General features: G+C 60.9%; 98 protein-coding genes, 4 tRNA genes, 2 pseudogenes and 1 riboswitch (1 of these 105 only partly in view). Of the genes and pseudogenes, 40 read left to right on the top strand and 64 right to left on the bottom strand.

The window, feature by feature from the left end; all coding sequences use genetic code 11:
• On the bottom strand, window positions 1-52 hold the 5' portion of the coding sequence (locus AB5Y93_RS00810; RefSeq protein WP_279982221.1) for a DUF3450 domain-containing protein. Its footprint begins 710 nt before the window's first position; only the first 52 of its 762 coding nucleotides appear in the window; its start codon is at window positions 50-52; its stop codon lies off the left edge, out of view.
• A 211-nt stretch (window positions 53-263) separates the two neighbouring features.
• On the opposite strand from AB5Y93_RS00810, the gene AB5Y93_RS00805 reads away from it, so the two are divergent.
• Entirely contained in the window at window positions 264-1,040 is a 777-nt protein-coding gene (locus AB5Y93_RS00805) for a LuxR family transcriptional regulator (protein WP_010672236.1), read from the top strand.
• A gap of 60 nt (window positions 1,041-1,100) precedes the next feature.
• Here AB5Y93_RS00805 and glmS read toward each other — a convergent pair whose 3' ends face one another.
• Entirely contained in the window at window positions 1,101-2,933 is a 1,833-nt protein-coding gene (glmS, locus tag AB5Y93_RS00800; protein WP_042016118.1) for a glutamine--fructose-6-phosphate transaminase (isomerizing), read from the bottom strand.
• Between the two features lie 55 nt (window positions 2,934-2,988).
• Complete coding sequence (locus AB5Y93_RS00795; RefSeq protein WP_219596341.1) at window positions 2,989-3,762, bottom strand: DeoR/GlpR family DNA-binding transcription regulator; 774 nt, start codon at window positions 3,760-3,762, stop codon at window positions 2,989-2,991.
• A gap of 122 nt (window positions 3,763-3,884) precedes the next feature.
• On the opposite strand from AB5Y93_RS00795, the gene blrA reads away from it, so the two are divergent.
• From blrA to creD, 4 genes are all read left to right on the top strand, one after another.
• Window positions 3,885-4,559: a beta-lactam response regulator transcription factor BlrA gene (blrA, locus tag AB5Y93_RS00790; protein ID WP_041212060.1), complete on the top strand. Its 675-nt coding sequence runs from the start codon at window positions 3,885-3,887 to the stop codon at window positions 4,557-4,559.
• A gap of 34 nt (window positions 4,560-4,593) precedes the next feature.
• Window positions 4,594-6,015, top strand: a complete 1,422-nt coding sequence (blrB, locus tag AB5Y93_RS00785) for a beta-lactam sensor histidine kinase BlrB (protein WP_368228648.1) — start codon at window positions 4,594-4,596, stop codon at window positions 6,013-6,015.
• A 99-nt stretch (window positions 6,016-6,114) separates the two neighbouring features.
• Window positions 6,115-6,909 carry a class D beta-lactamase gene (gene blaOXA, locus AB5Y93_RS00780; RefSeq protein WP_368228647.1) on the top strand — a complete coding sequence of 265 codons (795 nt, stop codon included), beginning with the start codon at window positions 6,115-6,117 and terminating at the stop codon, window positions 6,907-6,909.
• 121 nt (window positions 6,910-7,030) lie between these two features.
• Window positions 7,031-8,422, top strand: a complete 1,392-nt coding sequence (creD, locus tag AB5Y93_RS00775) for a cell envelope integrity protein CreD (RefSeq protein WP_368228646.1) — start codon at window positions 7,031-7,033, stop codon at window positions 8,420-8,422.
• A 52-nt stretch (window positions 8,423-8,474) separates the two neighbouring features.
• Here the strand turns inward: creD and glmU are convergent, their stop codons facing one another.
• From glmU to mioC, 15 genes are all read right to left on the bottom strand, one after another.
• A complete protein-coding gene (gene glmU, locus AB5Y93_RS00770; protein WP_368228645.1) occupies window positions 8,475-9,836 on the bottom strand; it encodes a bifunctional UDP-N-acetylglucosamine diphosphorylase/glucosamine-1-phosphate N-acetyltransferase GlmU in 1,362 nt (453 codons plus the stop codon).
• A 93-nt stretch (window positions 9,837-9,929) separates the two neighbouring features.
• The gene (locus AB5Y93_RS00765; protein WP_010672259.1) at window positions 9,930-10,358 is read right to left on the bottom strand and encodes a F0F1 ATP synthase subunit epsilon; all 429 of its coding nucleotides are present in this window, start codon (window positions 10,356-10,358) and stop codon (window positions 9,930-9,932) included.
• Between the two features lie 18 nt (window positions 10,359-10,376).
• Window positions 10,377-11,765, bottom strand: a complete 1,389-nt coding sequence (atpD, locus tag AB5Y93_RS00760; protein ID WP_010672260.1) for a F0F1 ATP synthase subunit beta — start codon at window positions 11,763-11,765, stop codon at window positions 10,377-10,379.
• Window positions 11,766-11,798: 33 nt separating this feature from the next.
• The gene (atpG, locus tag AB5Y93_RS00755; RefSeq protein ID WP_010672261.1) at window positions 11,799-12,665 is read right to left on the bottom strand and encodes a F0F1 ATP synthase subunit gamma; all 867 of its coding nucleotides are present in this window, start codon (window positions 12,663-12,665) and stop codon (window positions 11,799-11,801) included.
• A gap of 42 nt (window positions 12,666-12,707) precedes the next feature.
• Window positions 12,708-14,249, bottom strand: a complete 1,542-nt coding sequence (gene atpA / locus AB5Y93_RS00750; RefSeq protein ID WP_010672262.1) for a F0F1 ATP synthase subunit alpha — start codon at window positions 14,247-14,249, stop codon at window positions 12,708-12,710.
• A gap of 15 nt (window positions 14,250-14,264) precedes the next feature.
• Window positions 14,265-14,798, bottom strand: a complete 534-nt coding sequence (gene atpH / locus AB5Y93_RS00745; RefSeq protein ID WP_319900871.1) for a F0F1 ATP synthase subunit delta — start codon at window positions 14,796-14,798, stop codon at window positions 14,265-14,267.
• A 13-nt stretch (window positions 14,799-14,811) separates the two neighbouring features.
• Window positions 14,812-15,282, bottom strand: coding sequence for a F0F1 ATP synthase subunit B (gene atpF, locus AB5Y93_RS00740; RefSeq protein WP_010672264.1), 471 nt, complete (start codon window positions 15,280-15,282; stop codon window positions 14,812-14,814).
• 51 nt (window positions 15,283-15,333) lie between these two features.
• Entirely contained in the window at window positions 15,334-15,573 is a 240-nt protein-coding gene (gene atpE / locus AB5Y93_RS00735) for a F0F1 ATP synthase subunit C (RefSeq protein ID WP_010672265.1), read from the bottom strand.
• 58 nt (window positions 15,574-15,631) lie between these two features.
• Entirely contained in the window at window positions 15,632-16,414 is a 783-nt protein-coding gene (gene atpB, locus AB5Y93_RS00730) for a F0F1 ATP synthase subunit A (protein WP_010672266.1), read from the bottom strand.
• Between the two features lie 8 nt (window positions 16,415-16,422).
• A complete protein-coding gene (locus AB5Y93_RS00725; protein ID WP_010672267.1) occupies window positions 16,423-16,833 on the bottom strand; it encodes an ATP synthase subunit I in 411 nt (136 codons plus the stop codon).
• A 190-nt stretch (window positions 16,834-17,023) separates the two neighbouring features.
• On the bottom strand, window positions 17,024-17,932 hold the full coding sequence (locus AB5Y93_RS00720) for a ParB/RepB/Spo0J family partition protein (RefSeq protein ID WP_010672268.1): 909 nt from the start codon (window positions 17,930-17,932) through the stop codon (window positions 17,024-17,026).
• Window positions 17,929-18,732 carry a ParA family protein gene (locus AB5Y93_RS00715; RefSeq protein ID WP_368228644.1) on the bottom strand — a complete coding sequence of 268 codons (804 nt, stop codon included), beginning with the start codon at window positions 18,730-18,732 and terminating at the stop codon, window positions 17,929-17,931. Before AB5Y93_RS00715 ends, AB5Y93_RS00720 begins: the two co-directional genes overlap by 4 nt.
• Window positions 18,733-18,759: 27 nt before the next feature.
• Complete coding sequence (gene rsmG / locus AB5Y93_RS00710; RefSeq protein ID WP_368228643.1) at window positions 18,760-19,386, bottom strand: 16S rRNA (guanine(527)-N(7))-methyltransferase RsmG; 627 nt, start codon at window positions 19,384-19,386, stop codon at window positions 18,760-18,762.
• A 20-nt stretch (window positions 19,387-19,406) separates the two neighbouring features.
• Window positions 19,407-21,296, bottom strand: coding sequence for a tRNA uridine-5-carboxymethylaminomethyl(34) synthesis enzyme MnmG (gene mnmG, locus AB5Y93_RS00705; protein ID WP_368228642.1), 1,890 nt, complete (start codon window positions 21,294-21,296; stop codon window positions 19,407-19,409).
• 508 nt (window positions 21,297-21,804) lie between these two features.
• Window positions 21,805-22,254 (bottom strand): FMN-binding protein MioC, encoded by a 450-nt coding sequence (gene mioC / locus AB5Y93_RS00700; RefSeq protein WP_042016128.1) that lies wholly within the window; start codon window positions 22,252-22,254, stop codon window positions 21,805-21,807.
• 371 nt (window positions 22,255-22,625) lie between these two features.
• On the opposite strand from mioC, the gene AB5Y93_RS00695 reads away from it, so the two are divergent.
• Genes AB5Y93_RS00695 through fhuB form a run of 5 tightly spaced genes read left to right on the top strand, consistent with a single transcriptional unit; the run spans window position 22,626 to window position 30,156 of the window.
• Window positions 22,626-24,734 carry a TonB-dependent siderophore receptor gene (locus tag AB5Y93_RS00695; RefSeq protein ID WP_368228641.1) on the top strand — a complete coding sequence of 703 codons (2,109 nt, stop codon included), beginning with the start codon at window positions 22,626-22,628 and terminating at the stop codon, window positions 24,732-24,734.
• 60 nt (window positions 24,735-24,794) lie between these two features.
• Window positions 24,795-26,441: a multidrug ABC transporter permease/ATP-binding protein gene (locus AB5Y93_RS00690; protein ID WP_221365994.1), complete on the top strand. Its 1,647-nt coding sequence runs from the start codon at window positions 24,795-24,797 to the stop codon at window positions 26,439-26,441.
• Window positions 26,442-26,487: 46 nt separating this feature from the next.
• Entirely contained in the window at window positions 26,488-27,252 is a 765-nt protein-coding gene (locus AB5Y93_RS00685) for an ATP-binding cassette domain-containing protein (RefSeq protein ID WP_368228640.1), read from the top strand.
• Between the two features lie 31 nt (window positions 27,253-27,283).
• Window positions 27,284-28,177, top strand: coding sequence for an ABC transporter substrate-binding protein (locus AB5Y93_RS00680; protein WP_368228651.1), 894 nt, complete (start codon window positions 27,284-27,286; stop codon window positions 28,175-28,177).
• A complete protein-coding gene (gene fhuB / locus AB5Y93_RS00675) occupies window positions 28,174-30,156 on the top strand; it encodes a Fe(3+)-hydroxamate ABC transporter permease FhuB (RefSeq protein ID WP_368228639.1) in 1,983 nt (660 codons plus the stop codon). The genes AB5Y93_RS00680 and fhuB overlap by 4 nt, the downstream gene beginning before the upstream one ends.
• Window positions 30,157-30,226: 70 nt before the next feature.
• Here fhuB and mnmE read toward each other — a convergent pair whose 3' ends face one another.
• The 8 genes from mnmE to AB5Y93_RS00635 all read right to left on the bottom strand — a co-directional run bounded on the left by mnmE (window position 30,227) and on the right by AB5Y93_RS00635 (window position 36,502).
• On the bottom strand, window positions 30,227-31,588 hold the full coding sequence (mnmE, locus tag AB5Y93_RS00670; RefSeq protein WP_010672278.1) for a tRNA uridine-5-carboxymethylaminomethyl(34) synthesis GTPase MnmE: 1,362 nt from the start codon (window positions 31,586-31,588) through the stop codon (window positions 30,227-30,229).
• A gap of 109 nt (window positions 31,589-31,697) precedes the next feature.
• Window positions 31,698-33,344, bottom strand: coding sequence for a membrane protein insertase YidC (yidC, locus tag AB5Y93_RS00665; protein WP_010672279.1), 1,647 nt, complete (start codon window positions 33,342-33,344; stop codon window positions 31,698-31,700).
• Between the two features lie 5 nt (window positions 33,345-33,349).
• Entirely contained in the window at window positions 33,350-33,598 is a 249-nt protein-coding gene (yidD, locus tag AB5Y93_RS00660) for a membrane protein insertion efficiency factor YidD (RefSeq protein ID WP_010672280.1), read from the bottom strand.
• Complete coding sequence (rnpA, locus tag AB5Y93_RS00655; protein ID WP_010672281.1) at window positions 33,565-33,924, bottom strand: ribonuclease P protein component; 360 nt, start codon at window positions 33,922-33,924, stop codon at window positions 33,565-33,567. Before rnpA ends, yidD begins: the two co-directional genes overlap by 34 nt.
• The gene (gene rpmH, locus AB5Y93_RS00650; protein WP_005307156.1) at window positions 33,924-34,058 is read right to left on the bottom strand and encodes a 50S ribosomal protein L34; all 135 of its coding nucleotides are present in this window, start codon (window positions 34,056-34,058) and stop codon (window positions 33,924-33,926) included. Before rpmH ends, rnpA begins: the two co-directional genes overlap by 1 nt.
• Window positions 34,059-34,327: 269 nt before the next feature.
• Window positions 34,328-35,062, bottom strand: coding sequence for an amino acid ABC transporter ATP-binding protein (locus AB5Y93_RS00645; protein WP_010672282.1), 735 nt, complete (start codon window positions 35,060-35,062; stop codon window positions 34,328-34,330).
• Window positions 35,063-35,074: 12 nt separating this feature from the next.
• Entirely contained in the window at window positions 35,075-35,743 is a 669-nt protein-coding gene (locus AB5Y93_RS00640; protein WP_010672283.1) for an amino acid ABC transporter permease, read from the bottom strand.
• Window positions 35,744-36,502 carry an amino acid ABC transporter substrate-binding protein gene (locus AB5Y93_RS00635; RefSeq protein WP_010672284.1) on the bottom strand — a complete coding sequence of 253 codons (759 nt, stop codon included), beginning with the start codon at window positions 36,500-36,502 and terminating at the stop codon, window positions 35,744-35,746. It abuts the gene before it with no gap.
• A gap of 310 nt (window positions 36,503-36,812) precedes the next feature.
• Between AB5Y93_RS00635 and dnaA the strand changes: the two genes are divergently transcribed.
• The 4 genes from dnaA to gyrB all read left to right on the top strand — a co-directional run bounded on the left by dnaA (window position 36,813) and on the right by gyrB (window position 42,884).
• Complete coding sequence (dnaA, locus tag AB5Y93_RS00630; protein ID WP_039040645.1) at window positions 36,813-38,183, top strand: chromosomal replication initiator protein DnaA; 1,371 nt, start codon at window positions 36,813-36,815, stop codon at window positions 38,181-38,183.
• A gap of 83 nt (window positions 38,184-38,266) precedes the next feature.
• Window positions 38,267-39,370, top strand: coding sequence for a DNA polymerase III subunit beta (dnaN, locus tag AB5Y93_RS00625; protein ID WP_039040646.1), 1,104 nt, complete (start codon window positions 38,267-38,269; stop codon window positions 39,368-39,370).
• A 2-nt stretch (window positions 39,371-39,372) separates the two neighbouring features.
• Complete coding sequence (gene recF, locus AB5Y93_RS00620; protein WP_010672287.1) at window positions 39,373-40,476, top strand: DNA replication/repair protein RecF; 1,104 nt, start codon at window positions 39,373-39,375, stop codon at window positions 40,474-40,476.
• Window positions 40,473-42,884: a DNA topoisomerase (ATP-hydrolyzing) subunit B gene (gene gyrB, locus AB5Y93_RS00615; protein ID WP_368228638.1), complete on the top strand. Its 2,412-nt coding sequence runs from the start codon at window positions 40,473-40,475 to the stop codon at window positions 42,882-42,884. The genes recF and gyrB overlap by 4 nt, the downstream gene beginning before the upstream one ends.
• Window positions 42,885-42,982: 98 nt before the next feature.
• Here the strand turns inward: gyrB and AB5Y93_RS00610 are convergent.
• Together AB5Y93_RS00610 and AB5Y93_RS00605 are read right to left on the bottom strand one after the other, a co-directional pair.
• A pseudogene (locus AB5Y93_RS00610) lies at window positions 42,983-43,947 on the bottom strand (GlxA family transcriptional regulator).
• Window positions 43,948-44,032: 85 nt separating this feature from the next.
• Window positions 44,033-44,803: an MBL fold metallo-hydrolase gene (locus AB5Y93_RS00605; protein ID WP_368228637.1), complete on the bottom strand. Its 771-nt coding sequence runs from the start codon at window positions 44,801-44,803 to the stop codon at window positions 44,033-44,035.
• A 256-nt stretch (window positions 44,804-45,059) separates the two neighbouring features.
• Between AB5Y93_RS00605 and AB5Y93_RS00600 the strand changes: the two genes are divergently transcribed.
• Both AB5Y93_RS00600 and AB5Y93_RS00595 read left to right on the top strand, forming a co-directional pair.
• Window positions 45,060-45,473, top strand: a complete 414-nt coding sequence (locus tag AB5Y93_RS00600) for an Hsp20 family protein (protein WP_010672291.1) — start codon at window positions 45,060-45,062, stop codon at window positions 45,471-45,473.
• Between the two features lie 92 nt (window positions 45,474-45,565).
• Window positions 45,566-46,006: an Hsp20 family protein gene (locus AB5Y93_RS00595; protein WP_010672292.1), complete on the top strand. Its 441-nt coding sequence runs from the start codon at window positions 45,566-45,568 to the stop codon at window positions 46,004-46,006.
• Between the two features lie 72 nt (window positions 46,007-46,078).
• Here the strand turns inward: AB5Y93_RS00595 and AB5Y93_RS00590 are convergent, their stop codons facing one another.
• Entirely contained in the window at window positions 46,079-47,329 is a 1,251-nt protein-coding gene (locus AB5Y93_RS00590) for a valine--pyruvate transaminase (protein WP_109113150.1), read from the bottom strand.
• A gap of 284 nt (window positions 47,330-47,613) precedes the next feature.
• On the opposite strand from AB5Y93_RS00590, the gene AB5Y93_RS00585 reads away from it, so the two are divergent.
• On the top strand, window positions 47,614-47,847 hold the full coding sequence (locus AB5Y93_RS00585) for a hypothetical protein (RefSeq protein ID WP_052814509.1): 234 nt from the start codon (window positions 47,614-47,616) through the stop codon (window positions 47,845-47,847).
• Here the strand turns inward: AB5Y93_RS00585 and AB5Y93_RS00580 are convergent.
• The gene (locus AB5Y93_RS00580; protein ID WP_139736279.1) at window positions 47,777-48,601 is read right to left on the bottom strand and encodes a helix-turn-helix transcriptional regulator; all 825 of its coding nucleotides are present in this window, start codon (window positions 48,599-48,601) and stop codon (window positions 47,777-47,779) included. The genes AB5Y93_RS00585 and AB5Y93_RS00580 overlap by 71 nt on opposite strands.
• 92 nt (window positions 48,602-48,693) lie before the next feature.
• Here AB5Y93_RS00580 and AB5Y93_RS00575 point away from each other — a divergent pair, with 92 nt between their 5' ends.
• Window positions 48,694-49,821: a multidrug effflux MFS transporter gene (locus AB5Y93_RS00575; RefSeq protein WP_368228636.1), complete on the top strand. Its 1,128-nt coding sequence runs from the start codon at window positions 48,694-48,696 to the stop codon at window positions 49,819-49,821.
• A gap of 98 nt (window positions 49,822-49,919) precedes the next feature.
• Here the strand turns inward: AB5Y93_RS00575 and AB5Y93_RS00570 are convergent, their stop codons facing one another.
• From AB5Y93_RS00570 to AB5Y93_RS00545, 6 genes are all read right to left on the bottom strand, one after another.
• Entirely contained in the window at window positions 49,920-50,603 is a 684-nt protein-coding gene (locus tag AB5Y93_RS00570; RefSeq protein ID WP_368228635.1) for a response regulator, read from the bottom strand.
• 38 nt (window positions 50,604-50,641) lie between these two features.
• Complete coding sequence (locus tag AB5Y93_RS00565) at window positions 50,642-53,230, bottom strand: DUF4118 domain-containing protein (protein WP_368228634.1); 2,589 nt, start codon at window positions 53,228-53,230, stop codon at window positions 50,642-50,644.
• Between the two features lie 102 nt (window positions 53,231-53,332).
• Entirely contained in the window at window positions 53,333-53,860 is a 528-nt protein-coding gene (locus tag AB5Y93_RS00560; RefSeq protein ID WP_309563120.1) for a potassium-transporting ATPase subunit C, read from the bottom strand.
• Window positions 53,861-53,920: 60 nt separating this feature from the next.
• Window positions 53,921-55,978 carry a potassium-transporting ATPase subunit KdpB gene (gene kdpB, locus AB5Y93_RS00555; protein WP_368228633.1) on the bottom strand — a complete coding sequence of 686 codons (2,058 nt, stop codon included), beginning with the start codon at window positions 55,976-55,978 and terminating at the stop codon, window positions 53,921-53,923.
• A 55-nt stretch (window positions 55,979-56,033) separates the two neighbouring features.
• On the bottom strand, window positions 56,034-57,716 hold the full coding sequence (gene kdpA / locus AB5Y93_RS00550) for a potassium-transporting ATPase subunit KdpA (protein ID WP_368228632.1): 1,683 nt from the start codon (window positions 57,714-57,716) through the stop codon (window positions 56,034-56,036).
• Between the two features lie 326 nt (window positions 57,717-58,042).
• Window positions 58,043-58,486, bottom strand: coding sequence for a helix-turn-helix domain-containing protein (locus AB5Y93_RS00545; RefSeq protein WP_069651589.1), 444 nt, complete (start codon window positions 58,484-58,486; stop codon window positions 58,043-58,045).
• Between the two features lie 103 nt (window positions 58,487-58,589).
• On the opposite strand from AB5Y93_RS00545, the gene AB5Y93_RS00540 reads away from it, so the two are divergent.
• Both AB5Y93_RS00540 and AB5Y93_RS00535 read left to right on the top strand, forming a co-directional pair.
• The gene (locus AB5Y93_RS00540) at window positions 58,590-60,551 is read left to right on the top strand and encodes an alpha/beta fold hydrolase (RefSeq protein ID WP_368228631.1); all 1,962 of its coding nucleotides are present in this window, start codon (window positions 58,590-58,592) and stop codon (window positions 60,549-60,551) included.
• A 52-nt stretch (window positions 60,552-60,603) separates the two neighbouring features.
• The gene (locus AB5Y93_RS00535) at window positions 60,604-61,392 is read left to right on the top strand and encodes an SDR family NAD(P)-dependent oxidoreductase (protein WP_368228630.1); all 789 of its coding nucleotides are present in this window, start codon (window positions 60,604-60,606) and stop codon (window positions 61,390-61,392) included.
• A gap of 231 nt (window positions 61,393-61,623) precedes the next feature.
• On the opposite strand, the gene gorA is transcribed toward AB5Y93_RS00535, so the two are convergent.
• The 5 genes from gorA to AB5Y93_RS00510 form a co-directional block, all read right to left on the bottom strand.
• Complete coding sequence (gorA, locus tag AB5Y93_RS00530) at window positions 61,624-62,973, bottom strand: glutathione-disulfide reductase (protein ID WP_368228629.1); 1,350 nt, start codon at window positions 62,971-62,973, stop codon at window positions 61,624-61,626.
• 76 nt (window positions 62,974-63,049) lie between these two features.
• Window positions 63,050-65,008 (bottom strand): ATP-binding protein, encoded by a 1,959-nt coding sequence (locus AB5Y93_RS00525; protein WP_039040659.1) that lies wholly within the window; start codon window positions 65,006-65,008, stop codon window positions 63,050-63,052.
• A 120-nt stretch (window positions 65,009-65,128) separates the two neighbouring features.
• On the bottom strand, window positions 65,129-68,209 hold the full coding sequence (locus AB5Y93_RS00520; RefSeq protein ID WP_039040660.1) for a multidrug efflux RND transporter permease subunit: 3,081 nt from the start codon (window positions 68,207-68,209) through the stop codon (window positions 65,129-65,131).
• A gap of 15 nt (window positions 68,210-68,224) precedes the next feature.
• Window positions 68,225-69,331, bottom strand: a complete 1,107-nt coding sequence (locus tag AB5Y93_RS00515) for an efflux RND transporter periplasmic adaptor subunit (protein WP_201902165.1) — start codon at window positions 69,329-69,331, stop codon at window positions 68,225-68,227.
• Window positions 69,328-69,918 (bottom strand): TetR/AcrR family transcriptional regulator, encoded by a 591-nt coding sequence (locus AB5Y93_RS00510; protein ID WP_042864666.1) that lies wholly within the window; start codon window positions 69,916-69,918, stop codon window positions 69,328-69,330. Before AB5Y93_RS00510 ends, AB5Y93_RS00515 begins: the two co-directional genes overlap by 4 nt.
• A 263-nt stretch (window positions 69,919-70,181) precedes the next feature.
• Between AB5Y93_RS00510 and AB5Y93_RS00505 the strand changes: the two genes are divergently transcribed.
• The 5 genes from AB5Y93_RS00505 (at window position 70,182) to AB5Y93_RS00485 (ending at window position 71,315) form a co-directional block, all read left to right on the top strand.
• A tRNA-Arg gene (locus AB5Y93_RS00505) sits at window positions 70,182-70,258 on the top strand.
• A 50-nt stretch (window positions 70,259-70,308) separates the two neighbouring features.
• A tRNA-His gene (locus tag AB5Y93_RS00500) sits at window positions 70,309-70,384 on the top strand.
• A gap of 20 nt (window positions 70,385-70,404) precedes the next feature.
• Window positions 70,405-70,490: transfer RNA gene (locus AB5Y93_RS00495), tRNA-Leu, on the top strand.
• Between the two features lie 58 nt (window positions 70,491-70,548).
• Window positions 70,549-70,625: transfer RNA gene (locus tag AB5Y93_RS00490), tRNA-Pro, on the top strand.
• 171 nt (window positions 70,626-70,796) lie between these two features.
• Window positions 70,797-71,315, top strand: a complete 519-nt coding sequence (locus AB5Y93_RS00485; protein WP_368228628.1) for a lectin — start codon at window positions 70,797-70,799, stop codon at window positions 71,313-71,315.
• A gap of 70 nt (window positions 71,316-71,385) precedes the next feature.
• Here AB5Y93_RS00485 and AB5Y93_RS00480 read toward each other — a convergent pair whose 3' ends face one another.
• From AB5Y93_RS00480 to AB5Y93_RS00450, 7 genes are all read right to left on the bottom strand, one after another.
• Window positions 71,386-72,189 carry a Cof-type HAD-IIB family hydrolase gene (locus AB5Y93_RS00480; protein ID WP_368228627.1) on the bottom strand — a complete coding sequence of 268 codons (804 nt, stop codon included), beginning with the start codon at window positions 72,187-72,189 and terminating at the stop codon, window positions 71,386-71,388.
• A gap of 103 nt (window positions 72,190-72,292) precedes the next feature.
• Entirely contained in the window at window positions 72,293-73,333 is a 1,041-nt protein-coding gene (locus AB5Y93_RS00475) for an alpha/beta fold hydrolase (protein ID WP_368228626.1), read from the bottom strand.
• A complete protein-coding gene (gene trmH, locus AB5Y93_RS00470) occupies window positions 73,323-74,066 on the bottom strand; it encodes a tRNA (guanosine(18)-2'-O)-methyltransferase TrmH (protein WP_185367323.1) in 744 nt (247 codons plus the stop codon). Before trmH ends, AB5Y93_RS00475 begins: the two co-directional genes overlap by 11 nt.
• Before the next feature lie 107 nt (window positions 74,067-74,173).
• On the bottom strand, window positions 74,174-76,291 hold the full coding sequence (gene spoT, locus AB5Y93_RS00465) for a bifunctional GTP diphosphokinase/guanosine-3',5'-bis pyrophosphate 3'-pyrophosphohydrolase (protein WP_039040667.1): 2,118 nt from the start codon (window positions 76,289-76,291) through the stop codon (window positions 74,174-74,176).
• A 135-nt stretch (window positions 76,292-76,426) separates the two neighbouring features.
• Window positions 76,427-76,702, bottom strand: a complete 276-nt coding sequence (gene rpoZ, locus AB5Y93_RS00460; protein ID WP_005307060.1) for a DNA-directed RNA polymerase subunit omega — start codon at window positions 76,700-76,702, stop codon at window positions 76,427-76,429.
• 79 nt (window positions 76,703-76,781) lie between these two features.
• Window positions 76,782-77,408, bottom strand: coding sequence for a guanylate kinase (gmk, locus tag AB5Y93_RS00455; protein ID WP_161470538.1), 627 nt, complete (start codon window positions 77,406-77,408; stop codon window positions 76,782-76,784).
• A gap of 286 nt (window positions 77,409-77,694) precedes the next feature.
• Window positions 77,695-78,765 carry a glycosyltransferase family 9 protein gene (locus AB5Y93_RS00450; RefSeq protein WP_368228625.1) on the bottom strand — a complete coding sequence of 357 codons (1,071 nt, stop codon included), beginning with the start codon at window positions 78,763-78,765 and terminating at the stop codon, window positions 77,695-77,697.
• A gap of 138 nt (window positions 78,766-78,903) precedes the next feature.
• Here AB5Y93_RS00450 and AB5Y93_RS00445 point away from each other — a divergent pair, with 138 nt between their 5' ends.
• Complete coding sequence (locus AB5Y93_RS00445) at window positions 78,904-79,617, top strand: 3-deoxy-D-manno-octulosonic acid kinase (protein WP_368228624.1); 714 nt, start codon at window positions 78,904-78,906, stop codon at window positions 79,615-79,617.
• Window positions 79,618-79,787: 170 nt separating this feature from the next.
• Entirely contained in the window at window positions 79,788-80,651 is an 864-nt protein-coding gene (locus tag AB5Y93_RS00440) for a GGDEF domain-containing protein (protein WP_368228623.1), read from the top strand.
• Window positions 80,652-80,714: 63 nt separating this feature from the next.
• Here AB5Y93_RS00440 and AB5Y93_RS00435 read toward each other — a convergent pair whose 3' ends face one another.
• Window positions 80,715-81,569, bottom strand: a complete 855-nt coding sequence (locus AB5Y93_RS00435) for a carboxylate/amino acid/amine transporter (RefSeq protein ID WP_368228622.1) — start codon at window positions 81,567-81,569, stop codon at window positions 80,715-80,717.
• A gap of 42 nt (window positions 81,570-81,611) precedes the next feature.
• Between AB5Y93_RS00435 and AB5Y93_RS00430 the strand changes: the two genes are divergently transcribed.
• Window positions 81,612-82,082, top strand: coding sequence for a DUF6314 family protein (locus tag AB5Y93_RS00430; protein WP_039040696.1), 471 nt, complete (start codon window positions 81,612-81,614; stop codon window positions 82,080-82,082).
• A gap of 105 nt (window positions 82,083-82,187) precedes the next feature.
• Here the strand turns inward: AB5Y93_RS00430 and AB5Y93_RS00425 are convergent, their stop codons facing one another.
• Window positions 82,188-82,349, bottom strand: coding sequence for a hypothetical protein (locus AB5Y93_RS00425; RefSeq protein ID WP_010672325.1), 162 nt, complete (start codon window positions 82,347-82,349; stop codon window positions 82,188-82,190).
• Window positions 82,334-83,233 carry a DMT family transporter gene (locus AB5Y93_RS00420; protein ID WP_045522666.1) on the bottom strand — a complete coding sequence of 300 codons (900 nt, stop codon included), beginning with the start codon at window positions 83,231-83,233 and terminating at the stop codon, window positions 82,334-82,336. Before AB5Y93_RS00420 ends, AB5Y93_RS00425 begins: the two co-directional genes overlap by 16 nt.
• A gap of 91 nt (window positions 83,234-83,324) precedes the next feature.
• Between AB5Y93_RS00420 and AB5Y93_RS00415 the strand changes: the two genes are divergently transcribed.
• Complete coding sequence (locus tag AB5Y93_RS00415) at window positions 83,325-84,299, top strand: LysR family transcriptional regulator (protein ID WP_041212089.1); 975 nt, start codon at window positions 83,325-83,327, stop codon at window positions 84,297-84,299.
• Here the strand turns inward: AB5Y93_RS00415 and trpS are convergent.
• Window positions 84,278-85,291 (bottom strand): tryptophan--tRNA ligase, encoded by a 1,014-nt coding sequence (gene trpS / locus AB5Y93_RS00410; RefSeq protein ID WP_104455000.1) that lies wholly within the window; start codon window positions 85,289-85,291, stop codon window positions 84,278-84,280. The genes AB5Y93_RS00415 and trpS overlap by 22 nt on opposite strands.
• A gap of 191 nt (window positions 85,292-85,482) precedes the next feature.
• Window positions 85,483-85,917 carry a universal stress protein gene (locus AB5Y93_RS00405; RefSeq protein WP_010672329.1) on the bottom strand — a complete coding sequence of 145 codons (435 nt, stop codon included), beginning with the start codon at window positions 85,915-85,917 and terminating at the stop codon, window positions 85,483-85,485.
• Window positions 85,918-86,369: 452 nt separating this feature from the next.
• On the opposite strand from AB5Y93_RS00405, the gene fabV reads away from it, so the two are divergent.
• Entirely contained in the window at window positions 86,370-87,557 is a 1,188-nt protein-coding gene (gene fabV, locus AB5Y93_RS00400) for an enoyl-ACP reductase FabV (RefSeq protein WP_160837954.1), read from the top strand.
• A 17-nt stretch (window positions 87,558-87,574) separates the two neighbouring features.
• Here the strand turns inward: fabV and AB5Y93_RS00395 are convergent, their stop codons facing one another.
• Entirely contained in the window at window positions 87,575-89,359 is a 1,785-nt protein-coding gene (locus tag AB5Y93_RS00395; protein ID WP_103243938.1) for a GGDEF domain-containing protein, read from the bottom strand.
• Window positions 89,360-89,568: 209 nt separating this feature from the next.
• On the opposite strand from AB5Y93_RS00395, the gene ftnA reads away from it, so the two are divergent.
• Both ftnA and AB5Y93_RS00385 read left to right on the top strand, forming a co-directional pair.
• Window positions 89,569-90,093 carry a non-heme ferritin gene (ftnA, locus tag AB5Y93_RS00390; protein ID WP_010672333.1) on the top strand — a complete coding sequence of 175 codons (525 nt, stop codon included), beginning with the start codon at window positions 89,569-89,571 and terminating at the stop codon, window positions 90,091-90,093.
• Between the two features lie 162 nt (window positions 90,094-90,255).
• On the top strand, window positions 90,256-91,440 hold the full coding sequence (locus tag AB5Y93_RS00385) for an NAD(P)/FAD-dependent oxidoreductase (protein ID WP_368228621.1): 1,185 nt from the start codon (window positions 90,256-90,258) through the stop codon (window positions 91,438-91,440).
• 226 nt (window positions 91,441-91,666) lie between these two features.
• Here AB5Y93_RS00385 and AB5Y93_RS00380 read toward each other — a convergent pair whose 3' ends face one another.
• Complete coding sequence (locus AB5Y93_RS00380; protein ID WP_368228620.1) at window positions 91,667-92,887, bottom strand: MFS transporter; 1,221 nt, start codon at window positions 92,885-92,887, stop codon at window positions 91,667-91,669.
• A gap of 211 nt (window positions 92,888-93,098) precedes the next feature.
• On the opposite strand from AB5Y93_RS00380, the gene leuE reads away from it, so the two are divergent.
• The gene (gene leuE / locus AB5Y93_RS00375; RefSeq protein ID WP_010672336.1) at window positions 93,099-93,737 is read left to right on the top strand and encodes a leucine efflux protein LeuE; all 639 of its coding nucleotides are present in this window, start codon (window positions 93,099-93,101) and stop codon (window positions 93,735-93,737) included.
• Window positions 93,738-93,771: 34 nt separating this feature from the next.
• Here leuE and AB5Y93_RS00370 read toward each other — a convergent pair whose 3' ends face one another.
• From AB5Y93_RS00370 to AB5Y93_RS00350, 5 genes are all read right to left on the bottom strand, one after another.
• Complete coding sequence (locus AB5Y93_RS00370) at window positions 93,772-94,446, bottom strand: fimbria/pilus periplasmic chaperone (RefSeq protein WP_368228619.1); 675 nt, start codon at window positions 94,444-94,446, stop codon at window positions 93,772-93,774.
• 14 nt (window positions 94,447-94,460) lie between these two features.
• Entirely contained in the window at window positions 94,461-96,083 is a 1,623-nt protein-coding gene (locus tag AB5Y93_RS00365; RefSeq protein ID WP_045522681.1) for a hypothetical protein, read from the bottom strand.
• A 2-nt stretch (window positions 96,084-96,085) separates the two neighbouring features.
• Window positions 96,086-98,533: a TcfC E-set like domain-containing protein gene (locus AB5Y93_RS00360; RefSeq protein ID WP_368228618.1), complete on the bottom strand. Its 2,448-nt coding sequence runs from the start codon at window positions 98,531-98,533 to the stop codon at window positions 96,086-96,088.
• Between the two features lie 78 nt (window positions 98,534-98,611).
• The gene (locus AB5Y93_RS00355) at window positions 98,612-99,271 is read right to left on the bottom strand and encodes a fimbria/pilus periplasmic chaperone (RefSeq protein ID WP_045522689.1); all 660 of its coding nucleotides are present in this window, start codon (window positions 99,269-99,271) and stop codon (window positions 98,612-98,614) included.
• A 60-nt stretch (window positions 99,272-99,331) separates the two neighbouring features.
• Window positions 99,332-99,904, bottom strand: a complete 573-nt coding sequence (locus tag AB5Y93_RS00350; protein ID WP_010672341.1) for a common pilus major fimbrillin subunit EcpA — start codon at window positions 99,902-99,904, stop codon at window positions 99,332-99,334.
• A gap of 585 nt (window positions 99,905-100,489) precedes the next feature.
• Here AB5Y93_RS00350 and AB5Y93_RS00345 point away from each other — a divergent pair.
• A complete protein-coding gene (locus AB5Y93_RS00345) occupies window positions 100,490-101,113 on the top strand; it encodes a response regulator transcription factor (protein WP_045522690.1) in 624 nt (207 codons plus the stop codon).
• On the top strand, window positions 101,110-104,709 hold the full coding sequence (locus AB5Y93_RS00340) for a transporter substrate-binding domain-containing protein (protein ID WP_368228617.1): 3,600 nt from the start codon (window positions 101,110-101,112) through the stop codon (window positions 104,707-104,709). Before AB5Y93_RS00345 ends, AB5Y93_RS00340 begins: the two co-directional genes overlap by 4 nt.
• Window positions 104,710-104,740: 31 nt before the next feature.
• Here AB5Y93_RS00340 and AB5Y93_RS00335 read toward each other — a convergent pair whose 3' ends face one another.
• The gene (locus tag AB5Y93_RS00335) at window positions 104,741-105,181 is read right to left on the bottom strand and encodes a hypothetical protein (protein WP_045522692.1); all 441 of its coding nucleotides are present in this window, start codon (window positions 105,179-105,181) and stop codon (window positions 104,741-104,743) included.
• A 161-nt stretch (window positions 105,182-105,342) separates the two neighbouring features.
• On the opposite strand from AB5Y93_RS00335, the pseudogene AB5Y93_RS00330 reads away from it, so the two are divergent.
• The 3 genes and pseudogenes from AB5Y93_RS00330 (at window position 105,343) to AB5Y93_RS00320 (ending at window position 109,124) form a co-directional block, all read left to right on the top strand.
• Window positions 105,343-107,016, top strand: a pseudogene (locus AB5Y93_RS00330) (LytS/YhcK type 5TM receptor domain-containing protein).
• A 76-nt stretch (window positions 107,017-107,092) separates the two neighbouring features.
• Window positions 107,093-107,821, top strand: a complete 729-nt coding sequence (locus AB5Y93_RS00325) for a LytTR family DNA-binding domain-containing protein (protein WP_069651566.1) — start codon at window positions 107,093-107,095, stop codon at window positions 107,819-107,821.
• A 109-nt stretch (window positions 107,822-107,930) separates the two neighbouring features.
• Window positions 107,931-109,124, top strand: a complete 1,194-nt coding sequence (locus AB5Y93_RS00320) for an MFS transporter (protein WP_368228616.1) — start codon at window positions 107,931-107,933, stop codon at window positions 109,122-109,124.
• A gap of 72 nt (window positions 109,125-109,196) precedes the next feature.
• On the opposite strand, the gene AB5Y93_RS00315 is transcribed toward AB5Y93_RS00320, so the two are convergent.
• Together AB5Y93_RS00315 and purE are read right to left on the bottom strand one after the other, a co-directional pair.
• Window positions 109,197-110,321, bottom strand: a complete 1,125-nt coding sequence (locus AB5Y93_RS00315) for a 5-(carboxyamino)imidazole ribonucleotide synthase (RefSeq protein WP_049636933.1) — start codon at window positions 110,319-110,321, stop codon at window positions 109,197-109,199.
• Entirely contained in the window at window positions 110,318-110,827 is a 510-nt protein-coding gene (gene purE / locus AB5Y93_RS00310; protein ID WP_029313402.1) for a 5-(carboxyamino)imidazole ribonucleotide mutase, read from the bottom strand. The genes AB5Y93_RS00315 and purE overlap by 4 nt, the downstream gene beginning before the upstream one ends.
• Before the next feature lie 207 nt (window positions 110,828-111,034).
• Window positions 111,035-111,213: riboswitch (cobalamin riboswitch) on the top strand.
• Between the two features lie 51 nt (window positions 111,214-111,264).
• Between purE and AB5Y93_RS00305 the strand changes: the two genes are divergently transcribed.
• Both AB5Y93_RS00305 and murI read left to right on the top strand, forming a co-directional pair.
• A complete protein-coding gene (locus AB5Y93_RS00305; RefSeq protein ID WP_214003651.1) occupies window positions 111,265-113,130 on the top strand; it encodes a TonB-dependent receptor in 1,866 nt (621 codons plus the stop codon).
• A gap of 108 nt (window positions 113,131-113,238) precedes the next feature.
• A complete protein-coding gene (gene murI / locus AB5Y93_RS00300; RefSeq protein WP_010672351.1) occupies window positions 113,239-114,027 on the top strand; it encodes a glutamate racemase in 789 nt (262 codons plus the stop codon).
• 3 nt (window positions 114,028-114,030) lie between these two features.
• On the opposite strand, the gene AB5Y93_RS00295 is transcribed toward murI, so the two are convergent.
• Entirely contained in the window at window positions 114,031-114,522 is a 492-nt protein-coding gene (locus AB5Y93_RS00295; protein WP_029313407.1) for an RNA-binding protein, read from the bottom strand.
• Between the last annotated feature and the right edge of the window lie 474 nt (window positions 114,523-114,996).

The raw sequence follows: 114,996 nt of genomic DNA, 5'->3' as shown, positions 1-114,996 counted from the left end.
CGACGCAATGAACGGCCATGGGTAACAAGGCCAGACCCCAAAACTTGTTCATGATATAAATCTTAACAATGATAACTATTCTCATTGTCTCAAAGAGTAGGGTCACTGGCAATCAGATGATTTTCTTGGCCTCTGGCCGAAAAAACAGGATACTTTTTAGACAAGTACGGGAATAACTGGCGTTGGTAGTCGCAACACCATTTTAAATAACTAAAAAATGTCTTTTCGATCAGCAAGATAAGTGATCGAAAAAGGAGACTTACATGTTTAACGATGCGATCTGGGAACACATAGATCGGTTCACCAAGGCGAAGAAGACCAGCGAGATCCAGCAACAACTGGAGCGCTTCAGTCATCAGATGGGGTTTGATTACTTCCGTTTGCTGATTATTTTCCCCATCAGCATGCAGAAATCCCATGTGGCCTTGTTCAACAACTGCCCCACCAGCTGGTTTGATGCCTATTCGGAACGGCACTACCTGACCCAGGATCCGGTCGTCTTCCTGGGACTGAAGCAGACCCAGCCCATCTTCTGGAACAAGCTCGATTGCGATGCCCCCTGGTTGCCCAGCGCCAGCAGGGAGGTGATGAACCTCGCCGCCGACTTCGGGGTGAGGAACGGCGTCTCCTTCCCGCTGCACACGCCGCAGGGGGAACACGGCATCCTCTCTTTCATCAGCAAGGAGAAGTCCAATTCCGATCTGATGTTTGAAAACGTTCCCCTGCTGTCATTCTGTGCCAGCTACATCTTCAACTCGGCCCTGACCCTCATCAAGGCCAGGCCAGACCTGATGAAATACCTGGCCGAGCTGTCGGATCGGGAGAAGGAATGCCTTTTCTGGGCCAGCGAGGGCAAGACCTCCTGGGAGATCGCCACCATCCTCGGCATCAGCGAGCGAACCGTGAACTTCCACCTCAATCAGGTCACCAACAAGACGGACTCGCGCAACCGCAACCAGGCGATCGCCAAGAGCATCTCCAGCGGCATCATTGTGCCTTCTCTGGACGACGTGACCATCACCAACCTGCGGCTGTCGTAGCCTGTTTTGCCAAAACAAGAAGAGCCGCAATGCGGCTCTTTTTTCATTTCCGGCGACGGCTTATTCCACAGTCACGGATTTGGCCAGGTTGCGCGGCTGATCCACGTCGGTGCCCTTGATGAGGGCGACGTGGTAGGAGAGCAACTGCAACGGCACGGTATAGACGATCGGCGCGATCATCTCTTCCACGTGGTTCAGGCTCATCACCCGCATGGTCTCGTCGCTCTTGAAGCCGGCGTCCGCATCGGCGAACACGTAGAGGATTCCGCCACGGGCGCGCACCTCTTCCACGTTGGACTTGAGCTTCTCCAGCAGATCGTTGTTCGGCGCCACGACGATGATGGGCATCTCGGCATCGATCAGCGCCAACGGGCCATGCTTCAACTCACCGGCGGCATAGGCTTCAGCATGGATGTAGGAGATCTCCTTGAGTTTGAGCGCCCCTTCCATGGCGATGGGGTACTGGCTGCCACGACCGAGGAACAGGCTATGGTGCTTGTCGGCAAACTCTTCGGCCAGTGTCTCGATCTGCTTGGCCAGGGCCAGGCTCTCCTTGATGCGCACAGGCAGGGCTTGCAGCGCCTTGACCAGTTCGGCCTCGGCGGCGGCGCTCAGGTTGCCACGGCAGTGACCGACGGAGGCCACCAGCATCAGCAGACCAGCCAGCTGGGTGGTGAACGCCTTGGTGGACGCCACCCCGATTTCTGCCCCCGCACGTGTCATGAAGGCCAGGTCGGATTCGCGCACCAGGGAGGAGCCCGGTACGTTGCAGATGGCCAGCGAGCTCATGTAACCGGATTCCTTGGCCAGACGCAGGGCTGCCAGGGTATCGGCGGTTTCTCCGCTCTGGGAAAGAGTCACCAGCAGGCTGTTGGGGCGTACCACCGACTTGCGGTAGCGGAACTCGGAGGCGATCTCCACGTCGCAGGAGACGCCGGCGATCTCTTCGAACCAGTAGCGCGCCACCATGCCGGAGTTGTAGGAGGTGCCGCAGGCGACGATCTGGACGTGCTCGACCTTGTCGAAAATAGCGCGGGCGCCGTTGCCGAAGGACTCGACCACCACGTGATCACTGCCCAGGCGGCCTTCCAGGGTGTTGGTGATGGCCTTGGGCTGCTCGTAGATCTCCTTGAGCATGTAGTGTCGGTATTCGCCCTTGTCACCGGCATCGTGGGAGAGCTCGGACTCCAGCTCCTCGCGTACCACGGCATGGCCGTCGGTATCGAAGATATGCACGTCGCGGCGGGTCACTTCGGCCACATCGCCCTCTTCCAGGAAGATGAAGCGGCGGGTCACCGGCAGCAGGGCCATCTGGTCGGAGGCGATGAAGTTCTCGCCGATGCCGCGGCCGATCACCAGGGGGGAGCCGGAGCGGGCCACCACCACGCGGCTGTCGTCACGGCTGTCCATCACCACGGTGCCGTAGGCGCCGCGCAGCTGCTTAACCGCTACCTGCATGGCCGCCAGCAGGCTGGGGGCGGATTTCAGCTCGTGGTGCACCAGGTGGGCAATCACTTCGGTGTCGGTGTCGGAGCTGAACACATAGCCCAGCGCCTTCAACTCTTCCCGCAGCTCTTCGTGGTTCTCGATGATGCCGTTGTGCACCACCACGATATGCTCGGAGACGTGGGGGTGAGCATTGCGCTCGGACGGCTCGCCATGGGTAGCCCAGCGGGTGTGGGCAATGCCGGTACCACCGTGGACGGACTGCTCTTCCAGTGCCTTGGCCAGTTCGGCCACCTTGCCGAGGCGACGCACCCGCTGCAGCGGCTGGTTGGCGCTGAACACGGCAACACCGGCCGAATCGTAGCCACGGTATTCCAGACGGCGCAGGCCCTCTACCAGGATTTCAGCCACATCACGTTGGGCGACGGCCCCGACGATGCCACACATACACTTCTCCTTGAAACGTAAGACGTTAATTCGGTTGGATAATGGTTTGTTCAAATCACACGGCCACGGGGGCGCAAATCAGCGTGATCCCCCTGGCCTGAATCTGTTCTCTGGCCGCATTGCTCAGCCCCTCGTCGGTCACCAGGGTATGGATGCCGGACCAGGGCAGCTCGAGATTGGGGATTTTTCGGCCGATCTTCTCCGACTCCACCATGACGATGACCTCCCGCGACACTTCGGCCATGACCCGGGAGAGGCCCACCAGCTCGTTGAAGGTGGTGGTGCCCCGCTCCGGGTCGATGCCATCGGCGCCGATGAAGAGCTGGTCGAAGTCATAGGAGCGCAGCACCTGCTCCGCCACCTGCCCCTGGAAGGATTCGGAATGGGGATCCCAGGTCCCGCCAGTCATCAGCAGGGTGGGCTCGTTTTCCAGCTCGCGCAGGGCACCAGCCACATTGAGGGAGTTGGTCATGACGATGAGGCCGCGCTTGTTGCCCAGCATGGGGATCATGGCGCTGGTGGTGCTGCCGCTGTCGATGATGACGCGGTTGTGATCGCGGATCCGCTCGGCCGCGGCGCGGGCAATGGCCATCTTTCGATTCGAAACTTGTTCCGGGTTGCTGTCCACCACCATCTCGCTGGGGAGGGGAACGGCACCGCCGTAGCGACGCAGCAACAGGCCACCGGTCTCCAGTACCGCCAGATCTTTGCGGATGGTCACTTCGGAGGTGGCGAAGTGTTTGGCCAGGGCATCGACACTGACTTCCCCCTGCTCCTGCACCAGACTCACTATGGTGTGACGGCGCTGCTGTGTGTTGCGTTTGGTCATTTGTAAGTTTCGATTCGAAAGAATGGCGAAATATTAATGTCTTTTCGGGAAAAATCAAACGGCAAATAGGATCCGATTTGGTTCGATGCCAGAATGAGGGGCCGATTTGCGACGAGGACGCCATGCAAAAACGACTCATCTGGCTGGTGGAAGATGAAGCCAGCATTGCCGATACCCTGATCTATGCCCTGCAGACCGATGGTTTCGAGGTGGAGTGGTTCCCCCTTGGTCAGCCGTTGCTGGCGCGACTGGAACAGACGCGACCGGATTTTTTGATCCTGGATGTGGGGCTGCCGGATATCAGCGGTTTTGAACTGTGCAAGCGGGTGCGGGCACTGACCGATATTCCCCTGATGTTTCTCACCGCTCGCAGCGAGGAGATAGACAGGCTGATCGGGCTGGAGATAGGGGCAGACGACTATGTGGCCAAACCCTTCTCACCCCGTGAGGTGTGCGCCCGGGTGCGGGTCATCCTGCGCCGCAGCCAGCCCGCCCCCTACCAGCCGATACAGCCACTCGCCCTGGACGAGGAGCGGGCACGAATCTGCTTCCTGGGCCAGCCCCTGACGCTCACCCGCTATGAGTACCTGCTGCTCAAGACCCTGATGCTGGCGCCGGGTCGGGTCTACTCCCGCCAGCAGCTGATGGATCTGGTGTGGCAGGATGCGGAAGAGAGTCTGGATCGCACCGTCGACACCCACATCAAGACTCTGCGGGCCAAGCTGCGGGAGCGGGACCCTGACGCCAACCTGATCCTGACCCACCGCGGGCTGGGCTACAGTCTGGAGCTGGCATGAACTCAGGGTGGCCGGGCATCGGCAGGGGGATGAGATGAGAATCGGATTGCAACTGCTGTGCGGCCTGGTGCTGATCTTCGCCCTGGCCGCCTGGTTCGTGCTGGAGATCTTCGTCGAGGAGATCAAGCCCGGGGTACGCAGCGCCACCGAAGATACCCTGGTGGACATGGCCCAGATGCTAGCCCCCCTGGCCCTGGACGACATGCAGGAAGGAAAGATGGCGAATGGCCGGCTGGCCAGCGCCTTCGCCCGCCTCAACCAGAGTCCCATCAATGCCCTCATCGATGGCCACCTCAAGCAGCAGGCGGAGTACCGCATCTATGTGACCGACGCAAAAGGCAGGGTGGTCTACGACTCGGACGGGGTGGATCTGGGCAAGGACTACTCGCGCTGGAACGACGTCTACCTGACCCTGCGTGGCGAATATGGCGCCCGCAGCACCCGCAGCGACCCCGACGATCCCGCCAGCTCGGTGATGCACGTGGCCGCCCCGCTGCGGGAAGGGGATGACATCCTCGGCTCCCTCACCGTCGCCAAGCCCAACAGCACCCTGCAGCCCATGATAGAGCGCAGCGAACACCAGTTGCTGAAAGGGGCGGCCCTGCTGCTGTTCATCTCGCTGCTCATCGGCGCCTTGCTGGTGTGGTGGCTCAACCGCGCCATCGGCAAGCTGGTGCACTATGCAGATGCAATCAGCCAGGGTCAGCCCACCAGCCTGCCGCGCCTCTACAGCCCCGAACTGGACAGGCTAGGCCACTCCCTGGAAACCATGCGCCGCCAACTGGACGGCAAGGCCTATATCGAGGCCTATGTCCACAGCCTGACCCACGAGCTCAAAAGCCCGCTGGCGGCCATTCGCGGGGCGGGGGAGATTCTTGCCGAGGCGCCGCCGCCGGACATCGCAAAGCGCTTTATCGGCAACATCAATCTGGAGACGGCCCGCATGCAGCAGCTGATCGAACGCATGCTGCAACTCGCCCGCCTCGAATCAGGGCAGGGGCTAGACAGACAATCCGTTGAGCCGGCCCGGCTGGGCAGACGGGTGCTCGATGCCCGCCAGATCCAGGCCCAGCGCCGCCAGATCGCCCTGCACGCCGAGCTGGGGGAAGGTCAGAAACAGAAGTGGGATCCCCTGCTGGTGGAGCAGGCCCTTGGCAACCTGCTGGACAACGCCCTCGATTTCGCCCCCGCCGGCAGCACCCTGGTGCTGAGCGGCGCCATGGAGGAGGGGGGTTATTGCTTCCGGGTGCGGGATCAGGGGCCAGGCATTCCCGACTTTGCGCTGCCCAGGATTTTCGAGCGTTTCTACTCCCTGCCAAGGCCAGACAAGGGAAAAAGCAGCGGCCTCGGACTCAGTTTTGCCATGGAGGTGGCACGCCAGCATGGCGGCCATCTTGCTCTTGCCAATCAGCCGGATGGGGGGGTGCTGGCCACACTCTGGCTGCCCGGCAACTGAGGACACTTCACACCAAGCACACAGAGCCGGGCTAAGCTGCACCTCCTCGATGACGACCTTCCCCATCGATGCGCATTCATATTAATCAAGGAGATAGATATGCCCCGTATGCTGTTGTCCGGTCTGCTTGCCGCTGGCCTCTTCTGTGCACTGCCTGCCAGCGCCGCTTCTGGCTGCATGCTGTTTGCCGACGGCACCGGCAAACCCGTCAGCACCCAGGGGGACTGTGCCGCCCAGTTGACCCCGGCCTCCACCTTCAAGATCCCGCTGGCACTGATGGGCTATGACAGCGGCTTCCTGGTGGATGAACAGCTGCCGGCCCTGCCGTTCAAGGCCGGTGATCCTGATTTCCTGCCGGAGTGGAAACAGACCACCACCCCGAGCAGCTGGATGCAATTCTCTGTCATCTGGTACTCGCAGCGCCTCACCGAGTGGCTGGGAGAGGCTCGCTTCCAGCACTACGTGGACAGCTTCGACTACGGCAACCGGGATCTCGAAGGCAACCCGGGCAAGCACGACGGTCTGACCCAGGCCTGGCTCAGCGCCAGCCTCGCCATCAGCCCCCAGGAGCAAGCCCGCTTCCTTGGCAAGATGGTGAGCGGCAAGCTGCCGGTCTCCGCCCAGACCCTGCGCCATACCGCCAACCTGATACGTCAGCCCGACATCGACGGTTGGCAGATCCACGGCAAGACCGGCATGGGTTACCCCAAGCTGCTGGATGGCAGCCTGGACAGGGAGCAGCAGATCGGCTGGTTCATCGGCTGGGCCAGCAAACAGGACAAGACGCTCATCTTCGTCCACACCGTTATCCAGAAGCCGGGCAAGCAGTTCGCTTCCCTCAGGGCCAGGGAGGAGGTGTTCGCCGCCCTGCCGGCCCGGTTGAAGACACTCTGATGCCAGCAACACCGGCGCTTTGCGCCGGTTTTTTTATCTCCCTTCACCACCACTTCACACTGCCCCATCCTCCCTTCACGCGACCCCGGCACACTCCCGTTCAACAACAAGGAGACGTGTCATGGTCAAACAGATTTTCACCCACAAGATCGCCCTGCTGCTGTTGCTCTGCCTGCTGATGATGATCCCGGTTCACGCCATCATGGAGCTGAATCGGGAGCGCCAGGCCTATCGCAGTCAGGCCATTCACAGCATCATGGCCAGCCACAGCGGGCCCCAGCGCCTGATGGGGCCCGTACTGGTACAGCCCTATACCCGGGCCGTCACCGTCGAGCAGGATGGCAAACATTTCGTGCGCAAGGAGCAGGTCTATCGCTACCTGCTGCCCAAGAGGCTGGACGTGCGGGCCAGCATGGAGGTGACCCCGCGCAAGCTCGGCATCTATCAGGCCCAGATTTATCACAGTCGCCTCTCCCTCTCCGGCCTGATGCCCACCAGCCTGGCTGACAAGGGGCTGGTGGCCGGCAACCCGAACCTGAGCTTCGACCCGGCGGATCCCGCCCTGGTGCCGGGCAAACCCTATCTCAGCCTGATCCTCTCCGATGCCCGGGGCATCAGCCGTGTACCCGAACTGCAATGGGGAGAGCAACGCATCCCGTTTGCCCCTGGCGCCCAGCTGGGAGACGGGCGAGTGGGGATCCATGCCCCGCTCGACGCCTTGCCAGACGAAGATGGCCGCTTTCACATCGAGCTGGATCTGCAGGGCATGAACGCGCTGGAAGTGGTGCCGCTCGGACAGGACAGCCGGTTTCACCTGAGCGGCAACTGGCCCCATCCCAATTTTCTCGGCGACTTTCTGCCCGGTGAACGCACCCTTGCGGATCAAGGGTTCGAGGCAAGCTGGCAGACCAGCTGGTTCGCCACCGACATGGAGAGCCGCTTCAACCGCATGATGAAGGGAGCCGGTACCAAACTGCCGTCATTCAGCGTCAGCCTGGTGCAACCGGTGGATCACTATCAGCTGAACGAGCGGGCCGCCAAATATGCCCTGCTGTTCATCGGCCTCACCTTCATCAGCTTCTTCATGTTCGAGCTGCTAAAAGGGCTGCGGGTACACCCCATCCAGTACGCGCTGGTGGGCATGGGGCTGGCCATCTTCTATCTGGTGCTGCTGGCGCTGACCGAGCATCTCGGCTTTACCTGGGCCTATCTCATTGCCGCCCTGGCCAGTGTGGCCCTCAACGGCTTCTACCTGAGCCATGTGCTGGGCGGCCCGAAACAGGGCATGGGATTCGCCGCCCTGCTCGGGCTGGTCTACGCCATTCTGTTCGGGCTGCTGCAGGCCGAGGAGACAGCCCTGTTGCTCGGCGCCCTGCTGCTGTTCGCCACCCTGGCGCTGGTCATGGGGCTGACTCGCAAGCTCGACTGGTATCAGGTGATGGAGAACAGTCCCTCCGCCACCGCATGGGCGGCCCCCCAGCCATCGACCAGTGACACCAGCCATAAGCCATAAGCAAAAAAAAACGGCGCCCTCGGGCGCCGGTTTGCATTTCATTGATCGGGCATCACTTCTTCTTGACCGGACGGGGCCAGTTCGGAATGTGGCGCTGGGGCACCCGGGTGATCACCAGCTCGTTTTCCGCCACATCCTTGGTGATGGTGGAACCCGCCCCCAGGGTCGCCCCCTTGCCGATCCGCACCGGCGCCACCAGCTGGGTATCGGAGCCGACGAAAACGTCGTCCTCGATGATGGTCTGGAACTTGTTCACCCCATCGTAATTGCAGGTGATGGTGCCGGCACCGATATTCACACCGGCTCCGATCTCGGCATCACCCAGATAGGTCAGATGACCGCACTTGGAGCCCACACCCAGCCGAGCCTTCTTCATCTCGACGAAGTTGCCGACATGGGCATCCTGCTCCAGCACGGCACCCGGGCGCAGGCGGGTAAAGGGCCCGACCGAGCACTGGTCAGCAATTTGCGCACCTTCGATGACGGAGTAGGGTTTCACCTCGGTGTGGTCGCCGATCACGCAATCCTTCAATACGCTGCCGGCACCGATGCGCACGTGATTGCCCAGCACCACCTTGCCTTCGATGATGACGTTGACGTCGATCACCACCTCCTCCCCGATTTCCAGGGTGCCGCGCAGATCGAAACGGGCCGGATCGATCAGGGTGGCGCCGGCGATCATCAGCTTCTCGGCCTGCATCTGCTGGTAGCTGCGCTCAAGCTGGGCCAACTGCACCCGGTTGTTGGCCCCTTCCACTTCCATGGTGCTGTCAGGGTGGACGGCGGCGATGGCACAACCATCCCCATGGGCCATGGCGATGACGTCGGTCAGATAGAACTCGCCCTGGGCATTCTTGTTATCCAGACGCGACAGCCAGCTACGCAGCTGACCACCGTTGGCCACCAACACGCCGGTGTTCACTTCGCGGATGGCAAGTTGCTCGGCGTTGGCATCCTTCTGCTCGACAATGCCGACCACCTGACCATGTTCCCGCACGATGCGGCCATAGCCGGTCGGGTTGTCCAGTACCACGGTCAGCAGCGCCATGCCATCGTCGGCCTTGGCGGCCAGCAAGCGTTGCAGGGTCTCGGGCTGGATCAGCGGGGTATCGCCGTAGAGCACCAGCACGTCGTCTTCGTCATGCCAGAACGGAATGGCCTGGGCGACGGCATGGCCGGTCCCCAGTTGCTGGGCCTGCAGCACCCAGTTCAGGTCGGATGCCTGGATCCGCTCCTTCAGCAGTTCGGCGCCGTGGCCATAGACCAGGTGCAGCTGTTCGGCACCGATCTGGCGGGCGGTCTCGATCACATGGGAGACCATGGGCTTGCTGGCAACGGGGTGCAGCACCTTGGGCAGGGAGGAACGCATGCGGGTGCCTTTGCCCGCAGCCAGGATCACGACGTTGAGAGACATAGCTAGCCTTTGAAACAGGTGGAAATGCTGGGCGGAGTCTATCCAACGGGCAAAAAAAAAGCGACCCGAAGGTCGCTTTTTGCATCACCGTGATTAGCGGTAATTCTTTTTGACGATATCGATAACCCGCAGCTGGGCCATTGCTTTGGCCAGCTCGGCAGATGCCTGAGCATAGTCGATATCACCATGGGAGCTGTTGATCCGCTCTTCGGCACGACGCTTGGCTTCCTGGGCTTTCGCCTCATCCAGATCGTCTGCGCGAATGGCGGTATCGGCCAGCACGGTCACGGCTTCGGGTTGTACTTCCAGCATGCCGCCGGAGATGTACAGCACCTCTTCGCTACCATTTTGCTTGATCAAGCGGACCAGGCCCGGCTTGATGGCAGTCAGCAACGGAGCATGACCGTGGCGGAGACCCAGCTCACCTTCGGAGCCTGATACCTGGGCAGATTGCACGCGACCGGAAAACAGTTTTCCTTCGGCGCTCACCACATCCAGGTGAAAGGAGATCATCTCAGCCATGGGCCCTCCTATCGAGGCTTACAGTTTCTTGGACTTCTCGACGACTTCGTCGATGCCGCCAACCATGTAGAACGCCTGCTCCGGCAGATCGTCATACTCGCCCTTCAGGATGCCCTGGAAGCCACGGATGGTTTCCTTCAGCGGCACGTATTTGCCCGGAGAACCGGTAAACACTTCTGCCACGAAGAACGGCTGGGACAGGAAACGCTCGATCTTACGGGCACGGGCTACGGTCAGTTTGTCTTCTTCTGACAGTTCATCCATACCCAGGATGGCGATGATGTCCTTCAGCTCCTTGTAGCGCTGCAGTACGGTCTGAACGCCACGAGCGGTCTCGTAGTGCTCCTTGCCAACCACCAGCGGATCCAGCTGACGGGAGGTGGAGTCCAGCGGGTCAACGGCCGGGTAGATACCCAGAGCCGCGATCTGACGGGACAGTACGACGGTCGCATCCAGGTGGGCGAAGGTGGTCGCCGGAGACGGGTCGGTCAAGTCATCCGCAGGCACGTAAACGGCCTGTACGGAGGTGATGGAACCGGTCTTGGTGGAGGTGATGCGCTCTTGCAGAACACCCATCTCCTCGGCCAGGGTCGGCTGGTAACCTACTGCGGAAGGCATACGGCCCAGCAGTGCGGATACTTCGGTACCGGCCAGGGTGTAACGGTAGATGTTGTCCACGAAGAACAGCACGTCACGACCTTCGTCACGGAACTTCTCGGCCATGGTCAGGCCGGTCAGCGCCACGCGCAGACGGTTTCCGGGCGGCTCGTTCATCTGACCGTAAACCAGAGATACTTTGTCCAGTACGTTGGACTCCATCATCTCGTGGTAGAAGTCGTTACCCTCACGGGTACGCTCACCTACACCGGCGAACACGGAGTAACCGCTGTGTTCGATCGCGATGTTACGGATCAGCTCCATCATGTTGACGGTCTTGCCTACACCGGCGCCGCCGAACAGACCAACCTTACCACCCTTGGCGAACGGACATACCAGGTCGATAACCTTGATGCCGGTCTCCAGCAGCTCGGTGCTGTTGGACTGATCTTCGTAGCTGGGGGCTTCGCGGTGGATGGACCAACGCTCTTCTTCGCCGATCGGACCCTTCTCGTCGATGGGGTCGCCCAGTACGTTCATGATACGGCCCAGGGTCGAGGTACCGACCGGTACCTGGATGGCCTTGCCGCTGTTAACTACTTCCAACCCACGACGCAGACCGTCGGAGGAACCCATGGTGATGCAACGCACGACGCCGCCGCCGATCTGTTGCTGAACTTCCAGTACCAGACCCTGGCCTTGGCCTTCGCTGACAACCTTCAGTGCATCGTACACCTGGGGCACGGCATTCTGCGGGAACTCGATGTCCACCACAGCGCCGATGATTTGGACGATGAAACCGTTACTCATGTCAAATCCTCTAAACCTTTGATAACCCTTGCCTTACACCGCAGCAGCACCGGAAACGATCTCTGTGAGCTCCTGGGTAATACTGGCCTGACGGGCCTTGTTGTATACCAGTTGCAGATCGTTAATCAGGTTGCCGGCGTTGTCAGTCGCGGCTTGCATGGCAACCATTCGGGCTGCCTGTTCACTTGCCAAGTTTTCTACCACACCCTGGTAGACCTGGGATTCGACGTAGCGAATCAGCAGGGTATCCAGCAGTTGCTTGGGATCCGGCTCATAGAGGTAGTCCCAGTGGTGCTTCTTGGCGAGCTTGCTGTCTTCTGTTACGGGCAAAGGCAGCAGTTGATCGACTTTTGGTTGCTGAACCATGGTGTTGACGAACTTGTTGTACACCAGATACAGCCTGTCAATCTCACCGTTGTCGTAAGCCTTCAGCATGACCTTCACTGAACCGATCAGGTCATTGACGCTCGGGTTGTCACCCAGTCCGGAGACGTGGGCTTTCACCTTGGCGCCGTGCCGTTCAAAGAAGTTGGAGGCCTTGTTACCGATCAATGCCAGGTCAACCTTGGCACCTTTCGCGCTCCATTGCTTCATATCATTGAGGGCAGCCTTGAACAGGTTGATGTTCAGACCACCACACAGGCCACGGTCGGTGGAGACGACGATGTAACCCACTCGCTTCACCTCACGTTCGATGAGGTAGGGGTGCTTGTATTCCAAGTTCCCCTGAGCGATATGGCCGATCACCTTGCGCATGGTTTCAGCGTACGGACGGCTGGCAGACATGCGTTCCTGCGCACGGCGCATCTTGCTCGCTGCCACCATTTCCATAGCGCTGGTGATCTTCTGAGTGTTCTTCACACTCCCGATCTTGTTACGTATCTCTTTTGCGCCGGCCATCTCTTCTCTCCATCAGGTGGCAGCTTGCGCTGCCACACACGCTTACCAGGTCTGGGTTGCCTTGAAGTCATCCAGCAACGCAGTCAGCTTGCCAACGATCGCGTCGTTGTAGTCGGCCTTGGCATTGATTTCAGCCATCAGCTCGGCATGCTGGGTATTGGCGTAAGAGAGCAGAGCGGCTTCGAAGTCGACGATCTTGCTCAGTTCGACATCGGCGAGATAACCCTTCTCGGCGGCGAACAGCACCAGGGATTGCTGGGCCACGCTCATCGGAGAGTACTGCTTCTGCTTCATCAGCTCGGTGACTTTCTGACCGTGATCCAGCTGCTTGCGAGTGGCATCGTCCAGGTCGGAAGAGAACTGGGCAAATGCCGCCAGTTCGCGGTACTGGGCCAGCGCGGTACGGATACCACCGGACAGCTTCTTGACGATCTTGGTCTGAGCAGCACCGCCCACACGGGATACGGAGATACCCGGGTCAACCGCCGGACGAATACCGGAGTTGAACAGCTGGGAGGTCAGGAAGATCTGGCCATCGGTGATGGAGATCACGTTGGTCGGAACGAACGCGGAGACGTCACCGGCCTGGGTTTCGATGATCGGCAGGGCGGTCAGGGAACCGGTCTGGCCTTTCACGGCACCGTTGGTGAACTTCTCTACGTACTCGGCGTTGACGCGAGCAGCACGCTCCAGCAGACGGGAGTGCAGATAGAAGACGTCACCCGGGTAAGCTTCACGTCCAGGCGGACGGCGCAGCAGCAGGGAGATCTGGCGATAGGCAACGGCCTGCTTGGACAGGTCATCATAGATGATCAGTGCGTCTTCGCCGCGGTCACGGAAGTACTCGCCCATGGAGCAACCGGCGTAGGGAGCCAGGTACTGCAGAGCAGCCGCTTCGGAGGCAGAAGCCACGACCACGATGGTGTTGGCCAGGGCGCCGTGCTCTTCCAGCTTGCGCACCACGTTGGCGATGGTGGAGGCCTTCTGGCCGATCGCAACGTAGACGCACTTAATGCCGGAATCTTTCTGGTTGATGATGGTGTCGATGGCGATGGCGGTCTTACCAACCTGGCGGTCACCGATGATCAGCTCACGCTGGCCACGACCGATAGGGATCATGGCATCGATGGCTTTCAGACCGGTCTGGACTGGCTGGTCAACAGACTTACGCTCGATAACGCCCGGGGCGATCACTTCGATCGGCGAGAAGCCGTCGTTGTCTACCGGACCCTTACCGTCGATCGGCTGACCCAGGGTGTTGACCACCCGGCCCAACAGACCACGACCGACCGGCACTTCCAGAATGCGGCCGGTACCCTTTACCTTCATCCCTTCGGCCAGATCGGCATAGGGACCCATTACTACGGCACCAACGGAGTCACGCTCCAGGTTCAATGCCAGAGCGAAGCGGTTGCCCGGCAGCTCGATCATCTCACCCTGCATGGCATCGGCCAGACCGTGGATACGAATGATACCGTCGCTTACAGAAACGATGGTACCTTCGTTACGCGCTTCGCTTTTGACATCAAACTGCGCAATGCGCTGCTTGATCAGCTCGGCGATTTCAGTGGAATTCAGTTGCATGCTCTAATACCCCAATCAAGATTGCAGCGCATCGGCCATGCGATCCAGCTTACCGCGGACCGTGCCGTCGATAACGAGATCACCGGCCTTGATGAGCACCCCGGCCATCAAGGACGCATCTGTGCTGCAATTCAGCTTCACTTTGCGCGCGAGACGTTGTTCCAGAGAAGCCTGAATATTGGCTTTCTGCTGGTCGGTCAGTTCGATCGCCGAAATCACGTCAGCCTGAACTTCTTTGTCCAGTTCAGCCTTGAGCGCGATGAATTCGGCAACGACCGCCGGCAGCACACCCAAGCGACCATTCTCGGCCATCACCCGGATCAGGTTTTGACCGTGCTCGTTGAGCTGCTCACCGCAGACACCGACAAACAGCTTTGCCAGTTCTTCGGCAGCAACGGAGCCGTTTACCAGGCTGTGCATGGTCTCGTTTTCTGCCACCTGAGCGGCGAAATCGAGCATCTCCAGCCATTGGTCAACCGCCTTGTGCTCAACGGCAAACTCGAAAGCAGCCTTGGCGTAGGGGCGAGCGATTGTAGTCAGTTCAGACATAGCCCCGTTCCCGTTACAGTTCTGCTACCAGTTTGTCGACGATGTCGCTGTTGGCAGCCTGGTCGATTTGGCGTGCCAGGATCTTCTCTGCACCCGCGATGGCAAGAGCAGCAACCTGCTTGCGCAGTTCTTCTTTGGCACGATGACGTTCAGCTTCGATCTCTGCACGGCCCTGAGCCAGGATTTTCTCCCGCTCAGCTTGGGCTCCGACAGCGGCCTCATCAATGATCTGGGCCTTGCGTTTGTTGGCCTGATCGATGATTTCAGCAGCCTGAAGCTTGGCTTCTTTCAGCTGATCGGTGGCGTTGGCCTTGGCCAGCTCCAGATCTTTCTTGGCACGCTCTGCAGAAGAGAGGCCGTCAGCTATTTCTTTCTGACGGGCTTCGATGGCAGCCATCAGCGGCGGCCATACGTACTTCATGCAAAACACTACGAAGATGAAAAAAGCAACTGCTTGGCCGAGGAGGGTGGCGTTGATATTCACAGCCGATGTCCTCTTTAGTTAGTTAATGGGTTCTGCGTGAGTCGTAATGACTTAGGCAACCGCAAACATCACATACAGACCCAGACCAACGGCGATCATCGGGATCGCATCCACCAGACCCATCACGATGAAGAACTGGGTACGCAGAACAGGGATCAGGTCAGGTTGACGAGCTGCACCTTCCAGGAACTTGCCACCCAGGATACCGATACCGATGGAGGCGCCGATAGCCGCCAGACCCATCATCATTGCAGCAGCGATGTACAGCAGGTCCATGTTCAAGTTTTCCATGAGGATCTCCATTTATTTAGATGTAATTGATTGTATAAAAAGGATTATTTGAGTTGCATCAACCATGGTCTTCCTGCGCCATCGACAGATAGACGATGGTCAGAACCATGAAGATAAACGCCTGCAAAGTGATGATCAGGATGTGGAAGATTGCCCAAGGCACGGACAGGATCCACTGTGACCACCAGGGTAACAAACCCGCAATCAGGATGAAGATCAGTTCGCCAGCATACATGTTGCCGAACAGTCGCAGACCCAATGAAACAGGCTTGGAAATCAACGTGACGGTTTCAAGGATGAAGTTAACCGGGATGGCAGCAGGGTGATTGAAAGGCTGAAGCGTCAGCTCCTTCACGAACCCGCTGATACCCTTGACCTTGATGCTGTAGTACAGGATCAAGAAGAACACGCCCAAAGCCATGGACATGGTGATGTTAACGTCAGCAGAGGGAACCACACGCAGATAGGGAACACCCATCAACTGTGCAGCGTGAGGGATAAAGTCAACGGGGATCAGGTCCATGAAGTTCATCAGGAAGATCCACACGAACACCGTCAGGGCCAAAGGTGCGATGACCTTGTTGCGACCATGAAAGATGTCCTTGACGTTACCATTCACAAACTCGACCAGCATCTCCACAAAGCACTGCAGCTTACCGGGCACACCGCTGGTGGCCTTGACGGCAACCTTGCGGAACAACCAGATAAACAGGGCGCCTAGCACGACGGAAAATATCATGGAATCGATATTCACCGTCCAGAACCCGGACCCTACCTGCAGGTGGGTCAGGTGGTGGGAGATATATCCCTGAGGAGTCAGGACTTCTCCGGTTGCAGACATGAGTTTTCCTAATAGTGGTTGTTAAGCGTGAATGAAACTATCCACTGTACAACGAGGGCGAGGATATAAGTGGCGAAGAACGAGGCGGTGTCGACCTCAATCCCGGCGCCAAACAGCAGGGCGAAAAGTCCTGTTGTAGTAATGAGCTTAATCCCTGCCCCACCATAAAAGTCCCGCAAAACCAGGCCTACGCTCTCTTTCGTCACCTTGCGGCGCAGAACCCAGAGCGTGAACAGGGCTTGAGGAACCCAGTACATCCCCCCTCCGTAGAGAGAGGATTGTCCGGCGAACTCTCCCGCCTGATAAAACCAGACGGTGGCGATCGCCAGGATCAGGACCAGCTGACAAACGAGCATAGCCAAGGCCAGCGTCAAACCTTCCAAGGCTATTTTCTGCTTCACCAACCTACCCCTGAACATTACAGAACTGTAAAAAATCGGGATCCGAAGACCCCAGGTTCACAGCTCGAAAAGCCGGTCAAATTATACCCGTGAAGACGGCTATTGCAACATGGCAAAAATCCTTAATTTTTGCGGCTTTCCGCGCGAAATTAATGTTATGTTCATATCGAAAGTAATGGATGTTTTATTACTACAAAAAGCGTAAAAATCACGATTCTGACAGGCCAAAATAGCCCAATACCCGGTCCAAATCTGCCAAGTTATCGTAACTTATTACTAACTTGCCGCTATCTTTCTTGCCCGGCTGAAGTTGCACCTGATTGCCAATTTTTTCAGAAATCTGGCGCTCGAGATAACCAAACTGCGGATCGCGGACGGGTTCAACCCTGGTTTTTGCCGGTTCCAGTGCTTTTTGCACCAGCTTCTCGGTATCTCGCACTGTCAGCCCCTTCTGGGCCACCAGTTTGGCCAGCTCTGACTGGGCCTGACCGCTCAGGGCCAGCAGGGCACGGGCATGCCCCATGTCGAGGTCGCCGTGTTCCACGAAGCGCTTCACGTCCTCGTTGAGCTGGTTGAGACGCAGCAGGTTCGTGACCGTGGTGCGGGACTTGCCTACCGCCTCGGCAACCTGCTGGTGAGTCAGTTCGAACTCCGTCAGCAGGCGCTGGAGGGCGACGGCCTCCTCGATGGCGTTGAGATCTTCACGCTGGATGTTCTCGATGAGTGCGATGGCGACGGCCGCCTCGTCGGCGACATCCTTGACCAGGCAGGGCACCACTTCGAGACGGGCCAGCTGGGAGGCGCGCCAGCGGCGTTCACCAGCAATGATTTCGAAACGGTTTTCACCGATGGAGCGAACCACGATGGGCTGGATCACCCCTTGTGCACGGATGGAGTTGGCCAGCTCCTCCAGCGCATCCTGGGACATATCCTTGCGCGGTTGGTATTTGCCGGACTGCAGCCACTCCACCGGCAGCTTGCGCAATTCCCCCTGATTGGTCGGGGCCATGGCCTGTTCGGTGCGCTGGTCGCTCATCACCTGTTTCTGGCGGGCGGCCGTGCTGGTGCTGAGCAGGGCGTCCAGCCCCTTGCCCAGCCCACGTTTCTTCGGCGTCATATGCTCTCTCGATCTGCGGTGAGCGGCTGGAACTCCTGCTCCTGGCGGCGCAGGATCTCGCCAGCCAGGGCCAGATAGGCCTTGGCCCCCACCGATGATTTGTCATAGTGCATGGCTGGCGCGCCAAAGCTCGGCGCCTCCGCCAGTCTTACGTTGCGGGGAATGATGGTGCGATAGACCTTGTCCCCGAAATGCTGTTTCAGCTGATCGGACACATCATTGGCCAGCCGGTTGCGATGATCGAACATGGTGCGCAGCACCCCTTCGATCTTCAGCTCCGGATTGACCACGGCTGCCAGCTTGCTGATGGTGTCCACCAGGGCGGTCAGCCCTTCCAGCGCATAGTATTCGCACTGCATGGGCACCAGCACGGAGTCGGCGGCGGCCATGGCGTTCACCGTCAGCATGTTGAGAGAAGGCGGGCAGTCGATGAAGACGTAGTCGTACTTGTCCCTGACCGAGGCCAGGGCGTTGCGCAGGCGGATCTCGCGGGCAAAAAACTCCATCAGGCGGATTTCTGCCGCGGTCACGTCGGCATTGGCGGCAATCAGGTGATAGCCTCCCGAGGTTTCGGGGATGATCACCTCGCCGATGGGGGCATCTTCGATCAGCAGTTCATAGGCGGTGCGCTCGACATCGTACTTGTCGACGCCACTGCCCATGGTGGCATTGCCCTGCGGATCCAGATCGATCACCAGCACCTTGCGCCGGGTAGCGGCCATGGAGGCGGCCAGATTCACACAGGTGGTGGTTTTACCCACTCCACCCTTCTGGTTGGCTATGGCAATGACTTTTCCCACACTGTCCCCTAAATGAATGCGGCGGCCCTATTCGGGCTGGATGGCTTTAAACTCCAGCAGATGGCGTTCGCCTTCCAGTTCCGGCACCACCAGCTTGTGGGTGGCAACCAGACGAATGCTGTCAGGCAACTGTGCCAGCTCCTGCTCGGGGTATTGTCCCTTGAGCGCCAGGAAGCTGCCCTCGGGTGACGGCAGATGATGACACCAGCTCAGCATGTCCTCCAGGGAGGCGAAAGCCCGGCTCAGTACACCATCAAATCCGGCCTCGGGTTGATACTCCTCCACCCGGGATTTGACGGGGGTCACATTGGTCAACCCCAGCTCCAGGATCACCTGGCGGATGAAGTTGATCCGCTTGCCCAGGCTGTCGAGCAGCACGAACTGTTTGTCCGGATTGATGATGGCCAGCGGCAGTCCGGGCAGACCCGGACCCGTTCCCACATCGATGAAGCGTTCACCGTGCAGGTGAGGACTCACCACCAGGCTGTCGAGGATATGCTTGACCAACATGGCGTCCGGATCTCGCACCGAGGTGAGATTGTAAGCCTTGTTCCACTTGTGCAGCAACTCGACCAACTGCACCAACTGGGTCTTCTGGGTTTCGGTGATAACAATTCCCGCCTGCATGAGCAGGCCGTTCAATCTTTGCAGCATGTTGTCCAACGGGGAATTCCTCAGGCGGTTTTACGCAGCAGGCCGTGTTTCTTCAGGTGCACCAGCAAGATGGAGATGGCGGCAGGGGTGATGCCGGAGATGCGGGACGCCTGACCTATGGTCTCTGGCTTGGCATCGTTGAGCTTGGCGATCACCTCGTTGGAGAGACCGTTCACGTCGCGGTAGTTCATGTCCAGCGGCAGCAGGGTGTTCTCGTTGCGCAGCTGCTTCTCCACCTCGTCGTGCTGGCGCTCGATGTAGCCGGCGTACTTGATCTGGATCTCCACCTGATCCGCCGCCGCCGCGTCTTCCAGCGCCGGGCCGACCCCCTCGATGGCCATCAGGGCATCGTAGGTCACCTCGGGGCGACGCAGCAGCTCTTCCAGGCTCTGCTCCCGGGTCAGGGGAGTGTTGACCAGGGCGTTGACGGCCTCCAGAGACGGATGCTGCGGGTGGATCCAGGTCGAGCGCATGCGCTGACGTTCCTGCTCCACCTGTTCCACCTTGGAATTGAACAGGCTCCAGCGATGATCATCCACCAGACCCAGCTCGCGGCCGATGGCGGTCAGGCGCAGATCCGCGTTGTCTTCCCGCAGCAGCAGGCGATATTCGGCACGGCTGGTGAACATGCGATAGGGTTCGCGGGTCCCCAGTGTGGAGAGATCGTCCATCATCACGCCCATGTAGGCCTGATCCCGGCGTGGGTGCCAGGCCTCCTTGCCCTGGGCGCGCAAGCCCGCGTTCAGACCGGCCATCAGGCCCTGGGCAGCGGCCTCTTCATAGCCGGTGGTGCCGTTGATCTGGCCGGCGAAGAAGAGGTTCTCTATGCACTTGCTCTCCATGTTGGCCTTGAGATCCCGCGGATCGAAGAAATCGTACTCGATGGCGTAGCCAGGGCGAGTGATATGGGCATTCTCGAAGCCACGGATCGAGCGGACGATCTGCACCTGTACGTCGAACGGCAGGCTGGTGGAGATCCCGTTCGGGTAGAGTTCGTGGGTGGTCAGGCCTTCCGGTTCCACAAAGATCTGGTGCGCCGTCTTGTCGGCAAAGCGGGTGATCTTGTCCTCGATCGACGGGCAGTAGCGCGGGCCTATCCCCTCGATCACTCCGGCGTACATGGGGCTGCGATCCAGGTTTTTGCGGATCACCTCGTGGGTCTGCTCATTGGTATGGGTCACGTAGCAAGGCATCTGGCGCGGATGCTGGCTGGCGTTGCCGATGAAGGAGAAGACCGGGCGAGGATCGTCACCATGTTGCTGCTGCATCACGGAAAAATCGACGGTGCGTGCATCGATGCGTGGTGGCGTGCCCGTTTTAAGGCGATCGATGCGCAGCGGCATTTCACGCAGGCGCTGAGCGAGGGCGATCGAGGGAGGATCCCCGGCGCGGCCCCCTTTGTAGTTTTCCATGCCGATGTGGATCAGACCGTTCAGGAAGGTACCGACGGTCAGTACGACCGTCTTGCCGCTGATGCGGATCCCGCTCTGGGTAACGACCCCGGCGACGCGATCCCCGTCCATGACCAGATCGTCGCAGGCCTGCTGGAAGATCTTCAGGTTCGGGTAGTTCTCCAGTGTCTGACGCACCACAGCCTTGTACAGCAGGCGATCCGCCTGAGCACGGGTAGCCCGCACCGCAGGGCCCTTGGAGGAGTTGAGCGTGCGGAACTGGATCCCGCCGAGATCGATGGCCTGCGCCATGATCCCGCCCAGGGCATCGACTTCCTTGACCAGGTGTCCCTTGCCGATCCCGCCGATCGCCGGATTGCAGGACATATGCCCCAGCGTATCTATGTTGTGGGTGAGCAACAGGGTATTGAGACCCATGCGGGCTGCCGCTGTTGCTGCTTCGGTTCCTGCATGACCGCCACCGACGACGATCACATCAAATTGTTCATGGTATTGCATTGGGGATCACCTTGATCTGCACGCCTGAAGATCTTTGTTTGCCTGGTCTGAAGGGCGGATCATTCTATCTGTTTAGCATCCGGAGGGGAACGTCTACTTCAGGATCAGTATGGATCAGGGATCGGTTAAATAGATCTTAAGGATCTTTAGATCGATCTTTTATTGGATCTTTTATTAGGATCCACGACTTCTGTTGATAAGGTATTTTTGATCATAAAGATCATTCGGTTAAGGTCGATCGCTGCTTGTGGAAAAGCTTGGATCCGGAGGGGGCGAACGGGGGGATAACATGGGTTTTTATACACAGATACATGGTCGGCAAGATCTAATACATGAATAACTATAGGTTTTGCAGAGCTTAGCACCTAAGTTATACACAATTATCCGAGCTCATGTGGGGAGCTCTCGGGAAAAACTTATCCGGATCCACCTGTTAATAACCTGGTGGATAGGGATCTGGGGATAACCAGGGAGATCGGGGGTCGTGACCGGATCTCCCTGGCCCTGATCAGCCGATCAAGGTCATCCAGTCGTGGATCCAGGTTTCTGCGGCATCTTCGGGGATCTCGTGCTGGGTCACGTCTATTTCCAGGAGATCCCCCAGCCGGCTGGCCCCGCACCCGGCGAGCAGCCGATCCAGCGTCTTGCCGCCCTGGCAGAAGGTGTCATAACTGCGATCCCCCAGGGCGATCACTCCGTACTTGAAGGCGGCGAGATCCGGCTGCTGTTCGGCAAGATCCCGGGCAAAGGGCTGCAGATTGTCGGGTACATCCCCCGCACCATGGGTGGAAGTGACCACCAGCACGATGGCTTCTGGTTCGGTCAGGATCCTGGACAGGCTGGCGGGGTTGTGGATCTCCGCCTGGTGGCCCGCCTGTTCAAGCAGGCCGACCACATGATCTGCGACATATTCGGAGGCCCCCAGCATGGAGCCGACGACGAGGTTGAGTTTGGCCATGGAATGGATCCTGATGTCATCGAAAAAGTGAAGAGCGGGGATCTTACCGCCAAAGCATGTGGATAAATATGGATAAAGCTTGGGGATAAGGATCCTGTCCACTTTTTTGCAGCCAAAACCGGTCTCGTGGCCGTCGTGGCGCCTTCTTTCCGCCTGTTGCGACCTCATCACACCTTTCGTTGTCAAACGACACTTCAAAACATCAATTAACAATGCAGATGCAAATGATTAGCAATTATTGAATCGATTCGATCACGGCACCTGTAGTAGCATGGCGCTGCTTTATTCGCCTGAGGCGCCGGGCTGACCGGTCCAATTGGGCACCCATAATAAGAAATCAAACATAACTTATTGATATTTGAGACACTTATATGATTGCGCAAAAAAATACCCCGAATGCCGTGATGCGAAAGAGAGGCGCACAGCTGCTGCCGCTCTCCTGTCTGCTGGCGTCCCTGCCCGTGTTGGCGGCGGAACAGGCGGATAAAGAGTTGCCCAAGGCGGGCGAAACCATGGTCGTGACCGGGACCGCCATGAAGGTCGAGGTCCCCATGGCAGAGACCCCCCGTGCCGTCTCCGTGGTCAATCGCGAAGAGCTGGACCAGCACGCCGTACTCAAGCTAGACGAGTCCCTGCGCTATCGCTCCGGCGTCCTGTCCCAGTCCTATGGTTCGGACACGGATGCTGACTGGTTCAAGGTGCGCGGCTTCGATGCGGCTTCTTACCTGGATGGCAACCGTCTTTTCAGCACCGGTTACTATGTCTGGACCCCGGAGCCCTTCGGCCTTGAGAGCGTGGAAGTGCTCAAAGGCCCGGCCTCCATTCTGTATGGCGAAGCCCCTCCCGGAGGCGTCATCAACGCCATCAGCAAGCGTCCGACCGCGACCCCGCAGGGACTGGTGAACCTGCAACTGGGCAACCGGGATCTGCGCCAGGTCGGGGTGGATGTCTCCGACACCCTTACCGACAACAGCCGTTATCGTCTGGTGGCCCTCTACAACGAGCGGGACGGCGTGCTGGATGGCACCTACAACGAGCGCGCCTATCTGGCGCCGAGCGTGACCCTGGATATTTCGGATCGCACCACGCTGACACTGCTCTCCAGCTTCAAGCACGATGAAGGGGTGCCGACCAACGGCTTCTTCCCGGTCTATGGCACCCTGAATACCTCTGGCGGCCAGATCGATCCCTCCACCAACCTGAGCCAGCCGGATTACGATCGCAATCGCAATACCCAGATCTCCGCCGGGTACGAGCTGGCCCACCAGCTCAACCAGACCTGGGAGTTCAAGCAGAACGTTCGCTTCAATTACAACGATCTGCTGCTGCGCCAGACCTATATCTTCCCGACCTATGAAGGTACCACCGCCTACCGCGGCCTGGTCTACCGGGATGGGGATACCAAGAGCGCCACCATGGACAACCAGATGGTGGGCTACTGGAACACCGACAGCACGGAGCAGACCCTGCTGCTGGGGGTGGATCTGCAGCGCCATGTAAATGAAGGTCAGGAAGCCGACAACTATGGCATGGGCGCCATCAACACCATGAACCCGGATTACAGCGGTTTCCCCGGTTTTGAGGAATCCACCGCGACCCACCAGAAGAGCACCAAGGGTCAGAGCGGCCTCTATGCCCAGCACCAGATCCGCTGGGATGATCGCTGGCTGCTGACTGCGGGCGGTCGTTTCGATTACGTGGAAACCCACAACATCAGCGAAGCCAAGAGCAAGAACGAGAAACAGTACGACGACAACCTCTCTCTCTCCGGCAGCCTGATGTACCTGGCCGACAACGGTCTCTCCCCTTACTTCGCCTATGCGGAATCCTTCGAAGTGCTGCCGGGGATAGACCCCAACACCGGCAACTCCTACAAGCCGCTGGAAGGCAAGCTCTACGAGACCGGGGTCAAGTACGCACCCAGCTTCCTCGATGGCTACATCAACCTAGCGCTGTTCGATCTGGAGCAGACCAACTCCCTGGTCTCTACCGGCTCCGGCCAGCAGACCCAGGCCGGTGAAGTGACCTCCCAGGGGGTCGAACTGGAGGGGAGCGTGCAGGCCACCGAGGCGTTGCGCCTGACCGCTGCCTATACCTATACCGATGCCAAGACCAACGACACCGGCAACGGCGATCGTCGTGCGAGCCTGATCCCGCGCCACCAGGCCTCCTTCTGGGGCAACTACAAGGTGCAGCAGGGCCCGGTATCCGGTCTTGAGCTGGGTTCCGGCGTGCGCTATGTGGGTTCCAGCGTCGGCATCGGCGCGGTGAATGCGGACTACACTCCCATCTATGGTTCCGCCCAGGTACCGGCACACACTGTATGGGATGCGATGATCGGGTATGACTTTGCCAAGAACTGGCGTGCCCAGATCAACGTCAACAACCTGCTGAACGACACCTATGTGGCGAGCTGCGACTACTACTGCTACTACGGCGAGCCGCGCAGCATAGTCGGCACCGTCAACTACCGCTGGTAAGCGACAGGCCGGGCGGGGGCGAAGGCTCCCGCCCTCCTTCCATTCATCTACAGGCCTGTCATGGAACTCTTGTCACTGGTTTATCGCCAATACCGTTGGCCCTTCATCGCCATTACCCTGCTCAGCCTGCTGAGTGCTGTCAGCGGGATAGGCGTCATTGCCTTCATCAATCAATCACTTATCGAATCAGTCGGGGATCCGCTGCCGATCCTGGGTCAGCTTGTCGGCCTGGTCTTGCTGTTGCTGGTGATCACGCTCGGATCCCAACTGGCCCTGACCACCCTAGGTCACCATTTTGTCTACCGGTTGCGTGGCCGCCTGCTCAAGCAACTGCTGGATACCGACGTCGCCCGTCTGCGTCAAATAGGGCAGGGGCCGCTCCTGGCCTCCCTTTCAAGCGACATCGGTCAGATCACCATCGCCTTCGTGCGCCTGCCGGAGCTGGTACAGGGCATGGTGCTCACCCTGGGCTCCATCATCTACCTTGGCCTGCTCTCTCCCGCCTTGCTCGGTGTTACCGCCCTCTGGGTCACCGTGACCATGGTGGTGGGCTGGCTGCTGGTGAACCGGGTCTATCGCCACCTGGCGCACATGCGCCAGGCCGAAGACAGGCTCTACCAGAACTACCAGTCCATCATCGCCGGGAGCAAGGAGCTGGCGCTCAACCGCGAGCGTGCCCACTTCGTCTACCACCAGCTCTATGAGCAGAATGCCCGGGACTACCGGGAGCAGATCATCCGCGCCGATACCTACCACCTGAGCGCGGTGAACTGGTCGAACATCATGATGCTGGGTGCCATCGGCCTGGTCTTCTTCCTGGCCAACGGGCTGGGCTGGGCCAACACCAATGTGGCCGCCACCTTCGCCCTGACCCTGTTGTTCCTGCGCACTCCCTTGCTGCAAGGTATCGGAGCCTTGCCGACCCTGATCGCCGCCCAGGTGGCATTCGACAAGATAGCTGCCCTCAATCTGGCGGAGCCGGACGAGGCGTTCCCGTTGCCGCCTGCGCCTCGCCCCTGGCAGCGCATCGAGCTGGAGCAGGTGAGCTTTCACTACCAGGGGGAGGGCGGTTTCTCCGTGGGCCCCATCAATCTGGTGATCGAGCGGGGGGAGCAGATATTCCTCATCGGTGGCAATGGCTCCGGCAAGTCGACCCTGGCCATGCTGCTGACCGGGCTCTATCAACCGGTCTCTGGCCGGATCCTGCTGGATGGGGAGCCGGTCACCGATCGCAACGGCTATCTGGGGCTCTTCTCCGCCATCTTCACCGACTACCACCTGTTCCAGCATTTGCTGGGGCCCGAGCCGAAAGAGGCGCTGGTCGCCGAGTGGCTTGAGCGGTTGCAGATGGGCAGCAAGCTTGCCATCAAGGATGGCTTCATCGCCGATATCGACCTCTCCCAGGGCCAGCGCAAGCGGGTCGCCCTGCTGCTGGCCCTGGCAGAGCAGCGGGAGGTGATGCTGTTCGACGAGTGGGCCGCGGATCAGGATCCCCAGTTCCGCCGCATCTTCTATCAGGTGCTGTTGCCGCGCCTCAAGGAGATGGGCAAGACGGTGATCGCCATCAGCCACGACGATCACTACTTCTCTCTGGCCGATCGCCTGCTGGAGATGCGCCAGGGCCGCCTCACTGAACTGACCGGCGAGCAGCGCGAGCAGGTGAGCCGGGATGCGGTCGCCCATCTGGATGGCAAGGTGCCGGCCTGATGCTGGCACCGATGAGACTGGCAGCAAGCCAGCACAGGAATTGCTTATGTTCGAGATGAAATCCGCCAGCTTCGCGGTCAATGACCGCACGCTGCTGCACCCCACCAGCCTTCGCTTTGAGCAAGGTCGGGTCTATGGCCTCATCGGCCACAACGGGTCGGGCAAATCGACCCTGATCAAGCTGCTGGCGCGCCAGCAACCCCACAGCGGCGGGGAGATCCTGTTCGATGACCAGCCGTTGTCTGCCTGGGGCAACCGGGAGTTTGCCCGTCAGGTGGCCTATCTGCCCCAGCACCTGCCGAGTGCCGAAAACCTGCTCGGCCGCGAGCTGGTGGAGATGGGGCGCTACCCCTGGCGCGGCCTGCTGGGCCGGATGGGAGCGGAAGATCACCGTCAGGTGGAGCGGGCCATCGCCCTGACCCACACCGAACGCTTTGCCTATCGGCTGGTGGATACCCTCTCCGGCGGCGAGCGGGGACGAGTCTGGCTCGCCATGCTGCTGGCTCAGGAGAGCCGTTTCATCCTGCTGGACGAGCCGCTGGCCGCCCTGGACGTGGCCCATCAGGTGGAGGTGCTCACGCTCGTCAAGCAGCTCAGCCGTCAGCTCAACCTCGGGGTCATCATCGTCATTCACGACATCAACATGGCCTCCCGCTTCTGCGATCGGCTGGTGGCGCTGCACTCCGGCCGTCTGCTGACCCACGGCGAGCCCGAACAGATCATGACAGGGGAGACCCTGAACGCCATCTACGGCATCCCCATGGAGGTCATTCGCCATCCGGCCCATGACCACGCCATCGCCATCGTCTGACCGGGGGCCGCTCTTGAACCGTTTATTGAAGATGGCGCCCTGTCTGCTCAGTCTGCTGCTGCCCCTGGCAGGGGAGGCCGGGCAGCTTGTCACCGCCACCAGCGCCACGCCCCGCATCGCCACCGTGGACTGGACCATAGCCGAGACCCTGCTGGCTCTGGGGGTCACCCCGATGGCGGTGGGGGATGTGGCCCCCTATCGCGCCTGGGTCGGTGAACCCCAGCTTCCTGCCGGGGTGATCGATATCGGGCTGCGTGCCCAGCCCAACCGGGAACTGCTGGCGGAGCTCAAACCGGATCTTATTCTCATCTCGCCGCTGGCGGCACCCCTGGCGCCAACCCTCTCCCGCATCGCGCCGGTGCACTCCATCGCCCTGTATGAACCGGGCACCGATCTGTGGCTGCGACTGCGGGAAGCGACCCTGACCATAGCCGCCCTGGTCAACAAAGAGACCGAGGCCGAACGCCAGCTCGCCGCGCTGGAGCTGGATCTGGCACAGATGCAGGCGGCGCAGCCCGCCGATCTGCCCCCCTTGCTGGTGGTGCAATTCATTGATGAGCGCCATGTGCGGGTGTTTGGCCATGGCAGCCTGTTCGAGGCAGTGATGCAGCGCCTCGGCCTTCGCAACGCCTGGCAGGGAGAGACCAATGCCTGGGGATTCTCGGTCGCGAGCCTGGAGCAGTTTCTCGGGATGTCGGAGGCCAGGCTGGTGGTGGTGGACCCCGTGCCCGTAGGAGTTGGTGAAAAACTTCAGGAGCCTGGATTGTGGCAGCATCTCCCGCTGGTACAGAACAATCCGGTGATCCATCTGCCTGCGACATGGAGTTTTGGTGGCATATTGGCGGCCCGCCGCTTCGCCACCCTGCTGGACGGTGCCTTGCGGGAGCAGGCTGTCCACAGAGCAACCGGGGGATCAAATCAATGAGCTCTTCTCTTTCTTCGCCCCTGCTGCGCCCGGGTCTCTGCCTGTTGGTGCTGACACTGGGACTGGCCTGCGCCGAGCTGGCGCGTCAACTGCCGGGGGCGCTCTGGTGGCAGGCCCTGTTCTCCCCCGAGCTGGACGATGCCCGCCAGGCGGTGGTTCATTTCAGCTGGCTGCCGCGCCTTGCCATCTGTCTGCTGGCCGGTGCCGCCCTCGGGCTCGCCGGTACCCTGATGCAGCAGGTGCTGCGTAATCCCCTGGCCTCGCCCACCACCCTGGGGGTGGCCTCCGGCGCCCAGCTGGCGCTGATGATGGTGACCCTGCTCGCCCCTTCCTGGCTGCTGATCGGGCGGGAGTGGATCGCCATGGCCGGGGGAAGCCTGGCCATGGGGCTGGTCTTCGCCCTGGCTTGGCGCCGCCAGCTCAATCCCGTGGTCATCGTCTTTGCTGGGCTGGTGATCAACCTCTATCTGGCCGCCATCAGCATGGGATTGCTGCTGTTCTTCCAGGAGGAGCTCAAAGGGTTGCTGGTGTGGGGGAGCGGATCTCTGGCCCAGAACAGCTGGAGCGGCGTCGGCTATCTGCTGCCACGGTTGCTGCTGGCCGCGATGCTGGCGGTGGTGCTGGTGCGCCCGCTGGCAGTGCTGGAGCTGGACGATGCCAGCGCTCGCAGTCTGGGGGTCTCTCTCAAGCACCTGAGATTCGCCGGTCTCGGCCTCGCGGTCTTCATCACCGCCTGCGTGGTGAGCGTGGTGGGGCTGATCGGTTTTATCGGGCTGGCGGCGCCCGCCATGGTGCGGCTGCTGGGGGTCAGAAAACTGGCCCAGCGGCTGCTGTGGGCACCCATCCTCGGCGCCCTGTTGCTGGCGGCCACCGATCTGCTGCTGCAGACCCTGAGCCGGTTCTGGCCTGTGCTGATCCCGACCGGCGCCATGACGGCCCTGTTGGGGGCGCCGCTGCTGCTTTGGCTGATCCCGCGTCTTGGCATCAAGCAGAGTGCGCCTAAGGCGAACTCCTCTCTGTTGTTGGCCCGCCATCCGGCGCCGACCCGCCTTGTCGGCCTGATGGTGTTGGGGCTGGCTGCGGCGGTGATCGCCTCCCTGTTGTTTGGGCAGGGGATGGGCGGCTGGGGTTGGCCGAGCTGGCTGCGGTGGCAGGCCCAACTGGAGTGGCGCTTGCCGCGCACGCTGGCAGCGGGTGCCGCAGGCGTGTTGCTGGCGCTGGCTGGCACCCTGTTGCAGCGAGTCAGCAACAACCCCATGGCGAGCCCCGAGCTGCTGGGGGTGAGCGGTGGCACCTTCATGGGGGTGATTGCGGCGGCCCTGTTGCTGCCCGCCTTGCCGCTGCCCATGATGCTGCTGGGGGGGCTGATGGGCGCCTTCGCCTGCCTGTTGCTGCTGGTGCTTATCAACCGGCGCAACGGCTTCCAGCCGGAGCGGATACTGCTGTCTGGCATCGCCATCACGGCGCTGTTCGAGCCGTTGCAGGCCATCGCCCTGGCCAACGGCGACCTGCGGGTGCAGCAACTGCTCTCCTGGATGTCCGGCTCCACCTATTACGTCACCCAGCCGGTGGCCCTTGCCCTGGTGGTGTTGGCGCTGCTGATGCTGGCAGCCTGCCTGCTGGTGAGCCGCTGGCTCGATCTCATGCCCATGGGGCCGGCGGTAGCGACGGCTCTGGGGATCCATCTCGGCCGCGCCCAGCTCACCATCCTGCTGCTGGTGGCCGTGCTCACCGCCAGTGCCACCATGGTGATAGGCCCGCTCTCCTTTGCCGGTCTGCTGGCGCCGCACCTGGCCAGATTGATGGGGCTGGTGAGGGCGCGCTGGCACCTGCTCGGCGCCGCAGGCTGTGGCGCTTTGCTGATGGTGTCGGCGGACTGGATCGGCCAGCAGATCCTCTTTCCCCAGGAGGTGCCCGTCGGTCTGGTCTCCACCCTGTTAGGGGGCGCTTACTTCATGTGGTGCCTGCGCCGTCTCTAGGTTGATGGATGAAAAGCGCACAAAAAAAGCCCGGGATGAACCCGGGCTTTTCATTGCCTGTTCTGCGGACTTACTTGCCGATGCAGAAGCTGGAGAAGATGCGGCCCAGCAGATCGTCGGAGCTGAACTCGCCGGTGATCTCGGACAGGGACTCCTGGGCCAGGCGCAGCTCCTCGGCCACCAGTTCGCCAGCCACATAGACCTCAAGCTGCTCCCTGGCTACCAGCAGCCGTTCGGCGGCGCGCTCCAGTGCGTCCAGGTGGCGGCGGCGGGCCATGAAGCCCCCTTCGGTGTTGCCCTGGAAGCCCATGCAGGCCTTGAGGTGCTCACGCAGGGCGGGCAGCCCCAGCTCGGTCTTGGCGGAGATGCGATAGACGGCGTGGCCCTGCTCCTGGCTCGGTGCCAGATCCTCGCCGGTCAGGTCCGCCTTGTTGCGCACCACGGTGAGGCCGATGTTTTTTGGCAACCGATCAACGAATTCCGGCCAGATATCGTGGGGATCGACGGCATCCGTGGTGGTGCCGTCCACCATAAACAGCACCCGGTCGGCCTGTTCGATCTCGGCCCAGGCGCGCTCGATGCCGATCTGTTCCACCTTGTCCTGGGTATCGCGCAGGCCCGCGGTGTCGATGATGTGCAGCGGCATGCCATCCAGATGGATGTGCTCGCGCAGCACGTCGCGGGTGGTACCGGCGATCTCGGTGACGATGGCGGACTCGCGGCCTGCGAGGGCGTTGAGCAGGCTCGATTTGCCGGCGTTGGGGCGACCGGCGATCACCACCTTCATCCCCTCTCGCAGCAGGGCACCCTGCTTGGCCTCGCCGCGTACGTCATCCAGCTCGGACATGATGGCGTAGAGGTCACCCGCCACCTTGCCGTCGGAGAGAAAGTCGATCTCTTCATCCGGGAAGTCGATGGCCGCTTCCACATAGATGCGCAGCCGAGTGAGGCTCTCCACCAGCTGCTGAACCTTGCCGGAGAACTGCCCCTGGAGGGAGTGCATGGCGCTGCGGGCGGCCTGCTCGCTGGAGGCTTCGATGAGATCGGCGATGGCCTCGGCCTGGGCCAGATCCAGCTTGTCGTTGAGGAAGGCGCGCTCGCTGAACTCGCCCGGGCGGGCGGGGCGGATGCCGTCAATCTGAAGGATGCGGCGGATCAGCATGTCGAGAATGACGGGGCCGCCATGGCCCTGCAGCTCCAGCACGTCTTCGCCGGTGAAGCTGTTGGGGGCCTTGAACAGCAGGGCGATGCCCTGATCCAGCGCCTGGCCCTGCTCGTCCCTGAACGGCAGATATTCGGCATAACGCACCCTGGGGAGCTTGCCGAGCACTATCTCGGCGACCCGCTCGGCGGCAGGGCCGGAGACGCGGACTATGCCGACGCCGCCACGGCCGGGGGCGGTGGCCTGGGCCACGATGGTATCTGTTGTCATCTTGCTTGACTCGCTGGTTGGCTGAATGAGTAAGAGGGTGGGGGACATTGTAATAAAAAAGGCGGCCCGAAGGCCGCCTCTTTTGTCATCAGGAAAGATGGGCTGCGCATCAGTTGCGTGAGTGCAGGCCTTTCTTCTCCAGCTGACGATAGATGATGGTCTGCTGGATGATGGAGATGACGTTGCTCACCAGCCAGTACAGAGTCAGACCTGCCGGGAACCAGAGGAACATGAAGGTGAAGATGATCGGCATGAACTGCATCACCTTCTGCTGCATCGGGTCCGTGATGGTGGTCGGGCTCATCTTCTGCAGATACCACATGGAGGCACCCATGAGGATTGGCAGCACGAAGAAGGGGTCCTTCACCGACAGGTCGGTGATCCACAGGGCGAACGGCGCGTGGCGCAGCTCGACAGACTCCATCAGTGCCCAGTAGAGGGCGATGAAGATGGGCATCTGTACCAGGATGGGCAGGCAGCCGCCCAGCGGGTTGACCTTCTCCTTCTTGTACAGCTCCATCATGCCCTGGGACATCTTCTGACGATCGTCACCGAAGCGTTCCTTGAGCGCAGCCAGCTTGGGCTGGAGCATGCGCATCTTGGCCATGGAGGTGTACTGGGCCTTGGTCAGCGGGAACATGATGCCGCGCACCAGCAGGGTCAGCATGATGATGGCCAGACCCCAGTTCTGGACGAAACCGTGGAACACGGTCAGCAGCCAGTGCAGCGGTTGGGCGATGAACCAGAGCCAGCCGTAGTCGACGGTCAGATCCAGGTGGTTTGCCACCTTGGCCATCTGATCCTGCAGCTTGGGACCGATCCACAGCTTGCCGCTCACTTCGGCCTGCTGGCCGGCAGCGACGTCAACCAGCGGCGCCTTGTAGCCGATGATGGCCTGGTCCTTGCCCGGGATCACGCGGCTGTAGAAGCTGTTGGTGTCGTTGGCATTCGGGGCCCAGGCGGAGACGAAGTAGTGCTGCAGCATGGCGACCCAACCACCCTGGGTGGTCTTGTTCAGGTCGGCATCCTTCATCTCGTCGAAGGTGTACTTCTTGTAGCGGGAGTCTTCGCTGGAGAAGGCACCACCACGGTAGGCACTGGCCACCATGGCATGACCTTCCTGATCCTTCGGCGTGGTCATGGTCTGCTTCAGCTGACCGTAGAACTGTACCTGGACCGGCTCGGCAGACTTGTTGTCGATCTTGTAGTCGACGCCCACGGCGTAATCACCGCGCTTGAGCACGAACTCCTTGGTGAAGACTACACCCTTGCTGTCGGTCCAGGTCATCGGAACGACGACTTGATCCTGACCATCGGCCAGCTGATAGCTGGTCTGGGCGGCTTCATAGGTGGGACGACCTTGGGCCTGGCTGTCCGGACCATTGCGACCGACCAGACCGCTCTGGGCCACATAGAGGTGGGCAGGCTGGCTGGTCAGCAGGGTGAACGGCTGTTCCTTGCCTTCTTCCAGCTTGTGGGCCAGCAGTTCGGCAGAGACGATGTCACCGCCCTGGGTGTCCAGGGTCAATTTGAGCACGTCGGAGGAGACGGTGATCAGCTTGCGCGCGGCGTTACCATTTGCTTGCTCGGAAACCTGAGGAATATCACCGGTCTGACCGGCTTCAGGTACGAAATGTTCGGTTTGGGCCACGGTAGTCGGGGCCGGCTTCGGAGCCTTGTCGGACTCCCACTGTTGCCAGAGCAAGAAGCTCACGAACAGCAAACCGATCAGGAGTAAATTGCGTTGTGATTCCATAGTCTTCAGTTTCTTCGCTTTGGTTGCGGAACCGGGTCATAACCACCCTCGGATAAGGGATGGCATTTTAATAGACGTTTGCTGGCTAACCAAACGCCTTTTATGAAACCGTGAAGTCGGATTGCTTCTATCGCAAATTGGGAACAAGTCGGGGTGAAACGGCAGCGTGGCCCGAGCAGGGGACTAATGATTAGCTGATACAGGCGTATCAGTTTGATTGCTACCCATTGCAACGGCGTGACAGAGTGCGCCATAGCTTTTCCAGTAACTTGAACAGCGCTTCGTTGTCCATCTCCTTCACGCCACCCTTGGCGATCACGACGATGTCGATAGCGGGCAGATTGGCTTGATTGAGGCGAAAACTTTCCCGAACCACTCGTTTTACACGGTTGCGCCAGACGGCACGCTTGAGCGCCTTTTTGGGCACGGCGAGGCCAAGACGGGGGTGTTCGAGGGAGTTGGGGCAAGCAAGAAGCGTAATTTGCGGAGAAGCGGCCCGGACAGGCTCGGCGAAAACGCGTTTGAAGTGTTCGGGAGTTAACAGACGTAACTCCCGAGAGAAGGTGTGCTGGGTAGGCATTAGACTACCAGGCGGGCACGACCCTTGGCACGACGAGCGGCCAGAACTTTGCGGCCGTTGGCAGTAGCCATGCGAGCGCGGAAACCGTGAGAGCGCTTGCGCTTCAGGTTGGACGGTTGAAAAGTACGTTTCATGATTCGATTCCGTATTTCTGTACAGTTTTGATTGTCACACTTAGCCGACGCGCCAGCTATAGCGTGTGACGACTAGCAAAAGAGGCCGAATTCTAAACAGAGTTCAGCTTCTCGTCAATCCGCCGTTCCTTTCCATCTAGCCCCGTTCGTCGACCGAGCGGGATAATCTGGCAGGATCCGGAGGATCAAGGGCCCCGAATTATACTGGCAACCCGGGGTTAAACAAGGATCCCTCAAGAAAAAAGGCGGCCAGGCCGCCAAAGAGAGAGCTATTTAAGTACTTTGCGCAGGAACTCCCGGGTACGGGGATCCTGCGGATCGACCAATATCTGATCCGGCGGGCCCTGCTCCACGATCCGGCCTCCTTCCATGAAGATCACCCGATCGGCGACATCACGGGCAAACTCGATCTCGTGGGTCACCACCACCATGGTCTGGTGCTGGCGGGCGAGCTGCTTCATCAGGCCCAGCACCTCGTCGACCCACTCGGGATCGAGGGCGGAGGTGGGCTCGTCAAACAGGATCACCTTGGAGTGGGCCGCCATGGCCCGGCCGATGCCGACGCGCTGTTGCTGGCCGCCGGAGAGGGAGGCCGGGTAGGCATCCTGTTTCTCGGCGAGGCCGATGTCCTTGAGGATGCCCAGGGCAGTGGCACGAGCCTCCGCCTTCGGCTGCTTCCAGACGGTGATCAGCCCCTCGGCGATGTTGTCCAGCGCCGTCTTGTTGGCGAACAGGGCGTAGTTCTGGAACACGAAAGAGGCGCGTTTGCGCAGTTCGATGGCCTGCTGGTCGCTGGCCTTGGCCAGATCCACGGCGAGGTCATCGATGACGAGCCGCCCTGCATCCGGGGTTTCCAGCAGGTTGAGGCAGCGCAGCAGAGTCGACTTGCCGGTACCGGAAGGACCGATGATGACGACAATCTCCCCCTTCTTTACCTCAAGATCGATGCCGTTGAGCACCTGATTTCCGTCATAGGCCTTGGAGAGACCCGTTAGGTTGATCATGACAGGCCTCCTTTAATAAGCACGGTTCAGCCGCACTTCCAGCAGATGCTGCAAGCGGGTGAAGAAGATGACCACCACCCAGTAGATCAGCGCCACCGCCATGAAGCTCTCGAAGAACTTGAAGGAGGAGGCTGCTTCCATCTGGGCCTTGCCCATGATCTCCGCCACTCCCAGGGTAAACGCCAGGGAGGTGCTCTTGATCATGTCGATGAAGTAGTTCATCAACGATGGTGTCGCGATGCGGGCAGCCTGGGGCAGGATGATCCGCTGCATCGCCTGCAACCGACTCATGCCGATACTGAGGGCGGCTTCCATCTGGCTCTTGTGGATGCCGAGAATGGCTGCCCGGATCGACTCGGCCATGTAGGCGGCGAAGTGCAGGGTCAGGCCGATGATGGCGGCGGTAAAGGCATCCATCCCCACGAAGATGGGGAAGAGCTGCGGCAGCCCGTAATAGAGCAGGAACAGCTGGACGAGCAGCGGTGTACCCCGGAAGAACGAGATATACAGCATCGCCAGCCAGTGAAGTGCGGGAACGCGAAACACCCGTACTATCGCCAGGATCAGCGACAGTACGAGTGCCAATACGAATCCCCACAGGGCCATTTCCATCGTGGTGCCCAGGTATTTGAGCAGGATGGGAAACAGCCCTAGCGTGTACTCGAGGTCAAATTCCATCATTTATTTGCTGGTGATGTCCGCTGCGAACCATTTTTCGGAGATTTTGGTCAGGGTGCCGTCTTTGCGCATGGCGGTGAGGGCATCGTCAACCTTCTTCAGCACGGCCTGCTTTTCCGGGGTCTTCAGGAAGGGCAGGGCGTTCTCGATGGTTTCGAACGGTGCACCGGCCTGTTGCAGCGGCAGCTTGGATTCCTTGATCAGCTGGGCGGTGGAGACGCGGTCCATCACGAAGGCGTCGATGCGGCCCAGGGCGACATCCTGCTCGAAGGCGGAGTCATAGGTGCGGATGTCGATCTTCTTGTTGGGGTCGTTCTTGCGCAGCAGCTCTTCGAAGTTGGAGCCCAGGTTGACGGCGACCTTCTTGCCTTCCAGATCCTTGATGCCGTGGATGGTGTTGTTGCCCTTGCGGACCACGATCTGGGCACCGTCATAGACATAGGGCTGGGAGAAGGCGTACTTTGCCTTGCGCTCGTCGGTGATGGTGATCTGGTTGGAGATGGTGTCAACGCGGCCGGTTTCCAGCATGCCGAACAGGCCGGAGAAGCTGGCGGTCACGAACTCGACCTTGTAGCCGGTGCGCTCACCGATCTGGTTCCACATGTCCACCTCGAAGCCCTGCAGCTTGTCCTGCTTGACGAAGGTGAACGGGAAATATTTGCCGGACATGCCGACCTTGATGGTTTCCTGGGCGATGGCCTGGCCGGACAGGCTGGCCAGCAGAATGGCGGCGCCGGAAATCAGCTTGATGGTGGTTTTCATGGGGATTCCTCTCTCTGTAGTGCTGTATTTTTAGTTGTAATCACGGGTTGGCGCTGATGTTATTGGAATAAAATATAAAAAATAAATGATATTTGGTTATATAAAATAACTATGGTCGCAGCGCGCCATTCTGTCCACATTGACGATATCCGGCTGTGGGTAACTTTGGGGATGAAATGGGATCCTGGGGCGTTGGATCCTTGAAAGTCAAGGATCTTATTTGCTGGATCCGTGCGGCAGCAACTGGAGATCCGGCCACTAAAAACGTAGAATAGCCGGTCTTTACTTAATCAATTGACGGGAGTCTAGAGTGACTGCTTCGCTATGGCAGCAGTGCCTTAACCGGCTGCAAGATGAGTTGCCCTCGGCAGAATTCAGCATGTGGATCCGGCCGCTTCAAGCGGAGTTGAGTGACAATACTCTGACCCTGTATGCACCGAACCGCTTTGTTCTGGACTGGGTACGCGACAAGTACCTGCTCCGGGTCAACGGCATCATCAACGAGCTGTGCGGAGCCGACGCTCCCACCCTGCGTTTTGATATCGGCAATCGCCCTCATCCCGTCGCGGTCGCCAGGGCGCCGGCCCGTGGTGTCGATCCTGTGAATAACTCTCCCAAGAGCTGGGAAAACAAGGCCGAAAACAAGCCCGAGCCAAACCACAAGAGCAACACCAACGTGAACTATACCTTCGAGAATTTCGTCGAGGGTAAGTCCAACCAGCTGGCCCGTGCGGCCGCCCGTCAGGTGGCCGACAATCCGGGTGGTGCCTACAACCCGCTGTTCCTCTATGGCGGCACCGGCCTTGGCAAGACCCACCTGTTGCACGCCGTTGGCAATGCCATCAAGGATCGCAAGAAAGACGCCAAAGTCATCTACATGCACTCCGAACGGTTCGTGCAGGACATGGTGAAGGCGCTGCAGAATAACGCCATTGAAGAGTTCAAGCGTTATTACCGTAGCGTCGATGCCCTGCTCATCGATGACATCCAGTTCTTCGCCAACAAGGAGCGCTCCCAGGAGGAGTTCTTCCACACCTTCAATGCCCTGCTTGAAGGCAACCAGCAGATCATCCTGACCTCGGATCGTTATCCGAAGGAGATCAACGGGGTGGAAGATCGCCTCAAGTCCCGCTTCGGCTGGGGACTCACGGTGGCGATCGAGCCGCCCGAGCTGGAGACCCGGGTTGCCATCCTGATGCGCAAGGCGGACGAGAACCAGATCCATCTGCCGGACGAAGTGGCCTTCTTCATCGCCAAACGGCTGCGCTCCAACGTCCGTGAACTGGAAGGTGCCCTCAACCGGGTGATCGCCAATGCCAACTTCACCGGCCGCGCCATCAACATCGACTTCGTGCGCGAGGCGCTGCGCGATCTCCTGGCCTTGCAGGAGAAGCTGGTTACCATCGACAACATCCAGAAGACGGTGGCGGAGTACTACAAGATCAAGCTGGCGGATCTGCTCTCCAAGCGTCGCTCCCGTTCCGTTGCCCGCCCGCGCCAGCTGGCGATGGCGCTGGCCAAGGAGCTGACCAACCACAGCTTGCCTGAGATAGGGGATGCCTTTGGTGGCCGTGACCACACCACGGTTCTTCATGCCTGCCGCAAGATCGAGCAGCTGAAGGAAGAGAGTCACGACATCAAGGAAGATTATTCCAACCTGATCCGTACCCTTTCTTCCTGATACCGGAACGGAGTGCACAGATGCAGATTGCATGTTCCAGCCTGATCCGAATCCTTTCCTCCCAATAACAACGGAGAGCACAGATGCAGCTCGAAATTAGCCGTGAGGCCCTGTTACGTCCCCTGCAACTGGTGTCCGGTGCCCTGGGTGGCCGGCCGACCCTGCCCATCCTCGGCAACGTCCTGCTCGATGTCAGCAATGGCCTGCTGTCGCTGACCGGGACCGATCTCGAGGTGGAGATGATCGGACAGGTCTATCTCAACAGCGACAGCCAGGATGGCCGCACCACAGTGCCGGCGCGCAAGCTGCTGGACATCTGTCGCGGTCTGCCGGAGGGGGCGGAGATCCGTCTCAGCACCGAGGGAGAGCGCCTCATCATCCGGTCCGGCCGCTCCCGCTTCAACCTGTCGACCCTGCCGGCGACCGAATACCCGAACATCGAGGATTGGGAATCCGTGCTCGAGTTCGACATCAGCCAGCTGGAGCTGAAAAAACTCATCGACGCGACCCAGTTCTCCATGGCGAGCCAGGACGTGCGCTACTACCTGAACGGTATGCTGTTCGAGAGCGAAGGCCACGGCCTGCGTACCGTGGCGACGGACGGTCACCGGCTGGCCACCTGCCGCCGCGAGGTGGTGGGGGAATCGCTGCCCGATCATCAGGTCATCCTGCCGCGCAAAGGGGTGCTGGAGCTGGTGCGCCTGCTGGAGGCGGAAGACAAGCCGGTAAGGCTGCAAGTGGGCCGCAGCAATCTGCGCGCCGCCCTGGATGGCTTCATCTTCACCTCCAAGCTGGTGGATGGTCGTTTCCCGGACTGGCGCCGCGTCATCCCGAGGGGGAGCGACAAGGCCCTGATCGCCGGTCGCGAGGATCTGCGCCAGGCCTTTGCCCGTGCCGCCATCCTCTCCAACGAGAAATTCCGTGGGGTGCGTCTCAATCTGCAGGAAAACCTGCTGCGCATCACCGCCAACAACCCGGAACAGGAAGAAGCCGAAGAGCTGCTTGACGTACAATACGCCGCTGGCGAGATGGAGATCGGCTTCAACGTCTCCTATGTGCTGGACGTGTTGAATACGTTAAAATGTGACCAAATCCGGATCAGCCTGAGCGATTCCATCAGCAGCGCCATTATTGAGGATTTTGAGAACCAAGATGCCCAGTACGTGGTGATGCCGATGCGGATCTAGTCGTGTCCCTGGTCAAACTCCAGCTCAGCGACTTTCGCAACATTCAGCACGCCAGTCTCGCGCTGTCTCCCGGCCTCAATATCCTGGTCGGGAGCAACGGCAGCGGCAAGACCAGCGTGCTGGAAGCCATTCATTACCTTGGTCTCGGCCGCTCGTTTCGTACCCATTTGACCGGGCGGGTCATCCGCCAGGGCGAGCGGGCCTTTACCCTGTTTGCCCAGTGCGAGCTGGAGGGGCGTCAGGTGCCCATCGGGCTTGCCAAGGACAAGGGGGGGGAAACCCAGCTCAAGATCGCCGGTGCCCAGGCCCAGCGCCTGGCCGATCTGGCGGAGCTGTTGCCGGTACAGTTGATCCACCCCGATGGTTTCAGCCTGCTGACCGGTGGGCCCCAGGCTCGCCGGGCCTGGCTCGACTGGGGTGTTTTCCATCAGGAGCCGACCTTCTTCTCCCTCTGGGGGCGGGTGCGTCGGCTGTTGAAGCAGCGCAATGCCTTGCTGCGCCAGAGCACCCAGTATCGTCAGCTGGCGTTCTGGGATCAGGAGCTGGTGCGACTGGGTGGCGAGCTGGCGGGGTTTCGCGCCAGTTATTGTCAGGCCATTACGCCCCTGATCAAGGAGATGACGGCAGATTTTCTGCCGGAGTTCGATATCAGTCTTGGATTCTATCGAGGCTGGGAAAAAGACACTCCCCTCGATGCATTGCTGGAGGCGGGGTTCGAACGGGATCGTTCGCTGGGGTACACTGGGGTCGGTCCGCAGAAGGCGGACGTGCGGCTCAAGGCGAACGGCGTGCCCGCGCAGGATATTTTGTCCAGGGGTCAGCTGAAGTTGCTGGTCTGTGCCATGCGGCTGGCCCAAGGGCTCTATTTGAATCAACATAGCAGCCGCGGCTGTATTTTTTTAATTGATGATTTTGCCTCTGAACTGGATGTCGACAAACGTCGTCTGCTGGCCGCAAGGCTGAAGCAGTGCGCGTCCCAGGTGTTCATCACCGCCATCGATACCGGTCAGCTCGCAGACATGATGGATGCGAGTGACTGCAAGCTGTTCCACGTGGAACAAGGCAAGATCTCCGAAACGTTAGAGAAGGCAGAGAGTAAGCTATGAGTGAAAATACTTACGACTCCTCGAATATCAAGGTGCTCAAGGGCCTGGATGCGGTCCGCAAGCGCCCGGGGATGTATATCGGCGATACGGACGATGGATCGGGCCTGCATCACATGGTGTTCGAGGTCGTCGACAACTCCATCGACGAGGCTCTGGCTGGCTACTGCTCCGATATCCAGGTCAAGATCCATTCCGACGGCTCCGTCTCCGTGCGCGACAACGGTCGCGGCATTCCGGTGGACATCCACCCGGAAGAGGGCCGCTCCGCCGCCGAAGTCATCATGACCGTGCTGCACGCAGGCGGCAAATTCGATGACAACTCCTACAAGGTGTCCGGCGGTCTGCACGGTGTGGGCGTCTCCGTGGTGAACGCGCTTTCCGACAAGCTGCTGCTGACCATCCGCCGCAACGGCCATGTCTACGAGCAGACCTATCACCTGGGCGAGCCGCAGGCACCCCTCAAGCAGATTGGTGACAGCACCGGCACCGGGACCGAAGTTCGCTTCTGGCCGAGCCCGACCATCTTCAGCGACACCCTGTTCCACTACGAGATCCTGGCCAAGCGTCTGCGCGAACTCTCCTTCCTCAACTCCGGCGTCTCCATCCGTTTGATGGACGAGCGTGATGGCCGCGAGGCGCACTTCTGCTACGAGGGGGGCATCAAGGCCTTCGTCGAGTACCTGAACCAGAACAAGACCCCGATCCACCCCAAGGTGTTCCACTTCACCACTGAGCAGGACGGCATCGGTGTCGAAGTCGCCATGCAGTGGAACGACGCCTATCAGGAAGGGGTCTACTGCTTCACCAACAACATTCCGCAGCGGGATGGTGGCACCCACCTGGTGGGCTTCCGTACCGCGCTGACCCGGACGCTGAACAACTACATGGACAAGGAGGACTACAGCAAGAAGGCCAAGTCCGCCGCCAGTGGTGACGACGTCCGTGAAGGTCTGATTGCCGTTATCTCCGTCAAGGTGCCTGATCCTAAGTTCTCCTCCCAGACCAAGGACAAGCTGGTCTCTTCCGAAGTGAAGACCGCCGTGGAACAGGCCATGGGTGAGAAGCTGGCCGACTTCCTGCTGGAAAACCCGGGCGACGCCAAGATCGTGGTCAACAAGATCATCGATGCGGCCCGTGCCCGTGAAGCGGCCCGCAAGGCCCGCGAACTGACCCGCCGCAAGGGCGCGCTGGATATCGCCGGTCTGCCCGGCAAGCTGGCGGACTGTCAGGAGAAAGACCCGGCGCTCTCCGAACTCTACATCGTGGAAGGGGACTCTGCTGGCGGCTCCGCCAAGCAGGGTCGCAACCGGAAGAACCAGGCCATCCTGCCCCTCAAGGGTAAAATCCTGAACGTGGAGAAGGCCCGTTTCGACAAGATGATCTCCTCCCAGGAGGTGGGCACCCTGATCACCGCTCTGGGCTGTGGCATCGGTCGCGACGAGTACAACCCGGACAAGCTGCGCTATCACAACATCATCATCATGACGGATGCGGACGTCGATGGTGCGCACATCCGTACCCTGCTGCTGACCTTCTTCTATCGTCAGATGCCGGAAATCATCGAGCGTGGCTATGTCTTCATCGCCCAGCCGCCGCTCTACAAGGTGAAGAAGGGCAAACAGGAGCAGTACCTGAAAGACGAAGACGCATTGTTGCAGTACCAGACCGCCATGGCGCTGGACGGTGCGACCCTGCACGTCAACGAGTCTGCCCCGGCCATCGGTGGCGAGGCGCTGGAGCGTCTGGTCAACCAGCATCGCTCCGTGACTCACCTCATCACCCGTATGTCCCGCCGCGCGCCGGAAGCCGTGCTGACCCAGCTGATCTATCAGCCTGAGTTGAACGAAACCCTGCTGGCCAGCGAGAGCGATCTGCAGACCTGGTGCCAGAGCATGGAAGCCGTGCTCAACGAGAGCAACCACGGTATCCAGTACCAGATGCAGGTACGCCGCGACGAGGAGCGCAGCCTGTTCGTGCCCCACGCCGTGGTACGCCAGCACGGGGTCGACCGTGAATATCCGCTGAGCTATGACTTCCTGCAATCCTCCGAGTACCGTCAGCTGGTCTCCCTGGGCAAGGAGATCGCCAACCTGATCGAGGAAGGCGGTTACATCAAGCGTGGCGAGAAGGTGAAGCCGGTCGCCAGCTTCGTTGAAGCGGTCGATTGGCTGATGGGCGAAGGCAAGCGTGGCATCTACATCCAGCGCTATAAAGGGCTGGGCGAGATGAACCCGGAGCAGCTGTGGGAAACCACCATGGATCCGGAAGCCCGTCGCATGCTGCGTGTCACCATCGACGACGCGGTCGGCGCAGACCAGCTCTTCTCTACCCTGATGGGTGACGCCGTAGAGCCCCGTCGCGACTTCATCGAGACCAACGCCCTGCGGGTTGCCAACCTCGACGTCTAATCAGACGGTCCGACAACCATCAAAAGCCGCTCCTCGTGAGCGGCTTTTTGTTTTCTGGGGCAAGGAAGAGGGCGCGTTCCACGTGAAACATGAGGGACCTAGACTCTGTCACCACGAAAGGTGCGGCGCCACTCCCGCGGCGACACCCCGAAGCGGGCGCGAAAGTGCTTGCGCAATATGGTGGCGGACCCGAGCCCCACCAGTTCGGCGATGCGTTCCACGGTGTGGGAGCTGGACTCCAGCAGCGTCTGGCTGCGGCGCAGGCGCTCCGCCATCAGCCACTCCCCGAGGGAGAGACCGGTGGCGAGCTGGAAGCGGCGGCTAAAGGTGCGTCGGCTCATCATGCAATGTTCCGCCAGGCTGTCCAGGGTGTGGGGCGCGGCCAGGTGCAGGCGCAGGTGATCGAACAGCTGGTTGATCCTGGCATCCCGGGTGGAGGCGGGTACCGGCTGCTCGATGAACTGGGCCTGGCCACCCTCCCGGTGGGGAGGCACCACCAGCCGCCTGGCCAGCTTGTTGGCAATCTGGCTGCCGTGATGCTGGCGAACCAGATAGAGGCAGCAGTCCAGGCTGGCGGCGGTGCCAGCCGAGGTGATGAGCCCGTCGTCGTCGACGTAGAGGGCATTGGTATCGAGCCGCACCCGGGGAAGCGCTGGACAAACTCCTGTTCAAATTCCCAGTGGGTGGCGGCACCGCGCCCGTCCAGCAGGCCAGCATAGGCCAGCACATAGGTGCCGAGACAGAGCCCCACGATCTGGGCTCCCCTGATCCGGGCGGCAACCAGGGCATCGAGCAAGGGTTGGGCGGGGCGCTCGGCCGGATCGCGCCAGAAGGGGATGATGATAATATCCGCCTCCAGCAGACCCTCCAGGCCATAGTCGGCCTCCATGCGAAAGCCCTGGGAGGAGGCGGGTTGCCGTGTGTCATCCCCGGCGCAGAGTCTCAGCTCGAACAACGACTGGCCCGGCATCATCTTGTCGCCAAAGATGAGGCAGGGCACCGAGCAGTGAAAGGGGCTGAAGCGATCGAAGGTGATGACGGCGACGATGAGAGGACGGGGCATGGTGGAAGACTCCTTTGCACTCGGATCCCCATCATACGGGGCAGCAACAGAAAGCCGAAGAGCCATGTGGTGCCCGGTCTCTCGCTCAGAGCACCATGGTGTCGCCATCCTCGGGCACCCTTACCCGGGCGGCCATCCCCTGGCTGTCCAGGTAGTCGCGCAGCTCCCGCCGTGACAGCAGGGCATGATTGACCGCCTCCATGTGGCTGGCGATCAGGGTGGCCTGCGGGGCAGCCTGATAGACGGCGGCCACATCCTCCTTGCCCATGATGATGGCGCCCAGACCCGTCACCTGGGCATCACCGCAGTTGAGGATGACGACCTCGGGTTGGTGCCGGTGCAGCGCTTGTTCAACCTGGGCATTCCAGACGGTGTCGCCGGCCAGATAGAGGGTCTTTTCGGTGGGATGGGAGAAGACCACTCCGCTGACCTCGCCAAGGCGATCCCCCAGCAGGGCCATGATGGTGTCGCTGCCGTGCCGGCCTTCCGTCTGTTGCAGGCGGATGCCGGTGAACTCGTCGACCTCGCCCAGCAGGCGTACATCCTCGAAGCCGCATCCCCTCATGGTGTCGGCATCTTTCTGATGCTGCACAAACAGGGGGAGGTGCCTGGGGATCTGCGCTTTCGCGACATCGTCCCAGTGATCCAGATGGTCATGGGTGACGATCACCGCATCCACCTCCAGCAGGGTCGCCATGGGCAGCGGCAGCTCGACCAGGGGGTTGCGAAGATGGCTGTTGGCCATGCCTTCGAAGCCGGGGTAGCTCCCCTTGGGGGCCAGCATGGGGTCGATGAGGAAGCGGGTTCCTGCGTAGTGGATGAGCAGGGTGGCGTTGCGAACCTGGGTAATCTTCATGGCGTGCTCCGGTTTCTCGTTGGGGACACGGCCAGTATGGAGGGGTGAGGGACGGATCATGAGTGGCCCGCAGGCCTATTATCGATCTAATCGGGCCATTCTTGATGGCCTGCATTTCTTTTGTTTTTACCCCTTGAAAGCCAAATGCTGGCCCCTATATAGATAACAAGGCCGGAACGCTCGACAGAGGTTTCGACCAGGCGCCCGTCCATCAGGAGGGCAAACAATCCGTTATCGCTCAAAAGAGGATAATACTATGCGTTCTATCGACTTTTCTCCGCTCTATCGTTCTGCCATCGGTTTCGATCGTCTGGCCACTCTCATCGAATCTGCCGCCAGCAATGGCAATGCCGGCTACCCCCCCTACAACATCGAGCAGCTGGGTGACAGCGACTACCGCATCAGCATGGCGGTGGCGGGCTTTACCCAGGAAGAGCTGGAGCTGAGCTTCCAGGAAAATCTGCTGACGGTGAAGGGCAGCAAGCAGGCCGACACCGAGCGCAACTACCTCTACCAAGGCATTGCCGAACGCGGCTTCGAGCGTCGCTTCCAGCTGGCCGACTATGTGCGGGTTAAGGGGGCCGACCTGAAGAACGGTCTGCTGCACATCGACCTGGTGCGCGAAGTGCCCGAGGCGATGAAGCCCCGCAAGATCGAGATCAACGGCTGACAGCCTGACCTCGTTGCATTGCTGATGTTTCCCGGGTGCCGATGGCGGGCCCGCGGAGAGTAAACCCTGTTGCTTTATAGAAGGATAGGATCATGCGTAACCTCGATTTTTCTCATCTCTATTCCAATGCCGTCGGCTTCGAGCGGATGGCCCGCGAGCTGGAAGGCCTGTTCGATCAGAAGACCTCGGCCTACCCCCCGTACAACATCGAAAAGCGGGATCACGACAGCTATCTCATCACGGTTGCCGTGGCCGGTTTCGATCGCAATGAGCTGGAGCTGGAGACCGAAAATGGCACCCTCAAGGTGAAGGGGCGCAAGGTCGCCACCATGGGCGAGCGCCAATTCCTCCATCAGGGGATCGCCGAGCGGGACTTCGAGCTCGCTTTCAAGCTGAGCCAGCACGTGGAAGTGCAGGGGGCCAGGCTGGAGCACGGTCTGCTGACCATAGAGCTGGCCCGGGAGCTGCCGGAAGCGCTCAAGCCCCGCGCCATCCCCATCGGCAAGCCCGATCAGCTGGCTCTGCCCGGTTAAACAACATCGCTGACCACCTGATAGAAAAGAGGCCTGCATCTGCAGGCCTCTTTTTTCATGCCGAAGGGGGAATCAACCGGCGTAGAGGGCGTTGATCTCGTCGGCCAGGATGGCGATGCCACGACGCACCAGATCTTCGCTCTGGGCATAGTTGAGGCGGATGCACTCCTGGCTGTGGCGCCACTCGGGGTCGTCGATGCCGGGGAAGAAGTAGTGGCCGGGCACGATCAGCAGGTTCTTCGCCTTCAGTCGCTCATACAGCTCCTGGCAGTGGATCGGCAGGTCTTCGAACCAGAGCCAGAGGAAGAGGGCACCCTCCGGCTTGTGGATGTGGAAGCGCGGATCCGGAATGGCCTCGCGCAGCAGCTGGACCGCGAAGGTGGCTTTGTGCTGGTAGAAGGGTTTCACCACCTGTTCGCTCAGGGTGATGATGTCTCCGCTCTCGATCATCGGAATGGTGATGGCCGGACCCAGGCTGCCCGGTGCCAGATTGATGATGCCGCTCAGGTTGGTGATGGCCCGGATGATCTTCTCGTCGGCGATGACGATGCCGCAACGGGTGCCCGGCAGGCCGAGCTTGGAGAGGCTCATGCAGAGGATGGTGTTGGCGTTCCAGAACGGCTTGGCGTCGCTGAAGATGATGCCGGGGAAGGGCACGCCGTAGGCATTGTCGATGAGGAGCGGGATCCCCTTGTCACGGGCGATCTGATCGAGGTGTTCGATCTCCTCGTCGGTGAGCACGTTGCCGGTGGGGTTGGTCGGCCGGGAGACACAGATCACCCCGATGTCGTCGCCCACCTGCAGGCTCTCGAAATCCACGTGGTATTTGAACTGGCCGTCGGGCAGCTTCTCGATGGTGGGCTTGTAGGCGACGAAATGATCGTCCGAGAGGGCCGAGTCGGCATAGCCGATGTATTCGGGGGCCAGGGGGAACAGCACCTTCTTCTTGCGACCGTCGGCGAATTCGCCGGCCAGCAGGTTGAACAGATAGAAGAAGGCGTTCTGGCTGCCGTTGGTCAGGGCGATGTTGCGGGCGGAGATCTCCCAGCCCAGCTCCTTGCTGAGCAGGGCGGCCAGCGCCCTGGTGAACCTGTCCTTGCCCTGGGGGCCATCGTAGTTGGCCATGGCCTTGATCAGTTCGCCGTTGTCGAGCAGGGTATTGGCCTCGGCCTGAAAGCGTTCCAGCATGGCGGGGATGGGGGCCGGATTGCCGCCTCCCAGCATGATGGCGTCGGGATTCAGCAGCCCTTGATTGAGGTCGTCCATGAGTTGGGTAATACCGGCGTGGCGAGTGAACTTCTCGCCGAACAAGGAGAATTCCATTCGGTGGCAAATCCAGAGTCAGTTAAGGGGGGAGCTAGCACCATAGCTCACTTCAAAAGCGGGTGTCGATCAAAAAAACGGGGCGTTTCACGTGGAACAGGGTTGCCATGATGGAGGTGGTAAAAAAAACCATTTATAGGTTTTAAAATAACCAATATTCGATTCAGGAAGGGGGGGGGGCAGCATCAAAAAATTATTTATATCAATAAAATCATGCTGTTATAAATCTGGCACAACTATTGGAATAGCTATCTGGTCATCTCAACCACACCGGAGCACACCAGATGAAGATCCTGATCGCTACCCTGATTGCCAGCAGCCTGAGCCTGAATGCCATGGCCACCGAGAACCCCAGACCCGAGCTGGACAGCGCCGCCCTGCAACAGGAGATGCTGGCCTTGCAGCAGCAGGCTTCCCATGACGTGGTGGCAGAGGCCATTCAAAACCTCAAGCCGCTGGCCCTGGAGACCCTGGTGGTGGAGGCGAGTTCGGCCGATGCGACTCATCCCGAGAGTTGAGGTAGCGCAAGGGGGTCTGCCCCGTGTGCTGCCTGAAGAAGGCGATGAAGGCGCTGTCGCTGGCGAACTCCAGCGCAGCGGCCACCCGGCTGATGGGCTCGGCTTCTGCCAGCAGTTCCATGGCCCGCAGCAGTCGCCACTGCTGGCGCCAGGCCTGGTAGCTCATGCCGGTCTCTCGCATGAAGATGCGGCCTATGGTCTTGTCACTGGCACCCACCCGTTCGGCCAGCCGGTTGAGCCGATCGGGCAGGGTGTCACCCCGCTTTATCTCCTGCAGCCAGCCGGTCAGACGCCCGTCTGACGGCAGCGGCAACTGCCACGATTCCCGCGGCGCTTGGGCCAGCTCCTCCTGCAACAGCGCCAGCGTGCAATGCTGCTCCGCCGCTGGCTTGTCCCACGGCCAGAGCGCCATCCGTTCGATGATCTCCCGCAGCAGCGGGTTGACCGCCAGCACCGCCATCTCGTTTGGCAACGCGGGCTCCGGCTGGAAGTAGAGGGAGCGATAGGCCACTACCCCGCGCATCAACACCCGATGGGGCAGGCCTGCTGGCAACCAGGCCGCTCGCGTCGGCGGCAGCAGGCAGACCTGATCGTCCAGCTCTATGGTCATGCAGCCTGCCTGGGCGAACAGCAGCTGGTGGCGCTGGTGCTGATGGCGGCCGGAGTCGTGCCAGCCGAGGGCGGCGGCAATACCGATGGCGCTGCCATCGTGCTGGTCCGGATCAAAGGGGTGATCGGGAAGAATAAAGGCCATGTGTCCGATTCTTGCTGTTTATAGTCCGCCTTATTGTAATCGGACATGTTATCCCTCTCTAGAATGGCGACCTCTTGTGAAGGAGGTGTGTCATGAACAACAGGTTGCCACCGCGCTGGCTGGTGGTCGGATTGATGATGTTTCCCCAGATGGTGGAGACCATCTACAGCCCGGTGCTGACCCATATCGCCACTGAGTTTCGGGTGAGCGAGGGGCAGGCGTCCCAGACCCTGTCGGTCTATTTTCTGGCGTTTGCGGCGGGCGTGGTCTGCTGGGGCCGACTGTGCGATCTGGTCGGGCGGCGTCCCGCCATGCTGGCGGGGTTGCTGACCTATGGCGCCGGCACCCTGCTGGCGTTGCTGGCCACTCAATTTGAAACCCTGCTGCTGGCCCGGGTCATCGCGGCCTTCGGCGCTGCCGTGGGTTCCGTGGTGACCCAGACCATGCTGCGCGACAGCTATCAGGGCAGCGATCTGGCGCGGGTCTTTTCGGTGATGGGCATCGCGCTCTCCCTGAGTCCTGTGCTGGGGCTGGTGAGCGGTGGCCTGCTGGCTGATGGCTTGGGTTATCTCGGGGTATTCGGCGCCCTGCTGGCGCTGGCAATCGGCTTGTTGCTGATGGCTTGCTGGCAACTGCCGGAAACCCGCCCGGCCACCACCCTGCGGGTCGCACTCTGGCCGCTGGCCTGCCGGATGGTGCGTGATACCGGCTTGTGGCGCAGCGCCGCCCTGGTGGCCTTGTTCAACACCATGCTGTTCGGCTACTACAGCCTGGCGCCGTTTCTGTTTGCCAGTCTGGGGTTGAGCGCGGGCGAGTTTGGTTACTCCGGCATCGTGCTGGCGCTGGCGACCCTGGTGGGCAGCCTGCTCAACAAGCATCTGTTGGGCCGTGGCTGGACGCCTGCCTCGTTAATACGGCTCGCCGCCGTGCTGGCGTTGGGTTCGGGTTGGCTGGTGTGGGCCAGTCAGGCATCGCTCTGGTTTCTGCTGCCCATGACGGGAGTGGTGGTCGCGTTCGGGCTGGCTATCCCCAATGTGCTGAGCCAGGCACTGCTGGCCTATCGGGAGGTGGCGGGCAGTGCCGGGGCCCTGTTCGGGCTCGGTTACTACCTGTTGCTCAGCCTGGGATTGGCGGTTGCCGCCAGCTTGCAGGATCTCGGGCTGCTGCTCGGGGGATGCGGTCTGCTGGCACTTTGCTGCGGTTGGCGTCGTTCCACGTGAAACATCAGCTGCCGATAAAGCGGTAGCCGATGTGCCGGCTTCAGTTTCAATCAGGGTGGGTTGCTGGGAATGTTGCCGCCCAGCTTCTTGCTGCAACATCAGCTGCCGATAAAGCGGTAGCCGATGCCGGATTCGGTCTCGATCAGGGTGGGTTGCTGGGGGTTATCTCCCAGCTTCTTGCGCAGGCTGGCGATGACGATGCGCAGGTAGTGGGTATCTTCCTTGTGGCTCGGTCCCCAGATGTCGATGAGCAGCTGGGTCTGTTGCACCAGCTTGCCGGGGTGGCACACCAGCGCCTGCAACAGGGCGAACTCCTTGCGGGAGAGGGGGATCTCCTCGCCCTGCAGGGTCACCTTGTGGCTGCTGCTGTCCAGGGTCAGGCCACAGTGGGGGAAGTGTCGACACTCGCCGCTGGTGGCACCGACTCGCTGGCGCAGCAGCACCCGGATACGGGCCATCATCTCCCCGACGCCGAACGGCTTGCTCATGTAGTCGTTGGCCCCCGCATCCAGCAGCCGCACCTTCTCCTGCTCCGAGTCCCGCGCCGAGAGCACCAGCACGGGATTGGCGTGATGCTCGCGGATGGCGTGCAGGATTTGGATGCCATCGCCGTCCGGCAGGCCCAGATCCAGGATCACCAGGTCGGGGTTGAGGTGGCGATACTGCGCCATCCCATCGGTGACGCCGACCGCCTCACTCACCTGATGTCCCTCGGCGATCAGGCTGATCCGCAAAAAACGGCGGATGGCCGCCTCATCGTCGATGACCAGTATGTGAGCCATTCAGCCTCCCGTTTGCTGATTGAAAAGGGCGGCGACCATCAGGCCGCCGGTGCGTTGAGGGCCAGCGGCAGGGAGATGCGCATGCAGGTGCCGTTGCCGTTGGGGCCGGCGAATGCCCAGATACGGCCGCCGTGGACCTCTATCATAGCGCGGGAAATGGCGAGGCCAAGCCCGGTGCCGCGGCTGCCGCAGTCACCGACCGGCTGGGTGTAGAACAGATTGAAGATCTTGTCCCGATCCGACTCGGCGATGCCGACCCCGATATCGATGATGTCGATGATGAGGTCGGGGTCCGCCAGCATCACCTTGAACTCGATGGGGGTGCCGGCCGGTGAGTAGCGGGAGGCGTTGTCGAGGATGTTGACCAGCACCTGCTCGATCAGGGCGCCGTGCACATAGAGCCGGGGGATCTGCTGATCGAAGTGCACCAGCAGCTTGTGCTGGCGCCAGGAGGAGTCGAGCCGGCGGCGGGCGCTTTCCACCAGGTCAGCCAGGTCGACCCAATCCCGTTTCAGCTGGAAATCCGGTGAACCGATGCGGGTCATGTCCAGCAGGTTCTGCACATAGCCGTGCAGGCGGCGCGCCTCGTCCTGCACCGAGTGCAGCAGTTCGATGCGGTCCTCCGCACTTATCCGGTCCCCGTATTCCAGCAGGGTGCTGCCAGCCCCCATGATGGTGGCCAGCGGCGTCTTCAGGTCGTGGGAGACCGAGGAGAGCAGGGCCGCGCGCATCCGGTCGGTCTCCGCCTGCAACTGGCTGTCGGCCAGCCGCTCGTTGAGATCGATCCGCGCCAGGGCGGCGCGGATATCGGTGAGCAGGGCCTGTAGCTGGTGCTCGGCGGCGGAGGTGAGCGGGCTGGCCAGCCGGATGCCCAGCACCAGGTCATCGCCGAGGTGATGATACTGGGCCTCGGCGGCGTTGAGGGTGGCGGTATGGGCACCGGCGCTCTGCTTCTGGGCCAGGCACCAGTCAATGGCGGCCTTGTCGGTCTGGCCCGGCCCGGTCTGGGTGTCACCGGCCCGGTACTGGTAATCCCCATCGAGCGCGAACACGGGCTGCCCAAGGGCGAGGGCGATGGCCTGGGTTCCCTGTCTCAGCACGTCCACCGGGCTGCTGGCGGTGGCCAGCCCCTGGCTCAGGGAGAGCAGGGCGTTGCCCAGTTGCTGGGTCTCGCGCAGACTGACCAGTTGCTGACGCTGGCGGGAGGCGAGGCGCCCGGCCGCGATGCCGACGATGAGCAGCACGAACAGGGTGAGCAGGTCGCTGTGGCTGGCCACGCTCAGGGAGAAGTAGGGGGCGGTGAACAGCAGATTGTGGCCGACGAAGCCCAGCACGGCGGCCAGGATGGCGGGGACCAGGCTGGTGGTGAGCGCGGTGGCCAGCACCCCCAGCACGAACAGCATGGGCAGGGAGGCGGGGGGCAGCCAGTGGGAGAGGGCCCAGACCACGGCCGAGGTCCCCCCCATGATGGCCACCGCGAGCAGGCTCTGGCGAAGTTCACCCGGGCCTGCCGTTGGCAGGGTCAGGCCGGGCTTGCGCTTCTCGGTATCCACCAGCGTGATCTCGAATCCCTGTGCCTGTTTGAGCAGGTGCTGTACCAGGGATCGACGCCAGGGCGGGTTGCGGGATTTGCCGAGCAGCAATTGGGAGACCTGCTGCTGTTCGGCGGTCTCCAGCAGGGCATCGGCCACGGCCGGGCTGGAGAGGGTCAGCACCCTGGCCCCCAGCTGGGAGGCGAGGGCCAGCGCCTGCTCCAGCTCGGGGGAGCGTTGCCCCTTGCTGTCGATGTGCACCACCAGCCAGGGGAGTTGCCTGCGCTGGGCGAAGCGGTGGCCGTAACGCACCAGAGCGGCGCCGTGCTCATCCCCGATGCAGACCATCAGTTTGCCCCGCAGCGGCAGTGTGGTCTTGCCGGCGGCCTGCCACTGCAACTGCAGATCCCCCTCCACGTGGCTGGCGGCGGTCTGCATTGCCAGCTCCCGCAGGGCGGTCAGGTTGTTGAGGGAGAAAAAAGACTGCAGGGCGGCCTTGGCCTGGTGGGGCACATAGACCTTACCCTCCTTGAGGCGGCCGAGCAGCTCCTTGGGGGGGAGGTCGATCAGCACCAGGCTGTCGGCCTCCAGCAGCACCTGATCCGGCAGGGTCTCCTTGACCCTGACCCCGGTCAGCTGCCACACCAGATCGTTGAGGCTCTCCAGGTGCTGCACGTTGAGGGTGGTGTAGACATCGATGCCGGCGCCCAGCAACTCCTCCACATCCTGCCAGCGCTTCTCGTGGCGGCTGCCGGGGGCGTTGCTGTGGGCCAGCTCGTCCACCACGGCGATGGTGGGCTTGCGCGCCAGCAGACCGTCCAGATCCATCTCCTCCAGTCGCTGCTGGCGGTGCAGGTGCAGCTTGCGCGGCTGGATGGCGAGCTTGTCGAGCAGGGCCAGGGTCTCCTGGCGGCCGTGGGTCTCCACCACCCCGATCAGGATGTCGACTCCCTCTCTGGCCTGCTCCCGCACCGCCTGCAGCATGGCGTAGGTCTTGCCGACGCCGGGGGCCGCGCCGAGAAACACCTTCAGCTTGCCCCTGTGCTCCTGCTCCAGGCTCGCCAGCAGGGCGTCCGCCCTCACTTCATCACGCATCCCCGTGCTCCCGTTGCATCGGCCGAACTGCGGCCGTGACCTCATTGCTCATGCTTGTCCCCGTTGTCGAAAGGGAGCCTTCCCGAACGGCAAGGAGCGCCCTCAGGCGCCCTTTTGATGATCGAGTTGCAGGTTCAACTGGAGAATGTTGACCACCTGCGGGCCAAGGATACCAGCTTGTGCCGCCGACTTGACCTGCTCCGTCAACTGAACGGGATCCAGCCCCCGTTGCCCGGCGACCCTATCCACCTGGGCCAGCGCTGCATCGAGGGGCAGATGGGGATCGAGGCCGGAGGCGGAGCGGGTCAGCAGGGCGGGGACCCTGGCTTCCGGCTGCGCCCTGGCCGCCGCTGCGGCAAACTCGGCCCGTAGCGGCGAGCTCATCCCCAGGTTGCTTCCGCCGCCACCTATGGTGGCGAAATCGCTGGCGGAGGGGCGGGAGTGGAAGTAGTCGGCCCGCTCGAACTTCTGTGCCAGCAGGGCGCTGCCGACCACCTGCTGTTTGGCGTTGGTGAGCAGGCTGCCGTTGGCCTGCCAGGGGAAGAGCAGCTGGGCCAGCCCGGTGACGACCAGCGGATACGCTACCCCCAGCAGCAGGGTCAGGGTCAGCAGGGTTCTGATTGCTATCATGATTTTCTTGCTCCAAATGCGTTGGGTGGATGCGGGTCTGTCCCGCATCCGGTGATGCCGTTACACCAGCCCCAGGCCGGTGATGACCAGGTCGATCAACTTGATGCCTATGAAAGGCACTATCAGGCCGCCGACGCCGTAGATCAGCAGGTTGCGGCGCAGCAGGCTGGCCGCCGTTCCCTTCAGGCTGACCCCGCGCAGAGCCAGCGGCACCAGCGCGACGATGATCAGGGCGTTGAAGATGATGGCCGACAGGATGGCGCTCTCGGGGCTGCCCAGCTGCATCAGGTTCAGCACCCCCAGCTGCGGATAGGCGGCGATGAACAGGGCCGGCAGGATGGCGAAGTACTTGGCCACGTCGTTGGCGATGGAGAAGGTGGTCAGGGCGCCGCGGGTCACCAGCAGCTGCTTGCCCACCAGCACCACGTCCAGCAGCTTGGTGGGGTTGGAGTCGAGATCCACCAGGTTGCCCGCCTCCTTGGCGGCCTGGGTCCCCTCGTTCATGGCCAGCCCCACGTCGGCCTGGGCCAGCGCCGGGGCGTCGTTGGCGCCGTCCCCGCACATGGCGACCAGCCGGCCGTCGGCCTGCTCCTGACGGATGTAGGCCAGCTTCTTCTCCGGCGTCGCCTCGGCGATGAAGTCGTCCACCCCAGCCTCGGCGGCGATGGCGGCGGCGGTCAGCGGGTTGTCACCGGTGATCATCACGGTGCGGATCCCCATGTGGCGCAGGATCTGGAAGCGTGCCTTGATGCCCGGCTTGATGATGTCCTTGAGGAACACTACCCCCAGCAGCTTCTCGTGGGTGCAGACCAGCAGCGGGGTACCGCCCTGGCGGGCAATGTTGTCCACCGATTTGAGAATGAGCTCGGGCACCGCCTTGCGATCGAGGGAGAGGTAGCGCAGCACAGCGTCCACCGCCCCCTTGCGATAGTGATGGCCGTTGCGATCCAGCCCGCTCAGCCGGGTCTCGGCGCTGAAGGGGATGAGGATGTCGCTCTCCAGCTGGCTCGGTCTGGTGTGGCTCTTGCCCGCCAGGGTCAGGATGGATTTGCCCTCCGGCGTGTTGTCACCGAGCGAGGCCAGCATGGCGGCCTGGGCCAGCAGGGAGGGGTCCACGCCGGGGGCCGGGATCAGCTCGTCCGCCATCCGGTTGCCGAAGGTGATGGTGCCGGTCTTGTCCAGCAGCAGGGTGCGCACGTCGCCGGCGGCTTCCACCGCCCGGCCCGACTTGGCGATCACGTTGAGCTTCACCAGCCGGTCCATGCCGGCGATGCCGATGGCGGAGAGCAGGCCGCCGATGGTGGTCGGGATCAGGGTGATGAACAGCGCCAGCAGATAGAGCCGGGGCACCTGGGTGCCGTTGTAGTCGAGGAACCAGGGCAGGGTGGCCACCACCAGCAGGAAGATCAGGGTCAGCCCCACCAGCAGCGCGTCCAGCGCCATCTCGTTGGGGGTCTTCTGCCGCTTGGCCCCTTCCACCAGGGCAATCATGCGATCCAGGGTACTTTCGCCCGGGTTGTTGCTGATGTGCACCCAAATCTGGTCGGAGACGACGGTGGTGTTGCCGGTCACGCCGCTGCGGTCGGTGCCCGACTCGCGGATGACGGGGGCGGATTCGCCGGTGATGGCTGCCTCGTTGACCGAGGCGATGCCGGCGACCACTTCGCCGTCGGCCGGGATCATCTCGCCGCTGCGCACCAGCACCAGATCGCCCTTGAGCAGGCTGGTGGCCGGTACCCACTCGCCCTTGTCATCCTGCGGGCTGGTGACTCGACGTGCCTTGAGCTGGCTCATGCCGGCCTTCAGGCTGTCGGCCCGCGCCTTGCCGCGCCCCTCTGCCAGGGTCTCGGCGAAGTTGGCAAACCAGAGGGTGAGCCAGAGCCAAGCGGTCAGCTGCCAGGCCAGCGAAGGGGCGACGCCGGAGAGCGGCTGCCCCAGCAGCGACTCCAGGGTCGCCATCACGGCCGCCAGCCAGAGGGTGAACAGGATGGGGCTGCCGAGCAGCGCCCTGGGATTGAAGCGATAGAGGGCTTCCACCATGGCCTGCTGGATCTGTGATTTCTGTTTCTTGCCCTTCACCTTGAGGGTGTCGGTGCTCATTGAAGCGGACTTGCTCATTGGAAAGCTCCCAGCATCGAATAGTTGGTCACGCAGATCAGTGGAGTGTGCAGCATCAGAAGGCACCTCCCAGCAGGCTCAGGTGCTCCGCCACCGGGCCCAGCGCCAGCACCGGCAGGAAGGAGAGACCCCCCATCAGCAGCACGGTGACGATCAGCAGGGTGATGAAGAGCGGGCCGCTGACGGGGAAGTCCCCTTCGCTTCGCTCCTGGCGCGGGGCGCGGGCGAGCTGGCCGGCGATGGCCAGCACCGGAATGATGTAGCCGAAGCGGCCGAGCAGCATGGCCAGCCCGATGGCGATGCACTGCCAGCTGTCGGCGGCGGCAAAGCCGGCGAAGGCGGAGCCGTTGTTGCCGGCGGCCGAGGCGTAGGCATAGATCAGCCGTGACAGGCCGTGGGGGCCGTCGTGTCCGATGACGGAGGCGGAGTCCGGCATCAGCAGGGTAATGCCGCCGATCACCAATACCCCGACCGGCATCACCAGCATGCTGGCGACCACCCACTTCATCTCGGTGATGCCGAGTCGTTTGCCCAGATAGGTGGGGGTGCGCCCCACCATCAGGCCGCACAGGAACACGGTGAGCAGCACGAACAGCATCATGCCGTAGATGCCGGCACCGACGCCGCCAAACACCACTTCACCCAGCAGCATGTTGATCATGGCGACCATGCCGCCGAGGGGGGTGAAGCTGTCGTGCATGGCGTTGACCGAGCCGTTGGAGGCGGCGGTGGTGGCCACTTCCCAGATGCTGGACAGCACGGGGCCGAAGCGACTCTCCTTGCCTTCCCAGTTGCCGGCTTCGCTGGTGAGGTGGGCGAGGGCCGGATCCGGCTGCAGCTCCTGACCGATGGCGAGGCAGAGCCCCAACACCAGCATGATGGTCATGGCGATGAGGATGGCGCGGCTGTGGGCCAGATCCTTCACGTAGCGACCCAGGGTGCAGACCATGGCGGCGGCCAGCGTCAGCAGGGCGACCATCTCCAGCCAGTTGGAGAGGGCGGTCGGGTTCTCGAACGGATGGGCCGAGTTGATGCCGAAGAAGCCGCCGCCGTTGGAGCCGAGCTGCTTGATGGCGATCTGGGAGGCGGCCGGGCCGAGCGGCAGCAGCTGCTCCTGGCCTTCCAGCGCGTGGAACGGCAGGTAGGCCGACAGACTCTGGGGCACCCCCTGCCAGACCAGCAGCAGCGCCAGGATCAGCGCCATCGGCAGCAGCACGTAGAGACAGAAACGCACCAGATCCTGCCAGAAGTTGCCAAGGTGGGTGGTCTGCTGGCGGGCGATGCCGCGAAACAGGGCGATGGCGACGGCGGCGCCGGTGGCGGCGGAGACGAAGTTCTGGGTGGTCAGCCCCACCATCTGGCTGAAGTAGGAGAGGCTGGCTTCGCCGGAGTAGGCCTGCCAGTTGGTGTTGGTCATGAAGCTGACCGCGGTGTTGAAGGCGAGTTGCCAGTTCAGCCCGGGCAACTGCTGCGGGTTGAGGGGCAGCAGCCCCTGTGCCAGCAGGATCAGGAACAGCAGGCCGAAGCCGGCGCCGTTGAAGGCCAGCAGGCTGAGGGCGTAGGACTTCCAGTCCTGCTCGCGCCCGTCCGTGCCGCAGCAGGCCAGGGTGGCGCGCTCAAGCGGGGCCAGCCAGCGACTCTTGCCTTCAAACACCCGATACAGGTAGTTGCCAAGCAGAGGCGCCGGCAGCAGCACCAGCAGCACGAACGCGACGGGATAGATGATCTCTTGCCACATATCCGGTTCCTCACTCATGAGTGCGCGCGAGGGCGCGCAGCAGATAGCCCGCGAGGGCGAGGACCAGCAGCAGATATAGCCAATTCATAACGACTCCGTTGAGGTAATTAGCGTCAGGGATCGATGCATATCCGTGTCGATCCCATGGGTCTCATTGACGCTGAAAGGGTATGTAAAACGGGCGTAAAGGCGCCATAAAGCCCGATTTGGCTGGCGTAAAATCGGCGTAAAGAAGGCGGGTTTTGCCGGCTGGTGGATGGGCAAGGCACAAAAAACCCGGCCTGGGCCGGGTTTGGATGAAAGCGATGTGAATGCCAAATCACCTGTCAGTTTCCATCAGGCGTCACCACACGCAGCGGACGAGATCCAATTTTTTCCCCGGTCACTTCATCGACCACGATGGCCTTGATTTCCGTGCCGGCCTCCATATCGAAGAAACGGGTCATGTTGTCGTCTCCCCGATATTGGCGACCCCATTCACCAATCATGAAAAGTATCGGTAGAAAATCGCGACCGGCTGCGGTCAGCAGATACTCCTCACGGGGTGGATGTTCAGAATAAAGCCTTTTTTCCAGCAAACCCTCTTCGGTCAACGTCGCCAGTCGGCGGGTCAACATCGTGGGTGCTATTCCCAGACTTTTCCGGAATTGGTCAAAGCGAGTGAGACCGGCATGGGCATCGCGCAGGATCAATATGCTCCATGCATCACCAGCAATGGAGATGCTGCGCGCGATAGGACATGGGGTATCGTAACTATTTTTTTTGTTCATATCATTTCGATAGTGACTTGGTGATGGATTGGCGGTATGTTGATATCAATTTGATAGTAACACTGCTTCGATACACAATCCATCCAACAAGGAGCTCTCGGCTATGGGGAAAAACAAGACCGGTATCATCCCGACAACCGGGGGACCTGCCGGTCAGAACCCAGTCACAGCAATGCGGCAGGTGGGGGATATACAGTGGAAAGATGCGCAGACCCGCACAATAGACGTTGACGGAACATCCTTTGCCTATCGGGTGCTTGGCCCTGATAGCAATGTGCCGGTGATCTTTTTGCACCATCTGATGGCGGTGCTTGATGACTGGGATCCACGTGTCATCGATGGCATCGCGGCGAAACGCAGAGTCATCGCTTTTGATAATCGCGGGGTCGGCGCTTCGGGTGGTGTGGTTCCGCATACCATCGAGGAGATGGGGCGTGATGCCATCGCCTTTATTAGAGCCATGGGATTGTCGCAGGTCGATCTGCTCGGGTTTTCGCTGGGCGGTGGTGTGGCACAAATGGTGGTCTTGCAGGCTCCGGAGCTGGTGCGTCGGGTTGTGCTTGCGGGAACGGGGCCCAGGGGCGGTGGCGGTATCGACGAGATCAATACAATTGCCGTCAGCGCTTACCTCAAGGCGGCACTTACTCTGAGTGATCCGCGGCACTTCCTGTTTTTTCCTCGCACCCCGGATGGCAAGCGGGCGGCAAAGGATTACTTCTCACGTTTGAAAGAACGCACGACTGACCGCGACAAGTCCATCACTCTGCAGGCCAGACATGCCCAGCTCAAGGCAATACGGACAGCTGGATTGAGTGTGCCGGATGATCTCTCGGTCATTACTCAACCGGTGTTCGTGGCCAATGGTGACCATGACCTGATGGTCGACAGCAGGCTTTCTGCGGATCTGGCTCGCCGGTTGCCGAATGCCCGACTCACGCTTTACCCCGACTCAGGGCACGGTGGCATCTTCCAGCACTATCGGACCTTTGTGCCTGAGGTGCTGGCGTTCCTAGCGGATGATGCGACCCGACCCCAATGCACTGCCAAGGATGAATTGACCATGAAAGCACTCACATTCAAACGCTATGGCAAGTCGCCGGAGATCGGGTTCACGGATATTCCCCGTCCCGCACTGAAGGCGGACGAAATGCTGGTTCAGGTGTATGCCGCTGGCCTGAACCCGATCGACAACATGATTCCGACCGGCATGTTCAAACCGGTGCTTCATTTTCAGCTTCCCGCCACACTGGGCAGCGATCTGGCCGGTGTCGTGACCGAGGTTGGCAGTCAGGTGACCCGTTTCAAACCGGGGGATGCCGTCTTCGCCAGTATTTTCGAGCGCGGTAACGGATCGCTGGCCGAATTCGCGGTGGTGCCTGAGCACGCAGCGGCGTTGAAACCAGCCAATCTGGATTTCGTGCAAGCCGCCTCGATCCCGATGGTCGGGCTCACCTCATGGCAAGCACTGAAGGAGCGCGCCAATCTGCAGGCTGGCCAAAAGGTGTTTATCCCTGCCGGATCCGGTGGCATCGGCACCTTTGCTATCCAGCTGGCCAAGCTGCTGGGGGCCAAGGTGGGCACCACCGTCAGTAGCGGTAACATCGAACTGGTGCGCGAGCTGGGGGCCGATGAGGTGGTCGATTACAAGCGGCAGGCATTTGAGGACCAACTGCACGGCTACGACGCCGTACTGGGGACCGTCAGGGGAGATGCGATCGAAAAAGCCATCGATATCCTCAAGCCGGGCAGCAAGATTATCTCCCTCACCGGCCCGCTGGATGCCCCATTTGCTCGTACCAGAGGCCTGAATATCGTGCTGCGGCTCCTGTTCGGGTTGATGAGCAGAAAAATCAGGTCGCGGGCGAAAAAGCGAGATGTCGCCTACTCGTTCCTGTTTGTGCGTCCCGATGGAGAGCAGCTCACCGAAATCGGCGAGCTGCTCGAGACGCAACGGATCAAGCCGATCATCGACAAGGTCTTCCCGTTCGACCAGGCCAAAGAGGCGCTTGAATACCTTGCTCAGGGACACGCCAGGGGCAAGGTCGTCGTCAATATAAAGATGTGAACGTAGCCATGGTAGTTCGTTTACCCACACCATCCTTATCGAGGAAAAATTCATGACCACACTTCCGACCGTCTTTATCACCGGCGCCTCCAGCGGTATCGGTGCCACCTATGCCGAACGTTTTGCTCGTCGCGGCCACGACCTTGTTCTTGTTGCGCGCAACAAGTCGCGTCTGGATACGTTGGCCATGCGCCTGCGTGAGCAACATCAGATAGCCGTTGAGGTGCTGCAGGCTGACCTGACCAACCCTGTGGACTTGCCGATACTGGAAGATCGGCTGAGGAGTGACACTCAGATCGGCATCCTCATTAACAATGCAGGCATGCCGCAATCCGGACGTTTTCTGGATCAATCTCCCGAGGCAATCGAAACCCAGATCGCACTGAACATCACTGCATTGACGCGGCTCGCCGCAGCGATCGCACCGCGCCTTGCACAATCCGGTACGGGGAGCATCGTCAACATTGGTTCAGTAGTGGGGTTTTCTCCCGAGTTCGGTGTCTCAATCTACGGTGCGACCAAAGCCTATGTGCTGTTTTTGTCACAGGGGCTGGCCCATGAACTCTCGCCTCAGGGGGTTTACGTGCAAGCGGTACTGCCAGCAGCAACCCGCACTGAAATCTGGGAGCATGCAGGCGTGGATGTCAACACTCTCCCCGAGGTGATGGAGGTAGGTGAGCTGGTTGATGCCGCACTGGTCGGGTTCGACCGCCGCGAGTTGGTGACGATTCCGCCGCTTCATGTCGCCGAACGCTGGACCGTTCTGGATGAGGCACGTCAAGGGCTGATGTCGGATCTTCGCCAAGCCCATGCCGCCGAGCGATATCAAACACAGGGTTAAGGCCACATTTGAACGCAACGTGAGGAAATATGTTCCTCATCCATCTAATCGGGCCGTCGTCGTAGCAGGACGGTACTGTTCGATAGCAATATGCAAAGAGACCTGATGGTGACCGACTTGAGCCAAGGCTTGCTTGTCACATGGTGACAAACTCTCTTGTATTGGTGGGATGTTAGGAGCACGCAGTTATTGAAGCAGGCCTGATGAGGATCAGGCCTGCTTTCTGTGCTGCTAGCGCATGGTCACAAACTCTTCCGCGCTGGTCGGATGGATGGCGACACAGTTGTCGAAGTCCGCCTTGGTGGCGCCCATCTTCATGGCGACGCCGAAGCCTTGCAGGATTTCGTCCATGGCGAAGCCGATGCCGTGCAGGCCGACCACCTTCTCTTCCGGCCCGACGCAGACCAGTTTCATCCGGGTGGGCTGGCGATGCTGGGTCAGCGCCGAATACATGGCGGTGAACTGGCTGCGGTAGACCTTGACCTGATCTTCACCGTATTCGGCGACGGCTTCCGGCTCGGTCAGGCCGATGGTGCCGATGGGCGGGTGGCTGAACACCACAGTCGGCACCAGATCGTAATTGAGGTGCTCACCCGGCTTGTTGTTGAACAGCCGCTCCGAGAGGCGGCGGCCTGCCGCGACAGCCACCGGGGTGAGCTGGATGCGGCCGGTGTTGTCACCGACGGCATAGAGGTTGGCGACGGCGGTGTTCTGGAACTTGTCGGTGGGGATGAAGCCCTTCTCGTCCAGGGTGATGCCGGTGGCAGCCAGATTGAGGTTGTCGGTGGCAGGCACGCGACCGATGGCCCAGATGAGGCAGTCCACGGTGAGGTGGCGACCATCTTCCAGTTGCAGGGTCAGGCTGTCGTCTGCGTTCTTGATGACGGCCTTGGGAATGGCGTGGGTGTGCAGCTTGGGCCCTTCCTGCGCCATGATCTCCACCAGGGTCTCGTGGATCATGGGGTCGAAGTTGCGCAGCGGCGCATGCTTGCGCACCACCAGATGGGTCTCGGAGCCAAGTGCCTGCATCACGCCTGCGATCTCCACGGCGATATAGCCGGCACCCACCACGGCAACCCGTTTGGGCTGGCTTTGCAGGTCGAAGAAACCGTCGGAGTCGATACCCAGTTCGGCGCCCGGAATGGTCGGGACCTCGGGGCGGCCGCCGGTGGCAATCAGGATGTGATCGGCGCTGTAGTGCTCGCCGTTCACCTCGACGGTATTGCTGTCGACGAAGCGGGCGAAGCCCTTGATGACGGTGATCTGGTTCTTGCCCAACACGTTCTGGTAGGACTGGTGAATGCGCCCGATATAGGCCTGACGGGATTCGACCAGCTTGGCCCAGCTGAAGTGGTTGAGCGTGGTGTCGAAGCCGTAGTCGGCGCCATATTTCAGGGCATCGGCGATCTGGCCTGCATACCACATGGCCTTCTTCGGTACGCAGCCGACGTTGACGCAGGTGCCACCCAGCTCTTTGGCTTCGATCAGGGCGACTTTCTTGCCGTACATGGCTGCCCGGTTGGCCGAGGCGATGCCGCCGCTGCCGCCACCGATGGCGATGTAGTCAAAATGCTGTGCCATTGCGAGGTTCTCCGCTCGTTAAGAATGCAGTCACAGCATGATGGGGATAAAGCGGCCGGCTCACAAGAGCCGGTGCTCAGTTCTGCTGGATGGGCAGGCGAATGTGGAACTGGGCGCCCTGGCCCGGTTCGCTGGCGCAGTGGATGCGGCCGCGCAGCAGCTGGACCACCAGGTTGTAGATGATGTGAGTGCCGAGCCCGCTGCCACCCTGGCCCCGCTTGGAGGTGACGAAGGGATCGAAGATGCGCGGCAATATCTCCGGGGGGATGCCGCGGCCGTTGTCACTGTAGTCGATGACCAGCTCGTCTCCCTGCTGCGCCACCTGGATGGTGATCTTTCTGGGCCTGTCCCAGCCATCGAAACCGTGATGGATGGAGTTGAGGATCAGGTTGGAATAGATCTGGGTGAAGCTGCCCGGGAAGGAGTAGATGCTCAGCTTGGGATCGCACTGGATGTCCACCTCGCACTGGGCCTTCTTGAGCTTGTAGCCGAGGGAGACCACCACCTGATGCAGGTTGTCGGCGAGGCTGAAGTTGTAGCGGGCCTCGGAGGACTGATCGACCGCTACCTGCTTGAAGCTGGCGATGAGTTCGGAGGCGCGTCTCAGGTTGCCTTGCAGCAGTTGCATCGACTCGTCGAGATTCTGGGTGAATTCGTTGAGGTAGGTGCGGGAGAGCTGCTTGGCCTCGATATGCTGCTTGAAGTCGGCCACCCGCTCCTGCAGGTAGGAGGAGGCGGTGACGCTGATGCCGATGGGGGTGTTGATCTCGTGGGCCACGCCGGCAACCAGGGAACCGAGGGAGGCCATTTTCTCCGACTCCACCAGGGTCTGCTGGGCCTGCTTGAGATCGTCATAGGCCTTGCCCAGCTGGTCGTTGGCATCGCTCAGGCTGCGGGTGCGTTCCGCCACCTTGCCTTCCAGCTGCTCGTTGAACAGGGTGATCTCCCGCTCGACCTTTTTGAGGGGGGTGATGTCATAACCAAAGCCAATCAGGTACTTGAGGTTGGGCCCCTCGTAAAAGGGAGCGAAGGTCCACTGCAGTACCAGCTCGTTGCCCTGCTGGTCGTGCATGGTGATCTCCCTGTCCTCCAGAGCGCCCTGCTCGGCCAGGGTGGCGGCCAGCTCGTCACGCTGCTCCTTGCTGACGAAGAGATCCAGCCAGTTGTGCTGCAACAGCTCCTGGTGGTGATAGCCGGTCAGCAGGATGGCCGCAGGGTTGATGCTGGCGATGTTGAGATCCGGCTCCATGCAGCAGATGACCATGTTGGCGGAGTTGATCAGGGTGGCGGAGAAGTCCCGCTCCTGCTGGAGCTGATCGGCGGCCTGATGGCGGGCCGTGAACTCGTCGTTCAGCCGGGTGCGCATCTGGTTGAGGGTGGCGGCCAGGGTATCGAATTCGTCAGGGGACTTGCGGGGCAGGGGGCGACCTTCCAGGGTCAGCTCCACCGCGAGGCGATCCAGGCTCAGTTTCTGGGCATAGCTGACGATGCGGTTGATATGACGGATCACCAGATAGTAGATGATGACCAGGATGCAGAACGAGACGACCAGGGTCTTGATGGTCTGGCTGACCAGGATCAGCACGGATTTCTCGATGAGGCGCTGGTAGACCTGCTCCAGGGAGGCGGCGACGAACAGCTTGCCGACCACTTCCCCCTGATAGCTCAGGGTGAACTCGCGGGAGATGTCGTATTGGGGCTGCTCCACCCCCTGGGTGAGCAGGGGCACTTCCGAATTGCCCAGCATCTCCTTGACCATGACGAACTGCATGTTGGGCAGGTTCATGATGCCCTCGATCTGCACCTTCACCTGCTCTTCATCCAGGTTCCAGAGACTGGCCGAGATGGGTTGCAGGAAGGAGGCCTCGATCTGGCCGATGCTGGCCTCGATGACGGTCACATCCTTGTTGTAGTCCCAGGCGAGCTGAAGCACGGTGATGAGCAGTGCCAGCACCGTACTGCAGATCAGAATGTAGGAAAGCAGACGATAAGAGAGTCCGTTAAGGCCGACGGCCTTGGAGAAGATTCCTGACATGGCGTCCTTGCGGTCTGGATTGAGTGCGGTTTAGTTTAACTGCTTCATGGACTTATGTCGTGTGTCATCCAATGGATAAAAATAAGGCCCCTTTCGGGGCCTTTTTTGTGTGGGCTGGGATCAGTGACCGCCCTTGGCTTTTGCCGGGATGGATTCGTCGAATTCCGGCAGCGGCTTGTGTTCGGATGCCAGGAAGGTGTAGATGACCGGCAACACGAACAGGGTGAACAGGGTGCCGATGGCCAGACCCGCCACGATGACGATGCCGATGCTGAAGCGCTGTGCCGCCCCCGCACCCGAGGCATAGAGCAGCGGGATAAGGCCTGCGATCATCGCCGCCGTGGTCATCAGGATGGGGCGCAGACGGACCTTGGCAGCCTGCATCACGGCTTGCATCCGGTTCAGACCATGCAGCAGCTGCTCCTCCTTCGCCACCTCGCAGATCAGAATACCGTGCTTGGTAATCAGACCGACGAGGGTGATGAGACCGACCTGGGAGTAGATGTTCATGGTGGCCATGCCCCACGCCAGGGCGATCAGTGCGCCACTGATGGCCAGCGGCACCGACACCATGATGACCAGCGGGTCACGCACGGATTCGAACTGGATCGCCAGCACCAGGAAGATGATGGCCAGGGCCAGGGCGAAGGTGGCGTAGAGCGCATTCCCTTCGGTCACGAACTGGCGGGCTTCCCCCATGAAGTCGTAACGATAGCCTTGGGGCAGCTTCTCTTCCGCGGTCGCCTTGAACCAGTTGATCGCATCCCCCATGGCCACGCCCGGTGCCGGCACGGCGCCGATGGTGGCGGAGTTCAGCTGGTTGAAGTGGGGCAGGGCACGGGGCTCTCCCTTCACTTCAATCTTGATCAGGCTGCCCAGCGGGATCGATTTGCCGTCGGCGGCACGCACGTAGTACCCCTTGATGGACTCGGGGTTGAGACGGAACTTGCGCTCCACCTGCGGGATCACCTCGTAGGAGCGGCCATCCAGGTCGATACGGTTGACGTAACCGTCCGCCATCATGGTGCCCATGGTGATGCCGATGTCCTGCATGGTGATGCCGTAGGCACCCGCCTTGTCCTTGTCGATGCTGATCTTCATGGTGGCCGAGTCGTAGTTCAGATCGAGATCCGAATAGACGAACTGGCCGTTGGCCTGGGTTGCCGCCAGCATCTCACCCGCGATCAGGAACAGGCTCTCGAAGCTGTTCGGGGTGGTGATGACGAACTGGATGGGCAGACCGCTCGAGGCCCCCGGCAGTTCCGGGAACTGGAAGGTGGTGATGGCCATCCCGGGGATGTCCTTCACCAGACCGGCGACCCGATCCAGCACCTCTTTCTGGCTCGCTTCACGCTGGCTCCAGGGCACCATGGAGGCGATACCGAACGCCTGGTTGGAGTTGAACACCCCCGAGAAGACCTGGGAGTAAGCAATCTCCGGCTGGTCGTCCAGGACTTTGTTCACGTCCGCCATGGTGTTTTCGATGTAGTCCAGGTTGGCGTTGGAAGGTGCCGTCCCCAGCACAGCCATGACGCCTTTGTCCTCGGACGGGGCCAGCTCGCTCGGAATGAACTTGAACAGCAGCGGCAGGCTGGCGAACACGATGACGGCAAACAGGATGACCACGATGCGCTTTTGCATCACGGCATGGAGCATGGCGTCGTAGCGGGCCGTCATCCGGTCCAGCAGATCGTGCACGGTACGCTCGAACTTGCCGGGCTCCTCGTTGGCCCTGAGCATCTTGGCGCACATCATGGGCGACAGGGTCAGGGCGATGATGCCCGAGACGAACACGGCGCCCGCCAGGGTCAGCGCGAACTCCTTGAACAGGGAGCCGGTGATGCCCCCCATCAGGGCGATGGGCGCATACACCGCCGCCAGGGTGACCGTCATGGCGATGACGGGCACGGCGATCTCCCGGGTACCTATGATGGCGGCCCGGAACGGCTCTTCCCCTTCCTTGATGTGACGGTCGACGTTCTCCAGCACCACGATGGCGTCATCCACCACCAGACCGATGGCCAGCACCATCGCCAGCAGGGTCATGAGGTTTATGGAGAAGCCGAACATGTCCATCATCATCACGACGCCGATGAGGCTCAGGGGAATGGTGATGATGGGGATGATGACCGCCCGGAACGAACCGAGGAACAGGGTGATCACCACCAGTACGATGGCGGCCGCCTCCAGTATGGTCTTGATGACCTCGTGGATGGATTCGTTGATGGCGATGGTGGAGTCATACAGGACGTTCACCTGCATGGTGCTCGGCATGTTGCGCTTCAGGCTCGGCAGCAGCTCCAGCACATCGTGGGCGATGTTGATGGGGTTGGCTGTCGGGGCTGCGTTGATGGCCAGAACTACGGCCTCGCGGCCGTTGGCGCTGGCGCGATAGATGTCGTGGCTTTTCTCCAGGGAGACCTTGGCGATGTCGGAGAGACGGATCACCTTGCTGTCGCGGGTGGCGACCACAAGACGCTTGAGCTCTTCGATGTTGCCGACCTGGGTCTCGGCGTTGCCGTTGAACAGGGTGAAATAGCCGGTGGCCTGGCCGGTCGCGGACTGATAGTTGTTGCTGTTGAGCACCGTCATCACGTCGCTTGAGGTCAGGTCAAAGGCGGCCATCTTGGCCGGATCCAGCCACACCCGCAGGGCGAATTCGACCCCGCCATACAGATCCACCTTGGAGACCCCGCCCACGGTAAACAGCTGGGGCTTGATGACCCGCTCCAGGTAGTCGGTGATCTGGCTGGAGTTGAGCTCCGGGCTGGTGAAGCCCATGTAGAGCACCGCCGTGGTGGAGCCGGTGGAGGAGGTGACCGAAGGGTCTTCCGCCTCTTTGGGCAACTGGGAACGCACCGAGTTGACCTTGGCCAGGATGTCGGACAGCGCGGCGTTCGGATCGGTGTTGAGCTTCATGTACGCCGTCACCGTGGAACTGCCCAGCTGGCTCGAGGAGGTCATGAAGTCGATGTTGTCGGCCTGGGCGACCGCCTGCTCCAGGGGCTGGGTGATGAAGCCCTGGATCAGATCCGCACTGGCGCCATAGTAGCTGGTGTTGACCGTGATGACGGTATTGATCACCTCGGGGTATTCACGCACCTGCATCTTGAAGATGGCCTGGAAGCCCAGCAGGGCTATCAGGAAGCTGAGCGAGATCGCCAGCACAGGCCGTTTTATGAATATGTCAGTAAATCGCATCGCAGCTCTCCGCGCTTACAGCATCGGGGTTTGTGCCGGAACGGCAAGGGCATCGTTCTCGACCACGTGCACCTTGGTATCGTTGCTCAGGCGAACCTGACCCGACAGCACGATTTGATCGCCAGCCTTGATGCCGGACAGCACATGGACATCGTTGCCGCGACGCTCACCTGCCTTGACCACCACCTGCTTGGCGCGTTTCACGCCGTCAGCCTCGTGAATGACGTAGACGTTCTCGCCATAGAGGGTGAAGGATATGGCGGACTGCGGGATCACGATCTGGTCTTTCACCGTGGGCAGTATGATGCTGGCGCGGGCGAACATGCCGGAACGGAGCTGGCCGTCGTTGTTCGGAATGTCTGCCTGCACCTGGATCAGGCCGCTCTGATAGTTGACCGCGGGCTCGATGGCTGTGATCTGGCCGTCAAACTGGGTCTGGGGATAGGCATCCACGTTGATCTTGATGGTCTGTCCCAGGGTGATTTTGGAGATGTCGGTCTGGGGCACGGTGAAGCGCAGGCGCATCACGCTGGTGTCTTCGAGGCGCACAATCTGGGTACCCGGTTCCAGATACTGGCCGAGGAAGACGTTGCGCAGGCCCACGGCGCCGCTGAAGGGGGCACGCACCTCACGACGGGCGATGGTGGCCTTCAGACTTTCGATGTCCGCCTCCAGGGAGCGGTAGCTTGCCTCGGCATCATCCAGCTGGTCACGGGAGATGGAGTTCTTCTGATAGAGGTTCTTGTAGCGCTCGAACTTGGCCCTGGCTGCCGGCAGTCTGGCCTGGGAAGAGTTCAGATTGGCTTTTTCCACACTGGAGTCCAGGCTCAGCAGCAGTTGATCCGCTTTGACATGTGCCCCCGATTCGAACCGGATGCTGTCGATGGTGCCTGACAGCTCGCTGGAGAGGGTGACCCCCTGGTTCGGCTCGATGAAGCCGATGGCTTCAATGGTGGGGACCCAGTCCTGCGCCTTGGTGACCATGGCGGTGACCGGGAACTCGGGCTCGGGCCGATTGGCCATGAACTCTGCAATCTTCTTCTGCTTGAACATATTGAAGCCGATGACACTGCCAAACAGGGCGAGTGCTATCAGCAACATGATGGCCATCCACTTTTTCATGAACAGGCTCCTGTGATGGAAACATTAGGGTTTAAAATGGCATTCCAGCTGGCCCGGATGACCGTCTCCAGCTGTTCCTGCGTCAATTCGAAATCGTGAACCCGGCGCTGCTGTGCCAGGTTGGCCACGCAATCCAGACTCAATGCTTGCAACACCAGAATGGGGAGATCGATGAAGAGTCCCTGTTGGCGTCCTTGCTCAAAGAAGCGCTCAAGTGGCGCCCACGTCGCCATTATGACCGGATCCCGCTCCAATTCAGCCCCCAATGGAGAACTTTCGTACTGCAATTTGCACTTGAGTGCATTGGGGTAGCTGGTGAAGATGGCATCGATGTTGAGCCAGAGGCGTCGATACTGCTCATAGGACACCTCTTCTATCTGCACACCTTCCATGACCAGGGGATGACACTTGAGGATAGTGTGCTGATAGAGCTGGCGGATCAGGTCATCCTTGTCGCTGAAATAGCGATAGATGGTGCCTGCCGCCACCTTGGCTTTCTTGGCGACCACGGCAATGGAAAGGCCGTAGAAGCCCTGCTCGCCGAGGATCTCGTGAGCTGCTTCGAAAATACGTTCTTTCTTATCCATGGTTATCAGAGGTCAACGACTGAATGAATGTTCATTCATTCTAGGTGGGCGCAAAGGCAAGTCAAGCATTGCCCATCATCTCTGACCCTATGGGGTGAGGGATTCAAAAAGTAGTGGGGAATTGCTGGATCCAGCCTGAACAAAACAAAAATAGTTGAAAAGGGGCGGAAGTGATTGAAAAACAGGCACTTGATTCTTTGTGTCAAAAAAAGAGTAGACAAGGTCGGCATCATCATCAATAATGCGCCCCGTTCGACAGCGTAGCGCCCGTAGCTCAGCTGGATAGAGCGCTGCCCTCCGGAGGCAGAGGTCACAGGTTCGAATCCTGTCGGGCGCACCATCAAAAGTGCGCCGGTTAAACGGGCGTGTTGAAGAACGAAAACAGCTGTGGTGGCTGTAGCTCAGTTGGTAGAGTCCCGGATTGTGATTCCGGTTGTCGTGGGTTCGAGCCCCATCAGCCACCCCATTTTACAGCTTGTCAGGTACGCGAAGGTGGCGGAATTGGTAGACGCGCTAGCTTCAGGTGTTAGTGCCCCCCGGGTGTGAGGGTTCGAGTCCCTCTCTTCGCACCATACTTGCTGTATGACGAGGATGACCAGATGGTCATCTTTGTGTTTTTAGAATACCCCTCGGTGATTAGCGCAGCCCGGTAGCGCATCTGGTTTGGGACCAGAGGGTCAAAGGTTCGAATCCTTTATCACCGACCACATTTGAAAACCCCGCTCAGGCGGGGTTTTTGCTTTTTGGCGTTTCTCTTCCGCTTTTTCCTGTCACGTCTTTTTACACTTCTTCAGGCGCCTGTTCGCCACGAGTTCGCTATGCTGGGGCCCGGAGCCGCGAGACAGGGGACGCTCGGGCACGGACCAGATACAAGGCCTATGCATCACCATATCACTTCTCTTCAACTCTCCGTGCTGGCCATGGCCGCACTGCTGCTGGGTGGTTGCGCCCTGCAGCCGAAACCGGAAGCTCTTCTGATGGGCGCCGCCCCCAAGCCAAAGGCGGAACTCGAGGCCACCTTGGTAACCAGTGGTGGCTTCTGCGTGACCCTGAGCGAGCAGGGCCGTCTGCTGACTCAGCCCTGTGATCAGCAATCGAACCAATCATTCAGCTGGGATGTCGGTGCCCTGCAACTGGCCGGGGATTGCCTGGTCGCCAAAGGGGAGGATGGTCTGGGGATGGAGGCGTGCCGGGAGGAGAGCCATCAATGGCTGTGGCAGGGGGATCGTCTGTTCAATCGGCAGGTGTCACTGTGCCTGGATGTGGCGGGTCGCCGTCACAAGCCGGCCGTCCCCCTGCGCCTCGCCGAATGCTATGGCGGCGCCAACCAGAGCTTTGAGTGGACGCCATCCGGCACGCTGTTGAACCGTCTGATGCACCCGGCACTGACGTGGTGACAAGAGAGCGAGAAGCAAAAAGGGTGGCCCATGTGGCCACCCTTTTTCGATCCGCGACGGGAGTACCGTATCAGCGGGTCTGGGAGGCGAACAGGTTCTCCAGATAGACGGCAACGCCATCTTCATCGGAAGTGAGGGTCTGTTCGTGCTCTGGCAGGGCCTGTTTGAGGCGATCGTGGGCGTTGCCCATGACCACGCCACGGCCCACCATGCTCAGCATCTCGAGGTCGTTCATGCCATCGCCAAAGGCCACTGCCTGTGACATCTCCAGCCCGTGCTGCTCCAGCACGGCGCGCACGGCATTGCCCTTGTGCACGCCGGCGTGCATCACCTCGAGGCAGTCAGGCAGGGAGAAGGTGACGTTGATCCGATCACCATATTGCTGGTTGAGGTGCGCCTCTATCTTCAGCAGCTTGTCGTGGTCGCCGATGTAGAACACCTTGTTGACCCTGTCCTTCGGGTGGTTGGCCAGATCCGCCAGGCGGTAGCTGAAGCCGGAGTCGTGATGGAACTGCAGCAACCAGGGCAGCTCCTCTTCCACCAGCCACTCGTCGCCGTAGTAGACGTTGATGTGGATGGACGGGTCGCGTTCCATGGCGATCAGCTCGGCCGCCACCGTGCTCGGCAGCGCCTGGTTGTAGACCAGCTGATCCTGCTTGTCGTGTACCACGGCGCCGTTGGAGGTAATGAGGTAGATATCCAGCCCCAGTGCATCGCGGATGCTGCGTACATCCACATGGTGACGGCCGGTGGCGACCACGAACTTGACGCCCTGATCGACCAGGCGGTGCAGGGTATCCCGGGTGCGGGAGGAGATCTGGTGCTGCCCGTTGAGCAGGGTACCATCGAGATCGGACACAACTACCTTGAACATCATTACCTCGACTTCAATTGAACGCCGGGGGAGTGTACCCCAGCGTCTGCCGTCACCCCATTTATTTAGGGATCCAAAAAATAACCAGCCCCTTCTGGTCGCGTCAGTAGCGCGCGAAGAAGGCCAGGGTCGTATTGAGCGCGGCCTGGCGCTGGGGATCCGCCTCGATGAAGAGCTCGTGCCAGGCCCCGTCGATGCGCAGCGGCTTGCCCCCTTCACATTGGGCCTTGGCGCAGAAGGCCTCCTGGGCGGCGTTGTCCACCACGCTGTCCTCGCCGGCCTGCAGCAGCAGCAGCGGCGTCTTGATGGTGCCTGCGTCGGCTACGGCCGCGTCCGATCCTGTGATGGCCTGATGGATCCAGTGGGCGGTGGCGCCCCCCAGCCTGACCTGGGGATGCTGTTCGTAGATCTGGCGGAAGGCCTGATAACGCGCCGTGCTGTGGGTCAGCTCGTTGTCGGCAAAGCCGTGATCCTCATAGGGTCCCTGACTCGGGCCGTAGGGGGGCTCACCCACCCAGCCGCCGACCGTGCCGATGGTGGCCGCCAACCCCTTGGCCAGCCACTTGGGCAGGCCGCCGAGGTTGATGCCCATCATGGGGGAGGAGAGCACCGCCGCCTGGATGTCGTTCGGCCAGCGTTCCAGATAGCGGGCCGAGATGGCCCCCCCCATGGAGTGGGCCAGCAGGAACAGCTTGGCAGGCTTGTCCGGTACAATCACTTCGTCATGAAACTGTTTGAGATCGGCGACATAGTCGTCGAACTGGTCGACATACCCCTTCTCTTTGTCGGCCAGCATGCGGTCTGACATTCCCTGGCCGCGATGATCGATGAGGTAGAGGCTGTAACCCTGGCGCCAGAGATCCCAGGCCAGCTCCTGATACTTGAGGTAGCTCTCGACCCGGCCGTTGACGATGAGGATGGCGCGATCGATCTTGGGCTGGCGCAGGGCGGCATAGCGGAGGGTGACCCCGTCCTTGCCCTTGAACTCCCCCTCGACGGCATGCTGGCGCCAGAAGTCGGGCAGGGTCTGCTGATAGAGGGCGGGAACGTCGGCTTCAGTGGTCAGCTGGTAAGGATTGCTCACGGCAAGGGCTCCGGCAGAAAACAGGGTCAGGGCCAGCAGGGGCAGGTGGTTAAGCTTCATCAGTGTACTCTTCCGAAGGATCATCCGATTGATGGGCGGCCCAGCCCTTGCGGGTCAGCTGCATCTGCTGCCACCAGCGTTCGTCCGCCAGGATCTCGCCGGCCGGACCGAGCTGGGGGTAGGGCATCTCTTTCTCCTTGCAGAGCTGGGCATAGACGGGATAGCCCCCCTCGAACAAGATGGTGTTCTGCTCTTCGGGCGTGAGTGGGCAGCCGCGCTGATAACAGCCGGCCAGTTCGCGCTGGCGCTGGGCCTCGTAGAGGATGGCGGCGGCGGCCACCGAGACGTTGAGGGACTGCACCATGCCCACCATGGGGATGACGATATGGTGATCGGCCAGGGCCAGCGCCTCTTCGCCGATGCCGTGCTTCTCCTGGCCCACCAGGATGGCGGTGGGTCTGGTGTAGTCGATGGCACGAAAGTCCACCGAGCTGTCGGAGAGGTGGGTCGCCAGGATCTGCATGCCGGAGGCCTTGAGTTCGGCCACCGCGCTGCCGATATCCGGGTGCAGCTTCACGTCCACCCAGTTCTGGCTGCCGCGGGCGGTGCCCTTGCGCTTGTGGATCCAGCTCTTGGGCCAGACCGCGTGCACCCGGTGGATACCGATGGCATCGGCAGTGCGCACGATGGCGGCCAGGTTGTGAGGTTTATGAACCTCTTCCATGCAGACGGTCAGGTCGAGCTGGCGCTGGGCCAGCATGTCGGAAATGCGTTTGAAGCGTTCAGGAGTCATGTCGGTTTCTATGTCGTGAGGCCGGTGCATGCAACAAGGCTGGTGGCCTGCGGCATGGGGCCCTGGGTATCTCTTGAAAAGCAGCAGGCGGCTTGCGCCGCCTGTGTTCAGTTTTTCTGTCGGCTCACCCTGAGCACGTTGGGCATGACCCGGATCTTGCGCATGATGTTGGCGAGGTGGATCCGGCTCTTGGTGGTGATGAGCAGGGTGACCACATAAACCCGGCCATCTTTCTCCTCGGTGCTGATGGCGTGGATGTTGGCGCCGGTGGCGGCAATCACGTTGGCCAGCTCCGCCAGGGCGCCCTGGTGGTTGACGATCTCGATGCTGATGCCGGTGCGGAATTCCTGCTCCTGCTCCTTGTCCACCTCCCACTGCACCGGCAGGTATTTGTCCGGTTCGCGGCTGTAGCCCTTGATGTTGCGGCAGGACTCCTGGTGGATCACCAGTCCCTTGCCCGGGCTGATGTGGGCGATGATGGCATCCCCCGGGATGGGACGGCAGCAGTTGGCGAAGGTGACCAGCATGCCGTCGGCCCCCTTGATCGGCATCTTTTTGCTGGTGGATTTGGGCTGCTCTTCCGGCGGCAGTTCATCTCCCAGCATGCGGCGTGCCACCATGACGCTCATGGCGTTGCCAAGGCCCACGTCGGCCAGCAGCCCCTGCAGGTTCTCGTGTTTGGTGTCGGCCAGCACCTGCTTGACGCGGGCTTCCGGGATGTCTTCGATGTTCTTGGCGCCGAGGGCATGGTTGAGCAGGCGGCGTCCCAGCACCACAGACTCTTCGGTGCGCAGGTTCTTGAGGAACTGACGTATCTTGGAGCGCGCCTTGGTGGTCACCACGAAGTTGAGCCAGGCCGCGTTCGGGCGGGCGCCGGGGGCCGTGATGATCTCCACCGTCTGACCGGAGTGCAGCGGGCTGCTCAGCGGATAGGGGTGGCGGTCGACCCGGGAACCGACGCAGGCATGACCGATGTCTGTGTGCACCGTGTAGGCGAAGTCCACCGGGGTGGCGCCGGCGGGCAGCTCCATGATGCGGCCCTCCGGTGTGAAGACGTAGATCTCGTCGGGGAAGAGGTCGGTCTTGACTCCCTCGATGAACTCGAAGGAGCTGCCGGCGCTCTGTTGCAGCTCCAGCAGGCTCTGCATCCAGCGCTGGGCGCGGATCTGGGCCGTGGTGCCCGAGCTGTCCCCATCCTGCTTGTAGGCCCAGTGGGCGGCGACGCCCTTGTCGGCCATCTGGTCCATGAACTCGGTGCGGATCTGCACCTCCACCGGTACCCCGTGGGGCCCCACCAAGGACGTGTGCAGGGACTGGTAGCCGTTGGTCTTGGGGATGGCGATGTAGTCCTTGAAGCGACCGGGGCGCGGCTTGTAGAGGCTGTGCATCTGCCCAAGCACCCGGTAGCAGGTGTCTATGTCTTTCACTCTCACTCTGAAAGCATAGATATCCATCACTTCGTGGAATTGCAGTTCTTTCTTCTCCATCTTGTTGTAGATGGAGAACAGGTTCTTCTCGCGTCCGCTTACCTGGGCATCGATACCGGCTTCCCGCAGACGCCCCTCAATCTCGCTCTGGATGGAGTCGATGATCTCGCGCCGGTTGCCACGGGCGCGGCGTACCGATTCCCGCAGCACCCGGGAGCGCATGGGGTAGAGCGCCTCGAAACCGAGCTCTTCCAGCTCGTTCTTCATGGTGTGAATACCGAGGCGGTTGGCGATGGGGGCGAAAATCTCGAGGGTTTCCCGGGCGATGCGGCGGCGCTTGTCCGGTCGCAAGGAGCCGAGGGTACGCATGTTGTGAGTGCGGTCGGCCAGCTTGATCAGGATGACCCGGATGTCCTGGGTCATGGCCATCATCATCTTGCGGAAGTTCTCGACCTGGGCTTCCTTGCGATCGCGGAACTTCAGCTTGTCGAGCTTGGAGACACCGGAGACCAGCTCGGCGACGGCGTTGCCAAACTGCTCGGCAAGATCGTCCTTGGTGACAGGGGTATCTTCGATGACGTCGTGCAGCACGGCAGCCATCAGAGTCTCATGATCGAGGCGCATGTCGCCCAGGATGCGGGCCACGGCAACGGGGTGGGTGATGTAGGGTTCACCACTGGAACGCATCTGTCCCTGGTGAGCATCACGGGCTACCACATAGGCTTGCCTGAGCTTCTCAACCTGCTCGGGTGGCAGGTAGGAACTGGCTATTTCTTTAAGATTTTCAAATAAATACAAGACAGTCCCCGCAGCGGTTAAACGGCAATCCGTGAAATTGAGGGTATGCCCTCGAGTTTGCGAGGTTTTCGAGCGGTTGTAAATGGGGAGAACAGCCGGCACCCGGGCGGGCGCCGACTATGGGAAGCGACTGACTTAGCCGCGACCTTCTGCGATGGCAGCAACGGCAGCCAGCTCGGCGGCTTCCTGCTCTTGCTGCTCGTAGCGGTCCTGAGTATCCATCACCTGGTTGTTGACCAGACCCAGTTCGATCTCGCGCAGGGCGATCACGGTCGGCTTGTCGTTCTCTTCGTCGACCAGGGGATCCTTGCCTTGTACCGCGATTTGACGAGCGCGGCGCGCGGCGACCAGCACCAGGTCAAAACGGTTACCTACCTGTTTTACAGCATCTTCTACAGTAACGCGGGCCATGCGGGACTCCAGTGTTTGGGCTTTCTGTGATTGAAAAAGCGGTGTTTAAAAATGACGCAAAAGTTTACTTGTTTTTGGCTTACTCTGCCAGTAGCTGTTTCAGCAAGTTTTGCTGGGCCTGCTGTTGCTGACGCATTTCCAGGCGCTGGCACTCTATGATGGCCCTGAGCTGGAACAGTGCCTGCTCAAAGTCTTCATTGATGATGACATAGTCATACTCGTCGTAGTGCACCATTTCGGCAATGGCTTTCTCCATCCGGCCCTTGATCACCTCGGCGCTGTCCTGGCCGCGGCCGATCAGGCGGCGCTCCAGCTCCTCGCGGCTGGGGGGCAGGATGAAGATGGACTTGGTCGGCATCAGTTCGCGGATCTGGCGGGCACCCTGCCAGTCGATGTCGAGGAAGACGTCGATGCCCTGCGCCAGACAGGCCTCGATGGCGGCGCGGGAAGTGCCGTAGTAGTTGCCGAAGACTTCTGCCCACTCCAGAAAGTCACCGCGCTCGATCAGCGCCTTGAACTCTTCCACCTTGACGAAGTGGTAGTGCACCCCGTGCTCTTCACCGGGACGGGTGGCGCGGGTGGTGTGGGAAACCGATAGCTGCATCTTGCCGGCGGCGTTGTGCTGGGTCAGCAAGGCATTGAGCAGGCTGGACTTACCGGCCCCGCTCGGGGAAGAGATGATATAGAGAGTGCCTTGTTGCGCCATGTCTGTACCTTTAAGCGATGATCCGCGCTTTGGTTGTAGCAGAGGCCGCCGTCTTGTGCCCGATAAGGGAGACGGTTGCTCGCAATGCGCGGAGGAATCAGAGTCAGGAGGATGTAAAGGCGGCGAATGTTAGCAGATGGGGGCGGATAAAAAAACGGCCGGAATCATATTCCAGCCGATCAAAATATCCGTAGCTTGCTGTGCGGGCGTTACCCGCATAGAGGGCCATTCTGCCCACGGAGCCGGGGCCGGGCCATCAGATTATCCCTGCGCCAGGGCTCGGAATTTACGAGTTGCCCTGGGTCGGTAGAAGATGCTTGTCGGTACAGAGGCGGTCGAAGGCGGCGATGACCCGCTCGCGGCTTATCTTGGCCATGGCGTCCGGATCCTTGAGGCGGGTGCGCCAGCCGAGCTCGGCCAGCGGCTTGCCGGTCTCCTGCTCAATCAGTTCCTGATAGACGCTGACCAGATAATCCCGGCACAGATAGGGGCCGGTACGCTCCGGGTTGTGGTGGGCGTAGAGGCCGATCACGGGTGTTCCCACCAGGGTGGCCATGTGGGCAGGGCCGGTATCCGGGGCCAGCACCAGGCTCGCCTCGCCAATCAGCGCCAGCAATTGCTTGAGGCTGGTCTGCCCCACCAAATCTTCCGGCTTGCTCTGGCTGAGGCGCTGGATCTCGGCGGCGAGATCCCGCTCCAGCCTGGCCGGTCCGCCACACAGATAGACCTGAAAGCCCTTGTCTGCGGCGTGATCCGCCAGCGCGGCATAGCCGGCGGCAGTCCAATTCTTGAATGCCTTGCTGGCAGCGGCGCAGATGAGCAGGGTCGGCTTGCCGCCAATTTTCTCCTTCGCCCAGGCCTGGTGCTCGGCGCTGATGGGCAGTTGCCAGTCCGGGGTCAGATCTTTTATCCCGAGCTCTTTGGCGAAGGCGAGAAAGCCGTCCAGCACGTGGGGGGAGGCGGGTGAGGGGACCCGATGGTTGGTGAACAGCCACTGACCGTCGCTGGCGCGCTCCCGATCAAACCCGAGTTTGACCTTGGCCTTGATGCCGAGGGTGGCGATGCTAGCGCGCATGGCGGCCTGCAGGTGGAGCAGGGCATCGAACCTGCGCCCCTTGAGGGTCTGCCAGAGATCGCGATAGCCGCGCCACCCCTTGCTCTTGTCGAAGGGAATGACCTCGACCCCCGGCAGATCGGCGAACAGGGTCGCCTCAATCTTGCCGGTGATCCAGGTGATGCGGGTCTGGGGCCACTCCCGCTGGATGACGCGCACCAGCGCCAGCGCGTGGCAGCAATCTCCGATGGCGGAGAGCCGCAGGATGCAGATGGAGGAGGGCGGCGTTTGGAACAGCGGCATGATGTGGCGCAACGATGGCAAAATGGATGGATGGCATTATGCAAACTCCCCTGTGGATTGTAAAATTGCGCCGGTTGCCCGACCGGCACGGCTTTCTGAATGGATGCCTTGCACTCACTATCGACCGGAATTCTCATCATGCTGACACACACCACCCACAACCAGGTCTGCTGGTATGCCGACGGAGTCTTCCGCGATCCTTCCCCTGCCTTGTTCGATCCTGTCTGGTGGCAGACCCATCGCCAGGTGGTGGGCTCTTCCATCGGCCGCGGGGTGACCTGGTTCGTGAAGGATGAATCCCGCCACTTGGTGCTGCGTCACTACTACCGTGGCGGCATGGTGGGCAAGCTGGTGCGTGACCGGTTCTGGTTTGAGGGGGTGGAGAGCAGCCGGGCCATGGCTGAATATCGTCTGCTGGCGACCCTGAGTGAACAGGGGCTGCCGGTGCCGCGCCCCTTTGCGGCCCGCATGGTCAAGCAGGGACCCTTCTATCGGGCCGACATCCTGATCGAGCGCATTCGCGGCGCCAAGGATCTGGTGGCCCTGCTCAAGCAGGGGCCGATCGTCGGTGAGGTGTGGCACAAGATAGGCAAAACGGTGCGCCAGTTGCACGATGCAGGGGTCTATCATGCGGATCTCAACAGCCACAACCTGCTGCTCGACAAGGAGGTCAAGGTGTGGGTGATCGACTTCGACAAAGGTGCCATCCGCTCCCCCGGCAACTGGCAGCAGGCCAACCTGGAGCGGTTGCTGCGCTCCTTCAACAAGGAGTCGCAACTGCACACCAGCTTCCACTTCGTGCCGGAGAACTGGCAGGCGCTGATGGCAGGCTATCAGGGCAAGGTGGCGTGACGTCGGGTTCCACTTTGTAGCTGGAGGCTGGCAGGCCGCTGATGGCGGACCACCAGAGGCGAGAGGTGCGAGGCCAGCGATGCTGGCGCGGTTGCTCGGCGCCAGCACCAATGTTACTTATTGAGTGTGATTGCTTGGACAGATATTCAGATCCGGTTTCGAGGCGCGTGATGGAAAGGTATGAGACTCCCGGGGTTGAGGTCACCACTCCCCTTGAGGTGACGCTGATGGCACAGGCCATGGCGATGTTGGAGGCCGGGATCTGGACCTGGTCGGCCGGGCAGGGTCTGAAGCGGGACCCTTCCTGTCTGCAACTGCTGGGTCTGGAGAGGGGCGAGCTGGGAGATCTCGGCTGGCTGGATCGGGTACATCCGGATGATGCTCCCCGTCTGGCAGAGGCCCTGGAGGCCTGTCAGCAAGGGCGCAGCAACGGGCTTCGACTCGAGTACCGCATCCTGCACCATCAGGGCCATTACATCCGGCTGGAGGAGCGGGTCCGTCGCGACGAAGGGGGTCAACTGCTGGGGGTGGTTCGCCATCTGGATGCCGCCATGGCGCCCCTGGAGGATCGCCACGACACGGATCCCCTCACCGGCCTCGAGAGCCGCAGCCACTTCGAGCTGTTGCTGGATGAACGGCTGGCCAGCGAGAGCGGCAGTTTCTGTCTGCTGCAGTTCAGCGTGGATCACCGCAGCAAGATCCTGCAGTTGTTCGGGGAGGCGGCCTGCGACGCCATGCTGGCCAAGCTGGCCCGCATCGTGCGCCGCGAGCTGCGTCGGGAAGATCCCTTCGCCCGTTGGGACGAAGACGGCTTCATCCTGATGCTCTCCCAGACCGATCGGTTGAGCGGCCTGGAGATTGCCGAGCGGCTGCGTCTTGAGATCGCCGACGCCAGCCTGCTGCCCCAGCGTCCGGTGACCGTGAGCATCGGCCTGGTGCAGAGCCAGAGTGCCGAGCAGCTCGATCACCTACTGGCCCGGTTGGCCTCCTGCCACGGTCAGGCGAAGCGGGAACACAACGCCGTGGTCGGCTGACGGCCAGTCACTGTCCGCGTACCCATTGACGCCGATGGACCCATCAGCGTCAATGGTTTTCAGTCAGCGCTCACTGACCTGCTGACGCTGGCAGACCCAGAGAGAAGCCAGCATCAGCAGGGCGCCCAGACCGAGCCTGAGCAGGTCGGTATCCTTTCCCCAGAGCACCAGATTGACCAGCAGACCCGCGGGGATCAAGGCGTTGTTCATGATGGCCAGCACGCCGCTGCTGACCAGGGTCGCCCCCTTGTTCCACAGGAAGTAGCCGAGCCCGGATGCCCCGACCCCCAGCCAGAAGAGGATGCCCCATTGCAGGGAGCTGGCGGGATATTGAGGTTTGCCCAGCAGCCACCAGGCGGGCAGGGCGATCACCAGGGCGCCCAGATAGAAGCAGCCGAACACCGCCAGCTGGGGCGGCTGCTCAGCCTCCCGGGCCAGCAGCACCTTGTAGCCTACCTGGCCCAGGGCGAAGCAGACGTTGGCGCCCTGCACCACCAGGAATCCCAGTACATAGTTTTCGGTCAGGCCGTCGAAACGGATGACGGCCGCCCCCAGCACCGCCAGCAGGGCCCCCCACAGATAGACAGGCTTGAAGCGCCCTTCCAGCAGGTCGTGGATCAGGGTGACATAGATGGGGGTGAAGATGGTGAACACCAGCACTTCCGGTACCGTCAAGAGCAGGAAGGAGTGGTAGTAGAAGAGATACATGATGCCGAGCTGGATGGCACCGAGGGCCATCAGCTTGGCCACCAGACCGGGGCGCAGCCAGCGACGGCGCAGGAAGGGCAGAAACACCAGGCTGGCGAGCACGATGCGGGTCAGTACCGAGAAGTAGGCATCCACCTGACCGGCAAGGTAGACCCCGATCAGGCTGAAGGAGAAGGACCAGAGCAGGGTAACCCCTATCAAGTAGTTCATGTGATTGAATTGTCGTCAGTTGTCAATTTGGAGGGCGCTATGATGGCCGAGTTGGAAGGCGCGATCCAGCGTTTATGGGAAGGGTTGTCACAGATCGGAGCATTTGCCTTCGAGGCGAGCAACGGGGTCGGATCCGCCACCGACTGGTGCGGTCGCGGGGAGGGTGCCGTGGTGGTGACCGATCACCATGGGGGGTGGCTGTATGCCGAGACGGGTCGCTACACCACGCCCCATGGCCGGGAGCTGACCATGCACAACCGCTTCTGGTGGCAGCGCACCGCACGAGGGATCATGCTCTCCCACCTGCGCTACGAGCAGCCGGTGATGTTGTTCGAGCTGTTGCCCCGGGGGGACGGGCACTGGGTCACGGCCGAGCCTCACCTGTGCGGGCAGGATCACTACAGCGCCGAGCTGACCGAAACCGGTGAGGGTTTCCTGCTCGCCTGGCAGATAACGGGGCCGCGCAAGAACGAGCGGTTGAGTTATCGCTACGGACCAGAGGCGCAGAGATAAAAAAACCGGCGCAGGGCGCCGGTAGAGGGGACAAATCGGAGGTTTTGTTAAAACGGTCCCAAAAACAGGAGAGATACACTCTCGTCACACACGCAGAGAGGGTCTTCAGGCATTCAGTGCATAGTTCAGCATGGCTTGCAGCTTGCTGTCGAAGAACCAGGGCAGCAGCACCATCAGCAGACCCAGCACCCCGGCCAGCCGGTGGCGATACTGCCAGCCGGCTATCAGTACCAGACCGCCGCAGAGGGTGGTCAGGATGCCTGACATAGGGCAGCCTCCCGCTGTTGGCGGCGCTGCTGTGCCCACTGGTTGAGGGCGACCGAACCCAGGATCAGGGCCAGCGCCACGCCCGTGGTGGACTGGATCTGCTCGCCGAGGAACAGGGCTCCCAGCATGACGCCGAACAGCGGCACCAGGTAGTTGCTGAAGGAGGCGAAGGTCGGGCCCGCCTTCTGGATCAGCGCCATGTAGAGGAAGTAGACCAGGCCGGTACAGAAGATCCCCAGCATGGCGACGGCGCCCATGGCCTGCTGGCTCGGCAGGGTGAGGGTGCTCAGGTCGGCCACGAAGGGCGCGGCCAGCAGCAGCTGGATAGCTGAGGAAATCAGGATGTTGCGGGCCACGACCACAGGATGGTCCTTGGCGAAGCGCTTGATCATCAGCAGGCCGATGGCGAAGCAGCTGGCACCAAACAGGATGGCCATGGCACCGAGCAGGCCGGCATTCATGCCGCTGGTCAGCTTGGGCCAGAACAGTACCAGTACGCCGATGAAGCCGATGATCACGGAGACGAGGCCGCCCTTGGTGATTCTTTCACCAGAAATAAACAAGGGAGCCGCCAGAATGGTCACAAAGGGGATACAACCCATGACCACGGCCGCGATGGCGCTGTCCACGTACTGTTGTCCCCAGGCCACCATGATGAAGGGGATGGTGGCGTCGAGCAGGGCGATCAGCATATAGGTTCGCCAGGGCGTGTGTTCACTCTTGAGGCGCATGAACAGGCAGAGCAGACCCAGGGTCAGGCTGCCGCACAGGGCGCGTCCGGCGGCCACCATGATGGGGGGCAGTTCAGCCACGGCCTGGTGCATGAAAATGAACTGGGAGCCCCACAACAGGCCGATCGCCAGCAACAACAGATAGCTACGCATTTGAATCTCCGATGTAATTCGCCTGCGCATTCTATGCAATCTGCTACTATGCCAAAAATGAATTGTCGTCATTCAACTATGGCCAATATCGATGGAACTGCCCCTCTCCCGCCTCGACCTCAACCTGCTCACCGTGTTCGACATGCTGATGCAGGAGCGCAACGTCACCCGTGCCGCCGAACGGCTGCACCTCTCTCAGTCCACCGTCAGCCATGCGCTGGGGCGCTTGCGCCAGGCGCTGGATGACCCGCTGTTCGTGATGAGCCGGCGCGAGATGATGCCGACCGAACGGGCCAAGGCGCTGGCGAGCCCGGTGCGCCAGGCGCTGGCCATGCTGGAGCAGGGGCTGCGTCAGGCCAAGGGATTCGACCCGGCAAGTGCCCGGCGGATCTTTCGCATCGCCACCCCGGGCTCGGTGGAGCACGGCCTGGTGCCGGTGCTGGTGGAGTGGATGGTGCAGCAGGCTCCCCACTGCCGACTGGAAGTGTGCGAGCTGGCGGACAGCGACTACGAGCGGGAGTTGGAGAAGGGGGAACTGGATCTGGTGATCGGGTTTGCCGGTGCCAACCACCTCTCGCCCCGGTTGTGGCGCGAGGAGTGGTTCAGCAATCCGCTGGTCTGTTTGTCGCCCCTCGGCAGCGCCCTGCCCGACATGCTGGGGCCGGGAGAACTGGTCAGCCGCCCCCATATCCACACCTCCAGCTGGGGCCACAGCCAGGCCATGGTGGATCTCTGGCTGGCCCGTTTCGGGGTGGAGCGGGAGCTGGGTGTCAGGCTGCCGAGCTTTATGGCGGTACCGCCGCTGATGGCGACCGGCCGCTACCTGGTGGTGGTGCCCGAGATGATCGGGCGCCACTTCTGTCGCCACTATCCGTTGCGCCTGCACCAGCTGGAACCCGCCATCCCCATCGTCTACCTGATGGCGGGCCACCCGCTCAGTGCCCATGACGAGGCGATCGGTTGGTTCAAGGGGTTGTTGCACCGACTGGCGAGGGAGCGCTACGGCGCGGATGCGCTCGGCCATCCCGCGCCGCAGGGAGCAGATCACGCCAATCCGGAGAAGTAGTCCAGCCCCATCGCACCCTTCACCTCGGCCAGCACCTCGTCGGTGAGGGCCCGGGCCTGCTCGGTGCCCTGCTGCAACAGGCGCAGCAGCTGGCGCTTGTCGGCGATGGCTGCCTCGCGACGCTCCCGCATCGGAGCGAGCAGGGTCTGCAGGCAGTCGTTGAGTACCTGCTTGCAGCGCATGTCCCCCAGACCACCGCGCTGGTAGTGGGCCTTCATCTCGGCCACCAGTGCCTTGTCGGGGTGGAAGGCATCCAGATAGGCGAACACCGTATTGCCCTCCACCTGACCCGGATCGCTCACCTTGAGGTGATTGGGGTCGGTATACATGGCGAACACCGCCTGCTTGATCTCGTCGCTCGACATGCCGAGTTCGATGGTGTTGCCAAGGGACTTGGACATCTTGGCCTTGCCGTCGATGCCGGGCAGGCGGCCGGTGTCGCTCAGGATGGGCTGGCACTCGGTCAGCACCTCTTTGCCAACCAGGGTGTTGAAGCGGCGCACTATCTCGTTGGTCTGCTCCAGCATGGGCAGCTGATCCTCGCCCACCGGTACGTGAGTGGCACGAAAGGCGGTGATGTCGGCGGCCTGGCTGACCGGATAGACGAGGAAGCCGGCGGGCAGGCTGCGCTCGAACCCTTTTTGCTGGATCTCGGCCTTCACCGTGGGGTTGCGCTCCAGCCGGGCGACGCTGACCAGGTTGAGGTAGTAGGTCGTGAGTTCGGCGAGGGCGGGCAGGGCGCTCTGCAGGCAGAAGGTGGTCTTGGCCGGGTCGAGGCCAGCGGCCAGGTAGTCGGCCATCACCTCCAGCACGTGATCGGTCACCTTGGCCGGGTTGTGGCCGTTGTCGGTCAGCGCCTGCAGATCGGCGATCATGACGAACTGGCGGTAATGGTGCTGGGCGGCCACGCGCTGGCGCAGGGAGCCGACGTAATGGCCGATGTGCAGTTTGCCGGTGGGGCGGTCGCCGGTCAGGATCACGGGGTTGTGCATGTCACTCTCTCCAGTTGGGTGAGCCGGGAGGCGACAAAGGGATGAAAACAATGACCGCCTCTCGGCGGTCACGGTGTTTTCTTTTGGAAATTTTACAGAGAAAAGCAGTGCCGCCTGTTTAGAAGCAGCACCACCAGTAGTTGTGATTGAAGGAGGTCATATTCATGGCAAATCACACTACGCCTGTTCGATCACTTCTGCAAGGGCACGACCAGCATGTCGCAGGGCACGGTATTCATCAGCTGGCGTGCGCTCGAGGTGAGCAGGCTCCAGAAGCTCTGGCGATGGCCGCACACCAGCAGGTCGATCTGGTAGTCCTTGACCGCCTGGTTGACCCGCTCGCTCAGATCGCCGCAGATCACCAATTTCTTTTCGATGGGGTAGTCCACCGAGGCGAGGAAGGCTTCCAGCTTCTCCTTCGCTTCGGCGATCACCTGGTCCTGCACGTTGTCGATGTCGATGTCGATCATCTCGGTGTAGAGATCCTTGAGGTCCACATCCACATGGATCACCGACAGCTTGGCGCCGTTGGAGCGGGCCCGGTCGACCGCCTTCTCGATCACCTTGCGGTTGTCTTCCGACAGGTCGATCGCGGCCAGTACGTGTTTGTAATAGGTTCCATTCATGGGAGTTCTCCTCACTGATCCTGGGTCCACTATACCAATGTCTGCTGAAACTAAAACGGCATCGTCGCCACAGTTTCAGGATTTGCCTGACCCCGAACCGGAAGGCGTAGAGGTGCAGGTGGCCGGGGAGTGCATATTTTGAACAGGAGTTTGACGCCGGTCACAGGCGTGCTATTGCCCCCGGGAAGGTGGGGGAATAGGATGTGCCCGTGCTTCGCAATGAACACAAAACAACAAAAAGCATCTGAATACCGCTTTGGGGAGCCTCGCGCTCCCTTTTGTTTTTCTGCCCTCTTCCAGTCCATATCCCGTCCGACATCAAGGTAATCCCGCCCCCCTTGGTTATGCTGTAGCCAGTTCCCTTGGCAAAACGGCCAGGGCCCCTCACCTGCAACCGGGTGACGCTGTCATGGCCGTTTCTCATGTCCCACCGATGCACCGGAGAGTCCTTCATGATCATTCATCCCCAGATCCAGGGTTGTGTTGCCCGCAATTGCCACCCCATGGGTTGTCGCGCCGCCGTGCTGCAACAGATCGAACAGGTGCGGGCGGCGGGGCCGTTCAACGGGCCGAAACGGGTGCTGGTGCTGGGGGCATCGTCCGGTTTCGGGCTGGCGTCCCGGATCGCGCTCACCTTCGGCGCCGGGGCCGATACCCTGGGCGTCTCGTTCGAGCGGGGTCCCTCCGACAAGGGGCTCGGCAGTGCTGGCTGGTACAACAACATCTGGTTTCGTCAGGCGGCGGAGCAAGCCGGTCGCATCGCCGTCAACCTGATCGGGGATGCCTTCTCCGACACCATGCGCCAGCAGGCCATCGACGTCATCCGCCAGCAGCTCGGGCAGGTGGATCTGGTGGTCTATTCGCTGGCGAGCGGAGTCAGGGTGATGCCGGATGGCACACAGGTACGCTCGGTGCTCAAGACCACAGGCCAGCCGCTGCAAGGCTGGGGGCTGGATCTGGAGCACGATGCGCTGGTGCAGCAGTCGCTGGTGCCAGCCACCCCGGAGGAGATCCGCGACACCGTCACCGTGATGGGGGGCGAGGACTGGCAGCGCTGGATGCAGGCATTGCAGCAGGCAGATTGCCTAGCCCCCGGCGCCCGGACCGTTGCCTACTCCTATATCGGCCCCGAGTCCACCTATCCCCTCTATCGGGACGGCACCATCGGCTATGCCAAGGAGCACCTGCACGCCACCGCCGAGACCATCAACCTGCAACTTGCCGGGATTGGCGGTCATGCCTGGGTGTCGGTTTGCAAGGCGCTGGTGACCAAGGCGAGCGTGTTTATTCCGGTGCTGCCTGTCTATCTGGGCCTGTTGATGGGGGTGATGAAGGAGCGTGGTGTCCACGAGGGCTGCATTGAGCAGATGCAGCGGCTGTTTGCCGACAAGATGTACGGGCCCAGAGGGGTCGTCGCCGATGGCAACCGGCTGATCCGGATGGATGACCACGAGCTTGAGCCAGCGGTGCAGGCCGCCGTCTCGGCACTCTGGCCCAAGGTGACGCCGGAGAACTTCCGCGCCCTGGGGGATTTTGCCGGGTTGCGCCAGGAGTTCATGCAGCTCAACGGCTTCGAGCTGCCGGGGGTGGATTACGGTGCGCCGGTGAACGTGGCGTCACTCACTGAGCTGACGCCCTGACACCCGCACGAGGGGCATCAGGCGACGTTGCAGGCCAGTTCAGGGGAAAGATTGGGAGACTGGGCCAGTACGGTCTGGTTGCGCCCCTGGCGTTTCGCCTGATACATGGCCATGTCGGCCCGATGGATGAGCTGGCTCAGGCTGTCATCCTGCGTCGAGCGTTCCGCCACTCCGATGCTGATGGTCATGTGGGGGGCGGCCAGGTAGGCGATCCGGCTTCTCAGCTGCTCCGCCAGCCGCCAGCAGGTGGCCCCGTCCTGGGTCATGGCCACCAGAAATTCTTCCCCGCCCCAGCGCCCGATCAATTGCTGGTCCGGTGCCCAGCTCTTGAGCTCCCTGGCCAACTGCCGGATAGCCTGATCCCCCGCCTGGTGACCATGCTTGTCGTTGATCTGCTTGAAGTGATCGATGTCGATGATGAGCAGGGTCAGGGGCGTTTCGTGCAGCCACTGTTGACCCAGTCTCTCCAGCAGGGCGCGACGGTTGGGCAGCCCGGTCAGCTGATCGAAGGTGGCGAGCTTGTAGAGGTGGCGCGAGCTGCGGTGGAGCCTGCGGGTGGTGAGCCCGAGCAGGATCAGAGCGACGGCCAGCAGCACCAGCAGCAGCAATTGGTAGTAGCGGGCACTCTGCTGGTAGAGCAGTTGCTGGCGCTTGCTCTCGTTCTCCTGCTGCAACGCGCGATTGCTGGCCTCGCTGCGAGCCAGATCCATCTCGACCTGGAAGGCGGCCGCGTGCTGGCTCAGGGTCTGGTTGAAGTGCTGCTTGTAGTACTGCATGTAGCGGGTCATGGCCCCGTAGGCCTCGGGGTAGCGGCCCAGATCGGCCAGCAACCTGGCCTGCATCGCCCGACCATCCATGGAGAGAGGAGCGGTGTGCTCCATCAGCAGTTGCAGGGCTAGCTGCTTCTCACCACGACCCAGCAGGGTTCTTGCCCTGATCTCGGTCAGACGGGAGGCCGCCTGCGGGCTATCCAGCCTGTCATAGATGGCTTGTGCCTCCTCCAGGCTGCGCCAGGCTGAGTGCCAGTCCGCCCGTGCGTTGAACACCATGGCCTGGTAGCCGAGGACGATGGCACGATAGTGGGGTGACAGGCTCGGCGTGGCCAGCAGGGTATCGAGCAACTGGCTGGCTCTGGCAGGCTGGCCCATGTCGATGTAGAGCCTGGCCATGTTGGCCCGGATGATGGCCTGGCTATTGGGTTCGTTGAGCTGCACCATCTGGCCGAGGGCATCCTGATAATAGGTCTCGGCCTCACGGTAGAGATTGAGGTCCGCATAGAGATTGCCGAGGGTCATCAGCAGACGGCCGCACTGCAAGGTGGAGAGGATGGAACCCGGCTCTTTCTGCTTGAGGTGATAGGCGGTCTTGAGCTCGAGGATCGCCTCTTTCATCTGCTGGGTACGGTAGAGGGCGAGCCCGTTGAGGGCATGCCACTCCGAGACCTGCCTGGGGTGATGCCGGACCGCCGGCCAGAGCTGGGTGAGCAGCTCGAGCGCCTGATCCGGCGTATCGGCATCCAGGGTCAGGGCAATCTGCTGCAACCGGAAGTCGAGCAGGCGAAGGGTCTCCTGCTGGGCATTGGCCAGACCGCGGGCGCGGGCATTGTCGCGCTGTGCCTGGGGATAGCGGCCAAGGGCTGCCTGGGCCAGGGACCTGGCGTAGAACAGTTCCATATCCTGCTGGGGACTGGCGTCGAGGCGCTGCAGATAGCCGACGGGATCGCGCGCCGCCTGCAATTCAGCCTCTTTCAGCAAGGAGGGAGCTGCCTGCAACTGGGTCATCCAGAGCAGCGCCAGTGCCATTATGAATCTCATTGAATCCTTTCCCCGACCAATGGCGCCATCATAATGGCTGATGTCACCTACACCATGTTTCTTTGCTTCTCTATAACCGTATGGGGGGGAGGATGAGGTGAAAAGTCGTCGCAACTGCGGGGTGCGTCGGTTGTCTCTGGTTGCGTCAGGATGCAACAGTGGCGACAATCGTGGGCAAATCACAGTGGAGAATCATCATGTTGGCCAAAGCCATGATCGAGAAGTTGAACGAGCAGATTAATCTTGAATTCTATTCCTCCAACCTCTACCTGCAGATGAGCGCCTGGTGCGAGGACAAGGGCTTCGAGGGGGCCGCCACCTTCCTGCGCCAGCATGCGGTCGAGGAGCGCCAGCACATGGAGCGCCTGTTCACCTACGTGAGCGAGACCGGCGCCATGCCGGTGCTGGGGGCCATCGAAGCGCCTCCCCATGAATTCAAGTCCCTGGGTGACATCTTCCGCACCACCCTGGAGCACGAATATCACATCACCAAGTGCATCAACGGTCTGGCCCATGTCGCCTTCACCACCCAGGATTACTCCACCTTCAACTTCCTGCAGTGGTACGTGGCCGAGCAGCACGAAGAGGAGAAGCTGTTCAAGAGCATCGTCGACCGTCTGAGCCTGGTGGGCGAGGATGGCAAGGGCCTCTATTTCATCGACAAGGAGCTGGCCGAGCTGGCCAAGGGCGCCCCGGCCAGCATCATGGACGGCAACGCCTGATAGTCGTGGACACTTAGTGTTCAGTCAGTACAATGACGGCCCCTTGTAAAGGGGCCGTTTTCTATTTGCAGGTGTCCTTGTACCGCTGTGCTGGTGTCTGCCGGGTACAATGACGGTCCTTTAAGGTAAAGGGGCCGTTTTTCTTTTGATGGGTGAGTGACGATGAAACAGGTGGATGTGGTGGTGATCGGTGCCGGGGCGGCCGGATTGATGTGTGCGGCCCAGGCTGGCTACCGGGGTCGCTCCGTGCTGGTGCTCGACAACGCCAAGAAGCCGGGCCGCAAGATCCTCATCAGCGGCGGCGGTCGCTGCAACTTCACCAATCATCAGGCGGGTCCCCATGCCTTCCTTTCGGCCAACCCCCACTTCTGCAAATCGGCGCTGGCGCGCTATACCCAGCAGGATTTCATCGATCTGGTGGACAGGCACGGCCTGAACTACCACGAGAAGACGCTGGGCCAGCTCTTCTGCGACGACAGCGCCAAGGATATCGTCGACATCCTGCTGACCGAGTGCGACTGGGCTGGCGTGACCCTGCAGTTCCAGACCGAGATCCTCATCGTCAGCAAGACAGATGAAGGCTTCGTGCTCGACACCAGCAAGGGGGAGATCGCCTGCTCGTCGCTGGTGGTCGCCACCGGCGGTCTCTCCATGCCGAAACTCGGTGCCACCCCTTACGGCTTCAAGCTGGCGGAGCAGTTCGGCCTCACCGTGTTGCCGACTCGCGCCGGGCTGGTGCCCTTTACCCTGCATCAGGCCGACAAGGAGGCCTTCGCCGATCTGGCGGGGGTCAGCCTGCCGGTGGCGGTGACCGCCGAGGATGGCACCCGCTTCAAGGAGGCCATGCTGTTCACCCATCGCGGCCTCTCCGGCCCCGCCATCCTGCAGATCTCCTCTTTTTGGCTGGCGGGGGAGAAGATCCACATCAACCTGCTGCCGGATCTCGACATTCCAGAGACCCTCAAGACCTGGGCCCAGGCCCATCCTGCCCAGGAGCTGAAAACCGTGCTGGGGCGCGAGCTGCCCAAGCGCTTCGTCGACAAGCAGGTGGAGCTGGGATGGCTGGTGAGCAAGCCAATGCGCCAGTACAACGAACGGGAGCTGGAGGCGGTGGCCACCCTGCTGGGGGATTGGCAGATCCTGCCCAACGGCACCGAAGGGTATCGCACCGCCGAAGTGACCTTAGGGGGAGTGGATACCAACGCGCTCTCCTCCAAGACCATGGAGGCGCGCACCGTGCCCGGCCTCTACTTCATCGGCGAAGTGGTGGACGTGACCGGCTGGCTCGGTGGCTATAACTTCCAGTGGGCATGGTCGTCGGGCTGGGTGGCAGGCCAGTACTGCTGAGGGATGCCGCGGCCCTGCGGTGAATGGCCCCGTCAGCGGCCTCTCGGGTGACAACTTCCAGTGGGCCCGGTTGTCGGGCTGGGGGAGAGGCCGTATTGCTGACAAAGAGGCTCGGCGGATGAGTCCGAGCGGATCGGGCCGTGTCAGACGGCCCGAGTGATGGAACCAGACGCGGCCTGCTCAGGCCGCGTTTTTTTATGGTCGGTCGCTGGCTGCCGGTTGGCCTCTAGCCTCTCCTGATATTGGGCAGGAAGGCGGTCAGCAGGCCAATAAGGGGTAGATAGGCGCAGACCTGATAGACGGTTTCGATGCTGGTGGCATCGGCCAATTTGCCCAGCAGGGCGGCCCCTATCCCTCCCATACCGAAGGCGAAGCCGAAGAAGAGGCCGGAAATGGTGCCGACCTTGCCGGGTACCAGATCCTGGGCGTAGACCAGGATGGCGGAGAAGGCCGACGCCAGGATGAGGCCGATGACGATCGACAGCATCGAGGTCCAGAACAGGTCGACGTGGGGCAGCAGCAGGGTGAAGGGAGCGACGCCGAGGATGGAGATCCAGATCACCCGCTTGCGACCGATGCGATCGCCGAGCGGCCCGCCGAGCACGGTCCCCGCCGCGACGGCAAACAGGAAGGCGAACAAATAGAGCTGGGCGCTCTCCAGCGACAGGTGGAACTTGTCCATCAGGTAGAAGGTGTAATAGCTGCTCAGGCTGGCCATGTAGAAGAACTTGGAGAACATCAGCAGACCGAGGATGGCCAGTGACCAGCCAATCTGGCGGCGGCTCAGGCCGGTGCCAGCATGGGCCCTCATCCGCCGATGGAAGCTGGCGGCATGGTGGCTGGACCAGCGGCCGACGAAGCTGAGCACGATGACCCCGATGAGTGAGAACAACGAGAACCAGGCCGCACTGCCCTGTCCCTTCGGCACGATGATGAGCGCCGCGAGCAGGGGGCCGATGGCCGATCCCAGATTGCCGCCGATCTGGAACAGAGACTGGGCCAGACCAGGCTGGTTGCCGGCCGCCATGCGGGCGACCCGGGAGGATTCCGGGTGGAAGACGGAGGAGCCCATGCCGATCAGCATGGCCGACAACAGCACGGCGCCAAAGCTGCCTGCCTGCGACAGGTAGAGCAGCCCCACCAGCGTGAAGCCCATGCCCAGAGGCAGGGAGTAGGGCATGGGTCTGCGGTCGGTATAGAGGCCGATCAGGGGTTGCAGCAGCGAGGCCGTGAACTGGTAGGTGAGGGTGATGAGACCTATCTGGGTGAACGACAGATCGAGCCCCAGCTTCAGGAGGGGATAGATGGCCAGCAGTACCGACTGCATCATGTCGTTCAACAGGTGCGAGAAGCTGATGGCGGCGATCACCGGATAAGCGGTGGTAGTCGGGTTGTCCACCGCGGGCGGGGCGGTGATCGGGGTGTCGGTACTCAAGGTCTTGTCCATGGCTGGGGTATCACTCCCTCTACCATGCCCTATCCCGGCGCATCTGGACATAACCAAAGTGGGCGAACGCCCGGATTGCGTTCGCGTGGCGCGCAGGCCGTTCATGCTGACGGCGTGTGGATGGCTGGTCAGATCTTGTGCTTGGCGCAGGGCGGATTAGTATAGAAGGCCTGCCGCCGTTATCCGGCCCATCACCCGCCATGGAGGGAACATGTTCGAAAGCCTGGGTGTCATCAACGTCTGGACCTATCTGGTCGGTCTCTTCTTCATCATCATCGCCCCGGGCCCGAACTCCCTCTACGTGCTGCGAACCGGTGCCGTGCGCGGCATAGGCCCGGGTTATCGCGCCGCCCTCGGCGTCTTCGTCGGCGATGCCATCCTCATTTTCTGCGCCTATCTGGGGATCGCGTCCCTCATTCGCACCACCCCATTGCTGTTTACCCTGGTGCGCTATCTGGGCGCGATCTACCTGCTTTATCTGGGGGTGAAGATCCTGCACGCGAACTTCATCGCCAAAAAGGCGGGACCGGCGTCCGAGATGGATCCCGGTGAGCGCTATTTTACCAAGGCCCTCACCCTGAGCCTCACCAATCCCAAGGCGATCCTGTTCTACGTCTCTTTCTTCGTGCAGTTCATCGACTTCAGCTATGCCCACACCTGGATCTCCTACCTGGTGCTGGCTGGCATGCTGGAAGCGATGAGCTTCGTCTACCTGACCCTGCTGATCTTCGGCGGTACCCTGATGGCCCGCTTTTTCCGTCAGCGCCAGACGGCGGCCCGTCTTGGCAACGGCCTTATCGGCCTCTTCTTCATGGGGTTTGCGGCCAGGCTGGCGACGCTCTCCTCCTGACCCTGGGGATTGCTGACCGTCCGGTGTCGGGCACCTAGTCTGGCCAGCAATCCTTGCCCACGGGGATGAAGCGGGACTGGTAGACGATGAGCTTCTGGTTGCCCGGTTGATTGATCCCGGGATTGTGGTAGGTCTCCCCGGGCAGCAGGTACTTGCTGTCCGCCTCGCTGTCCGCCTGCTGGCAGCCCTGTTTCACCATGAACTCGAAATAGGTGTTGCCGGTATTGGTGATGGCGCTCTGTACCGGGTCCAGCTGGTATGCAAAACGTGACTGACGCGGGCGCACCACCAGGATGGACTGCAGGGCCAGTTTCACCTCGACGGTTCCCCGGTGCTGCGTCTGGCTGCCTTCATCCACCTGGGCTGCCGGTGACTCGGTGAAGGTGATGCGGTAGTAACGCTCATGGTCATCGGCGGGCCCCTTGTAGTAGAACTTGACGTTCTGGGCATGTCTGGCGTGCAGGGTGAAGCGCCTGGGGGCAAACAGCAGCTCACCGGGGACGGTGGGCAGTGTCCTGCCTCTGGCCGTGGGGTCGCTGATTTTTTCCATCTGTATGTCGTACAGCTTGGGTGAAGCACTGTTGTTGGTCAGGGTTCTGGTAATGAACTCCTGCTCTGGCGCCATGGCAAGAGTGATGGCGCCGATGTCGAGGGCGGCGACCTGTGAGGCCAGCAAGCCGCCCAGCAAGGGCCAAAGTAGACGATGCATGTTGTACTCCATGGTCAGCGCCAGGTCCCCTTGATAGTGATGGTGCCGCTTTGTTCCACCTCGCCTTCCCACATCTCGTCGCCCATGGTGCGCTGCACCATGGGATCGGTCAGGTCGAATTCCAGCGCCAGCTTGTAAAACCGGGTGATGCCCTGGCCGTTGACGGGATCATTCCACTCCTGTGGTGGTTGATTGTCCTGTATTCCGAGGGTGCGAATATCCACCGGTGTGCGATCGCAGCGAATGGCGTGCCGTGAACCCGCTCCATGAGCCACCGAATCGAATACCAGCCTGGTAGGGATGGGGACGGCCTGTTCAGGTGCGAAGGTGCCTGCCGGATAGAAAGTGCAATATCCCCGATAAGGCGACCCCCTGTCCTGTGAAATAGAAATTTCCAGCATATCGGCACTGATGGGGCCGCTATCAGAGATATTGTATGAGAAGCTCAGAATGTCTTTTCCGACCTGCCCCTCCCTGTAAGGATTGCTGACGCCCTCCGAAGACAAGATGGATACGCTGAAGTCCCGTGGTTTTATATGAATTTCGGTTGTGCCGCTGAATTCATAGTATCCACTCTCGGGAGCATATCCATTCTTCATATTGAAGTTGATCAGACTGCGAGTCAGTTGATCTTGCAGTCCCAGCCTCACAATTTGTTTGAAGAAATTGCTGGACAAGAAAAGATAAACAGATGGTTGTCCTCTTAAATAGCTGATGTTGTAGCGAGAGCCTTTGCTTGCCCAATTTTTCAAATCTGCGCTCATTTGCAGATCCGCAGAACCAATGGCGCTATTCAGCGAGCTGTTTTTGACATTGGTATACATGTAGGGCTCGGTGTAGTTCTGACTGCCATCTTCATTGAAGTTGTAATCAAGAAAACGACACAAAATCCCATCTCGGGTACCCAGCCTGTAATTCTCACAGCCTTGTGAACCGGGCAAGACATAAGGAACACCATTGCTGTCCACAATGACTTCACTTATTGCATTGGTTTGTACGAAGCGAAGATGGCCGGCCTTCTTGTGCTGCATGTTTCTGACGTACCAGTTTCCGCTGTTCTGATTGATACAGCGTTCACCGGCTGCCGCGTCATATTTTAGCGTGGTCCTGCACAGGTTCATCTCCCTGTTCAAAACAGCTCCGACAGGCATGGTTCGAAGATAATCAAAGAAACTTGCACTCAATTTGCCATGTCCCCACCCGGCAGATGCCCCAATGAGACCGAAGAAGCCCAAATCATCAACGACGGCCGGCTTGTTGACCGCCTCAGCGGTATCGGGGTCACAACGGGTATAAGACATGATGCAGCGTTGGTTGACATAAGGACGGCGAATAGGGCCGTTTTCCCACATATCGACGTTCCAGTTGTTGATATCGGTGTTGTATCCGTTATCAACGTACGCCAGGCTCACCTGACCATTTCCTTTGAGCGAGGTCCAGGCATTTGCGCCGGTCAGACGCGGATCCAGGCCATCAGTCGGCGCAACAAACAGGTTGTTGTCTTCCTGATTTTCAATTAACAGAAAATGGCGCAGCGCGGCATTCGGCCAGACGGTTTTGGATACAGCCGCACTGCCTTGCTGTGCCCAGCCGGCGCCAAGTGCAATGACCAGCAGCAATCTGTGTGTGATGTTCATGTTCAATACTCTCTCACCATGGCGTAGGTGGGCAGTCCCTGGCAGGTCACGATGCCGACCCAGGCCGCGCCCGTGTGTTGTGCAAGATCCAGGTCGGCTTCACAGAAGTCGCTTCCCCGGCGGAAAGTCAGCATGGGGTTGGCCTTGTCCACGTCCAGGGTGAACTCGCCGACCTCGTTGGTCACAGTGGTACCGATGTGGTTGTCAATGCGGGCGTTAGCAAGCAGCGAGCCATCTTCTGCCCTGAGTACGCCAAACACGGTGACCATCTCCTTGATGCTGCTGCCGGCATCCAGAGTGGCGACGTTGCCGGGGAACAGGGTGTAGCGCTGCTTGCCGGTGTTGATGTCATAGCTGTCCTTGCCCGTCTTGCTGTTGAGCAGTTCCACCTCGTATTCCTGATAAGGCGAGAGCGCCAGGAAGGTCTGTTCCCCTTGCAGGGGGTAGTCCTGTCCATTCACCTTGGCGAGCATCTGTCCTTCCCGGTGGATGCCGGTATTGATGATGAGGCCTGAACCAGAGGTGCTCCGGCTGGACGCGATCACGTCGTTCTCCGTGGTGATCAGGGCACCCCGTGCAATCAGGTTGCCATTCACGTCGCCGCCATGACCGCGACCCAGCGTCATGGTGCCGCCGATGACCCTGTTCTCGAACCCCAGGGTGCCGGAAAGCGCCATATTGTGTGTGTCGCTGCCGTGCATCATGCGGGAGGCATTCAGCGCGGCCAGATTGATGGCTCCCTCCATGCGCTTCTGATAGTTGAGGTTGGCCGTGGTCTGGCCCTGCTCGTTGCTGCTCATGCCGAAGCTGAACAGATTGTCGAACGGGATGGAGTAGTCCAGGGTGATGCTCTTGTTGCTGAATCCATTGAGTGTGCCGCTGTCGCTCTGTAGACTGGCGCGCATGGAGAGGTTGCCGTATCGGCCCGCATAGAGGTGCTGGTAGTAATCCGCATAACTGCGATCGCTGTTCATCTGACGGTCGTGCGTGGTGTTGAAGGTCAGCTGGCCCATGCCGCTGACCCAGCCACCCAGATTGATCGTGATGCCGGCAGAGTAGAGCTCGGTTGCGCTCACTCCCAGGGCATCGCCTGCATACAGTTTTTCCTGGCTGACCCACAGGGAGGCATTGTCATGGGCTTGCCAGGAAAGGCTGGACGCCAGCCGCCAGGAGTGATCGGTGGACAGCATGCTTTGCAACTGGGTGCCGAGGCGATCCGTGACCTGCCAGCTTGCGCGTGCCTCGCCGACTGCCGCATCCCTGAAAGCATAGGTGGTCGTCGCCAGATCAAGGGTATCCAGCGAGCGTGCCAGCGACAGACCGAGCAGGGGGGAATCGCCGCTGTGCTGGCTGTTTTCCATCATGCCTCCCCACCATTGCCATCCCCACTCCCGGGTAAAGCCCTGATTGCCGCCCAGCTTGGTGACTCGCTGGGTGGTCGTGCTGGTCAGGCGGCCGTCGACATAGACTTCGACCGTGACGTTGTAGACCCCGTTGGGGAACGCGGAGGTGTCGATGTGCTGGTTGCCGATCGCCAGGTTTTGCAGGCCTATCAGGCGTTCATCCCGATAGACCCTGACCTCGCCGTTGGCGGGCATGAAGACTTGTACCGGAGTGGTCGATTCGTTGGTGGTCTGTTTTCGAGATTGCGCCTGGTTGCCATAGGATGCGCCGTAGAGGCGACCCGTGGTCAGGCCCGTCACCACCCCCAGTGTCTGCAGGTCCCATGTCGAGACCATGCCTGCTGCGATGCGGCGATCATCGAGATCCCGTTCGTACATGGCGCGGTAGATATCGCCGCTCTGCTCCGGCTCACCCAGGTTGTAAAGGGAGGCATCCACGGCGACATGGTGCGCGCCCAGCCCGACGGTACTCTCCAGTTGCAGGAAATTGGAGTCCTGGTGCCCGCTCTGGGGGGTATTGATGAAGGAGTAACCCAGGTTGTAGCGCTGTACGCCCGTCAGGGTGTCCACCGTCGGGGTCAGTGCGACACGGTTGTCAGATTGCCTCGCCTGGCCAAAGGCATCCCGTGACACCCGGATGGTGAGCAGCATGGCGACGAGGTCCAGCTGCATGCTGGCATCGGCATCGATCTGCAAGGCGCCATCGGCAGAAAAGGTGCGTCTTTGCTTGCTGGAGAGCAGAGTGGTAAGGGCATCGTTCAGCACGCCTTGCTGCTGGCCGGCACTGAAATCAAGGTGCAACAAGTGCAGCTTGCCGTCTTGCAGCAGCAGGGTGGCATTGCCGATGGTGTCGTCGGTCAGGGTGTCGATCCTGTTGTCCTCATCCGTGTATCGCAGGCGTACCGGTACCGCCAGCCCCTCTTCCAGCGCCTTGGCAAAACTGGCAGGAATGATGACGTTGGCAATTTTGAGAGGGGCAGCAGTGCTGGCCGAGGCTGACATCGCAATCAGCCAGGAGAGCGGCAACAGCCAGGCTTTTTTCAACATATCGAGCACCATGGTTCCGGGTGTGGAGATCGAGAGCCGTCACCCTGCAAGAGGGTGGGGCGGCACCGTGATAGGGGGTTACTTGATGACGACGAATTCCTGACCCAGCCAGAGTCCCAGGTGGCTCTTTGGATCACGCATATTGACCTGCTTGAACCGGCGTTGCTTGCCCGGCAGGTCGTAGTAGGTTTCCTTGCACAGCTCCTCGCCTTTCAGGCAGGGGCCATACGCTACCGTGCGATAGGAGGCATTGCCCTGGTTGGTGAGCGTGTCGTCCTTCAGGTCATAGGCGAACCGGTGCTGGCGTGGTGTTACCACCAGAATGGTGCCTATCTGTGCTGACGTGGTGGCAACCGCCTGACGGCGTTCGTTGCGCTGATCGTCGACGGAGAGCGCCGTGTCCAGCCAGCGGATGCGGTAGTAACGCTCCTTGTCATCCTGCGGACCCTTGTAAAAAAACCTGACGTTGTTTTTGGCATTGGCGGGCAGCATCAGCCTACTGGGTGACAACATCAGCTCGCCGCTGACTTCCATGGGGATCTCCTGCCCTCCCTCTTCCGGTGAGGTGATGCGTGTCACGCTGATCGTGACCAATCTGGCCTGGTCACTGCCATTTTCAATCTGTTTGGCGACCTCCTGGCTGCCTGCATCGATGAAGGTGGTGACGGCGCCGACATTGATTGCCTGGCTGATACCGGGAATGAGCAGCAGCCATATCGCTGCAATTTTCAGGTTCATGATGTGCCCCTAAGAGAACAAAGGGCCCCGCAGGGCCCTCAATGGTAAGCGGTGGATGAGTTAGCTCCAGTTCGCTACGAACTCGACGTTGACTTCACCGCTCCACAGGCCGTCCGGCAGGGCGTCAAAGGTGGTGGGGGTGCCGCTGGCAGTGGCACTTTCAATGTTGAAAGTGAAGGAACCCTGCGCTGTGACGCGTTCGGCATCGTTCTTGAAGCCGTTCGCAAGAGGAGACAGATTCCCCCCCGTGATGCCGGCAGCGGTGTCGATCAGGGTGGTGTAGGCGGTTGTGCTGACCGGTGCGCCGCCCCACAGCACGCCCACATCGACGGTGGAGTCGCCACCCAGGTGATTCAGGGTGCCGTTCAGCTTCTTCGCCTTCAGGGTGAAGTCGGTCGCGCTGGCATCACCCTTGATGGCGACATCGAACAGGCCGTTGACGGTGTTGAACCCCTTGATCCCTTCGGCATATTGGAAGGAGAGGCTGGAGAGCGGGGTGACCACCAGCTCGGAAGTGGTGTCTTTCTTGGCAGTGGCCTGCCAGGTCGCGACGGCAGACGCTTCTACGGCGGCTTGAGCGGTGGCGGCAAAGCCCAGGGTAGCCACGGACAGAGCAATCAGAGTCTTCTTCATTACGATATTTCCTACATATCTTCTGGATGGTATTGACCACCCGGTTGGTTCATTGCCCGTCAGGGGCATGCCTTGCCACGTTGGCGACGATTCGACCAGTCGTGGCAGCCGGACCTGGAATATGTTTCTCCTCGGACCAGCTTGTTTTTTCGTCGACTAAGATAACGATCGGATCTGTTTTGATCGACCGAATGGTGCGTAGGAAAAATCTCAAAGGATGATGGGGCGCAAACTTTATAAAATAATTTCTTTCCCTTTCCTTTCAGTGGGTTGTTGTGTCTCATGTATTTGATTTATATGTTTTTTAGGTCTTTTATTGCGGGAGGAAGAGCACAGGAAAAACCGGGAGGGAGGGGACATCAACGAGGGAGGGGACCCGGCCACCACCAGGCTCCATACGAGGCAAATAAAATGCAATATATTGATAAATATATAAAAAATAAATGAAGCTATAATGGTGATTAACTTGAGAATGCCATTTTTATATTTATTTAACATATTGAAAACAAGAGCAAGCTGTATGGTGTCGTTGCTTGATTTGTAGTTAATATGCTCGTCGGATAGGGCTGAATAACGGATCTATATATGGCGAAGGTATTGATAGTTGATGATCATCCAGCAATAAGAATGGCCGTTAACATGTTGTTGAAACAGGAAGAACATCATGTGCTAGGCGAGGTTGATAATGGTGTCGATGCTATCGCCATGGCCAGGAACACCCATCCAGATATTGTCATTCTTGATATTGGAATACCTCAGCTTGATGGCATCGAAGTGATAAAGAGAATCAAGATGCTGGATATTGGCGCCAAGATTCTGGTGCTGTCTGCACAGTCCACTCATCATATTATGGTGAGGTGCCTGCAAGCTGGCGCCGAGGGATTCTTGTCCAAGCTGGATGATTTGTATTTGCTGAAGGATGCGATCGCAAAAATAGAGAAGCGGCAACTCTATTACCCCCGTGACGTCATCGCCGGCGCCAGGCATGCCCATACGGTCGATCGGGAAGATCTGCTGTCGACCCTCTCTTCCCGCGAGATGAGCGTGCTGCTGCAGATTTGTCAGGGTCATGCCAACAAGCAGATTGCCCAAAGCATGCTGTTGAGCGAGAAAACCGTCAGTACCTACAAGACCCGGTTGATGAAGAAACTCAACATCACCAACATCGTTGATCTGATCAGTCTGGCCAGACGGCAGAAACTGCTGTGAACAGGGCGAAATTGCTGTTGCTTCTGCTGGCGCTGGTCTGGGTGTGGCCGCTGGCGGCCCAGGAACCGGAAGAGCCCCTGCTGCAAGTCTATTCGCGGGATGGCGGGGAATACCTCGATGCCAGCCCCTTGCCGCTGCATGGGGAGGAGTGGCGCTGGTTGCAGGAGCGCGAGCGGCTGATCCTGGGGGTGCCCAGACCTGACAACCCGCCTATGGACATCACCCTGAGGGCGAATGCTTATGAAGGGGTGACGGCCGACATCGTCGGCATGTTGACCCATCTGCTGCACATCGAGATCCTGGTGAAGGGATATCCCTCCAGGGCGGCTGCCATTGAAGCGCTCCAGCGGGGGGAGATCGATCTGCTGAGTACCTCCAATTCCTATGAGCGGGAACAGCATCTTCTGCTGACTGACAAATATATTGCTGACGACCCAGCCATCTATAAAAACATTCAGGTCAAAGAGCGAGAAATAAGAACAATAGCCGTGCCGGAGTATTATTTGCCGTTCATGGACATCATGCGCTATCTGTCGGACTACAAAATTAAAATATACCCGTCTCGCTATAGTGCATTGTCCGCGGTGGCATATGGTCAGGTTGATGCCGTCATGGTGGACATGATCTCCGGCAATTTCATCGTCAACAAGTTCTATCAGAGCAGCATTCAATTATTGAAGCCGCTCTATATCGATACCGCCGGTTTTGCCTTTGCCCTCAATCCCAAGGAGCGGCGACTCAAGAGGATCATGGATATCGCGCTGGGGGAGATCCTCGAGGGCAAGCGGGCGGAAGTGGCCAAGCGCTGGAATGGGGGAGGGCTCTCCATCGGTGCCAGCAAGATCGGTCTGAGCCGCGAGCAGTGGGAGTGGCTGGGCAAGCGGGAGAAAATCCGGATTGCGGTGAACAGCGGCATTCCCCCTCTCAGTTTTTACGACGTCACCGGCACCATGCACGGCGTGGTCGCCGATCTGCTGCAGGTCATGCGAGCCAAGCTGGGGGTGGAGCTTGAGATAGTGCCCATCAGGACGCCGGAGCAGATGATCCAGTTGCTGGATAGCGGTCAGGTGGATGCGGGGGTACTGAGCCCGTCCGAAGAGCGCAGGAACCGCTATCTGTTCAGCCGGGCCTTTGTCCTCGATCCCTTGTCCTATGTGGTGGGGCTGCGCCACAGCCAGGTCCCCCCGGAGTCGCTGCTCAAGGCCGGCACCGTGGCCATGGTCAGGGGTTTTATCTCGACCCAGGCCATAGAGGCGGAATACGGCAAGCTGGCGACGCGGCAGTTCGATACGATTGAAGACGCCATGCGCTGCGTTGCTACTGAGATGTGCGATGTGACCATACTGCCGCTGCGGGTGGCCAAGTACTACGTCAACAGCCAGTTCCCAGACAGCCTGCTTATCACGGGAGAGCTGTTCGATTCCATCCCCATCGGCGCCGCGTTTGCGGTCACCCCCGCGCATCCCGTACTGCGGGACATTCTGGACAAGGTCATCGCCATCATTCCACCGGATGAGCTGGAAGGGCTTTCCAACCGCTGGCGAGTCAATGTCAAACAGGGGAGTGTCTCCTGGCAGGAGCTGATCCGGGAGTTCGGGGTCTTCATCGCGTTGATCCTGCTGCTGACCATCTGGGTTGGCCTGTGGGGGCTGTCCCTGCGCAAGCAGATCCGTGAGCGGCGGCTGGTGGAGGGGGCGTTGAGCACTCAGCTCAAGTTCATCGCCGACCTGGTGGACGGCACACCTCACCCCATCTATGCACGGGATTTGAACGGGATCCTGGTGCTGTGCAACAGCAGCTATGCCAGTTTCCTTGGCGAGCCCAAGGTCAGCCTGCTCGGCACGGGCCTGGACGACGCGCGAACGCGCTGGCCTTTTCTTGCTCCCCTGCACGGGGATCTGGTGCTTTCCTGTGACAGCCGCCGCGCCCAGGAGGGGGATCACCGTCTGGTCCTGCCGACGGGCGGGGTCGACGTCTATCACTGGGTTCAGCCTTACTACGATCTTGACGGCAATGTGCAGGGGGGCGTGGGAGGCTGGATCGACGTCAGCGAACGGGTACGCCTGCTCGATGAGCTGGCGGTGGCCAGCCAGGAGGCCCAGGAGGCAAACCGTGCCAAGAGCACCTTCCTCGCGACCATGAGCCACGAGATCCGTACCCCCATGAATGCCATCATCGGCTTGCTGGAACTGGCGCTCAAGCGGGGTCGGCTGCACGAGGAGGATCAGGCCTCCCTCGCCATTGCCCATGGCTCGGCCAGCGATCTGCTGAGCCTCATCGGCGACATCCTGGATATTTCCAAGATCGAGTCTGGCCGGTTCGAACTTGCCCCCGAACCCCATGACATCGTGACCCTGACAGCATCGGTCGTCACCGTCTTTACCGCGCTGGCGAGGCAGAAAAATCTGCGGCTGGATCTCGTCACGGGCGATCCTTCCTGGGTGCAGATCGATGGTCTTTGTTACAAGCAGATCGTCTCCAACCTGATCAGCAACGCCATCAAGTACACCGATTGCGGATCGGTCACGGTGACGCTGGCCTCCCGGGTCAGCGATGGCTGGTGTACCGTGCAGCTCACCATTCTGGATACCGGCATCGGCATCGATCAGGCCGAGCAGGCCAGGCTGTTCGAGCCCTTCAGCCAGGCCAGCCAACCCGAGAAAATCCAGCAGTCGGGTACTGGGCTGGGTCTGATGATCTCCCGCTCCCTGTGCGAGACGATGGGCGGCTCCCTGCAACTGGAGAGTACGCCCGGGCAGGGGACCCGGGTCAGTATCGAGATCAAGCTGCCGGTGGCCGATGCCGTGGCAATGCCCGCCACGCCTGCACAGGAGCCGGCGGTGGATCCGGTGCGGCGACTGAAGATCATGGTCGTGGACGATCATCCAGCCAACCGGTTGCTGGTCAGCCAGCAACTGGCTTATCTGGGCCATGACGCCACGGCTGTCGAGTCGGGGGAAGAGGCGCTGCGGCTGCTGACCGGAGCCAGGGTGGATGTCATCATGACCGACTTCAACATGCCCGGCATGAACGGCTTCGAGCTGGTTCGCCAATACCGGGAGCTGGAGCGGCTGCACGGCTGGCGGCGCACCGTGATCCTCGGGCTGACGGCCGATGCGCGGCAGGAGCAGATCAATGAAGGGCAGGCGGCAGGGATGGATGACTGTCTGTTCAAGCCCGTTGGACTGGAGGCGCTCGATCACTGCCTGCGTCGGCACATGCAGCGGGAAGAGCAGAGTGACATGGTCGTCTGCATGGAGGAGATCCGGCGGTATCTGGGGCCGCTGACCGCACACCAGTCGACCCTGATGGTGCCTCTGCTGGCCGAGTTCGTGCGGGCCAGTGACGACGATATCGCGGGATTGCAACGGGCCGCGGAGGAGGGGCATGTCGGCCAGTTCATCGACCGCATACATCGCCTGAAAGGGGGCGCCAGGATCATGGGCACTCTGAAACTGGTGGCGACCTGCAGCGAAATAGAATCCTGGGAGCTCGATCAGGCCAGGCTGCCCGAGGCGCTGGCCCGTTTGCAGCAAGAGTACGAGGTCGTTCGGCTGGCGGCGACCCAACTGCAGGTGATGGAAGGGGAGGAATGAAGGCATGGGAACATGCCTTCGGCTCCTGTGGTCAGCCCAGCCAGTACACCATCAACTCATAGGCGGCTTCGCCCACCTGGTCCGGTCTGGCTGACGGGGCCTGATAGCTGAGGTAATAGCGGGTCGCCTGCGCCAGGGGGAGGGCGCGGCTTGCTTCGAGGGGTTGTCCGTTGAGCGCCAGCGTGATCCGGAGATCATCCTGCTGTGGCAGGGAGCCGTAGAGTGCGCGGGCTTGCAAACGATAGGTGGTGTTGAAATCCGGGTGGCTCAGGTCTGCTGCCAGGATCTGGACGGGAGCCTGTGCCGGATCCGAATTGATGGCCTGGAGGCCTGGGTGGGTAAGCGCTACTTCCATGTTGGTCTCTTTGCTGGCGGTGGCCTGCCAGTTCAGCTGGCTCACCTGCGTATTGGCGTGAACGGCGGCACTGCTGCAACCGATCATCACTGCCAGCACCATGCTTTTTTGAAACATAGTTATCTCCTTTGTCGGACTGGGCCCTCCTTGGCGAGGGCCTCCTCTTATCGGCGCTTTCCCCGAAAGCTGAACCGCTCTCCCCGGATTCGCCCATGAGTCGGCGGCAGATAAGGGGTATGATCCGCCCCCTGGCGCCATGCCATTGACGGAGGAGAGCCATGCTCGAAAATCAGATGATGTTGTTGGCGGTGTTTGAGCGGGCGGCGCTGATGCTGATGACGCTCTTTCTTCTCACCCGCACCCGGCCGTTTCAGCGATTGTTCCAGAAGCGTGACCACACCCCGGCCGAGCTGGTACTGGTGGCGGCCATCTTCTGTCTGTTCGCGGTGTTCAGCACCTATACCGGCATTCCGGTGGAGGGGGCCCTCATCAACGTGCGGATCATCGCCATCATCTCCGGCGGCATCCTGTTCGGCCCCTGGGTCGGCATTCCGGCCGGGGTCATCTCGGGGCTGCACCGCTACCTCATCGACATGGATGGCCACACCTCCATTCCCTGTCTCATCGCCAGCATCATCGCCGGCCTGCTCGCCACCTGGCTGCACCTGCGCTGTCGCAAATCGCGGCTCTGGCTCTATGGCATCCTGGCGGGGATGGCCTGCGAGGGGCTGACCATGCTGCTTATCTGGCAACTGACCGAACCCCATGCGGTAGGTGTGGAGATAGTCAGTCATATTGCCTATCCCATGATCGCCGGGGCGCTCTGTATCGGGCTCATCATCAAGCTGGTGCAGGACCTGGACGACGAGAAGGAGCTGATTGCCGCCAAGCAGGCCAAGCTGGCGCTCGACATCGCCAACAAGACGTTGCCGTTTTTCCAGAACATCGATCGCCACTCCCTTAGCCAGGTGTGCGGCATCATTCGCAGCGAGATCAGCGCCGATGCGGTGGCCATCACCGATACCCGCGACGTGCTGGCCTATGTGGGGGTGGGCAAGGATTACTACGAGCTGGACGAGCACCACGCCATCAGCGACATGACCCACAAAGCGGTGCTGCTCGACCAGATCATCATCAACAACGATCTGCGCCAGTACCATCTGGCCGACTTTCACTAGGTCATCATTATTCCGCTGAGAGAGAACGGCGCCGTCAGCGGCACCCTCAAGATCTACTACCGCCGCACCCACAGCATCACCAGTTCGCTGCGGGAGATGGCGGTCGGCCTCTCCCAGCTCATCTCCACCCAGATGGAGGTGTCGCGCATCGAGCAGCTCAAGGAGATGACCCGCAAGGCGGAGTTCACCGCGCTGCAGAGCAAGATCAACCCCCACTTCCTGTTCAACGCCCTCAATGCCATCTCGTCGCTGATCCGCATCCGTCCCCAGCAGGCACGCCAGCTGATCGCCAATCTGGCGGACTACCTGCGCTACAACCTCAACAAGGGGGACACCCTCATCGACATCCAGGAGGAGCTGCAGCAGGTGCGCGACTACGTGGCCATCGAGCAGGCCCGCTTCGGCGACAAGCTGGAGGTGGTGTTCGAGGTGGACGACGTGCACATCCAGGTGCCGAGCCTGCTGTTGCAGCCGTTGGTGGAAAACGCCATCCTGCACGGCATCCAGCCCCGCAGTGCGCCGGGTCGGGTCACCATCGAGGTGAAGCAGCTGGCGGGCGGCATCCGGGTCGCGGTGCGGGATACCGGTTACGGCATCAGCCAGGAGGTGATCGACGGGGTCGCCGCCGGTCGGGTGGAGAGCCGCAGCATCGGTCTGATGAACGTGCATCAGCGGGTCAAGCTGCTCTATGGCGACGGCCTGCACCTCAAGCGGCTGGAGCCGGGGACCGAAGTCTGTTTCTATCTGCCTGATCAGGAGGCAATGCCATGCTGAAAGTCATCATAGTGGAAGACGAATGTTTGATACGGGAGGAGCTGGCCTCTCCTGTGCTCCTTATGGGGGCAATGTCATGCTGAAAGCGATCATTGTGGAAGATGAGTATCTGGCCCGCGAGGAGCTGGCCTTTCTGGTGGGGCAGCACAGCAACATCGAGATAGTGGCGAGCTTCGAGGACGGGCTGGAGGCGTTCAAGTATCTGCAGGATCACGAGGTGGATGTGGTGTTTCTGGATATCCAGATCCCCGCCATCGACGGCCTGCTGCTGGCCAAGAACCTGCACAAGTCCAGCCATCCGCCCCACATCGTCTTCGTCACCGCCTACAAGGAGTTTGCGGTGGAGGCGTTCGAGCTGGAGGCATTCGACTACATCCTCAAGCCCTACAACGAGCCGCGCCTCATCAATCTGCTGCAAAAGCTCGAACTGGCGGGCAAGTCCCAGCCCCAGGGTGCGGAGTCCGGGTTGCCACAGAACCGCACCGTCAATCTGGTGAAGGGGGAGCGCATCATCGTCACCCCCTGCGAGCAGATCTACTACGCGGAAGCCGACGAGAAGCTGACCCATGTCTACACCCGTACCGATCGCTACGTGATGACCATGACCCTCAGCGAGTTCGTCAGTCGGTTGCCTGCCGAGGGGTTCTTTCGTTGCCACCGCTCCTACTGCGTCAACATCAACAAGATCCGCGAGATAGTGCCCTGGTTCAACAGCACCTATCTCATCCGGCTCCATGACCTGCCGTTCGAGGTGCCGGTCAGCCGCAGCAACATCAAGGCATTCCGTCAGCTGATGCGGCTCTGATTGTCATTCATTCCCGCCGATCTGCATTTCATGCCTTAATCGGTCGGCGGGAGCGGCGTCTTGCCTATAGTGGCCCCAGTTTCCTTAAGGCCATTCCTCGAGACGCATCATGACCATCGATCTGAATCGCACCCGCTACCTCACCCTGTTGGGGACCATCATCACCCAGTTCGCGCTGGGATCCGTGTACACCTGGAGCCTGTTCAACGCCCAGCTTTCCGACAAGCTGGACGAGCCGGTGAGCCAGGTCGCCTTCGCCTTCGGCCTGCTCAGCCTCTCCCTGGCGGTGGCCTCCTCCCTGGCAGGCAAGCTGCAGGAGCGGTTCGGGGTGCGCAACGTCACCCTGGGCGCCGGCGTGCTGCTCTGCATCGGCTTCTTCCTCACCGCTCATGCCAGCAACCTGGCGATGCTCTACCTCTGCGCCGGCATCCTGGTCGGTTTTGCCGACGGTACCGGCTACCTGATGACCCTCTCCAACTGTGTGAAGTGGTTCCCGGAGCGCAAGGGGCTCATCTCCGCCTGCTCCATCGGTGCTTATGGCCTCGGCAGCCTCGGCTTCAAGTACATCAACCTGCTGCTGCTCTCCAGCAACGGCCTTGAGACCACCTTCCAGCTGTGGGGGCTGATCGCCATGTCCATGGTGCTGGTGGGTGGCATGCTGATGAAGGATGCGCCCAAGCAGGCCGCCGCCGTGCAGCAGAGCGAGAGCCGCGACTTCACCCTGGCCGAGGCGATGCGCAAGCCCCAGTACTGGATGCTGGCGCTGATGTTCCTCACCGCCTGCATGAGCGGTCTCTACGTCATCGGCGTGGCCAAGGACATCGGCGAGAAGATGGTGGGCCTGCCGGCCGTGGTCGCCGCCAACGCCGTCGCCATCATCGCCATGGCCAACCTGGGCGGCCGGCTGGTGCTGGGCATCCTCTCCGACAAGATGTCCCGTATCCGGGTCATCACCATCGCCCAGTTGATTACCCTGGCGGGGATGGCGCTGCTGCTGTTCGTGCCGCTCAATGCCAACCTCTTCTTCGTGGCGGTGGCTTGCGTGGCGTTCAGCTTCGGCGGCACCATCACCGTCTACCCCTCGCTGGTGAGTGACTTCTTCGGCCTCAACAACCTGACCAAGAACTACGGCGTCATCTATCTGGGCTTTGGTCTGGGCAGCATCATCGGCTCCATCGTGGCCTCCCTGTTTGGCGGCTTCATGGCGACTTTCAACCTCATTCTGGTGTTGCTGGTGGTGGCCCTGGTGCTCTCCCTCACCATCCGCCTGCCGGCTCCCGTTGCGGCTGTCGACAGGGCCTGACCCCTCTCGCTTCTCAAGTCATAAAAAAAGACCCGGGCCTTGGCCCGGGTCTTTGCATGTCAAGGGGTGGACTCAGCGCGGAGGCAGACCCAGCAGGGCGCGCAGCTGGTGCGCGGTGGCCTCGACCGCCGCCCAGTCGCGGCCAGTGACGGTGACGTGGCCCATCTTGCGGCCGGGGCGGGCTTCGCCCTTGCCATAGAGGTGAAGGTGCACCCCGGGCAGGGCCAGGGCGCCGGCCCAGTCCGGCGTGCCGTCTTGCCACAGATCCCCGAGCAGGTTGAGCAGGATGGCGGGCTGAACCTCGGCCTGTGCCGGCAACGGCAGATCGCACAGGGCGCGCACCTGCAACTCGAACTGGCTGCAACCGGCGTTGTCGATGCTGGGATGACCCGAATTGTGGGGCCGGGGGGCCATCTCGTTGACTAGCAGTTCACCGCCGACCAGGAAGAACTCCACCGTCAGCACACCCACATAGTCGAGGGCGGCGATGATGTGCTCGGCGATGCGCTGGGCTTCGCGCTCCAGGGCGGGCACATTGGCCGGGGAGCGGGTCTGATCCAGGATGCCGCCGCTGTGCCAGTTCTGCACCAGAGGCAGGGCACTGATGGCACCGCTCGGACTGCGGGCCAGGGTGAGGGCAAACTCCCCCTCCAGTGGCAGGCGTTTTTCCAGCACGCAAGGGACACCGCTGGCGGCCAGGGCCGCTGGCAATTCGCCCGCATTGTGGATAGTCCACTGCCCCTTGCCATCGTAGCCCTCGCGGGCGGTCTTGAGGATGGCGGGGAAGAGGTCGCTGGGCAGGGCGGGCAGCGGCTCGCCGGGCAGCAGGGTCAGGTTCGGGGCGACCGGTACGCCGGCGCGGGTCAGGAAGGCTTTCTCTTCCCGGCGATCCTGACAGACACGTACTGCGCTCGCGGCCGGGCGCACCGGCTTGTACTGCTCCAGCAGGGCCAGGGAGGCGGCGGGCACGTTTTCGAACTCGCAGGTGATGGCGTCGCAGCGGCTGGCCAGATCGCGCAGGGCATCGGTATCGTCATAGGCGGCAACGATCTGCTCGTCGGCGGCTGCACCGGCGATGCTGATGGGGTCCGGGTCCAGCACGATCACCTTGTAGCCGAGACGGTGGGCAGACATCACGAAGTAGCGGCCGAGCTGGCCGCCACCGAGCATACCCAAAGTGGCGGGGGGCAGTATCATGCCGGCTCCTCCAGGGTGAGCGCCAGCACCCGGTCGCGCTCCTTGGCGCGGAAGCCGTCGAGCTGCTGGTGATAACGGGGAGCGTCGCCATCTTGGGCGACAGACAGCAGGGACACGGCGAACAGACCGGCATTGGCGGCACCCGCCTCGCCGATGGCGAAGGTGGCGACCGGCACGCCCTTGGGCATCTGCACGATGGAGAGCAGGGAATCCATCCCCTTGAGCTGGCGGGTGGGGATGGGCACGCCCAGCACCGGGATCGTGGTCTTGGCGGCCAGCATGCCCGGCAGGTGGGCTGCGCCGCCGGCGCCGGCGATGATGGCGCGCAGACCGCGATCGCGCGCACTGGCGGCATATTCAAACAGGAGATCCGGGGTGCGATGGGCGGATACGACGCGCGCTTCATAGGGCACGCCGTGCTCCTTGAGGATGCGGGCGGCGGCCTGCATCACGGGCCAGTCAGAGTCGGAGCCCATTACCAGGCCGATCATAGGGGGGGTCGTCATTACGGCTTCCTCGGATGTCAAACGTTTGCCGCATGTTACCAAAAAGCCGTGGGATCTGGCTCAACATTTCTTGTGTTTGACCCGCTCGAATGACGGTCAACGAGCCTCAAGGTACGAGAGGGGGCGAGGATCTGCGCCACTTGGCACCGACTTTGGGTAAAAACGACATTAGAAATCCAGATGGCTATACATCCAAGACGGCTCTGCCTATAATCCCCCCGCTTTGGCGCATCATGCTTAAAAGGGAATCCGGTGAGAATCCGGAGCTGGCGCGCAGCGGTAAGGGGGAACGAAGCGACATCAGGGCACTGCCGTCAGGTGGGAAGCCGTCGCCGTAGGCCATCAGCCCCCAAGCCCGAAGACCTGCCAAAGTTCGTATTTCGGGCCGAGAGAAACCGGCCACGAAGTAGATGCTTACGCGAACTTAAGGATCTCTCATGTCCAAGACATTATTGGCGGCTGCCCTGTTGCCAACGGCGGCCTTTGCCCAACAACTGACCATCCCCGTCAATCCCACCATGGTGGTGACCGCTACCCGTGTCGCCCAGCCTGCCTCCAGTGTGCTGGCGCCCGTCAACGTGGTGACCCGTGACGAGATCGATCGCCTGCAAGCCCAGACCGTGACCGACGTGGTCAAGACCCTGCCCGGCGTGGAAGTGGTCAGCAACGGCGGCCGCGGCCAGCTCAGCTCGCTGCGGGTACGTGGTGGCACCTCTTCCCAGACCCTGGTGCTGGTGGACGGGGTGCGCAGCGCCTCTCTGACCGCCGGGATGACCGAGCTCAACAACCTGCCCCTCAACCAGGTGGAGCGGATCGAATATATCCGCGGTGCGCGCGCCACCATTTATGGATCCGATGCCATCGGTGGGGTCATCAATATCATCACTCGCCCGGATCAGGGGACCAATCAACATAAGTTCAACTTGGGTGCGGGCTCCCACAAGCAGCGTCAGGCCGCCTTCAGCAGCGCCAGCCAGGTGGGTGATGCGGGTCAGATCAAGGTCGCTGGTGGTTTCGATGACGAGACCGGCTACAACGTGCATCCCATCGTCGGGGTGAACGATGGCGACAAGCATGGCCACCGGGGCTACAACGCCATGGTGGATTATCAGCAGGCGCTGGCCAGCAACTGGGATCTGTTCGGTACGACCCGTTGGTTCCGCAACATTGCCCAGTACGACAGATCCTCTGCCGCTTCCGCCTGGGGCCCGGCGTTTCATCAACGCAACGAGACCTGGACCGAGAACCAGAGCTACCAGCTCGGCTCCCGCTATCATGACGAGCGCTACCTGAGCGAACTGCGCGGCGCCTTCTCCAAACAGGATGCCTACGACTACCCGGATACCAGCGGCCGCGATCAGTCCGCTGATCGACTCTATACCCGTCAATACACCCTGAACTGGGTCAACAGCGTCAAACTGGACGAGAGCTGGACCCTGGGGGGCGGCGCCGACTGGCAGCGCGACATGCTGGACGATAGTTCCCGCTCCTCTGGCGTCGCCTTCCCGAGTGACGCCGATGAGCGTGACAACACCGGGCTCTATGCCCTGGCCCAGTTTGACAACCAGGTCTGGCAGGCCGAGCTGAGCGGCCGCAGCGATGACAACGAGCAGTTCGGACGTCACAACACCTGGCAAACCGGCGCTGGCTGGCGCTTCGTTGAGGATTATCGCCTCAGTGCCCGCTACGGCACCGGTTTCCGTGCCCCCTCCTTCAACGATCTCTACTACCCGGGGTCCGGCAATCCTGATCTGAAGCCGGAAGAGTCGAAAAGCCACGAGTTGATGCTGGACGGACAGACCGCTGGTGTGGAGTGGCGCTTGACCGGTTATCGCAACGACTTCGAGCAGATGATCCAGTGGGCACCGGACAGCCAGGGCATGTGGACGCCGCAAAACGTCGGCAAGGCGCGGATTGAAGGGGTTGAGCTGGAAGGGGAGTTCGAGACCGGCTGGCTGAGCCATCGCGTTTCCGCCGAATACAAGGATCCCAAGGACAAGGTCACCGACAAGCAGTTGCAGCTGATCTCCCGCAAGGGTGCCAAGTGGGTGAGCCAGGCGCAGTGGCAGCAGTTCGATGGCTCCCTGAGCTGGATCTACCAGGGTGAGCGTTATGGTGACGCGGCCAATGCCACCCAGCTGGGCGGTTACAGCGTGTGGAACCTGGCGGTGGGCTATCAGGTTGCACCGTCCTGGAAGGTCTCCGGCAAGATCAGCAACCTGCTGGACAAGGAGTACCAGACCTCGGTGGGTTACCCGGCTGACGAGCGTGCCTACTATGTGACGGTGGACTACGCACTCTGATCCCCTTGTCTGGATCTGAAAAATCAGGGGCCCTGCCATTGGCAGGGCCTTTTCTATTGGCGCCGGGCGGGAGTATGATCGCGGCCTCGCATTCAAGGGGGAGCTCAGGTGGCCAATATTCTCGTGTTCGACTCCGGTATGGGCGGTCTGACCGTCTATGGGGAGATCCGTCGCGCTCTGCCGGAGCACAACTATTTCTACAGTTTCGACAATGCCCACTTTCCCTATGGCGAGCTGAGTGAGGCGGCCCTCATCGAGGCTTGTACCGGACTGGTCAGCCACATGGTGGCCGAGCACGCCATCGATCTGGTGGTGATCGCCTGCAATACCGCCAGCACCATTGCCCTGCCATCCCTGCGTACCGCACTCAGCATTCCCGTGGTCGGCGTGGTCCCCGCGATCAAGCCTGCCGCCGCCCTGACCCGTAACGGCTACATCGGTCTGCTGGCAACGCCCGGCACCGTCAGCCGTGACTATACCCATGAACTCATCGCCCAGTTCGCCCCGGGCAAGCATGTGCTGCTGAAGGGGGCCACCGAACTGGTTATCGAAGCCGAGCGCAAGCTGGCGGGGTTGCCGGTCAATATGGCCCTGCTCAGAGAGGTGCTCGCAGACTGGATGGAAGGGGAGGAGAGGCCGGATACCCTGGTGCTGGGATGTACCCACTTCCCCTTGCTCAACGAAGAGATCAAACAGCTGATGCCGGAATGCCAACTGGTCGATTCGGGTCTTGCCGTGGCAAGGCGGGTGGCGCATCTGCTGGCGACACTGCCGGTCCAGGCGCCTGGCGAGGGGACGGGACGTGCCTACTGCACGCGACTGGATGCAGGGGCCCAGAAACTGACAGCCCCCTTGCAAGCTTGGGGGCTGTCGTCACTCGAAGAGGTGGTGTACTGAATATCAGGCGTCGACGTCGTTGACGTCCTTCTCATCCCGGTCCCGCTTGTCATTTGCTTCACGCACTTTCAGGGTGCGCTGCTGATACTCCTTGTCATTGAGCGCGGCGATGGCCTTGGCCGCATCGGCGACAGGCATCTCCACAAACCCGAAGCCCCTGCGTTTGCCGGTGGCCTTGTCCTTCATCAGACGAACTGACAGTACCTGACCTTGCTCGGCAAAGAGTTCGCGCACCGCAATCTCGTTGGCGCGATAGGGCAGGTTGCCTACATATAAGGTACAGGTCTCCTGGCTGGTCGCCTGTTCGAGGGCGGTGGCAGGCGCACGGTTAAGGAAGAGCGGTACCACGAAACCGCCAATGGCCAGACCGGCGGCAAAAATGACTTCGACTTTCAGAGAGAACTGCAGGGCCTGGGCAACCAGATAGCCGAGCAGCGCCAATACCAGAGCAAGAACTGCTGCCTGCACATAAACGGGAAACTTGGATAAATTCATCTTTAAAGACCTTTTGTAAATGAAAGCAAAAAAGGTGCAACACTCTATTCACCTTCATGGTAACCAGCTTTACGACCAGACGCTACCATGGACCACTTGAGGCAAATTATCCGCTTCAGTATGGCATTCCTTCGGCCAAGAAGATCCTGATAAATGCCAATAAAAGAGGGCTGAAATCATCAGCTTGTGGATAACATTGTATATATACACTGGGTAAGTTGTTTCTAACTGGATAATTTGAAGTTTCCGTGACTTTCTTCAAAAAATCCCTTGTCATCGCGGCGCGGCTCCCTATAATGCGCCCCTACCAGCACGGCGGAACACGCCGAACTGATGAGCCAGCTTCCTTAGGAAGTGAGCGCCGAAAGAAAAGCGAAAGCAACCGCTTGACTTTCGAAGTGAGGAGCGTAAGATGCGCCTCCTCAACGCGATAAGCGTGACGCTCTTTAACAATTTGAATCAAGCAATCTGTGT

Source organism: Aeromonas sp. R10-1 (genome assembly GCF_040908465.1).
GTDB classification, from domain to species: Bacteria; Pseudomonadota; Gammaproteobacteria; order Enterobacterales; family Aeromonadaceae; genus Aeromonas; species Aeromonas caviae.
This window is presented reverse-complemented; position numbering and strand designations above follow the sequence as displayed.

Coding starts and splice junctions, on each gene's coding strand:
- AB5Y93_RS00580 (WP_139736279.1), bottom strand. CDS start 48,601: ATGGCCTTTATTCTTCCCGATCACCCCTTTGATCCGGACCAGCACGAT.
- rpmH (WP_005307156.1), bottom strand. CDS start 34,058: ATGAAACGTACTTTTCAACCGTCCAACCTGAAGCGCAAGCGCTCTCAC.
- dnaN (WP_039040646.1), top strand. CDS start 38,267: ATGCAGCTCGAAATTAGCCGTGAGGCCCTGTTACGTCCCCTGCAACTG.
- atpE (WP_010672265.1), bottom strand. CDS start 15,573: ATGGAAAACTTGAACATGGACCTGCTGTACATCGCTGCTGCAATGATG.
- AB5Y93_RS00355 (WP_045522689.1), bottom strand. CDS start 99,271: ATGAACCTGAAAATTGCAGCGATATGGCTGCTGCTCATTCCCGGTATC.
- AB5Y93_RS00525 (WP_039040659.1), bottom strand. CDS start 65,008: ATGTCAGGAATCTTCTCCAAGGCCGTCGGCCTTAACGGACTCTCTTAT.
- AB5Y93_RS00540 (WP_368228631.1), top strand. CDS start 58,590: ATGGGGAAAAACAAGACCGGTATCATCCCGACAACCGGGGGACCTGCC.
- mnmE (WP_010672278.1), bottom strand. CDS start 31,588: ATGACAACAGATACCATCGTGGCCCAGGCCACCGCCCCCGGCCGTGGC.
- AB5Y93_RS00305 (WP_214003651.1), top strand. CDS start 111,265: ATGTCCAAGACATTATTGGCGGCTGCCCTGTTGCCAACGGCGGCCTTT.
- kdpB (WP_368228633.1), bottom strand. CDS start 55,978: ATGAGCAAGTCCGCTTCAATGAGCACCGACACCCTCAAGGTGAAGGGC.
- AB5Y93_RS00645 (WP_010672282.1), bottom strand. CDS start 35,062: ATGATCAACCTAACGGGTCTCTCCAAGGCCTATGACGGAAATCAGGTG.
- AB5Y93_RS00295 (WP_029313407.1), bottom strand. CDS start 114,522: ATGAATTTATCCAAGTTTCCCGTTTATGTGCAGGCAGCAGTTCTTGCT.
- AB5Y93_RS00335 (WP_045522692.1), bottom strand. CDS start 105,181: ATGTTTCAAAAAAGCATGGTGCTGGCAGTGATGATCGGTTGCAGCAGT.
- AB5Y93_RS00570 (WP_368228635.1), bottom strand. CDS start 50,603: ATGGCTCACATACTGGTCATCGACGATGAGGCGGCCATCCGCCGTTTT.
- AB5Y93_RS00450 (WP_368228625.1), bottom strand. CDS start 78,765: ATGCCGCTGTTCCAAACGCCGCCCTCCTCCATCTGCATCCTGCGGCTC.
- fabV (WP_160837954.1), top strand. CDS start 86,370: ATGATCATTCATCCCCAGATCCAGGGTTGTGTTGCCCGCAATTGCCAC.
- AB5Y93_RS00350 (WP_010672341.1), bottom strand. CDS start 99,904: ATGAAGAAGACTCTGATTGCTCTGTCCGTGGCTACCCTGGGCTTTGCC.
- gmk (WP_161470538.1), bottom strand. CDS start 77,408: ATGGCGCAACAAGGCACTCTCTATATCATCTCTTCCCCGAGCGGGGCC.
- creD (WP_368228646.1), top strand. CDS start 7,031: ATGGTCAAACAGATTTTCACCCACAAGATCGCCCTGCTGCTGTTGCTC.
- AB5Y93_RS00635 (WP_010672284.1), bottom strand. CDS start 36,502: ATGAAAACCACCATCAAGCTGATTTCCGGCGCCGCCATTCTGCTGGCC.
- AB5Y93_RS00765 (WP_010672259.1), bottom strand. CDS start 10,358: ATGGCTGAGATGATCTCCTTTCACCTGGATGTGGTGAGCGCCGAAGGA.
- atpB (WP_010672266.1), bottom strand. CDS start 16,414: ATGTCTGCAACCGGAGAAGTCCTGACTCCTCAGGGATATATCTCCCAC.
- AB5Y93_RS00385 (WP_368228621.1), top strand. CDS start 90,256: ATGAAACAGGTGGATGTGGTGGTGATCGGTGCCGGGGCGGCCGGATTG.
- AB5Y93_RS00590 (WP_109113150.1), bottom strand. CDS start 47,329: ATGGAATTCTCCTTGTTCGGCGAGAAGTTCACTCGCCACGCCGGTATT.
- rnpA (WP_010672281.1), bottom strand. CDS start 33,924: ATGCCTACCCAGCACACCTTCTCTCGGGAGTTACGTCTGTTAACTCCC.
- AB5Y93_RS00695 (WP_368228641.1), top strand. CDS start 22,626: ATGATTGCGCAAAAAAATACCCCGAATGCCGTGATGCGAAAGAGAGGC.
- AB5Y93_RS00360 (WP_368228618.1), bottom strand. CDS start 98,533: ATGTTGAAAAAAGCCTGGCTGTTGCCGCTCTCCTGGCTGATTGCGATG.
- AB5Y93_RS00440 (WP_368228623.1), top strand. CDS start 79,788: ATGGAAAGGTATGAGACTCCCGGGGTTGAGGTCACCACTCCCCTTGAG.
- AB5Y93_RS00320 (WP_368228616.1), top strand. CDS start 107,931: ATGACCATCGATCTGAATCGCACCCGCTACCTCACCCTGTTGGGGACC.
- rsmG (WP_368228643.1), bottom strand. CDS start 19,386: ATGCTGCAAAGATTGAACGGCCTGCTCATGCAGGCGGGAATTGTTATC.
- atpD (WP_010672260.1), bottom strand. CDS start 11,765: ATGAGTAACGGTTTCATCGTCCAAATCATCGGCGCTGTGGTGGACATC.
- trmH (WP_185367323.1), bottom strand. CDS start 74,066: ATGACTCCTGAACGCTTCAAACGCATTTCCGACATGCTGGCCCAGCGC.
- AB5Y93_RS00520 (WP_039040660.1), bottom strand. CDS start 68,209: ATGCGATTTACTGACATATTCATAAAACGGCCTGTGCTGGCGATCTCG.
- AB5Y93_RS00575 (WP_368228636.1), top strand. CDS start 48,694: ATGAACAACAGGTTGCCACCGCGCTGGCTGGTGGTCGGATTGATGATG.
- purE (WP_029313402.1), bottom strand. CDS start 110,827: ATGACGACCCCCCCTATGATCGGCCTGGTAATGGGCTCCGACTCTGAC.
- AB5Y93_RS00485 (WP_368228628.1), top strand. CDS start 70,797: ATGCATCACCATATCACTTCTCTTCAACTCTCCGTGCTGGCCATGGCC.
- AB5Y93_RS00510 (WP_042864666.1), bottom strand. CDS start 69,918: ATGGATAAGAAAGAACGTATTTTCGAAGCAGCTCACGAGATCCTCGGC.
- AB5Y93_RS00720 (WP_010672268.1), bottom strand. CDS start 17,932: ATGACGCCGAAGAAACGTGGGCTGGGCAAGGGGCTGGACGCCCTGCTC.
- AB5Y93_RS00395 (WP_103243938.1), bottom strand. CDS start 89,359: ATGGCACTGGCGCTGCTCTGGATGACCCAGTTGCAGGCAGCTCCCTCC.
- kdpA (WP_368228632.1), bottom strand. CDS start 57,716: ATGTGGCAAGAGATCATCTATCCCGTCGCGTTCGTGCTGCTGGTGCTG.
- yidD (WP_010672280.1), bottom strand. CDS start 33,598: ATGGCGCACTCTGTCACGCCGTTGCAATGGGTAGCAATCAAACTGATA.
- trpS (WP_104455000.1), bottom strand. CDS start 85,291: ATGCACAACCCCGTGATCCTGACCGGCGACCGCCCCACCGGCAAACTG.
- AB5Y93_RS00380 (WP_368228620.1), bottom strand. CDS start 92,887: ATGGACAAGACCTTGAGTACCGACACCCCGATCACCGCCCCGCCCGCG.
- rpoZ (WP_005307060.1), bottom strand. CDS start 76,702: ATGGCCCGCGTTACTGTAGAAGATGCTGTAAAACAGGTAGGTAACCGT.
- mnmG (WP_368228642.1), bottom strand. CDS start 21,296: ATGCAATACCATGAACAATTTGATGTGATCGTCGTCGGTGGCGGTCAT.
- glmU (WP_368228645.1), bottom strand. CDS start 9,836: ATGTCTCTCAACGTCGTGATCCTGGCTGCGGGCAAAGGCACCCGCATG.
- AB5Y93_RS00345 (WP_045522690.1), top strand. CDS start 100,490: ATGGCGAAGGTATTGATAGTTGATGATCATCCAGCAATAAGAATGGCC.
- leuE (WP_010672336.1), top strand. CDS start 93,099: ATGTTCGAAAGCCTGGGTGTCATCAACGTCTGGACCTATCTGGTCGGT.
- fhuB (WP_368228639.1), top strand. CDS start 28,174: ATGAGCTCTTCTCTTTCTTCGCCCCTGCTGCGCCCGGGTCTCTGCCTG.
- AB5Y93_RS00565 (WP_368228634.1), bottom strand. CDS start 53,230: ATGCGTGATGAAGTGAGGGCGGACGCCCTGCTGGCGAGCCTGGAGCAG.
- AB5Y93_RS00405 (WP_010672329.1), bottom strand. CDS start 85,917: ATGAATGGAACCTATTACAAACACGTACTGGCCGCGATCGACCTGTCG.
- AB5Y93_RS00585 (WP_052814509.1), top strand. CDS start 47,614: ATGAAGATCCTGATCGCTACCCTGATTGCCAGCAGCCTGAGCCTGAAT.
- AB5Y93_RS00475 (WP_368228626.1), bottom strand. CDS start 73,333: ATGAAGCTTAACCACCTGCCCCTGCTGGCCCTGACCCTGTTTTCTGCC.
- AB5Y93_RS00480 (WP_368228627.1), bottom strand. CDS start 72,189: ATGTTCAAGGTAGTTGTGTCCGATCTCGATGGTACCCTGCTCAACGGG.
- AB5Y93_RS00430 (WP_039040696.1), top strand. CDS start 81,612: ATGGCCGAGTTGGAAGGCGCGATCCAGCGTTTATGGGAAGGGTTGTCA.
- blrA (WP_041212060.1), top strand. CDS start 3,885: ATGCAAAAACGACTCATCTGGCTGGTGGAAGATGAAGCCAGCATTGCC.
- AB5Y93_RS00725 (WP_010672267.1), bottom strand. CDS start 16,833: ATGTTCAGGGGTAGGTTGGTGAAGCAGAAAATAGCCTTGGAAGGTTTG.
- atpA (WP_010672262.1), bottom strand. CDS start 14,249: ATGCAACTGAATTCCACTGAAATCGCCGAGCTGATCAAGCAGCGCATT.
- AB5Y93_RS00435 (WP_368228622.1), bottom strand. CDS start 81,569: ATGAACTACTTGATAGGGGTTACCCTGCTCTGGTCCTTCTCCTTCAGC.
- AB5Y93_RS00370 (WP_368228619.1), bottom strand. CDS start 94,446: ATGCATCGTCTACTTTGGCCCTTGCTGGGCGGCTTGCTGGCCTCACAG.
- AB5Y93_RS00425 (WP_010672325.1), bottom strand. CDS start 82,349: ATGTCAGGCATCCTGACCACCCTCTGCGGCGGTCTGGTACTGATAGCC.
- atpG (WP_010672261.1), bottom strand. CDS start 12,665: ATGGCCGGCGCAAAAGAGATACGTAACAAGATCGGGAGTGTGAAGAAC.
- AB5Y93_RS00595 (WP_010672292.1), top strand. CDS start 45,566: ATGCGTAACCTCGATTTTTCTCATCTCTATTCCAATGCCGTCGGCTTC.
- AB5Y93_RS00415 (WP_041212089.1), top strand. CDS start 83,325: ATGGAACTGCCCCTCTCCCGCCTCGACCTCAACCTGCTCACCGTGTTC.
- gyrB (WP_368228638.1), top strand. CDS start 40,473: ATGAGTGAAAATACTTACGACTCCTCGAATATCAAGGTGCTCAAGGGC.
- blrB (WP_368228648.1), top strand. CDS start 4,594: ATGAGAATCGGATTGCAACTGCTGTGCGGCCTGGTGCTGATCTTCGCC.
- glmS (WP_042016118.1), bottom strand. CDS start 2,933: ATGTGTGGCATCGTCGGGGCCGTCGCCCAACGTGATGTGGCTGAAATC.
- AB5Y93_RS00515 (WP_201902165.1), bottom strand. CDS start 69,331: ATGAAAAAGTGGATGGCCATCATGTTGCTGATAGCACTCGCCCTGTTT.
- AB5Y93_RS00805 (WP_010672236.1), top strand. CDS start 264: ATGTTTAACGATGCGATCTGGGAACACATAGATCGGTTCACCAAGGCG.
- AB5Y93_RS00535 (WP_368228630.1), top strand. CDS start 60,604: ATGACCACACTTCCGACCGTCTTTATCACCGGCGCCTCCAGCGGTATC.
- AB5Y93_RS00605 (WP_368228637.1), bottom strand. CDS start 44,803: ATGAAGATTACCCAGGTTCGCAACGCCACCCTGCTCATCCACTACGCA.
- AB5Y93_RS00325 (WP_069651566.1), top strand. CDS start 107,093: ATGCTGAAAGCGATCATTGTGGAAGATGAGTATCTGGCCCGCGAGGAG.
- AB5Y93_RS00545 (WP_069651589.1), bottom strand. CDS start 58,486: ATGAACAAAAAAAATAGTTACGATACCCCATGTCCTATCGCGCGCAGC.
- AB5Y93_RS00690 (WP_221365994.1), top strand. CDS start 24,795: ATGGAACTCTTGTCACTGGTTTATCGCCAATACCGTTGGCCCTTCATC.
- AB5Y93_RS00600 (WP_010672291.1), top strand. CDS start 45,060: ATGCGTTCTATCGACTTTTCTCCGCTCTATCGTTCTGCCATCGGTTTC.
- AB5Y93_RS00560 (WP_309563120.1), bottom strand. CDS start 53,860: ATGATAGCAATCAGAACCCTGCTGACCCTGACCCTGCTGCTGGGGGTA.
- gorA (WP_368228629.1), bottom strand. CDS start 62,973: ATGGCACAGCATTTTGACTACATCGCCATCGGTGGCGGCAGCGGCGGC.
- AB5Y93_RS00685 (WP_368228640.1), top strand. CDS start 26,488: ATGTTCGAGATGAAATCCGCCAGCTTCGCGGTCAATGACCGCACGCTG.
- AB5Y93_RS00420 (WP_045522666.1), bottom strand. CDS start 83,233: ATGCGTAGCTATCTGTTGTTGCTGGCGATCGGCCTGTTGTGGGGCTCC.
- yidC (WP_010672279.1), bottom strand. CDS start 33,344: ATGGAATCACAACGCAATTTACTCCTGATCGGTTTGCTGTTCGTGAGC.
- mioC (WP_042016128.1), bottom strand. CDS start 22,254: ATGGCCAAACTCAACCTCGTCGTCGGCTCCATGCTGGGGGCCTCCGAA.
- atpH (WP_319900871.1), bottom strand. CDS start 14,798: ATGTCTGAACTGACTACAATCGCTCGCCCCTACGCCAAGGCTGCTTTC.
- AB5Y93_RS00365 (WP_045522681.1), bottom strand. CDS start 96,083: ATGAACATCACACACAGATTGCTGCTGGTCATTGCACTTGGCGCCGGC.
- blaOXA (WP_368228647.1), top strand. CDS start 6,115: ATGCCCCGTATGCTGTTGTCCGGTCTGCTTGCCGCTGGCCTCTTCTGT.
- AB5Y93_RS00680 (WP_368228651.1), top strand. CDS start 27,284: ATGGCGCCCTGTCTGCTCAGTCTGCTGCTGCCCCTGGCAGGGGAGGCC.
- AB5Y93_RS00795 (WP_219596341.1), bottom strand. CDS start 3,762: ATGACCAAACGCAACACACAGCAGCGCCGTCACACCATAGTGAGTCTG.
- AB5Y93_RS00445 (WP_368228624.1), top strand. CDS start 78,904: ATGCTGACACACACCACCCACAACCAGGTCTGCTGGTATGCCGACGGA.
- AB5Y93_RS00315 (WP_049636933.1), bottom strand. CDS start 110,321: ATGATACTGCCCCCCGCCACTTTGGGTATGCTCGGTGGCGGCCAGCTC.
- AB5Y93_RS00640 (WP_010672283.1), bottom strand. CDS start 35,743: ATGATGGAATTTGACCTCGAGTACACGCTAGGGCTGTTTCCCATCCTG.
- ftnA (WP_010672333.1), top strand. CDS start 89,569: ATGTTGGCCAAAGCCATGATCGAGAAGTTGAACGAGCAGATTAATCTT.